Origin of the sequence: Paenibacillus sp. FSL H7-0442 (genome assembly GCF_038593105.1) — a bacterium.
Taxonomy (GTDB): domain Bacteria; phylum Bacillota; class Bacilli; order Paenibacillales; family Paenibacillaceae; genus Paenibacillus; species Paenibacillus polymyxa_D.
On sequence record NZ_CP151963.1, the window covers coordinates 4,602,905 to 4,718,247 of the forward strand.

A 115,343-nucleotide genomic window follows, 5' to 3' on the forward strand; every position below is an offset into this window, starting at 1 on the left:
GCTAGGAATCCCCAATACATTCTGCTCTTGACTGACGCTTTCGGCCTGTTCTACATCAATCTCAATTAATGTAAGCTTATCTGCATATTGTTGTTCCACATCAGGCATGAACGGATCAATGAAATGACAATCCCCACACCAGTCCGCCTTAAATACAGCCACCGTTACGCCCGGAGTGGATATTGCCTTATTAAAGTCTTCATGAGAGACGATTTTTTGCATGGATGATTCCTCCTTAAATTCTTTTTATACTGAAAAGATTGCACTTTCTATTGTAACGCCAAGTGAAGCTTTTGCACACTCCCCCATTCTGCTCACATGCCGATTGGAAGCCCTCTCATTGAGGCATACTAAAGATATACTTAAGAATCCACCACATAAACGACGACATCCTAACAGCATACCCAACTTACTTGGCAGGATACGGGGATGCTTGCAGTTGGAAAGGAGGTTATTTAGTCATGTCTCTTACCGAATGGCTCCATACGGCATCTCGACAGCTTCAGGGAGGGCTAAAGTTACTGGGTTCCGTTCCCCGTGTTGCTGAGGAAGCTTGGGAAGGCAAACGGGCAGCCTGGACCGAATCCCGCAAATTACGCTACCCCTTGCGTGAACTAGCGTGGGATTATCATACGGCACAGGCCGCTATGAATGAAGCTGAAGCGTTAATGTTGGTGAACGGACCCGCTACGCGTCCCTCTTCTCTGAATATGCCCTTATGCGAAACAGACTGTGAGCTGCTGGAGCGGATCAAGAATGATACAGCACAGGAGAATCGCAGCAACGTCACCCGCACTGCCGCTTACCTTGAATGCTATCGTGGCTACCCGGAGTTACACTGGGCATTACTGGCCCACCTGGTTTCTCGTAATGGCGGCTATCATATGACCGATCTGAAAGGGGGGCTGATTGGCAACCTGTTCGGCGAACAGGAAAAGGAATGGCTGTATCGGCTACTGGAGCGCTGTAACGCCCTTATTTTTCAAGACGCTTATCCGCAGTTGCAACTTTACATGCACAGCCGTCATTTAGGTCGGAGTTGCTTTCATTTGTTGCCTTATTTTCACGTTTCGCCATTCATGAAGCCCTTTTGGGAACGTTTCTGGGCATGGCGTGATAGCTCTCTGTTGACTGTGGCGCTCATCATTAATGAACAAAACTATATTGAAGGACGTGTGGTAAAAGATCCGTATTTTCAAAAATTTGTGACACACAAGCCGGGCTTTTATTTGCATGACTGGCTCCAGCTTAATCAGGTTATATTTCCACTTGGGCTAAACGGTGGGCTTGCTGGACTAGTGATGGAGCGTTTCGGCCATTTGGACGAGCGGATCGGCTTTGGCAAAAGTCTCTATGCTATGCTCTTCGGCCATCAGCAGGTGCTGGACCAGGCATCAGCATTCGCTAACAGTGTGCCGCATACGGGTTCACGCAGCGACTATTGGCCTGGACTATTCACCCCGAATGAACAAAAAGCGTTGCACTCTCCAGATGAAAGTGCAACGCTTTTAGCACATGAATGGCTACCGCCAGGACAACGTCTGTACAGCCCGGAGCTGAACGCCGTCTGGTCCGATACAACTTATGATCCAATCCCCCGGTATGACTGGTTTCAGGACGGCTCCACACTTGGGCATCTCAGCGAACCAAGGCGACCGCTGTTATTTGCCATGCGCCACGAGCATCGCCATGGCATACAAAAAACAGCAATGGCCCACGTTGCCCATAACAGCTTGCAACCTTTCCACTGAAAGACTGGAGAGCTCTTTTAGCCTCGCTGTCCTGTGGACTCACGCTGTAGGCGCATTAACGGACGTAGTACCTTTTGCAACATACGTGGGTAGTTGCCCAGCTCGTCCCTGCGCAATACGCGCAATACAACCAGCAACACCAAGTAGCATACCAGTACAGCTGCCCCGGCAATACAGCACGCGATCAAGAAGGCCACACGCGCAGGCATCAGATGCACCAGCAGAATACAGGCTTCATTTACACCGTATCCGACAGCTCCCGAGACGACGACTGCGGTTAAGAACCCTGCCCAGCGACGGCCCATGATGGAAAAGGAGACGATCCCTTTAAGCACACGCAAATTCAGCAATGTGATCACGAGGAAACATAATCCGGTTGCGGCAATGATCCCGTAAATCCCAAGCCAACCAGCCAGCAGCCAGCTCGCTGCAAACTTAACGACGATACCGACCATGACATTAACCATTGAAATACGCGGCTTGCCCATACCGATCAGTATTGAATTAGAAGTCATCATCGTAATCTGGAATATCGTTCCGAGTGTCAGAACAGCGATGATACCACTGCCTCCAAGCGAGCTGAACAGTAAACCATTAATAGAATAAGCGGTCACACATAAAGCCAGCACAATCGGCATTCCAGTCAAAATAGAGATACGCAAAGCCAGCGTCATCTGATTTTGTAAATGCTGCTCATCCTTACGGGCAAATGCCGCTGAAATGATCGGAATAAGCGATTGACTGAGCGCAATGGCCAAAATCGGCGGAATTCCCGCCACACTCTGTGCCCGAGAGCCTAGATAACCCAACTGAGTAGTCGCCTGATCCAATCCCACTTGACCAGATAGCAGTCTCACCACAATCGACGTATCAATAAAGTTGACCGCCGGAACCGTCAGAGACGACAATACAATTGGAATGGAAAGCTTGAAAATATCTTTGTAAATGCGCATCATCGGTAGCGCGGAGCTTTCCTCTTGGAATTGATCTTGACGATCCTGTCGATCCTGACGACGCAATTTTACCGTGTAGTACAACATGACCGCCAGAGCGCCAAGACTTCCCATGACACCCCCAAAGGAGGCCCCAGCTGCAACCTCGCGATCTCCATAACCCAGCTTCAAAATAATAAAAGCGAGTATAATAGCGGTCGCTACCCGTGCAACCTGCTCCACAATTTGTGAAATACCGCCTGCGGTCATATTACCGCGCCCTTGGAAGTATCCACGCATCATAGCAATGGCAGGGAACAGCAGTAATGCTGGCGCCAAAGCCTGAATGGCCAAAGCGGATTGCGGAACCCCTGCTACATGCTCGGCAAAATAAGGCGCTCCAAAATACAGCAGCGCTGTAATGATAATGCCTGCCGCAGCCGCGAATATCAAAGCCGCACGATACACACGTCGCGCTTCCGAAGGTCGGTCCAGTGCATAACGTTCTGAAACCATTTTGCTCAATGTGCTTGGAATGCCGGCCGTAGCCACCGTGAGCAGCATCAAGTAAGCGTTGTTCGCAATGGTAAACGAGGCGTTCCCGACGGAACCGAGCAGATGCTCCAGTGGAACACGCTGTACCAGACCAAGCACTCTGGCCACCAAGGCGGCAGCGGCTAAAATAAGCGTACCTTTAAGGAATGTTTCTTTATTGGACAAAATGCGTTCCCTTCTTTCTTGCTGTTCACACGCATGCAAAAGCCCCGCACAAACTGTCATGGCCTGAGCCATCACCGGTGCGGAGCCGCATGTCGATTCTGTCTCTGCAAATCATAATAAACGAAAATGAATCTCGGGTTATAACACCCAAATTAAGAATACAATAATCATGGCAAGCTGCAAAATCACTTTCATCACGGTGCTGGTAAAAAGGCCTAACACAGAGCCAAAGCCCACTTTAATAGCTCGGTCCAGCGGGGCTTTGCTTATCAGCTCACCTAGCACAGCGCCAATAAATGGTCCCAAAATCAGGCCAAATGCCGGAATAACAAAGGGGCCAATAATAATCCCGATAGTACTCAGTATCGCTGACAGGCGCGAGCCACCAAATCGTTTGACTCCCCAGGCATTCACAGCGTAATCCGCGATAAAAAGGGCAACGACGATTAGCGTCTGAATGATCCAGAACAATTTATTATATGAAGCAAACGAGAAAAACCAGCCGTACACAAAAAACGCAAAATAGATGGCGAGCGCCCCCGGCAATACGGGATATACCGCCCCCGCCATGCCCACAATGAACAGCACAATGACAACAATCCAGCCTACAATGTCCATGGGCCTCCTCCTTCTCGTCCATTTATTCTGCTTGCTGCATCATTCGTTTTATTACACAAGCACATAATCGCGGATCACTTCTACAATGCCGTCGTCATTGTTCGAAGCCACGACCACATCAGCGGCTTCTTTTACTGTATCCTGAGCATTCCCCATTGCTACGCCCAGTCCAACCGCTTGAATCACAGCCAGGTCATTCAGACTGTCGCCAACGGCAACCACCTGCTCCAGAGTAATGCCAAGCAGGTCGCACACTTCAGCGATTCCACTGGCCTTGGATATACCAGCTGGGTTAATTTCCAGATTCGTCATTGAAGAATTGGAGATTTCAAGTCCACCCATGTCCTGAAGCTTCAGCAAAATTTGGTGGCGAATTTCGTCATTTTCCGTATTATAACCGAATTTAAGCCATTCCTGTGTGTCCAATGTATTCGGCCAACGATCTCTGTTATATAATTCCTCCGTTGAGTAAGCCCAGAACCAGGAGCCTGTTTCTACAGCAATCTGGTGCATCTTACGAACGAGCTCCTTATCAAGTAAATAACGACGCCACAACTCGTGGGGTGATTTCCACACCTCACTGCCGTTTACGGTTACCATTGGCGTCTCCAGGCCGAGTTGCTGACCGTAAGGCAGAGCATGCATCGCTGCACGTCCGGTGGACAAGCATACATGGATCCCTTCCTGTATCGCCTTGTTAATCCAGTTAATCGTTTCCAAGGAAATTTCATGATTATCATTCAGTAAAGTTCCATCCATGTCGAGCGCAAGCAGTTTGTATTTATATTGGTTCTCTCCCATAGTGTCTCTTCCTCCTGTATGTCCCTTATGTCCAACGACATTTTACCATGAAAAAGAGAAGCCCACAAAAAAATTCAAGTCCTCACTTTGCTGCCAGAGGCTTTTTAGGAGTACCATCTAGCCCATATACTTCGTCATACGCATCAAATATTTTACGCGCAACCGGTCCCGCGCTCGTCGCACCAAAGCCCCCTTCAGGAATGATGACCGCTACTGCCAGCTTCGGATTTTGACGTGGAGCAAAAGCGATGAACACCCCGTTATCTTTAACCGTACGTCCCACCACCTGCTCGGAAGTCCCCGTTTTACGGGCATAATCATAAGGAAATCCATTAAAGGCTTTAACATCCGTAGCCATACCTCGAATCACTGTATTCCAGTGCGTATCTGAAAAAGCGACCTCATTCAGCACCTTCGGCTTAAATTCACGTACAAGATTCCCCTGATCATCTACAATTTTGCTGACCAAATGAGGCTGCATACGCTTGCCCTTTGTTGCCAGCACAGTTGTATACTGGGCTAACTGCATGGCCGTATACTTTCCCTGCTGACCAAAGGATGCCTGTACCAAACGTGTCAGCGCACTTTCATGCTTGCTCATATACTCAAGTCTGCCTGCCCACTCGCCCGGCAAATCTACTTCAGTTGGTACGCCTAATCCAAATTCCTTCATATACTTGTCCCATACATCAATTCCCTGATGAATCCCTGCATTACTTCCGTATTTGTCATACATCGGCTTGCCGATCATATCCACCATAAACGTATTTGACGAGACCTCAATTGCCCTGCTAGGTGTCAAAGAACCATACACATGTCCGCTAGAATTCCCAACCCGGCTGGAGCGATTTTTACCGTAGTACGCACTTCCCGTATCCTGATAAGTCTGTCCGGGGGAAAACAGGTTTTCCTTCAACCCGATCAGCACGGTCAGCGGTTTAATGGTTGAACCCAGAAGTACCGAGGATTCTGGATGTGGACCTGCTTTACCGCTAGGGACGGATTTAATGGTTCCGTTTCCCATTTTATGCTGAATTTCGTCATATACCGAAGGTGGGGTACTCCCACTTTTCCATACATTAGAGTCATAATCCGGCATACTGGCCATTGCCACGATATTTCCGGTCTCTACCTCCATCGCTACAGCGAAGCCAGTGGTTGCGTCTTGATGAAGCTTCCCCGATACGGCATGAGTATGAAGCCAGCGAAGCTGATCCATAATGGCCTGTTCGGTTTTCTGCTGAATTTCCTTGTTGATGGTGGAATATAAATGATGTCCTTTTTCAGGAGGAGTAATGGATTCAATGCCCTCCGGCATGCTGCGAGGATTGACCTCTACCGTTTTATATCCGTTTTTCCCTCTCAGCTCGTCCTGGTACTGAAGCTCCAAGCCATCATATCCGACCGTTTCACTTTCCGAATAAACCTGTGCCGGTTTTAAAACCTCTGAATTCGCTTCATAGAGCTCTTTATATTTGGGCCGGTTCGTTCGAGCTCCTTTGAACTTGTACATATATCCAATCGTTTGTACCGCCACCCGATCCGGGTCATAATGGCGTACACTTTCTTCTACAACCTCTACACCAGGGAACTCTGTCCGATGTTCCAGAAAATAAGCGATTTCCTCCCGACTCAGGTCGGATTTGACCAAACGTGGGGTAAATCCCCTATATTGATTATAGTCCGGGTCCAGTCTCTTTTTTATTTCCTCTGCATTAAGCTGCTCTCCTTCGGTACGACCCAGTTCGTTTAATTTGGCAGCAAGCTTGGCAGCAAATGCATTGAGCTCAGGGAGCAGTTTTTCCCCCGGCTTCCGATCTTTCTCCGTACGTTTGCTATAATCCTTAGATAAAGTTACATACAAGGACTGTACTGAAGTCGAATACGCCAGCTTAACCGTACCTGTAGAGTCATAAATCGTGCCGCGACTCGGGGCTAACGGGACATTTTTTGTATTTACGGATTGCTGCTGGCCTTTCAGCTCCTCCGATTGTACAAACTGCAATACAGCCAGTCTGGTAATGATCAGGGCAAACAGCACAAAAGCACCAAAAAACAGTAGGTTGGTTCGTAAAATCGTCCGCTGTTTTCGTGACTCTTCATTCTCTTCAACATTTTTCTTTTTAAACGAAAACTTTTTATCCAAACTTCCTCTATCCATATTAGCTCGTCATTACTCCTTCCAATAGGTCTCATATTCCTGATCCTACCATATCCAAAGCCATAAACAATGAATTCCAAGATGACAATTTTGTAAGAAAACGTAGAAAAAGCATAAAAAAGCTTCCCTCAGCCTAAAGGCTAAGAGAAGCTTTCATGAAATGATATCGTATAAAATGATTATGGCTGTTTGGTTGTATTAGGATCGGTTGCTGTGGCATCCTTTTTCTTAGGTACCCCATCCAATCCATAAACTTCATCGTAGGCATCAAAGATTTTACGTGCCACAGGTCCGGCGCTCCAAGCCCCGAAGCCTCCTTCCGGTATGACAACGGCTACGGCCAGCTTAGGATTCTGACGTGGTGCAAAGGCGATAAATACTCCATTATCTTTCAATTCTCTGCCTACACTTTGCTGCGATGTCCCCGTTTTGCGAGCAAAGTCGTAAGGGAAACCTTTAAATGCGCTGACATCTGTTGCCATCCCGCGTATGACTTCATTCCAGTAGGCATCCGGAAATTTTACTTCATTTAGTACTTTCGGCTTAAACGTTTGAACTACATTGCCGTTGGTATCTTTAATTTGACTGACCAAATGCGGCTCCATCCGTTTACCCTTGGTAGCGATCATTGTTGTGTACTGGGCAAGTTGCATAGGTGTATATTTACCTTGTTGACCAAAGGAAGCATATGCCAGTTTGGAGAGGGCTGACTCGTCTTTTTTCGTATATTCTAAAAGCCCCTTGAACTCACCGGGCAAGTCTACTCCAGTAGAAACACCTAATCCAAACTCCTTCATATAACGATCCCATACGTTAACGCCCTGGTCTTCTGTAGCATTATTTCTGTATTTATTATATAAGCGCTTGCCAACCATATCGACCATGAAAGCATTAGAGGAATGACGTATAGCGGTAGCCGGGTCCATTGAACCGTACACATGACCAGATGAGTTCCGCACCCGTGCAGAGTTGTTACGTCCGAAATAGGCTGCTCCTGTGTCTTGATAATACGTATTTGTTGTAAACAGTCCTTCTTCCAATCCAATAAGAACAGACAGCGGTTTAATAGTTGATCCGAGAAGCACGGTAGAATCTGGGTGCTGTCCAGATTGGCCTGAGCCAACATTCTTAATTGTAGCATTTTGATACACATGTTTTATTTCTTCATATTTGTCTTTTGAAATCGTACCCGTTTGCCAATAATTCGCATCATAATCCGGCATACTAGCCATCGCCACCACATTTCCTGTATCCACTTCCATAGCCACAGCAAAGCCTGTTTTAGCATAAGGATGAGTCCTGCCAGATACAGCGTGTGTATGAAGCCATCTCAATTGATCCATAATAGCATTTTCAGTCTTCACCTGAATTTCTTTGTTAATCGTGGAATAGACATTATCCCCTTTTTGCGGAGGTGTAACAGAATCTACGCCTTCAGGCATATTGCGCGGATCAATCGGGACCGTTTTATAACCATTTTTCCCTCGTAACTGTTCCTGATATTGAAATTCCAGTCCATCAAAGCCAACAGATTCATTATCCATATAAATGAGGCCCGGATCATTTTCAGCTGACATGGATTTTTGGATGTTTTTATATTTAGCCAACGTTTCACGCGCACTTTTATAGCTTTTAATGTAGCCAACCGTTTGGACAGCTACCGTATCAGGATCATAATGGCGTACCGTTTCCTCAACGACATCTACGCCCGGAAACTCACTCTTATGCTGCATAAAATAGGCCACTTCATCTTTGTTAAGATTCGTTTTAATCAAACGCGGCGTAAAACCGCTAAATCGCTGATAGTTCCGATCCATAGCGTCCATAATTTGTTCTGCCGTCATTTTCGGCTCATCTTTATTACCATATTGTGCAAATCGATTTGCCAGCTTTTGTGTCATGTTTTCCAGCTCAGGCAACAGCTTTTTATCAGGCTTACGCAACTGCTCCATACCATCACTGTAATTCTTGGAGAGCGTTATATAGAGCGACTGTACTGGTGTAGAATATGCCAGCCTGTTCTGTCCGGTTGAATCATAAATCGTTCCGCGAATCGGCGTAAGTGGTACATTTTTGGTAACATTACTGGCCTCCTGCTGCTTGAGCTGAGGTCCATCCACGAATTGAAGTATCGCCAATCTTACAATGATGACTGTAAATATAATGAACGAGCTGAAAAAGAACAGATTGATCCGGAAGCTAAATCTTTTTCGGTCGGATGTCTCATTGTCTTTTCCTTGCTCGTTGTCCATCTTTCTCATGTGCCCTTTTCCACTCCTTCTTAAATCACTTTATCCTTGATATGTGTTTGGGCAAAACCAGGCGGATTAAACCAGTCCCCACTTTGCGCCCAGGTCGGGTCTAGCGGTACCCACTGATTCTGTCCGCTCAAATATACCTCATTCCAGGCATGGGACCCGTATCCTCCCTGTCCGTTGTACCCAAGGCCTGTTACAACCTTGACCTGTAGCCCCTGCGAACGAGCCATCATTGAGTAAAGGCGGGCATAATCAATGCACACTCCTTTACGTGTATCAAACGTATCTCTGGGAGTCTGTTCATGCCAGTCACCACGTTGCTCATAGGCTTCAACCTTACTGTAATCATAGCTAATACGGGTGCCTACCCATTCATACAACGCTCTAGCTTTTTGCTCGTCACCGCTAGCCCCTTCTGTAATCTTGGCCGCTGCCTGAACGATATCGCTTGGAATGTCCCGGTCGATTATTTCATATTTGCGCTGCATGATACCATTCAATTCCTTGGTAACAGCCTGCGTAAATACGGGCAGCTTATCCTTAATCAGAGTCCCCGACAACGGCTCAATGACCGATTGCGCACCTTGCTTATAAATCGGTGAAGCTTGTACGTAGCTGCTAAACCCGCTGTCTGGGTTCAGACTTACGCCTATGAACAGCAGGGCTATGATTATCATGGCGCGAGCTCCACCAATAAGAGTACCTATTCCAGCCCCTGCCACCCTGCTGAAAAAGCCCGATTTTTGGGGATGCTCATGGAGAGAGGAATCTGATTTTCCACCTACCATCAACACATAAATGGCACGCAGTATAAACTGGGCAATAGCATAACTGAGCATGAACAATACGGCGAATCGCAGCAGCGGAAAACCCTCTATCCCCGCCACAAGCGTATAATAAAATTGCTCAATCCCGCTTAGTTTTCGCTGTGGCAAATGCTCCATGTAAGCTGCCAGCCATTGTTGCACCTTCGGTGAAAGCCACATGGCTAATCCGAGCGAGCACAAAATACCCGCTACAGTCAGTATGCCATCCACAATAAGACTAAACAGCGCCCCTACAGATCTGGAAGCTCCTCGTCTCCAGCCCTGAATCAACGACAGCAGTACAATGACAATTAAAAACACCGTCACGCCATTCCAATGAAGAATAGGCTCCAGCCAGGATGGTTTCATTGTGTTCCTCCTGTCTCTACGGCGACTGTGGCGACTGTGTTACAGCCGAGCCTTTCGCACCTTCGATATATTTCTTGACGGTATCGCCCATACTCCACTCGCCCAGCGACATCCCCTGAAACCATACCTTGACCTTGTCACCATCAAATGGACCTTTCACTTCCAAGTTGGAGCTGGTTACCGAAAACGTACCATCCGCGTTGGATGTGTATTGGGCATCCCGTCCCTCTTTGATCATCATGTTCAAGGCCTCGCTCTGAACCTTGTTAATCGCATCATCCTTTGCCTGAGTAACGACCTTGCCGACCTGTTCAAAGGAAATGCCACTGTAGATAAGCAAGCCTGCAATTACGACGATGACAATCAGCCATTTTATGAGAGTTCTTACAACCTTCAATATGACTAACAATAGGACAAGCCCAATTAATATATACAGCCAATTATCTTGAACAATCTGCCAATTATGTTCCAAAAACTCTCTCCAGACGCCCTTATCCATTTCGCTACACTCCCGTTTTCAACTACATGATTCGAATTGCAAAATTGTCTCTGTAATTATACATGATTACGCAATGTCCTGTCAGCTTAGGTCTTATACATACCTTGTCTTTCAATTCTTGTCCATACAAAGTGGTCTATGTTCGTCCAATCCAGCGTACAACTTAGGAAGGGCCAATACGAAGTAACATGAAAGTTTACATTAGGGAAAGGGGGTCATTCACATGAAAACAGCCCTCTGGCTGTATCTCTTTTTGTTCATTGCCTTTTTTGATCTGCATGCGCAATATCCTATTTTGACGCCATTCGCCATCTCTCTGGGGGCAGCTCCTACCTTTATCGGTTGGATGATGGGGATTTACTCTCTGACTCACCTGCCTGGCAATTTGATGGCAGGTCCCAAAGTCGACAAACACGGCAGTCGCCGATATATTATGTTCAGCCTGACAGCTGCAGGCCTGATCCTGATCATTCAATCGTACATCCATACACCGTGGGAATTACTTTTTCTGCGTGCGATTAGTGGCTATGTGTTGGCTTTTTTATCTCCAGCCTGTCTGGCCATGCTGGCGCAACTGTCTGATCATCCGGTTACGCAGGGTAAATATATGTCGGGGCATGGTGTCGTCCATACGTTGGCCTCTGTTCTGTCTCCAGCCGCAGGCGCATTTATCGTAGCCAGTTTTGGCTTTAGCGAGACATTTAGTTCCCTTGGCATCATTCTCATAATCACGGGGCTTATGGCTTATTTCACCTTACCCAAAAAAGCACCCGCTCCGCAGGCCCAATTATCTGATGGTCATACGACACCTGCTCCACTCTCGGCAGCACAGACGCGGTTACCATTCAATTGGCGTTACCTGCTTTTACCTTTTGTTTTGGCGTGCGCACAAGGCATTTTATTTTATGAGATCCCATTACGAAATAACGGTTCTGCGTCCATGATGTCCACCGGATTGCTTTTTTCCATCATCAGTTTGGGAGCACTCTGTACGCTTAGTTTGCTTTTTCTGAACAAATATTCACCGATGGTAAGGCTACTTTGTGGCATTATTCTGATGTCTTTAAGCTTCTATGCACTCGCCACCACGCCCGAAGCGACAATAGGCATCATCCTGTTTATTTTGGGAACAGCCAAAGGCATCATTTTTCCAGCGCTGGCCTCTCTCTTCATACGAATTGGAGGTGCTCGATTGGGCAAAACCTTTGCCCTGCAATCCATTGCAACGTCAATCGGCTCCTTTGCCGGGCCTGTACTGGCGGGTCAGCTTCCGGATCACATATCCCCTTTTTTTATCGCATTTCTGATTCTGATGGCTGGCCTGCTATTCGTTCCCGTTAAGCGCATATCTCCGACGCCGCCACTGTCTGCCACAGGACCTTATCATTCCTAGCTAGTCTGAGGCAGTGGGTATGCTAAAATGCTATCTTTAAAGCCCAAAATGCCGTTCCAGAGGGCAGATGCACAGTACACTATACCCCTATCCACATAGACTATTTTGACTGAACATTCACTAATAAAGGGAGGTGCAGCCTGTGAGCCACTGTCATCCTGTAAGCCCTTGCCCTGTTTTTGGAACTTCAACTGGCACCATTCTTGTTCTTTATATTCTGCTCGTCATCATTCTCCGTACTTGCTGGTTTTAATGTCTAAATTGCCCTAACATGTTGTCCCTTGTACCCATGCCTGCCACTTCTGGCAGGCTATTTTGTTATTTTTTGCATGAGAACCCTATTTGGAGCTACACTATACTCATATTCTTCATTTCCCGGGGAATTTCGAGCATATGTATCAGACAAGGGGTGAGCTTAAATGGCGATAACCGTGATCGTCGAAGGGAAAAATGACCGCAGCAAACTTCGCCGATTACTTGACCCGGAGGTTCACATTTTATGCACCTTCGGCACACTAAACTCTATAAAACTGGAATCCCTCCACAAGCGAGCCAAGCACGACGAAATATATTTATTTATGGACAATGACAGCTCAGGGAAAAAAATAAGGGGTGTGCTTGCAGACTCTTTTCCAGATGCCTACCATATGTATACCCGCAAAGGATACGCTGGCGTAGAAGGGACTCCAGACGAATATGTGATCGCTCAATTGGAAAAAGCAGGATTAGAAGAATACATTATATACCCGCCACCTGTTCTTTAGTCTTGAATAACAAAAAAGCTGTCCTCAGGCCGCTTTCATGCCTGTTGGACAGCTATATGGTGTACTATAAAATGCCTCTAAAATGACATTAGAATTTATGAACCGTATCGACGATCATCAGCAAGAAGCTGAGTGTCAGATGGTTAATGGAAAAGAAAAATACTTTTTTGGCCCAGGAATCCGTTTCTTCTTCCTTAATCGTAAAACCTTTAAAGGCATAGAATGCCCACAGCACGGACAGTAACACGGACACGATCATAAAAATCATACCGGCATATCCATAAGCATACATAAGGATGGGTACCGGAATCAGCAATACAATATAAGGAATCATCTGAATTTTGGTCCGATGGATACCTTTTACGACTGGCAACAACGGAAATCCTGCTGCGCGATATTCCTCAACTCTGCGAATAGCAAGTGCCCAGAAGTGAGGCGGCTGCCATAAGAACAGGAGAGCGAATAAAAGCCAAGCGCCCATATCAATACGACCCGAAGCGGCCACATAACCAATTACAGGAGGCATTGCACCAGAAATACCGCCGATGGATGTACTCCATGTAGATGAACGTTTTAACCAAAGTGTATAAATACCGACGTAGACGAACATACCAAGTAATCCCAGTAATCCTGCCTTTACACCAGAGAAGAAGAATAGAACAGCTAACCCGACAACACCCAAAATAATAGCGTATGACAACACCGTTGTAGGGGTCAGACGCCCTGTTGGCAGTGAGCGATTACGTGTACGTTCCATTTTCAAATCCAGCTCACGGTCAAAATAGTTGTTAAAAACACATGAAGATGCCATAACCAGCATTGTACCTAAAAGTGTAAGAATTAGCTTTATATAGTCAACGTCCCATTGCGATGCTAACCAAAAACCACCAAAGGCTGCAACCAGATTGGTACGAAGGATGCCTGGCTTGGTAACTGTAATAAAATCTTTCCAAGTGCCCGCTTTGCCGGGTGGTTTAGATTTTACAGAATAGGTAGCCGCATCCGAAGAAGTCTTATAACTTATATTATCCATTGTGAGTAACTCCCCCTTAGAGATGTATGAATTCGGGAGTAAGTTGAACTCCGATATAAATTTTATCATATACCTACCCTAAAAAGTTTGACAGAAAACGCACAAAACGTTCACAATTCCGATGGCAAATCGCCCCTGCTGATCGTTTACAGTAAATTTGGGTAGTAATAAGTACAGGAAACAATACAAAAGGAGCGACAGATATGGATACAGCCACACACTTTGTCATGGGAATCGGATTGGCCGGTCTGGCCTACACTGACCCTGTCGTCGCCGGAGATCCAAAGTTGGCCGCAGTGGTGCTGCTCGCTACAGTTGTAGGGTCACAAGCTCCGGATTTTGACACTTTGCTTCGGTTGAAAAATAATGCAGCCTACATTCGCAATCACCGTGGACTGTCGCATTCAATTCCCTTCTGGTTGATATGGATCTTGTCCATAACAGGGCTAATTTGCCTGATCTTCAGAGATGTGCCCCCAGGTCATGTAGCATTATGGGTAACGATTGCCGTCTGCCTGCATGTATTCACAGATTTATTTAATACGTACGGAACACAGGCATTCCGGCCGTTTACAAACAAGTGGATATCTTGGAATATCATCCATATTTTCGATCCCTTTATTTTTGGCACCCATGTTGCTGCGATTATGCTGTGGATCACCGGATTGATTCCACCCGCTCCCTTATTTATTACGCTGTACGTCATTATTGGCCTGTATTACATTTGGCGAACCTGGAGTCATTTTATAACCAGAAAAACGGTACGTAATATGGACAACGAGCGTCAGGAGGGCGACAATTATTATATCATTCCCACCGTATCATGGAACCGGTGGCATGTGGTAAAAGCTCATCAGAATGGAAGTTATGACATTGGCGGATTAAATGGCTCGCACTTATTTTGGACGAAACACGCAATTCCATCCACACATCCTGCCGTAGAAGCATCCAAATCCTATCGCGATGTGCAGGCATTTCGCTATTTCTCCTCCTTTGCTGTTGCCGAGGTGGAAGAACTGGAATGGGGCTATATTGTGCGATGGGGAGACGTCAGGTATCGACACCGGAGACAATATCCATTCGTGGCTGTGGTCGCGATGGATAAGCAGTTTGGGCTGATCAACAGTTATATCGGATGGCTCAGTGACGAAAAGATGCAAAAACGCCTTTCCCTGCATACGAATTAAAATCTGCTTACAAGCTAACAACCAGCCGTATGAACAAGAGACAGCAAGTTCCCCCTTAATCTGGGAGCTTGCTGTTTTTTTGGCCATTCGCGCCAAAAATCACATCTCATGAAAGCGCCCTCTTGACGAAGCGGACTTGCGTGATTCACAATGGTCATAAGCCATGCGTAAAAAAAATCCGGAGCATGATCGCTCCGGATTTTCTTCATGACAGTTGCTCATAATACAGCTTCCAAGATGGAGTGTTTATGTGTATTACTGCAAACGGCTGCTGCCCGACAAGGATTGTTCTGCTTGTTGGACTAGCTTTTTCGTAATATATCCCCCAAGAGAACCTGTTTCGCGGGAAACAACATTACCGAAGTAACCGTCCTGAGGGATGGTGATGCCAAGTTCTTGAGCTGCCTCATATTTTAATTGTTGTAAAGCGGCGTTGGCCTGCGGTACTTGCAGGTTGTTTGAACGACGTCTGCTCATATTTGAATCTCCTTTCAGTTCTTTGTGAGTGAGGTTCATTGCAAGCTTGCAAGATTATTATGGCTCGCTTACAACTACTTATTCCTGAAATTCAACATTCGAACACTGGAGGTTTTTACCAATGAGCAAAGGTTTATCCCTATGGTTCGCCGTTTCATCCATTGTCCTGCTGACCGCAGCCGCTATATCCATCAGTTATTCCGCATGGCTTGCCATTCTACTGGGGCTATTATCTGTCGGCAATATTGGCTGGGGTTTCGTGGTCAAAGCCCGACAACGCCGCTCCTAATCCAATCCTATAAAAGGCCTAATTCGTTTCGCCTCAATATGCTTTAGCGTAGACGTGGCAGAAAGCCCATGCGCTCTTTGACCGCAGACAGCGTGACTTCAGCAGCTTCTTGTGCACGCTCTGCGGATTGGGCCAAAATATGTCCAATTTCACCGGATTCCCGGATATCGCGATAGCGCTGCTGAATCGGTTCAAGCATAGCCACAACCGTCTCTGCCAGTTCTTTTTTAAATGTTCCGTACATTTGACCTTCATAGCGATCCTGCACTTCTTGGAGCGACAAACCGGAACACTGGCTGTAGATGCCCATCAGATTACTAATCTCCGGTTTATTGGTCGGATCATATCTCACCTCACTGCCAGAATCGGTCGTAGCGCGGCTGATTTTCTTGCGTATGACTTTCGGTTCGTCCAACAGGGCAATAAAGCTGCCTGCATTCGGATTGCTCTTGCTCATTTTTTTGGATACATCATCCAAGGACATAATTCTCGCCCCTACTTCAGGGATATACGGCTCAGGAACAGTAAAATAATCTCCATAACGGTGATTAAAACGGCCCGCCAAGTCGCGTGTCAGCTCCAGATGCTGTTTCTGATCGTCGCCTACCGGGACAAGATCCGCGTTGTAGAGCAAAATGTCAGCTGCCATCAACGACGGATATACGAACAACCCTGCTCCTACGGAATCCTTGCCAGCAGCCTTGTCCTTAAACTGAGTCATACGTTCCAGCTCGCCCATATTCGTCAGTGTTGTCATCAACCATCCCAGCTCAGCGTGCTGAGGAACATGGGATTGTAAAAAGACGTTGGATTTCTCTGGGTTAATACCCGCTGCAATAAATAATGCCGCTACCGCCTCCGACTGCTCGCGTAATTGAGCTGGTTCCTGCGGTACGGTAATCGCATGAAGATCTGGAACCATAAAGTAACATTGGTGATCCTCTTGCAATTTGACAAAGTTTTTCATTGCACCAATGTAGTTGCCCAAAGTAAGTTGTCCGCTAGGCTGAATACCTGAAAGTACAGTTTTCATATTCTTCCTCCTCCGATTATTTCAATATTTTAGAACGCAAAAAGGCCCCGCATCCTCAAGGGACGCGAGACCGTGGTACCACCCTTATTCATTGCCGTCAGCCTTTGCTTGTCGGAGCTATGCCCCATGACTGATTGCAATCTTAAAGCTCCGTTAACGGGGAGCAATCGGCCGTCATACTGAGGACTGTAAAATCCTGTTCTGTGCGGCACTCCAAGGTCCATTCAGCAATGCAGGCTCACCGGTTCCCATCCACCACCGGCTTTCTGAAGAGCTTATGCGAAAGCTTACTTGTCCTCATCATCGCGTTATCCATGTCATTACTTTCTAAACTACATTAATGATAATTCCGCATAATGTTATTGTCAAATGACGATTGTGCCCTACGATCAAAAATCTGTTATCATAATGACACGAAGCTTCAACCGATTATAGTGGACAAAGGAGCATGGATATGAAACAAGTGACCAAAGAACACTGGAACGGTTACGACACGTATGTTTTACATAGTGGTGAACTGGAAGTTACGATGATCCCTCGCCTCGGGAATAATATTATCTCAGTGCGTGATCTGAAGCTCGACAGGGATATCGTACGTCGGCCCGGTGAGGAAGAATTGGCTTTTTATTTACAAAAGCCTTATCATTTTGGCTTGCCCATTTTGATTCCTCCTGGCCGAATTCGCAGAGGACAATTTGAGTTTGACGGTGTTCCTTACCAGTTCGACCGAAATACAGCCAATGACAACCATATACACGGTCTGCATCGTAATCAATCCTGGCGCTGCAGTGATATTGAAGAGGATGAAGAAGGTTGCAGTGTCACTACCGAGCTTTTGACAGAAAGTGATCCGCACTGGATGGAACAATTCCCCATTCCTTTGCGTCTGGAGATGACGTATCGCTTGCAGGGTGCTATATTAAGTCAAACACTGCGCGTAACCAATTTGGGTGAAAAAGCAGCCCCATTTGGCTTGGGATATCACACTTGGTTTATGGTGGACGGAGAACCTGAGCGCTGGCGCCTAAAGCTACCTGTAAACGGCGTATATGAACAGGATGCTGAACAGCTACCTACAGGTATCATTACTTCGTTGAATGACTTGGAACAGCTCTCTTCGGGTCTTTCTCTGAAAGGAACGAATCTAGATACGTTGCTGCGGGCAACGGAAGGCCCTGCTGTAGCTCTTTTGACTCGTGATGATGGTTATCAAATCCGCTACACAGCAGATGAGCAATACTTTAAGTATTGGGTGTTATACACCAAAGGTGAATGCGATCAGTATCTTTGCATTGAGCCTTATACCTGGCTGTCAGATGCTCCTAATTTACCTGATCCTGTTGAAGGAGGCGGGCTGATCCGTCTGGAGCCTAAGCAATCCATCGATCTCAAAACTCAGATTCATATCATATATCCGTAATTTCCCTCTAGTCACTTTCCTTCCTTCGGCGCATATTTTCATAACTCTGTCGCATACTAACCTCATCACAGCCGAAGGAGGTGACTACACATGAATGAAGCTAATCAAGGCAGAAGTCGTCGCAGTAACAACCTTGTTGTTCCTCAAGCCAACAACGCACTGCAACAATTGAAATATGAAGCTGCACAAGAGCTGGGCATCACCATTCCGGCAGACGGTTACTACGGTGACATGCCATCCCGTGAAGCTGGTTCTCTGGGAGGCTATATCACTAAACGCTTGGTACAGCTGGCCGAACAGCAATTATCAGGACGTTCAGGTCAATAAGCGTCATTATTCCACATGAGCATTCCGTTCATCGTAATTTACCAAAATGCGTTATAACGGGCATATAACATAGGCGGTCTTCCCAAGGAAGGCCGCCTTTTCTCTTTTTTAAATTAGGATTTTGCAAAATTCTCATATTGATGATTATTCCGAATTAGCCGCTCGGTATGTAGGCTTGTTGTAGCGGATCATGAGATTCGCCATGTTGTAGTTGGACTCCAGTGTTGCATCTACCAAAATCGTTCCTTGTCTGATGGCAAAATCGAAAGCAATCTCACCATGAGTCCAGCTACGCTTATGATTTAGCGTTTCTAGGGCCATACGCCGAAAATCCTCCCGATGCTTTGCTGATAACCCCGGTTCTACTGCTGCAAACGTGCCACCCTTACCTGCAAGCGGATTATGGCGAATCCCAAACTTCCCAACTACATTGTTACGTATTTGTACAAATACGATGCCTGACGACAAACCCGCCAGTTCATTATCCAGTTCTTTTAAAACGATATCCATCTGCCTTGCCAACGACAATTGACCTACTTCATCCATTACAAAAACCCTCCTATATACCTTGTCCGAAAATAATTAATAGGTCTTACGGCTCAATTATATGCGAAGATTTTTAACCTTACAATCAAAACCAACATAATTGGGTATTTATAACTATTTTCTAAGTATATCCATCATTTTAAATTTCGCCAACAGGTAATGTTAATTACACTTCGACATTTTGCGACTTTGTTCATCATCTTCTGTAAAAATTACAAAAAAGGCCTCCCTTATAGGAGACCTTTCAAAAGTGTAAATCCGTTATTTTGTCATTTGTAAAAATTGCTCAATATCCTGAACAGTAACTTGCGCAGCATTACGCCAGAAGTCAGCCTGTGTTAAATCGGTACCTAAGTGCTTGGAAGCCAATTCTTCGACTGTCATGCGACCTGTATCACGCAGCAAGGCATCATATTGGTCGGCGAAGCCGTCAGGGTTTTCCTTCGCAAAAGCGTAAATTCCTGCACTGAACATATACCCGAATGTGTACGGGAAGTTGTAGAAAGGAGTGTCCGTAATATAGAAATGCAGCTTGGATGCCCAAAAATGAGGATGAGCCTCATCCAGGATACCACTAAACGCTTCACGCTGCGCTTGTTCCATCAACTCGCTTAATTGTTGTGCTCCTACGACTCCTTTTTTCCGCAACTCGTAAAAACGGGTTTCAAATAGGAAACGGGCATGAATGTTCATAAAGAAGGCTACACCACGCTGAATTTTATCCTCCAGCAAAGCTACCTTCTCCTGACCCTCGGCAGCTTCCAGCAAAGCATCTGATACAATAAGTTCTGCCAGCGTCGACGCCGTCTCAGCTACGTTCATGGCATAATTCTGATTCAATGGGTGCAATTCATTCATCACATGCTGGTGATAACCGTGTCCGAGCTCATGGGCCAGTGTCGAAACGTTGGATGGTGATCCGGCATAGGTCATAAAAATACGGGTCTCTTTGCTTAGACGCAGAGATGTACAGAAACCACCCGGACGTTTGCCAGGACGATCCTCTGCTTCAATCCAACTTTTCTCAAAAGCCATTTGGGCAAAGTCAGCCATTCTCGAGCTAAATTTACCAAATTGCTCAACAATCGTTACAGCAGCATCGTCGTATGGGATTTTAGTGGTTGATGTTCCCAGCGGAGCTTCAACGTCATGCCAGGACAGCTTCTCTAAGCCCAGCAGCTTTGCTTTCCGCTCCAAGTATTTAACTACAATAGGCTTTGTTTCATTAATAACCTGCCACATCGTATCCAGCGTTTGTGCGGACATACGGCTGATTTCCAGCGGTTCTTTAAGCACATCTGTCCAGCCTCGTTTTTCATATAGCTTCAGACGGAAGCCTGCCAAATGATTCAATGTATCCGCGCAATAGTCCTCTACCTGAGCCCATGCCTCTTCCCAACGTGCAAACACATCTTTACGTACGCTGCGATCTGCTTCATCCAGCTTATTAGCTGCTTGACCTACAGACAGGTTTACGATCTCGCCATTTTCTGGTACAGGGATCGTCATATTTTTGACAATGGTATCATAGAAGTCGCCCCATCCATGGTAGCCATCCACTGCCAGATCCAATGCAAGGCTTTCCAGCTCAGGAGCCATTTTTTCACGTGCTTCGTTCCGATATTCGTTCAGGACAAAAGAAATCGGCTGGATAGCTTCGCGCTCCATCCATTTCTGCCAAATGTCTTCACTGGTTTGTGCCAGCAAGTTCTGGAAAGATACTAAAGCACTTTTCCCTTGGGCATACAGCGTGTTGACACGCGCCCCCAGTTGAACAGCCAGCTTGTCGTGCTGGTTTTGAGCAGTTAGACAAGAGACAAAGGAACCCGCCTGCGACGCGCCATTAAACAGCTCCTGGATGCTACTCAATACACTATCCAGACGCTCGGTATCCAATACCGTTTGTGGTACTTTAGCTGCTTTAAGCTGGGACTGCAGCTGTTGGACCTTGCTTTCCAATTCTTCCAAAAATGCATGGAATGAGGCAGAGGAAGACCCTCCGCTAAAAATAGATTCCAGATCCCATGTTTGCTTTAACGGTGTTTTCATAATAGTTCCACCTTTCTTTTTTGGCGAATTCATGTGGTTTCATATACAATAAAGCTACATCGTGATAGTAAATCACTACAATTGGGAGGAAAACAGAATGAGACCCTTACAAATTTCGCCGGAAACGGCTGTGAAATTATCCGAAAAGCTCGGTATTCCGCTGGAACACCTTATGCATACACCCCAGCACATTTTGATGCAAAAGCTGGCCGAACTGGCTAAAGAAGAAACCGCTGACCCGAACGGCGGAGAATCGGACAAATCATGATCCCTTTTCATAAAACCTGGCCTTATGACATCGTCATGGGAGACGTTTATGTACAGTCTTGTCCGTTTTGCGACCAGGATAATGTATTGCTGCCCCTGAAGCCTAAAGAACTTAAGCTCATACACGAAGGTATGAAAAAGCTGCTTGTGTTTCCATGTTGCCATAACAAGGTTACTTTAGTGGATTGTGATGACGATTATTTGCTGTCAGATACCACATTGCGTCATCATTAATTCATGAGTTGTAAGAGAATATAACCCGTTTTACAAACAAGGTGTGAACCATGAGCCTAAATCGGCCATAGTGCACACCTTTATTTCTTCAGGAGGAGCTTGCGTCTTGCATTTCCTCCGGCAGTTGGAAATTTTTAGCCATCATTTGTTCTCGCAGTACAGACCACTGTTCGCGGGAAGCCCGGATCATGGCTGCATCCATAATCTTTTTGTCATTAATGACACGCGAAAACCAGCGTACCGCTTCGTTAAAGTTCCCTGTACGTCGATGCAATTCACCAATCAGATACAGCAGTTTGGCATTATTCGCCCCGACACCCTCCAGTTCATAAACCCGAACGTAAGAATCCAGACTAAATTTGAGAAAGCGAAGCTCCTGCTCCTCATTTCCCTGGTATCTGTACATCCATGCGATATGCTGTAATAGACTGGCTACTACGCGTTCCTTTTCTCCGATGACCTGGGCACAGAGTAAACCCAGTTTATACGTTTCTAATGCCTCTTCCCAGCTACGATGCCCGCCATATTCGCGAGACTGCCAGCGATTACCGATTTTATCTCTAAAAATCTTGGTTTGCTGATCGCTTAACTGAACGGTAGAGTGCTCTGTCGAGGTAAACCCACAATGAGGACAGACCCTTACGACATAAAAATCCGGATTTTCATTCTTATAATAAGCGCAAAAATCTGAATCTGTACGAATGGCCTTCTTTAGGCTTGGTCTGACACGAGATGTCTGAAATTCTTCTTCACAATGTGTGCAGGTGATTTTAATCTGATATAACGGTTCAAGTTCCAATGTTTTTACAACCCTCTCCAAAATTCGGCAATCCCCGCAAGCTTACGGGGTATTTACAAAATGATGCGCAGGACCAGACAAACGGTTAAGTATGATTGAACGAAGCGGCTCCTCAATGCCCGTATCCGTTAACGCACCTGCCATACAAGACAACCATGCCTCTGCTCGCTCCTCCGTAACGGGAAACTTCATATGTCTCGCACGTAACATCGGATGACCATATGCATCAGAAAAAAGGGACGGTCCTCCAAAAAACTGGCTCAGGAACATAAACTGCTTTTCCTTAACCGGTTCCATGTCTTTAGGAAACAGGGGACTTAACAACGGATCTTTATAAACTCTCGGGTAGAAGGCCTCAATAATAGCACGAATACCTTCCGCGCCCCCAAGGTTGTCATAAATGCTCAGGCTAGGGTTCACTTTTCCTCCAACTTTCTGTGCTATGGTAATAAATATACACCCGTATTATAACAAAAAACAAAAAATGACGCTAAAAATAAGCGTCATTTTATCAATTTAACATATGAAGAGGATGTGCTTCGTTGCACATAGCTTCGTCATTCTATAAATACAATTAATAACTCCGCCAATCCTCTTCACCGGAATGGACGAGAGAGGCACGAATAACATACACAAAAGCACATACGAACAGACCGGCAACGATACTCATCCTGATCACTCCATCCTTAAGGTTATGGATCGTTGTTTTCCTATTTTAACATACTATTTACAAAAATACAGCAACAAATGTAACCGTTTTCTTTGTTTTTTTTGTACTCTTTGTCCATCCCCGACATAGGTATAATAGTACAACTCCAAAGGAGGGGCCTCTATGTCGCTATACCGTCGTTACTCGCTTCCTCTGCTCATCCTTTCACTGCTATTCCTATTTATACTTATGGCTGTATACCCGCAATCTTCTCTGAATGCCGGGCTTCGGGGGCTTGCCATCTGGTGGGACGTGCTGTTTCCATCTTTATTCCCGTTTTTCGTTATTTCCGAGCTTCTCCTCGGTTTCGGAATTGTTCATTTCATAGGTGCGCTGTTGGATCCGCTGATGCAGCCTCTATTCCGTGTACCTGGCTGTGGAGGTTTTGTCGCTGCGGTCAGCTGTGCATCCGGTTACCCGATTGGAGCTAAACTAACAGCCAAGCTGTGGGAGCAAAAATGGATCACACGCATTGAAGGAGAGCGTTTGGTCGCATTTACGACTTCCTCTGATCCGATATTCTTGATCGGTGCGGTTTCCGTTGGCTTCTTCCATCAACCAGAAATTGCACTCGTACTGGGCGCGGCTCATTATGGTGGTGTGCTCATCATCGGGCTACTTATGCGCTTCCACGGTTCTCGTTCAGGGGAAACAGATACTCGCAGCGACCGCCCTCAACCTACTCCAAAAGCCTGGTCGAAGTCCACAAATACAAAAGCTGCTGGTCGCAATAGACAGCCTGGACCCCTACGCCAAGCATTATATGCCATGCATACAGCTCGTTTGGAAGATGGTCGTCCATTGGGTGAGTTACTCCGTGAGGCGATTACTTCCTCCCTACGCCTTATTATTGTCGTAGGAGGGCTAGTTGTATTCTTCTGCGTCATTTTAGAAGCTTTGACGAACTCCGGTTTAATGAGCGGACTTCATCTGCTTACGGCAAACCTCTTGACTGCATGTGGTCTTCCTCCTACGTTAACGGAGTCCATCGTGGGTGGTATTTTCGAAGTCACTTTAGGAGCGCAGGCCGCAGGTAAAGCCACGGCAGCGATACCATTCAAGGTAGCCGCAGCCGCTTTTGTGCTCTCCTGGGGCGGGCTATCGGTTCATGCGCAGGTTGCAAGTATTTTAAATATGACGGATCTTCGTTATATGCCATTTTTGTTGGCCCGGGCTGCGCACGGCTTCATCTCGGCACTGCTCGCTCTCGTGTTATGGCAGCCTCTGATGGGACAGGGAAGCTCTCCAGTCTTTTTTCCAATATACGACATCGTATGGTCCCCTGGCTTCTCGTCCGCCATGCTGTTGCAAAGTCTGCTGTTTCTTGGCTTTATACTGGCTGGAATGCTTAGTCTCTCATGGTTGAGTGTGGGTACCCGTCGCTTATACGTACGTTTGAGAAGAACACACAGGCAATGAACGATTGTGTTCTTGCTCATAATTGATTATGATCGATATATACCCATGACAAAGGAGCTTTTCATCTTGAGATATTATGTTCTGGATCGCGGGGATCAGCACTCCATGGACTTGAGTCAGCAATTTCACCGTCTTGCCCAAGAAAAGAATTTCAAGCTGGATGCCGAATCGCCGGAAATCGTCGTGTCTATTGGAGGCGATGGTACAATGCTTCATGCGTTTCATACCTTCATCGACCGCATTCCGGATATTGCCTTTGTTGGTGTACATACCGGTCATCTAGGCTTTTACGCCGATTGGCGTGCGGACGAGCTGGAGGAGCTAATCCACCTGATGAGCCAAAGCGGATCTGAGGGACCGCTTAACCCGAGAATCGTTAAGTATCCACTGATTGAGTTGGAAATTCACAAGAAATCAGGCAATGCTTCTTTTATTGCCTTGAATGAGTTTACGTTAAAAGGGGTGGATGGCACTGTCGTTGCCCAAGTAGATATTAACGATATCACCTTTGAAATGTTTCGCGGTGACGGTATATGTGTTTCTACCCCCTCAGGGACGACCGCCTATAATAAAGCACTTGGCGGAGCTATGGTTCATCCCACCATTGAAGCATTGCAATTGACTGAGATCGCTTCCATTAATAACCGCGTGTATCGGACACTAGGATCGCCATTGCTACTGCCCAAACATCATCATTGTGATATTTTTTCACGGAAAGATCAGCGTCTTTTATTGACAGTAGATCACCTGAACTTTCCTGTGGATGACTTAATCTCTGTTCGATGTCAGGTCGCAAGTCAGAAGATCAGCTTCGCTCGTTACCGTCCTTTCCCATTTTGGGATCGAGTACGCAACGCCTTTCTTAATTAGAACCTGTAAAAGAGCCGACTCTGGCTCTTTTTTTACAAACAAAACGGTTCCTGAAAATTCAGGAACCGTTTTGTTGTGGAGCAGTAAATGTTTTATTCTTTTTACTACCCTCAGTTTTTTCGGCTTTAGCAGCTGGATGGGTCTGACGCTGGCCCTCAGGTTCACGTGAGACACGAACTTGCCGTCCCTCCCGATTTTCCTTTGGTTGACGCTCATAGCGTGGTCCACGTGATTCCTTTTTATCGAAATTCCCTTGCTGATTGCGCTGTCTACGCGGTTCGCGGGTTTGCTGCCCTTCACCCGGATTGCGTCCATCCTTTGCTTCACGTGGTTCTCTTGGCTGGCGCGAATCACGTGCTTCACGTGGCTCACGTTGCCGATTTCCTTCACGTCCTTCTCTGGATGAACGACTTTCACGAGCTTCACGCGGCTGTCGCTCACGTACTTCCTGGGCATCCTTCGGTTCCCGACGTTGCAACTCGCGTGGTTCTCGGAATTCTCGAGGCTGCTCCACTCGCGATTCCTCCGTAGCTGTGGAATCCTGTTGTGGTTGCGGCCACTCCTGTTCTCCAGCTGTATGTTGCAATACTTCTTGCTGCTCTTCGGTTTCTAACGTTCCCGCTTGTTCCCTTTGAGCATCTACCAACTGCTGAATATCTGGAGCAACGATTTCATCATTGACGCCGTTTTTATTAATCACTTCACGGCTTTTTTGCAGCACAAAATAGGCACAGCCAAAATTGCAGTATTCATTAATGTAATCGTCCAGTACCACTATAGATGTATCCTTATTTGCTTTGGGATGGCCGTCTCGATAAAAGCCCTTCAGACGCAGCTGATTGTAACCCCAATCACCAATAATGTAATCATAGCGATCCAGCACTTCACTATACCGATCACGAAACGCTTCGGGATTCCATCCGTTCTTGTGATCCTGCAACAATTCATAGTTTTTACCACCGATTTGAAACAAGCTATTCTGACCGCCTTTCCCGGATCAAGCCTGCGAAAGGGCGCTTTCTTCCTTATGCTGAGCGGCTGACTTCACCTGCTCATGCGCTTGGTAGGAGCTGCGGACCAACGGTCCAGATTCGACGTGGCTGAATCCCCGCTGTAATCCCTCTTCCTTTAACTTCGCAAAATCTTCCGGTGGATAATATTTTTGCACATATAAATGTTTCTCGGACGGCTGCAAATATTGACCAATTGTCAGAATGTCACAATCGACTTTACGCAGATCATCCATGGCTTGTAAGATCTCGTCCCACTCTTCTCCGACACCTAGCATGATGCTTGATTTCGTTGGAATAGCCGGATTTAATTGCTTCGCACGTTGAAGCAGCTCCAGAGAGCGACGGTATTTCGCTTTAGCCCGAACCTTGTCGGACATGCGCTCCACCGTTTCAATATTATGATTCAGAATATCTGGTTTGGCATCCATGACGATTCGCAGCGATTCAATATCGCCCATAAAATCGGGAATCAATACTTCTACACTGCACAAAGGTAACCGGCCGCGAATCGCACGAACCGTTTCTGCAAATATAGTAGCGCCCCCATCTTTTAAATCGTCGCGAGCCACACTGGTTACGACACAGTGCTTCAAATTCATGTTCCCAGCCGCTTCTGCGACGCGATCAGGCTCCTGCAAGTCAAGTTCCGTAGGCAATCCCGTATTTACTGCGCAAAAACGACACGCACGCGTACAAATATCACCCAAAATCATAAATGTAGCTGTCCTATTGGCCCAGCATTCATATATATTAGGGCATCGTGCCTCCTCACATACGGTATGTAATGTCTTGGAACGCATCATGCTCTTGATTTCTTGATAGTTATCGCCTGTCGTAAGTTTAATACGAATCCAGTCGGGCTTAGCTTCCTTCTCTTTTCTAGACAATGGCATAGACCTTCTTTCTGATAAGCTTAAGCTGTCATTGTCATACATTATAACATGAAAGCCATGGAAAAACCTCCATTCATTGTTCCCTTTTTGATATGACATTGATGCCGAAAAAAGTAAACTTTTTATATGGATAAAAGCGGCGGATATGGCTCAATCTAAACAAAAGCGCCCTATTCACGCTATTGAATAGGGTCTAGAATTTACTGGGCGGTTAAGCCCTTCTATAGGAGGTCGGTTCACGTGCCTTACCCTACGCGGACAGCCCGCGCTGTTCGTCTGTTATCGCTGCTGATATGCGCTGCTACACTGACAACGGCCTGTCCGCTTCCTGCCCATGCCCTTGCCAATCACTTACAGTCCTCGTCCGCCGGAAGCAGCCTGACAGTTAATGTAGATGCTGAACATGCACAGTCTTCAATGTATATTTCCAGGCTTGCTTTATATCGTTCCATCGAAGCCCTGACAGGAGTCCCTTGGTACAGGCTGGCCGCCATCGACCAGTATGAACGTACACTTACGGTGGCCCATCCCAAAGATCGCAAGCATGCAGAACGAACCATAGGTATTTTCGTTACGGGACCGATCTGGTCCGGCTTGATGAACCCTGATTCGGAGGATCAAAATCCACGTTCCATAGAACTATTTTCCGGGCTGGGACAAGACGGTTCGGGTGATGGAATTGCTGACCGCAATAATGACAAGGATCTGCTGTTCAGCATCGCATCTTATCTCGGAAAGTATGGAAACAACGAGGATGAATTTGGTATTGCCGTTTGGGAATATTACCATAACAGCCGCGCAGTTCAAAGAGTTCAGCAGTTTGCCAAGCTGTATCGGACGTATGGCAAGCTGGATCTGGTCAGCCAAGCTTTCCCCCTTCCCTTAGGCAGCATTTATAGCTACCGCAGCACATGGGGAAGCCGTCGCAGCTGGGGGGGCTACCGTATACATGAAGGAACTGACCTGTTTGCTGGCTACGGAGTTCCAGTTCGCAGTACCTGCTACGGTGTAGTTGAAATGAAGGGCTGGAATCCCTTTGGAGGATGGCGCATCGGAATCCGAGATCTCAACAACCGCTATCACTACTATGCGCACCTTTCCGGCTTTGACAAAACCGTTCACAACGGAGACGTCGTTACACCTGGCCAGACGGTTGGCTGGGTCGGAAGCTCGGGCTATGGAAAACCTGGTACCCAAGGCAAGTTTCCACCGCATCTGCACTACGGTATATATCGGGACAATGGCTGGGCAGATTGGTCCTTTGACCCGTATCCGTTATTAAGACAGTGGGAGCAGTCCGAACGCAAAGCGCTCAAAAAAGGAAAGACAAAAGGGACCTCCTCATAGGGTCCCTTTTATTTTTCCAGAGCAACTCACGTCACTCCATTCTGCTCTATGGCGTTGGGGGCTGACTAGAGGAGTTTGGGTCTTCCTGTACCTCTGGAACACTTACTATGCTGGAATCTATAGCGCCGCTACTCTCTATGGAATGGGGAGGCAACGCCAACTGCGGAGCGGCTGCACCATTTTTACCTACTGGTTTTCCCTGATTGTCATAGTAGTACATCGGAACGTTGCCCACCACCAGCAAATAAGAAACGGGGATTTCCGTCTCCACAATCTGAGGTTGCATCTCAAACGGTATAACCACAGACACTTCCGTCGTAATCCGAATATACACTTCAACCAAGATCATGTTTATGCCCGCATCCTGTTGCCGCGTATTTAAATCCACCTTAATCGCTCCATGCGGCTCCACCTTTAGAGGAATCTTGGGGCCATAAGCTGCCAACAATGGACTGCCCAATGCCTGACCAATCGGAACGCTCTCATCAAAATGGCTCATGCTGTCCATCGTTGCCTTAACTGCTTTGAGCGTGTCTGACGTAATTCTCATATGCTCTGCATAATTCAGAACAAAGCCGGAGGTTCTTCCTTGTGCATCCGTTCTCCATTCGATCAAATTATCAGCTGTCTTCCCCTGCTCTACCTGTGCTGTAATTGCTGAATTAATAGCCTCCGTCGCCATTTGTTTGACCCGCACTTTTGCCAGATGCATCATAGGCGGCTTCAAATGCTGCTCCACATAAGCAGCCACCTGTATGATTCCTACCAGCAGCGCCAGTACCACAATCAAAAATACTCTACGTCTGCCGCGTCGCCTTCTGTTGGGCGCGCTGTGCCATTGCGGTCTTCTCATCATCCGATCCCCCCGCAGCGTTGAACTTACCCTACAAGGATATGCAAGGAAGGGACGAAAAAGAAGCCGCCCGTCCGGCAGCTCCTCTAGATGGAACAAATATATAATTGCAAATATAAGGTGCACTCATTATTTGAAAATATGGTCAATCTTTTCGATATCAGCCTGACTCAATTGGACATTTAGCGTCTTCAGATTCGCCAGCACCTGCTCCGGCCCCTTCGCCCCTGGAATGAGGGCATCAATTGAATCGCGTGTCAAATACCATGCGAGCACTACGTGAGCAACCTCTGCATTCAACGCATTGGCAATCTCCCGTACCTGCTCCACTTTGTCCAAATTACGAGCAAATGTATCTCCCTGAAACAGTGGATTATTCGCTCTGATGTCCGTGAAGGTCATGTCTTTCGTATACTTACCACCCAGCAATCCTGAAGCTAGCGGGAAATAAGGCACAAACGAAATGCCATTTTCCTTGGTATAAGGCAGCAGATCCTTCTCAGCTTCCCGTTGAAACAAATTATATTGGGATTGGAGCACATCTACATAACCGTCGCTATTCGCATCCTTAAGTTGTTCAATGGAAAAGTTAGATACGCCAATAGCCTTGATTTTGCCTTCGTCCTTAAGCTTCTTCAGTTCTCCGACTGCTTCTGCCTTCGGCGTAGCTTCATCGGGGAAATGGATATAGAACAGATCGATATAATCGGTCTGCAATCTTTTCAGACTAGATTCGACGGATTCTCGTAAAAAAGCAGGCGAGTTGTCAAAAACAATCTCTCCGTTCACAAATTTGTGTGCACCCTTCGTGGCAATAACAGCTTTATCACGCTGACCACGCTCTTTCAATACCTCACCAATTAATCGTTCCGAGTGCTCAGGTCCATAAATAAAAGCCGTATCCAGAAAGTTGATGCCATTGTCCAAAGCTGTGCGAACGACTTCTTTGCCCGTTTCATTGTTCAAATCGGAAAAGAGATTATGTCCTCCCACCTTATTTGCACCCAAACCGATTGGTTTTACATATAAATCTGTTTTACCAAGACGCACTTGCTCTGCCAATTCACGTCATCTCCTTTTCGAAAGTTACTTCCATTTTATTATTAAATTCCAAAAAAAGCAAAGTGCGTACCTAGCAGTTGCTCTTATCCTTTAATCCCCGTCAAGGCAATCCCTTCCATAAAATACTTCTGTCCTATGGCAAACAGAATAATAGCAGGCAAGACAACAATTAAAGAAGCGGCCATCAAAACGCCCCATTGAGCTGAATATATTCCCTGAAACTGCTGCAGCCCAATCGCCAACGTAAATTTGCTCTCATCATTAAGGTAAACCAGCGGCCCCATAAAATCATTCCATGTGTTCAGAAACGTAAATAATCCAATGACCAAAATCGCCGACCTCGACAAAGGCAAAATAATACGGGTAAAAATCGTAAAATGATTGCCTCCATCCACAAATACAGCTTCATCCAGTTCTCGTGGTAGAGTCATGTAAAATTGTCTTAGCAAAAAAATATTAAAAACGCCTCCACCAAAAAACGAAGGTAATACCAATGGAACGTACGAATTAACCATGCCTAATGCCTGCCAACCAATAAACGACGGAATCAGCGTGACTGCAAACGGAAGCATCATGCTACTTAATAATAGAGCAAATACCTTATCTCTTCCCTTCCATCTCATTCGCGCAAAGCTATAGGCAGAAATGGTACTCGACAGAAGTACACCTGCCAAAGTACCCGCAACGACGATAAATGTATTCACAAAATAGCGCCCAAAGGATAACTCTTCAAACGGCTGTAAAAAATTCTCGAATACAAAAGGCTCTGGAATCCATTTTGGCGGGATCAAAAAAATCTGACTTAAATCCATCATGGAGCTTCGCACCAGCCAGTAAAAAGGAAACATACAAAACAGGGAGCCCACTATGAGAACTGTGTAGAGTAAATTCCTGCTCCAACTCCAACCGCGTTTTTTCATCTTCATGCCCCCCCGCCTTCGTAATACACCCATTTTCGGGCCGTCTTGAACAGAAAGGCAGTGAATACCAAAACGACAATAAAGAGCACCCAAGCAATAGCACAGGCATAACCCATATTTGAAAAAGTAAATGCCTCGCGGAACAAATAAAAGGTATAAAACAAGCTGGAGTTATTGGGTCCGCCCTGAGTCATGACGTAAGGCTGAACAAACACCTGAAACCCACCGATGAAGCCCATAATCGTATTAAAAAAAATAGTGGGCGATGTCAATGGAATTGTAATATACATAAGCTTATGAAGAGCGTTTCCACCGTCAATTTCAATGGCTTCATAATAATGTCTAGGTATATCTTGCAAGCCTGCCAGAAAAATAATCATGGTTCCTCCAACGGTCCACAAACTCATTAAAACCAGAGTAGGGACTACCGAGCCTTCGCTATAGATCCACTGACTTTCGGGCAAATGCAGCGCACGCAGCACCACATTTAGCAACCCAAGATCCGGATCAAACAGCCACATCCAGATCATAGACGATGCTATGAGGGGCACAATGGTAGGGAGATAGAAAACAGTCCTGAAAAAAGCCAGACCTTTTACCTTTTGATTAAGTAATATCGCCAAAAAGAAAGCTACAATAATTTGCAGGGGCACACTTAGAAACACATAATAAAACGTAACCCCGAGTGATTTATAAAAAAATTGATCCGTACCGTCAAATAAGTGGACGTAATTATCCAGACCGATAAAATTAGCCTGTGAAGCTACCTTGTAATCGGTAAGACTGAACCAGAGACTAGCGATCATCGGTCCCAGAACAAAAATGACAAAGCCGAGAATAGCAGGGGCGGCAAAAAGCCACCCCAACCAACTTTCCTGCTTACGAATAGAAGATAATGATTGCATTCTATCCCTCTCTTTCTGTCAAAACACTCATCCTATTCTTTTGGATACGTCCCCTTAAATTCCGCGTTGGCCTTGGCGGAAACCTCCTTAAATGCTTGCTCCACCGTTTTCTTGCCTAGCCATACCTGATCCAGCGCCGGGTTAATGATGGCATTGATTTTTTCCGAGTTTTTCAGATAATAGTCGTAAGAATTGACACCGTTATGCAGCGTTTGGTTCATTACAGCATCACGGTAACCATCGGCATGACCTGGTTTGACATCGGCCCATTTGCTAATCAAATCTGGTTCGGTGTACCACTTTTTCATGACAGGCATCCACAATCCGCTGGAATGCATGTCAAGTCCGCTTTCAGCATCCAGCAAGAATTTATAAAACATCCATGCTTCTTTAGGATGTTTGGTTTTGGCAGAAATCACTTCCGGTTCGCCAAACAGGATCGTTTTGCTGCTCTTCAGCTTGGGTAACACGCCTACACCAAAATTCACTTTCGATTCTCCAAGATCCAATTGAACCCACTGTCCATCCAGATCCATCGCTACTCGCTTACTTTGCAGTGCTACGGCCGGGGAAGGTATATTTTTGGACTGCGTCGGCGACGGTGCCACATGATAAACGTTGATCAGATCAGCCATTTTCTGAACAGCTTCAATCACATCAGGGCTCTCAAGATTAAGCGAATCCCCTTTGTCTGAAATGACACTTGCGTTATTGGAAGGCACAAGCAAATGCCACATCCATGTATCAAACCGAACTCCATACTGTTTAATGTTACTTGCATCGAAATTGGGGCTGAGCGCATTATTTCCCGCTTTATCAATGGTGAGCTTATGTGCTGTCTCTAAAAACTGCTCCCATGTCCAAGCGTCCTCAGCTTTTACCGGTGGCAAAGCAACACCAGCCTCATCAAACAAATCTTTATTGTAATAGAGGGCGAAAGCTTCCTCAGTTACCTTGACCCCTGCCACTTTGTCCTTATCCCAATAGATGACTGAATTAGGAATAAGACTTTCCTTCGTTAGCTCCTTATCCTCCTTCAAAAATTCATTTAAATTATATAGTTTGCCTTGTTCAGCCCATTGCAGAGCCTGTGCTTTATAAATGGGAAATACATCGGGTGCCTGATTGGCAGCAAACATCGTCGTTAATTTGGTAACGTAATCCCCGGGGATATGCATATAGTTGATTTTGATCCACGGATATTTCTCTGTAAATTTTTTAGCGATTTCCTGCTGAACCTTCTTTTCATTGGTGCTACCCCAACTGGCATAGGTCAGTGTCACTTGCTCGTGACCCTGCAAATCAACTGGTTTGCTGCTGCTCTCATTTGAACTACAGGCTGACATAAGCCCAACGATCAAGCACATGCAGACGATCCATAATTTTCGTTTTAACATGAGTAACGCCCCCAAACCGGTTATTTTTTTATCTTTTCGTTTGTTGCTTCGTCACTAAATTTATTTTAGCAAACGCTTACATTTTTAAAAGTCGTACTCTCATTGGATTGGTGTCATTTGATTAGATCTATGAATTTCTCCGATGCAAATCAGGACGAATGCCCCCTTACCTGCTGAGTGGAGCGTAACGCCATATTCCATTCCATATAATAGCCGTACTCTTCTGTCTACATTTTTAATACCCGTTGATCTGATTTCTCCAGCTTGAATTCGGCGTATATGATCTTCTTGAATTCCTAATCCGTTATCCTCCACTTTAAAACACACCAATTGCTTCTCAATCCAGGCTGTGATCCTTATCAGACCTCCTGATTCCATTTCCGCGAAGCCGTGAATAATTGAATTTTCCACAAAAGGCTGCAAGAAAAGTTTGGGAACCTCCATCTGAAGCAAAATAGGATCAATATCATATTCCACCGTAAACTTGTCCTGAAAGCGATTCTGCATAATGTAAATGTATTTTTCCAGCCAATTCAGATCGGTTTCCAAGCTCCATGTATCGTTTTTGTTTCGGGTAGTAATTTGCAGCATTTCCGCCAGATTAATGATCAATTGACCCAGCTCCTGCTGTTTATGTTCTAACGCAATCCAATACATTGTCGTTAAGGTATTATACAAAAAATGAGGATTTAACTGCAGATTAAGTGCCATTAACTCCGACTCTTTGGCTCGCAGACGCGACTTGTAATTTTCCTCGATTAAATCTTTAATTTTTTCATTCATTTGATTAAATCGAATCACCAGATCTCCCAATTCATCATAGCCACGTACAGGAATTCGAATATCAAAATGTCCCTTCTCCATTACTTTCATCGCCTGTTTCATATCCGTGATGGGCTTACTGATATAAACAGACAGTAAATAAGCAAGAATAACAGCAACGAGCATCATAAAGCCTAAAAAAAACACCGTGTAGGTACGAATCGTTGACAGATGTCCCAATACATCTTCCATAGGAATGGCTATATAGGATACCCAGCCCGTCGTTTTCATGGCTTCGTAAACCAGTAATATGCTTTGACCTTTAACGTTTACCATTTTCATCCCTTGTTCCGAAGTAATGGCATCCTTAAGCCAATCCGCCACGGGTTCCCCTACTTGTTGCTGTCTATCTGAACTCATGACCATCCCGTTTTTATCTTGAATCATGCCATAGGATAGATGTGCAAATCCGCTACGGGCTGCGTAATCTTCAAAACCCTCGTTTAACAAGTCAGGACGAAAATTCAATATAAGTATAGGTTTTTCCTTTCCCTCCGGAAGCGTATGGAAGGTTCCTGCATCATCTAATGCAGTCAAATGGAGCTGCTTTACTACAGCAAATAAAGAACTAAACTCATAAGAGCCTCGTTTTAAATCCTGCTGATGGAATGTATCGGCATACGAATAAGCGGGAATCCATTGGGTAGCCCCCTCTGCTTCCACCGCCGTTGTTGCCAACGGAGAAGAATAGAACGGCTGAACAGGAATATACATCCGCTCAGTGCTTCCATATGCATAATTTTGCGTCATAATTTGGGAAGCGTATACTTCCTCCATATTGCCAAAGTATCTGTACAAAATTTTTGTAATGCTGCGATCAGCTCGTAACAGCGATGAAGAATCCGTAGTGTCCACGTCCGTAATAGTTTGAAGAAGGTCATGGTCGATCGGAATCATATCTACGGTTTTTTGAATAGCTGTCAGCTTGTTATCCAGCAGCTGGTTATTACTACGCAGAACGCTTGTAACGCTATCTGTTACATTTGTAGTAATATTTCGTGCGCTCGTTTCAAAGTAAACGAAACCTAGGATCAAAACGATAAAACCAGACAACAAAAAATAGGACAGCATCAATTTCGTACGAAAGCTACTGTCCAAAAATTTTTGACACATATATTTAACTTGGCGCATCGTATCTTCCTTTCACCTAACAATCAGTTGAATTTCCTGCGAAATTCTTCCGGTGTGTGCATTACGTTTTTTTTGAACACTTTAAAAAAGTATTTGATATCTTTATAACCAACCTGTCTACTAATTTCTGCGACCTTGGCGTCTGTATGCAGCAGTAAGTGCTGAGCTTTTTGCATTCTGAGCTTCACCATATATTCCGTGAACGAGAGCCCAAAATAATTTTTGAACAGAATGCTAAAATAGGACGCATTATAGTGGAAGCGCCGGGCCACAATCTCCAGACTAAGGTCTTCATGTAGATGTGCATCTAGAAATTCCTTGCACTTTTTCATAATGGGTTCGCCTTTGGAGGCGCTATGAAGCTCAAGAATCAGCTCTTTTAACCATGTTGCAACACCATCCTCAAGGTTCTGAAGACAGGTGGCCTCTTCGACAGGTTTGTTCAACCGTTCCGAAAAACGTGAGTAGACTTCCTCACTCCACCCTATATTTAACCGTTGTAAACTAACCAACAGAAGGTGTACCACTTTTGCTTTAAGCGCTTCAGGTGCAGGATACCCTTGCGTCATTTGTCCAATGAAATTCTGCACCCGATCCAATAGCTGATCGGGCTCTCCATTAGAGATAGCGCTTTCAATAAATTTAAAAAAGGCCATCTGTTCGTGTGCGCTCATTTCCTGTACTGGCTGCTCATCATCTGAAACGACAAGGTTCAAACATCTGATGTGAGGTGTATAAAAGCGCATGGAGATTAGGCCGACGGCCTTTTCGTGAGATTGGCTTATTTGCATTTCATTAAAATCAAAAGGCTGACCCCAAGCAAACCAGATTGAAATCGCTTGCTGTTGCTCCATCTTTTTCAGCCCAGCTTGAAGTGCGCTTTTGGCCTCCTTGCCTTCAGATCTATCCTTCCAGTTCACCACTGCGACCATATGGTCTTTATGAAATTCGAGTGGAAATACGACTGAAGACACCCAAGGCTGCAATATTTCAACAACCGTATCACGCAGACGGGAATCCCACATATGTATATCCTCCGGGTGGGCTGCGGATACTCCCAACGCGAGAACTTCTCCTACCCCATGCCATCCAAAGTGACTTTTTAATAGACTTTTCTCGTTAGGCCGTAACTTGTCTGTCACGCATCTGCTAAACAAATGCTCCACAAATGCAGGCATACTCTGCTCAATTTGATTCAACGCTGTTTGATTCCCACTGAATGCTTCTTGTTCCTCTACAATTACCTTCTCTATATGTTCAATCACTTCAATAAGCTGCTGTGATTGCACCGGTTTCACCAAATAATCATTCGCCCCATACCGCACCGCCTGCTGTGCATAGCTAAATTCCTGGTAGACTGTCACTAAAATAACTTTGGTCTCATGCTGACCGGATGTTCTCAATTGTTGAAGATATTCAAGTCCATTCATGATCGGCATTTGAATATCTATAAAAACGATCTGGATCGGTTTGGATAAAGAAATGGTCAGAGCATCTTTCCCGTTCTTGGCTTCCCATACCTCGTATTCTGGACGTAAATCCCTGACCATGGCAGCCAACCCTCGACGCTGTCTAGTTTCATCATCTACAACAAGCACTCCCAGCGGGATCGAATTCACTGACTCCCCTCCTGTCGATCTTATACACGTATGTTTTTTTCAGTATAACACTTACAGGTGGGAGCCGATCCTATTTTCTTTTTCGCTTCATACTACGAATGGTCGTTTTCGTTGCCTGATCCACCCGGTATGATTCTGTAATTTTCTGCAGAGCTTTATTGAAAGTAAAATCATCCAATGTATTATGACTTAAATACGCCATCGTTGCCTCAGGCAGCTTGATATAACAGATCGATATCGCCCATGCTACCGCCATTTGTACATAATAATCCTCACGATGGGTCTGATCTAGCAGAGCAAACACCCGGTTCATATACTGTTCCTCAATATAAAAATTCAGAAGCATAACTACACCAAACCGAATTTCATATTCTTTCTTGGAGAGCAAGTAGGGTTGAATAAACTCCCACACCCGTTCTTTATGATGTTTGGTGATTTTCAATCCGGCACAGAAACTATCACATACGGACCAATTATCAATTTTAGGAACAAACTTGGCGGTATAACTCAAAACTTCCTCTATATCCGTTTTTACAGAACCAATCACCATGCCTTGCAGCATGACTTCTTCGAAGTGATCACTTTCAGCAGTCTCCAGATAGAGACGCCAATCCCCTTTGGCGATATTTTGAGCTAGCTTACGCAGCATTGGCAGACGTACACCCAGCACATTATTAATCGTCGGAAGCAATGCAGCCGTGAATTTCTGAAAATCCGCATCCACATATGACAGTATTTGTTCTCTGATTGTTTTCTCCATCGTTTCCACTCCCTGATTTTTAACGAAATGAAATACTCCACAAATAAATGGAGGCCACCGAACCATAAGGCGAATAGACTCGGCGGTACTCCTCGAATTGCTGCTTGGTCAATGTATCCAGATGGTACAACTTCATCATTCCCCGTCGAATAGCCATATCACCCCAACTGACGACATCTGGACGCTCCATGCAATTCATCAGCATCATTTCAGCCGTCCAAGGTCCTATCCCTTGCAGCGAGGACAATTTCTCGATCACCTGTGCATCGGAAAGCTCATATAATTTCTGTAAATCCAACAGGCCCTGCTCGATCGACTGGGCTATATTAAGGATACATGTGGCCTTTTTCATGGTGATGCCACAGCTTTGAATATCTAAAGCCGTCTGAACAGCTATATTTTGTGGAGTGATCACGCCTAACTTCTCCTGCATCCTTGCCCATATGGTTTGAACCGCCTTGGCCGATATAAGCTGTCCCACAATCGCATGAACGAGCGCAGCAAACAGGTCGGGAATGATCACCCGCTCTACCTTGCCCATTTGCGTCATCGCTGCACCAAGTACGGTATCTACGTTTTTTAGATAATTGATTTCCTTTTCCCCATAGTCAAAGTTTTTGGTCATTACAGTTTGCATTCGTTCTCCCGTTGCCCCCTTATATGTTTCACTCTTGATTCAATGGCATAGACTGCTGTTGCATCAAGGTTCGAATCCTTCTTTGCTCACGTAGAGCTGTTCTTTCGGGAAAACATGGAGAAAACGTTCATAAACCGTCTTATAGGCAGCAGGATGATACCATTCTTCCAGCCCCAATGACTCGTACAGCGCACCTATTTTTAAGCTACGCGTTCGTCTCCCCCCACTGCCATCTCCCATAAAATAATCATCAATACAGACACGGTTGACCAGAGGCAAAAGCTTGTCTGCAAAATGTTCACTGCTTGGAAGCATCGGAGCAATCGTAGCTTGCGTTGGTACACCTGCCTCCTTTAAGAGATGCAGCGTTTGGAGACGAGCCTGGATGGGAGGAGCTTCCGGGGTAAAATGTTTGCGTATATCTTCTCGATCTGTTTCTACAGTCATACTTACACGAACACGATCCCCCAATCGGAGCAGTAAATCGGTATCCCGCCGTACCAGTGGACTGCGCGTCTGTAAAAAGAGAAAATCTGGTGGCTCATCCACCATCACCTCCAGCAGAGACCGGGTCACCTCTTCCTTGTACTCAGCAGGCTGATAAGGATCTGTGCTTGACGACATGAAAATCGTGACTTTACCTTTGGATTTGGCTCTACGAAGTTCCTTGCGAAGAATATCTGCCGCCTGATTTTTAATATCAACCCATGTCCCCCACGCTTCCTTCCGAAATGTGGAGACTGGCAATTGGCGTACATAGCAATACGAGCAACCAAAGGTACAACCTGTATACGGGTTCAACGAGTGTGTATACCCTGACAAGAAGCCGGTCCCTTTATTCAGAAGTGTCTTTGGGGATTTGTAATACTCATTTTTCATACTGAACCAACGCCACTCTTTCCTTTTCGAGCTGCAAAAGCTTAACCTTCATGTCCAAACCACCACGATATCCGGTCATAGCTCCATTTTTACCAATGACCCGATGACAAGGGACCGTAACCAAAATCGGATTAGCACCGATGGCGGCCCCCACCGCACGAACAGAGGCTGGTTTTTGAATAGCGTTGGCAATATCTGAATAGGATAGTGTTTCCCCATACGGAATATCACACAACGCATTCCAAACCGCCAGCTGGAATGCAGTCCCCTGAAAGTCAAAGGGCAATGTAAATTGGGTGCGCTCCCCTTGGAAATATTCAATCAGCTCCTTGGCATAGGGCTGTAAAGCGGCATCCTCTTCAACTAAAGGGCTACCGGGAAATCGACTTCCTGCCCATGAAAACAATTCCTCTACAGGATGATTGGGCGAGCCCACATAACATAATCCTTCCGATGTAGCTGCAATATATAAATTCCAATCCTCATGTGTCAACAATGACCAATAGATCGTTTTATTTATTTGATGTGCCATGCTGTGTACCTCCATTTTATGTTGCTTTCGATTTGAGTTGGCGATATTGCAATGGGGTGTAGCCTGTATTCTTTTTAAATAACGTAATAAAGTAAGGTGCATTGGACAGACCTACGTTCTTCCCCACTTCCGCAACAGATATATCTGAGCAGATGAGCAGCTCCTTCGCTTGTTCCAACCTGGTCTGCTGTATATATTCCATCGGGGTTAGATGCATGACCCGCTTGAAGGTACGATGTAAATGATACGGACTTCCATGACTTATCTCAGCTAGGATGTGCAATGTTAAGTCCTTCATATAGTTAGAATTCACGTATTCTGTAACCCGTGCGATCCATTCATGATCAGGCAATCGTTGTCCTGTCGGTTTACACCTTTTGCATGGACGGAAATGCTCAGCCAATGCCTGTTCCGCTGTTTTAAATATACGGATGTTCTCTCTTTTGGGAGGTCGGGATTTGCAGGAGGGGCGACAAAATATTCCCGTTGTCTTCACGGCGTACAAAAATATCCCGTCATAAGACTTGTCGTTTTCTACGATAGCTCTCCACTTGTCGTCAGTTATGGATAAATCGGATGTACTCATTCAAATCACCTCTCTGATGCAAATGTGACCTCCCACATATCTATGGCAGGATTATTCAAAATCCCTCTGTCTAAATTATAAACTAAATAGTGAACATATGTACCCTTCTTGGAATGTAAAGGCAAGATAACGAAAAAAAGATGACTCCCCGCGGAGCCACCTTTGATCTTACTTCTCTATCTTATTAGGCTTGAAGCTTGCTTGGTTTAGCGGTGATCGTCAACTCATCTGAAGGAGGCTGATATTCCTTTGACCAGTAATCGGCATTTGAAATCCCTGCCTTCTTCGGATCAAATACCGGGTCTATCCCTTGCCTCCGTTGCCGTTCGTAATCCTTAAGCACCAGAAGCGCAGGCTTGGCCAGGAGGATCATAGCAATCAGATTCACCCACATCATAATACCGACCCCCACATCCCCCAGTGTCCACGCCAACGCAGATTCCTTGACAACCGTTCCATAGAATGTCGAACCCAGAATAACCAGCTTTAACAGGAACATAGGCCATTTGGCTTTACGATCGGCAATCAGGTAGGCCATATTCGTTTCAGCGATATAATAATAGGCGATAATGGTGGTAAAGGCGAAAAAGAACAATGTAATGGACAAAAGACTCGACCCAAAACCCGGAAATACCGATTCGATGGCAGATTGTGTATATTGAGTTCCTTCTTCAACACCCGGAAGATGCTGCACAATATAGCCCCCACCTGGTCCCTTCACATTGTACATCCCTGTAAACAAGACCATGAAAGCCGTAGACGTACAGACTAAAAAGGTATCTACATATACAGAAAATGCTTGAACCAGTCCTTGCTTTGCCGGATGAGACACTTCTGCGGCGGCGGCTGGATGGGCACCAGAGCCTTGTCCTGCTTCATTCGAATAAATGCCTCGTTTTACCCCCCAGGCAATGGCTGTCCCTGCTATACCACCGAACACTGAATCGATACCGAAGGCACTGCGAAAAATAAGGGCAAATACATCGGGAAGCGCAGTAATGTTCGTCATCATAATATAGAAAGAGACAAGGATGTAGCCAAGTGCCATAAAGGGTATGACTACCTGTGCCACATTGGCAATTCTTTTTACACCACCAAATATGATAAGCGCCAGCAACACCACAACTACTATCCCGGAAACCTTCATATCCATACCAAACGAACTATGAAAAGCTACCGCAATCGAATTCGATTGAGTTCCCGGCAACAGTAAACACATAGCGACCAACGCTACAACTGCGAAAATAACCGCAAACCATTTTAAGCCTGTCCCTTTTTCAATATAAAAGGCCGGGCCGCCTCGATACTGACCATCACGCTTTACCTTATAGATCTGAGCCAGTGTAGATTCAACAAACGCAGTGGCCGATCCGATAAAAGCCATGACCCACATCCAAAATATTGCCCCGGGTCCTCCCATACCGACTGCCAGTGCAATCCCCGCAATATTCCCCGTTCCTACACGTCCTGATAACGCCATCGTAAAGGCCTGAAATGAGGATACACCTGCCTCAGAACTTTTCCCTTTAAAGACAAGGCGAATCATCTCTTTGAAATGTCTGATTTGCAGAAATCGGGTCATAATTGAAAATAATAGCCCCACGCTCAAACAGACATATACCACAGGATTGCTCCAAATGACGCCATTTACTGCCTCTGCCCACTTCTCTAACATTCCTTGCATTTCCCCCTGATCCATCAATTCATATTCAGTTAATGTTTTCAGAAAATTTTTCATATTTACAAGAAATTATAGAATAGTTTTTACAACCGTACAAGCTAATTTAATTGACATATTGTCAATTACAAATCGACTTATCTGCTACCTGAAAGGACGACAAAAAAGCTCTGATGATCCGGGAATATGGATCATCAGAGCCTTGTCCTTAAGACATTTAGGCAATGCTTTCTTTCTCATTCAGAGCGCTAGACAGTTTCAACAGCGGGGCCTGCTCCGTTACCTCTCCTTGAGCGATTGGAAGGACTTCAGTATATTCGGAAGAATTCGTAATGATAACTGGCGTAATCGTAGGATAACCCTCTGCCCTGATTTGCTCAACATCAAACTCAAGCAGTAGGTCCCCAGCTTTCACCTGATCGCCTTCTTTGATATGGGACGTAAAATGTTTACCGTCCAGCTTGACCGTATCTACTCCGACGTGAATCAGAACTTCTGCGCCATGATGCGAAACAACTGCAAGCGCATGTTTTTTCTTGAACGCCACGGTGATGGTTCCATCGAACGGGGCTACGACTCTGCCCGTTGTCGGTTGGATGGCGATACCTTTACCCATAGCTTCCGAAGCAAATGCTGGATCGGGAACCTCCGACAGAGCGACCACCGTTCCTTCAATCGGGCTTAGTACCTCTTCATTAGAAACTGCAACTGTAGATGTCGATTCTTTAGCCGAATTGTTAGTAGTTTCCTCTTCTTCAACTGGATCTTCAAAACCTAAAATATAAGTCAAAATGGCCGACACCAGGAATGAAACGGTAATCCCTAAAATCAATCCTGGGAAGCCTTGTCCGCCAGGACCGTAAAAGATCGGCAAGGTCAGCAATCCAGGTGCGCCGGAGGCAAATGCTTGCGTTCCCGCTTGACCGATAATGGCACCACCGACAGCACCACCGATAATACCTGCAATAAACGGACGTTTCAACGGCAGCGTAACCCCATAAACTGCTGGCTCCGTGATGCCGAATAAAGCGGTAAGTGTAGCGGAACCCGCTAGTGTTTTCAGCTTTTTATTTTTCGTTTTCAGCATAACACCGAACGAAGCGCCGGTTTGAGCAAAGATGGATGCCGCAGCGGAAGGTTTGATCCCGTCTCTGCCATTAACAGCAATATTATTAATGAATACAGGTACAAGACCCCAGTGAACACCGAAAATAACGAGCAACTGCCAGCAAGCACCAAGAATTGCTCCAGCCAGCAGCGGACTAAAGCTGAACGCAGCAACGAGCGCGGTAGCGATTGCGTTGCCCACATACACCCCGACTGGACCAAAAACCATCAGGGTCAGAGGAAGCATAATTACAAGTAGAATCAAAGGTGTAATAAAGTTTTTGACACTCTCATGGATCACGCGATTGCACCATTTTTCCAGCTTACTCATGACGATAACGGCTAAAATTATCGGAATAACGGTAGATGAATAACTCATCATCACAATAGGAATACCGAAAAAGTCTGTAGGTGTACCTTCTGTTTTCAACGTGACAATGGTCGGGTAAAGCAGCCCTCCGGCGATGGTCAGAGCAACGAAGATATTACCTCCAAATTTCCGTGCCGTTGTAACCGCTAACAAGAGCGGCAGGAAATAAAACAAGCTGTCAGCCGCAGCATACAAAATCATATAAGTAGTGTCTTTCGGAACCAACCAGCCGAGGTTACTCGCAATCAGCAGTAGACCTTTCAAAATACCGGACCCCGCCATAACTCCGAGCAACGGTGCAAAAATACTGGAAATTACGTCGATTACAGCGCCAAACCCTTTCTTGCCTTTAGCTGAATGATCTTCTTTTCCAGTTTCATTTAAAATGTTGGATACTTGGCCGATGGCATTATACACTTCTGGTACTTTGTTGCCGACCACAACCTGGAACTGGCCACCGCTCTGCTTGACCGTAATAATTCCATCAGTTTTCTCCAGCTTTGCCTTGTCTGCTTTCGCCTCATCTTTTAGTACAAAACGCAGGCGCGTGGCGCAGTGTACGAGCGATACTACATTTTTTTCGCCGCCTACCAGGTGCACAATTTCTTTAGCCAGTTGTTCATAACTCATGATGGACACCTCCATGTTCTAAGGGGCTTTTTACCATATTTAGGCACACAAAAAACCTAAGCCTTGAAAAATGGTGGGCACTTGAGTCCCGCAATTTTTCATGACTTAGGTTTTGCCTGCATAACCAGTAACAATCCCAGTTAAAAATTATTAAATTCCTGTTACTCACATAATACATTTAATCTACCATATTTGTCAACAAAAACATTTTAAATATATTTTTGATTCTTTTTTACTAAAAAAGTTCAACTTATCTGTTCACCACTCGTTCAATATGCACAGTCAAATACAGCTTTTCTTCGTTCGTCAATTCGTGATTGTATTCTTTTTTTACAAAGGTTCCGATTTTCTCAGTACAAGCAGCTGCTTCCTTGTGCTTTTCCTTAATCATGTCATACAAATGGTCATAGTTATTTTCATAGTGATTTCCCTTAAATACGCGCTGGGCAAAAAATTTCAGATGCGTAATAAAGCGGAAATAACTCAAAGAATCCTCGTCAAAATCAACCTTAAAATGGTACTTTGCGATATTGATAATTTGCTGGATAAACTTCGTGATACTCATGGTTGTAATGACTTCCTCGTTCATTTCAGCATTTACGATGTGAAGGGCAATATAAGCTGCTTCATCTACAGGCAGTTCAATATCGAGCTTTTGTTTGATTTGTTCCAGCGTTTTCAGACCTATCGCAAATTCTTCTTTGTATAGCTGTTTGATTTCCCACAACAACGCGTTTTTGATTTCCAATCCTTCCCGGTATCTTTCAACAGCGAAATTGATATGATCGGTCAGCGAAACATAAATATTTTCGTTCAGCTTTCTATTCAGATTATGCTTGGCGTCATTTATGACTTCCTCTACAATCATGATCAAATCAAGCGGTACCTCACGTAACAGCATTTTAAAGTTATCGGACGTCTGTTTGTTTTTCAGAGCAAATACCTTCTGAATTCTGGTTTCGTCTACTTTGTCTCCAGGCTTTTTCTTAAAAGCAATCCCCCGCCCCATCACCACGAGTTCGGTACCGTCCGTCTGGTAGACGCTGATTACATTGTTGTTGATGACCTTTGCTATGTTCATCTTGATCCCCCGTTCCATATGCCAGCAAGAGCCACACTTGCTCCATCCTATTTATTGTAAACAGAAAAAAACCGAAGCACGCCAAATAAACAAGACTGTAACATCTTCTTATTTGTGGCTTAGGTTTTGCCTGCTACGCAGTAACAATCCTAAAAATGATGGAATTGCGTCAAGTATAGCCCGAAGAGGAACGATTGTCAACGCTTTCAATGAAGAAACGAAGATCGGAAATCCCCGTGGGCCCGGGATGTCCGATCCTATTACTTGTGGTACGATTATTCGCCCAGATTTTCTCCGTCGGAATGAATTACGTTTTTGTACCAGTGGAAGCTTTTCTTTTTAATCCGTTTCAACGAACCTTCGCCTTCGTTGTCACGGTCCACATAAATATAACCGTAACGTTTTTTCATCTCTCCTGAGGAAGCGCTGACAATGTCAATAGGTCCCCAACTTGTGTAACCGATAATTTCGACTCCGTCTTGAAGAGCCTCACCCATTTCGGCAATATGCCGCTTGAGATAGTCGATCCGGTAATCGTCGTTAACTTCTCCTTCAGGCGAAACCACATCATTGGCACCAAAACCGTTTTCCACTACGAACAGAGGCTTTTGGTAACGATCATGCAATTGGTTGGCTGTGATGCGGAATCCTTTGGGATCGATCGTCCAGCCCCATTCGGACTTATCCAAATATGGATTGGCTACGGAGCCGAATACATTACCACTGGTCATATTCTTGACGATTTCCGGGTCTGTGCTGGTCGTCCGGCTTGAATAATAGCTGAATCCGATATAGTCAACGGTGTGATCTTTCAGAAGGGCTGCGTCGCCTGATTCCATCTCAATGTTTAATCCATGATCCTTAAAGAAGCGCTTCGCATAACCAGGATATTCGCCGCGTGACTGAACATCAATGAAGAAGTAGGACTCGCGGTCTTTTTCCATGCCCTGATATACATCTTCGGGATTACATGTATACGGATAGAAGCTGCCGGCAGCAAGCATACAGCCAATCTTCGCATCTGGGATAATCTCGTGACACGCTTTTACAGCCAGCGCACTTGCAACAAGCTGATGATGTGCAGCCTGGTACTGAATTTGTTTAACGTTTTCACCTTCTTGAAAAACAAGACCGGCGCCGAGAAACGGCAAATGGAGAAGCATGTTAATCTCGTTAAATGTCATCCAGTACTTCACTTTATCCTTATAGCGGGTGAATACTGTTTTGGCATAGGTTTCAAACAGACCTACCAGCTTCCGGCTCCGCCAGCTTCCATACTTCTCGACCAGATCCACTGGCACGTCAAAATGAGCGAGAGTAACGACTGGCTGAATGCCATGTTTATGCAACTCGTCGAACAAATCATCGTAGAATTGCAAACCTGCTTCATTGGGAGTAGCGTCTTCTCCTGTTGGAAAAATACGAGCCCAGGCAATGGAAACACGCAGCGCCTTAAATCCCATTTCTGCAAATAGCGCGATATCCTCACGATAGTGATGATAGAAATCAATGGCTTGGTGGGAAGGATAGAATTCGCTTTCAAGTGGAGTCAGTGAAGGAACATTCCCTTTCATTATGCTTCTTCTCTTCTCTCCGGTAGGCAGCAGATCCACCAGACTCAATCCTTTACCATCTTCCAAATAAGCGCCCTCAGCCTGATTGGCAGCAAGAGCACCGCCCCATAAAAAGTCTTTAGGAAAAATATAACTGGACATAAACATTCTCCTTCCAAATGTGTAATAAAAGGGGTAGCGAAGGGTGACAGACAATAAAAAAACCCAAACCAGCCTGTGTACACTTACCGTGTAAACAAGCCAATTCAGGTTATGCCCTATCGGTAACATCCCATGAAAAGGTTATACGTATTTGTTTGAAACTCTAACAAAGATTTGGGAACCTGTCAAATTCATTTGATATAATAACACGCAGCCCCTGTGGGTTATATCATACAACAGCATGATTTCAAATGCCTATTGGGTAGTGAATTGAACCATGAAGGAAACCCCAGATAAACGACTTTACGAAAGATACCTGGCTGTTCGTCTTTGTCTGGAAGGGCACGTGTTTTCGAAGATCGCTGATCTACTCAGTCGCTATTTTAAGATATTTTGTTGCAAGAAATTTAGAAAATCCCTTTGCATAGAGCCAAGAGGAAGAATTTTTTTGATTATCTTGAACCTCCAATGCTGTCCTTTAATGTTAAATGACCATATTGCAGAAGACAGATATATGGAATGATATTTTTGTTCTTGTAAATCAGCTACTTCAAATTCAACTTTCTGTACTACTTTAGTGGAAAATAGATTGAGGAAAAGGATAATAATTTTATCATTATTTAGGAGTAATATAGCTCGACTTGTCCAAGCCGAAAGGCTTTGAGGAGTTGAATAGCAGATAAGCATGTTAGGTTCTCTATGCGATTCAGTTAGCTTATTAATAGTTTTTTTGTTAATGAATATCATAATCAAATACCTTTCTATTTGGATGTTCAAATGAAATGACATTTTAAAGAGTATCTTCCAAAATATTCAAAACTCGAATTGTTTCCAGTTGTTAATCCGTTTCATAAACTGGCCGACATGAAGCTTAATCTTATAAAACCTCTAAAAAAACACGTTATTCGCCACATTGGATTTAAGCCACAGCCATAGCCCCTCTACTGGATTTAGGTTGGGACTATAGGGCGGAAGAAAAACCAGGTGCAGGCGTAGATGTTCCTATCTCATTTGACAATATAATTAGTCTCATTTAATGTTATGAACCACATCTGGTGCCTCTTTTATCTGATATAACAAAGGAGGATAACCATTTCGAAATACCAGAACATCAGGCACATGTAACCAAAATTTTTTTCTCTAATTTTTTTGTTTTATATGGGATGGGGACTTCAACGGGTTGAACATAGTAATATAATGTTGAAACATCCACCTCTAGAAAATAATAAAATAAACACTCATTCAATGAGTGGTACTCGACAGTACGCTTCATCTTTCTACTGTGAAAACTTCCGATGATGTGAGGCCTTTGCCAGCTGATTTTATTATCTACTCTCCGTTTTGGTGAGAATTCTTGGTCTTCTTGTAGCCAGTTTTTATTATTCCACATTAAAGATTCCATGTAGAAAACCTCCCTTCCTGGTAATCAATATTACCAACCTCCAAAGCGTAAATCACTCGGCTATAATGCAATGCTAAGTTTGACTTCTGGCCCACAGTCCGTTATCAGATACGGTTGCTCGACAAGAAACACCGTGCTGAAAATGCGGTTTTCCTCTTTAGGAATATATCCCCTTCTCCTTTCGGGTAACAAATTAATTAGCTGATCTAGTTTTTATCTTTTCATAAATAAAATTAAGAATAGAGATTTTCACATGTAACCTCTAAAAAAGCGACACTACATATTTTCTGCAGCGTCGTCTCGTTAGTGTTATTTTTAATTGTTGTTTCAAAGTGTCTTATGGCAGTTATTAACCACATATAGCTTGAATTAAAAACGTCCTCAGAATATCTAAAGTAATTTAACGATACGGATTCAATTCAGACAATAATCTTTCTTATCTTTTAATAATTCATGCCTTTTATTTTCTTATAGAGCACAGTGTAAATGTATCCGGTAGATATATTTTTAGCTTCGCGGTATTGATCAATTTCTGTCATGAAGAACAAGTCCTTGTACTTCTCCGAGTATTCTACGAATCGTGTAGGTCCCGCCATAGCTCTAATGAACTTCTTTGCCCATTAGACGTCCTTGCATTTTTTTCAGCCGCTCCAGAGCTCCTTCTTCATCAATGGCCATGTCGTACATTTGGTGGGCAAGCTGGAACCCTTGATCACTGACCAGGGCTTGTTTCCATGGACGGGATATAATGGAGTGGGACAGATGTCTCGTTGAACGCGGTGCCTGCATGATCATCTCCGCAAGCTCCCATGCGCGAGGAAGAAGCTTTTCCCGGGGCAGGACTTCACTAACGATGCCCAGGTCCAAGGCGGTTTGACCATTGATATTCTTGCCGGTGTATGCGTAATATGCTGCTTTCTTGAAACCGATCATGTTCTGCAGTGTGAGCAGCATTCCATCTCCGGGAGGTGTGCCTCCCAGATAATGAGGATCAAAAAAGTCCGCGTCTTCAGTACAAATGGTAATATCGCAGAGAGTTGCGAGTTCACAGTGCGTTCCCGGCCCGTTGATCGCCCCGATGGTGGGGATGTCAATGCAGAATATCAAATTTTCAAGCAGTCTCAGCGATTCATGATACTGTTCGAGCTTCTTTTGCTTCGGCCAGTCCATAAATTTTGTATTCCAGACCTCAGGGTCCCCTATTACCCATTTATCCCCTGTTCCTGAAATAATCATTACCTCGTTCTCAGGGTCGCGGCCAATATCTGACCATGCATGGGACCATGCCGTATGGGCTTCCCAAGAATGCTTGTACGGCCCTCCGTCGGTATGCAACCGTACTTCGATGATTCCGGCACGGCGGGTCATTAATAGAAATTCCTTGTATTTCTCCGAGTACTCTTCAAATTTGGTTGGTCCAATCATACGTCTCTCTGTCATTTCAATTCCTCCTGGTTTTGTTGAGATATTATCTATTACTTTCAAGCCAATCTCTGGCGAAAGCAGCGTAAGCCGCAGCCCCTTTGTACAGCACCTCATCCGAGAACATCGTCTTTGGATGGTGCACAGGGTAACCATAGCCTTCCTCGGTATTGCCTGCGTTAAGAAATACTGAGGTACTTGGCACCGCTTGTGAGACAAATGCGAAGTCTTCCGATCCCATTAATTTCCCGCCGGGTATCAATTGGGTTATACCGATTAAGGAACTGGCGCCAAAAGTGTTTGCAATCGTAGTTCTCATTTGACGGTTAAGCCCGCTGTCCGTTTTCACCTCAGGACATCCCCTGGTATAGATCACATCCACCTTTGCCTGAAAAGTTTCTCCGATACCTGCAGAAATGTCGTGGATACGGGTTTCCATTTTGTCCCGCAATGCGGCGTTAAATGTGCGTACGCTTCCTTTCATTCTGGCCGTATCGGGAATCACGTTGTTTGTACTTCCGCCTTCCATCACGCCAATGGTAAGGACGGCACTCTCAACTGGCGGAATTTCACGGCTGAGAATACCCTGCAGCGCCAGATGAAGATGAGCAGCCACATTTAACGGATCGACCGCGGCACTCGGCATTGCTCCATGTGCACCCCTTCCGCGGATGATGATTTCGAACCAATCAGAGGAAGCTGAGATAGCTCCACCGGCCTCAGGCACTACAAATTGCCCGATAGGAATTGGCATTCCGGTCAACACATGAAGCATCATGGCTGCATCCACCTTAGGATTATCAAGAATCCCATTCTCAAGCATCATCTTTGCCCCGTGCAGAGTCTCTTCACCCGGCTGAAACATAAGCTTAACCGTCCCGCGAAGCTGCTCTTCGTTGGCCTTCAGGATCTCCGCAGCTCCGAGCAGCATGGAAGTATGCAAGTCATGACCGCATGCATGCATGTTTCCGTTCAACGACGCAAAAGAAAGCTCCGTTTCTTCTTGAATGGGCAGCCCATCCATATCCGCACGGATAAGGATCACCTTCCCGGCATGTTGTCCGCCGATCGTAACCATTAGACCTGACTCTCCTACGGGAGTAGGCTCAAGCCCCATCGACTCCAACACCTCTTTTACGTAGGCAGTTGTCCTCGGCAAACTTAAATCAAGTTCCGGAACCGCATGAAGATGATGCCTGTGCTTGACCAATTTGTCCTGCAGCTGATGGGCCATACTCAAAAAACCTCCAGCTTCTTCAATCACAATAAACATCTCCCAAAGCACAAATTGAATGAACGTAAGAACAGAGTAAACATTCCCCCCTTCATATTTTAAGACTTTTTGAGAACACTTTTATCGTACTTTTAAATCCATTCGCTGTCAAGAGAAAATAAGACATTTTAAGAACATTATTTTAGAGGCTGCCGGAACATTGAAATATCACATTTATTGTGATATAACTCTTTTGATTGAACTGTTTATGAAAGGAATCTATCATGAAAATCAAGCTGGGTATTATCACGCCTGAGACCCATATGGACTATTTCCGCGCCATTGAAGAAGAAATGCGGCCCTTATGTCAGTTCAGGTTTCTTACAATCAGTAACTTCCGGGAAACAACAGACATCTATCTCAAAAACTTAGATTCGGTGGATGGATTTGTGATCAGTGGCAGGATGCTTTACGAGTCAATCGATAAGGAATGCCTGGATGAAAAAGTACCTGTTCACATTTTGCAGGATGATGAAAACCTGCTTTACAGGGAACTTTTCCGGCTGCTGGTTACAGAACCTGGGCTTGATATATCCCGGATCTATGTGGATTATGCGTATATAATCAAGTCTTTCAGCGAATTCCAGCAATACCTGACTCATGAGGGAAAGCCCATTGACAGCGGTGATCTGCTCGAACGGGTGGAGACAATGCTGGAGAACCATATCACTCTATGGGAAGACAAGAAAATAGACTTGTCCATCACCGCGTTCGGCCACTTTGTTCCAGAACTCAAAAAGCACGGAGTCAGATATATCTTAATCCGGCCCACTTTGGAAAACGTTAAAGAGACCATAAGAGAGATCATCAACGAGATTACTATCCTCAAGCTTAAGAGTCAGAGGGCAGTTGTCGCATGCTTATCGACCAGAACGGCGGATCCGCTATCTGAAGAGCAGCTTCATGAGCTAAAGGTCCTTGTCGGCAGGTTTCTGCGCAGCGTGAATCTGGCAGACACGGCCCAAATTTCGGAAGGCTTTGTCAGACTATACACCACCTACGGAAATTTCATGAAAATCACCACTAACGCGCATAACTGCACCCTACTGGAGTATCTGGAAGAGCGCATAAGCGACAAGGTGAAGATCGGGTGGGGCTCGGGACATGAATATTTTCAAGCTAACATTAACGCCACCAAAGCTCACAGACAGGCGGAAGCCTTTACGGGCAGCTGCAGCTTTTTTATAAACGAGGATCAGAAGGTTATCGGCCCAATGCGGAGCATGAATGTCATACAGTTCTCTGAACAGGGGGACCCGGAAATCATCGCGTTAGCCAAAACTATCGGAATAAACAACATCAACTTGCAAAAAATCATGTCTTATGCAGAAATTATGAGAACAAATAAATTATCCTCTGAGGATGTTGCTGGGTGCCTGTCCATGACCGTCAGAGGTGCAAACCGTATCCTTAACAAAATTGAAGAAAGTAAATACGTACAAACGGTATTTGAAAAACGAGACAACAGTAAAGGGCGACCCAAAAAATACTACGAACTGTTGTTTCTTGACAAAGAAGGGCGCAAATTAAGCAGATGACACTCATTGTTACGTTTGCCATTTCGACTTTAAATTAATGGCAAAAAAGGCACATTTTCAAAACTGAAAACGTGCCTTTTTTTTGAGCTTGATTTACCAAGCCAAATCACTTCCTGGCCGGACGACCAGCTCTGCATATGCTGCCCCCTCATCTGGGAACAACCTAAAAACATTATTTAACTCGAATTTGTTTCTTTAACAACATGATTTGTCCGATATGATATGCATTATGAATACTTAAATTAGAAACAACTCCCCACCAAGGAGCATTAAAATATTCTGGAAGTTGTTTTGTGAGCTTTGATTCATCTGTTTCTTCTAAAATAACTCTCCAATTGCTAAATACATTCTCAAGTCTATTTAATGTTTCCTTCCAGCCTAAATCATTCAATTGATCTTGAGTCAAAGAAAATGTCTCATCATTGTTAATAGCATTATTTAATATAAATTCTCCTGCCTTAAAACGCTCAAGCCATGTTTCATTCCAATAAATAAGATGATTCACTATGGACCATATGGTTTGTTTATTGTCATTCTCAGTAACTGCTTCCGTTGCTGTTAGATCATCCAGTATATCCGCAAGAGGAATGAACCAACTCTTATCGTTATAACATGCAGTTAATTGATCTATTAAAATTGATTTATAGGTCATCAAATGCTCCTCATCTCTTAATCGATTTAGGGTTCTTTCGGATAACGTTCCTATATTCACGACTCAGCGAATGCCGGACCCAGGACGAAAGTCCGCAGCATGAATATTATGTTAGATGTAACAGCCTACTTTGAATTACCTTCAGTCGTTCTTACAAAAGAAGAACACCAAGCCACTTCTACACTTGATGCTCTTCTATCCATTTTTGTATGTTCTCTTCTGTGAATTTACCTTCTGCAGTCTTCAATCCCAATTCAACTAATTCTTCTTGCTCGTACTTTACAGAAATCTCATTTAAACGTAGTAAAAGCAGCATTGTTGCTACCCCTATTCGTTTATTCCCATCAATAAATCCATGATTCTTTATTAAGCAAATGTAATGACAGATATTTCCTTTATACTTCCTTCGTAAAGTTCCTGTCCATCGAAAGCTGCTTCTGCTTTCTTTAGAGCACTTTCAATTAGTCCAAGATCTCTAACTCCATCGGAGCCAATAGTTGCCTTAATAATCTTAGTATGGAATTCAAGAATTTGTCCCAGACTAAGACTCTTCATTTAGCTAACTCCCTAAGTGCCTCAATATTTTCATTCACAATATCGTCCATGATCGACTCCATTTGCTTATTGCTACGATTCTTTAGGAATTCAACGAAATCAATCACTTCAATTTTCTTGTCATCAGGCAATGCCAAAAAGTCTTGAATAAGTTTCTCTTCAATGCTTACTATGCATACCTCCTGCACTTCTTTGTTCTTTATTATACACTAAAGTCTGAAGGGAACTAACATCTGCTTCCTATGTTGTTTGGTGTTGCTGGTATTTCAGATAACATTTCTGTATTTACGACCCAGCGTATGCTGGGTGTCTGGCAGCTCCCACTCCCATAAAACCCCTCTGCCGGGCCCAGGGGCATGCCCGCCGCGTGAATATTATGTTATACGATGGGCATTTCATCACTGAATATACTCATCAAAATTTCTCGAATATATACTAGTTGAATAACTGCAATCTTGCTTGCAGGATCGAGTGATCTTAATGACAGATCGTATTCCCTACAATCAAAATACACAGAACCACTTCTCAAACTAATCTTGTTTGCTTCTGGGATTTCACTTACTCCTCTTAGCAGATTCAATTTCTCCTCTCTACTTCTTGGATCATCTGGATCCCATTCTGTTATTAATGGGAGAGTTCCATGCGTAACTTTATTCCTAAGATTTTTAACTTTCTTCAAATTATCAATTACATCTTTATTATATACTTTTTGTTTTTCTAAATAGGTAATCAGATTGTTAAATGTAAATTTATCGCTCAATGAAAATGGATCTTCTATCAGTTCGATGCTGCTGGTTGAACCAATGAACATAATCGTATAATTCCAACTCCAAATGACGAAGATTTTGAAAGTTCATCTGGTTCACGAACTCCGTTTTCATGATCTTATAGGTGGCTTCGGCCACGGCGTTGTCATACGGACACCCTTTCGCACTCAGCGATCGACCGATTTCAAACGTCTCTAAAAGCTCATCCATCTTTTGATTTTTGAACTCGCTGCCACGGTCGGTATGAAACCACTGAATCTGATGCAGATCGCCTTTCACGGTCGCAAAGGCGCGAGAAATCAGTGCTGCATCCTTATTAGGGCCAGCACTATGACCGATCATTTCTCGATTGAACAGATCGATAAGCACACAAATATAGTGCCACTCGTTCTGGACTTTCATATAGGTTAGATCACTGACCACCACGCGTTTGCTTTCCGTTTGGTTGAACTTGCAGTTCAGTGTATGGGCTATAGCCGCTTCATTACAAGCGGCTTTATGGGCTTATATTGTGCCACAGTGTATGTCGAAACCAGTCCCTGCTCTTTCATGATCCGACCGATTCGACGTCTGGAAACCACGAGCCCTCGCTCGTGAAGCTTAACTTTAATCTTTCGGGTGCCATACGCTTTTCGATTTTTGTGAAAAATGTCCACAATGGCTGTGGTCACTTCGTCTTCTGGCGACTCTTCGTTGGCTTCATAGTAAAACGTACTTCTTGCGATTTGCAGGACGTCACACAATGCTGATACCGAGTATTTATCCCGATTATTCTGAATGATAGCTACTTTCGTCCCATGATCAGCGCGGCTTGCTTTAAAATATCATTTTCCATTTTGAGGCGTTGAACTTCTTTGCGTAAAGTGATTAGCTCATTCTCTTCTGGCGAGCGATTGTCCTTCTCTGAGAAAGAGCCTGTCGTTTGGCCTTGTTTAATCCAGCGATCCAAAGCCGAGGCGGTGAGGTCATATTCCTCCACCAGATCCGCTCTGGACTTTCCGTTCTCATATAATAGCACCATTTGCTTCTTGAACTCTGCTGTAAAGGTACGTCGTTGTTGTTTTGGCATTGTAGAAATCCGCTCCTTAAGATAATAGGTTTATTCTACAAGCCCTCATTTTTATTGCCCAACTAAGTGTAGCCGATCCACCCTTGAGAAAAATCATCTAATAGATAGCTGATTATTTCTTCCTTCTTCATTAGCCCCCCTAAAAAAGCACGCCAATGCCGAATATTAAATCTCCATGTTTATAACTACCTAAGGATAAAACAGAGTAAAAAAACTCATAAAAATGATAGATTTATTATAATCCTTACCAGGAAATTAAACATTTATTCATTCTTTTCAGTATCAATTTCTTTTTAAACATTTCTTCTCCCAAGAATTGCACTAATAAACGAGTTTTCCTTGAGTTTCGGGATACGTAAAAACGCCAAATAGCCCCTATCTATAAATCAGATGGGAGAAGAGCTAGAATATATCCAAGTTTGAAAAAGTGGCAACAAGGAAATCAAATGCTTTTCGATCTCCAATATCCAGGAATTGGGAAAACAGCACAAACAGGTACATCAAATAGTGGAACAGAAACAAACTGTTTCCTTGGCTGTCAAATCCCACTCTAAATTAGAGTACTTTTTTTCGCACTCGCAGTGTGTTGTTGAAGAGCCAAATCTTTCGCCCATTTATAAGCGATGAATTGATCTATCACCCTTCTAGATCGTTGTGGATCCGATCCAATCTTTTTGCATACGAGAAACTTCTCCCGCAGGTCTAAACTATGGTGAGTGCTTACTGAAACAGGCTCTTAGGCAGCAATTTTGCCTGCTGCTAGCGGTAATTTTTGTTGTGAATTTCTATAACAGTCCCCATATTCGAACATTATTCTAGATAATGAAGCTGTTAATTCATTATTTTAGTTAGGGTTTACTCGTGAAACAAGAGATAAATCAAAGTATGAATCCATATAAGGATGGCGATCCTTTTGGTTCCTCTCATATACATTAAGAAGCTGAATATGTAAATTATATATATCTTTATAATTAATCTTAATCTCCTCCCTTTTTATTTTATAACCAGCATAGCCATATAGCAAACGAAATAGACATATGATATCTGTTCGGTGAAAATAAAGTATTAGACTAGAGTTGTTGATTTAGCGAGGTTTTTGAACTGAAGAATCGTCAGCTTTTGAAAAATAGGTTTTCGACTGAACAATTAATATAAAGCAGCGGCAGACCAAGACTTGATAAATAAAGCCTTAGACTGCCGCTGTTGTCATTCAACTAACAACCACCTATTCTGAATTATCAGCTACCAATAACTTTTCGATTCCATCCTCTTGTAAGTGTCGGATTAGACAAATGCACAATCAGCTGGACATCCCAGGTTCTCGAAAACTGTGCGCGCAGCAGAATCTACTGGCAGGAAAACCTCAATTTGCGGATATAAGCGGCCGCCTGCGGAAATCGAAACCTGTCTGTAGCGTACGGGAATAAGGTCTCCGGAGCTTTCCATTCTGGCTAGAATTGTTTGTATTTGATCAACATTTCCCCCTACATCCGGCACACTCAGATATTCGCACGCGTTATATTTCTGAACTCTATCCAGCAATTTTTGATACCACGCATCATAACGCGAGAGCATGTGCTCACTCTTAAAGGATTGTATTCCGTTTATGATGTGCTCCTCCCACTGCTTAAACGACGCCTTGTCAAACGTGGAGCGGGACCGGATAGGAAAACCAGAATTAAAATGTAAATCGACCCTATTCATTAAACCGTCATATGAACGGTCGAGAGGGATTTCGAACAATTGATGAAACGGCTCATTTAATCCCTTGATGTCCTGAGTATGTGTTACGACCATGGCGGGAAAAGGAATACTCCTCATCGTTTGCTGAGCCCACTCTAATGCACGCTCCAACGACCGTCCATACAATTCGGTCTGAATTGGAAGAAAACCGGCTGCCAAAAGCAAATCGTTACGCTCGTTGGATGTACACTCAAGATATTCTGCAATATTTATTATCGTCTGGCGGGTCGGTATGCGGCGGGTACGTCCAACCAGCAAATTTTTATACGAAGGAAAAGCCTCGTCGTTTAGCTCTTGTTGAGTAAATCGTTTCAAGGACGGTTGAGGTTGATCGACAAGCTTTTGCTGGCGTTTTATCCGCAGGGCTTCAATTTCTCCCATTACGATTCTATGTCTGGAATTCTCCGTATCTATATCCATCTTCTCTTCCCTTCTCTTATGAAGTGTAGTTCTGCACTTGGGCCGAACCTTTATTTAAAGTATACTCCTCATTGAAATGAAGGTCATCTAATGACCATAACCAACATGGAGGAAAACCGATATGATTCGTACTATTGTTGTTGATCCGCATGCCCCGTCTCTTTTGGCCTTCAAGGAAGTTGACGCCCCGCAGCCTAAGCCATGGGAAGCGCTTGTGCAAGTGAAGGCCGTCTCACTCAACCGCGGTGAAGTGAGTGACGCTAAAAATCAGGAAATTTCTAGCCGTCCTGGCTGGGATTTCGCCGGGATTGTCATCGAGCCGGCAGAGAACGGCGCAGGACCGCAAAAAGGGGCCAGGGTTGTTGGTTTGCTCCCGATGGGAGCCTGGAGCGAGCAAGTGGCTGCTCCCGTATCGTTGTTGGCCGAAATCCCAGACAAACTCACTTTTACGGAGGCGGCTACCCTCCCCGTAGCAGGGCTCACGGCTCTTTATGCACTTCGAAAAGGCGGCATGCTGCTTGGCAAACGGATTTTCATTACAGGCTCTAGCGGCGGAGTTGGGTTATTCGCCCATCAGCTTGCAGTCCAATCCGGCGCATACGTTGTAGGTACGGCAAGCACGGAAGAGAAGGCTGAGCTTGTTCGGGAGGTCGGATCCGACGAAGTGATCATTGGATATTCCGCAATTTCATCAGCCAGCAAATTTGGGCCGTACGATCTGATCATCGATTCAGTAGGCGGCAATGCACTGGCGGCGTTGCTGCCGCAGCTAGCGCCCCAAGGGATTTGCGTTGCGGTAGGATTTTCCTCTTCAAATACCGTAATGATCGATATGAAGAATATGGTGACCAGCGGAGGAAGAACCTTGTACAGCTTCTTTTTAGGTGAGGAACTCACTCGTCAATCAGCCGCGGACGATCTGAGTTTGCTGGCCCGGCTGGTCACAGATGAGCGGTTAATCCCACGAATCCAAGTGGAGGCGCCTTGGACCGAAATTGACACCGTTGCCCGTAATCTTATGGAACGGAAATTCTCGGGCAAAGCCGTGCTTCACTTAGATTGATTATATAAGTTTGCAACTATAATCCCAGGAATCTAAAAACGAATCTGAAAAAGAAAGGGCAGTAGTACACCCTTACTCGTTTGAGTGGGAGTACCGCTGCCTTTCAATGAACCCGGCTATTTGACCTTTATATTTCGTATAGTAATCCATCCAGCTTTAATATCAACACAGTTATTCCTCTGCCCTCAGTGGCACCGCTTTAAGAATGTTCATTTTCTCTCACTATTCTGCCAGTTGGCTTAATGAAATGCTCACCAGTCTAATACTTTATTTTCTAAGTCTAAAACTTTATTTTCCGAGTCTAGTACTTTATTTTTCAGTCTAACACTTTATTTTCTTCGGACAATATCAATTTAATATTTCTCAGAATTAATCAACAAATGAGATAAATGATGGGTACCGTTTGCCTCAGCTTAACAATACAATCTAAAAACAGGTTTGCTAATTATCTAAATATCCTCGAAAGCTAAAGACAAACTTTTCCTGAGTATCGACGGATGTAATCCTCCAAAAAGCAGAAAGAGATTTGAATGGGAATAGCAATTTCCCAAAAACGGGTTATCATTTCACCTACCATCTATAACGTAAAAACAGCCCCGAAATAGAAAGCTTTTCATCGGGACTGTTTAGGTTAGATATTAAATTGTCCTGTAGGTAAGAATATATATAACAAAATTTTATTGTAGCCGAGAAGAGGTTATTTTCCCTTTAGATAATGTTTGTCTTACTTCTTGTTATAAAAAATTTTCTGTCCTTTTTCACCATAAAATAAGAAAACTTAGATTAATCATTAACAGATAATTTTGTATTTGGTTAGCCTTAATTCCCGGTTTTATTGGGTTTTCGGGGACATTGACTGTCTCATTTAGATGGTATAAACAGTCTCATTTAATAATATATTAGTCTCAATTGATGTTATAAACCACAGCCCCATGTTCACTCTCTTAGTTTCGTTGTCTCATGGCCTCAAATAACAGCACCGTAGAAGCCATCGCCGCGTTCAGTGATTCCGCTTGCCCCTGCATCGGAATGAATATCGACTCATCCACCATGCGCGCAGTAGCATCAGAAATACCTTGGCCTTCATTCCCAATCACAAGCCAAGTGGAAACACGTAAATCTATGGCATAGCATGACAAGCTCGCATCCAACGAGGTGCTGAGCAAGCGGGCACCTTTACTTTTGGCCTGCGGCAAAAGCTCCTCCAGACTGCCTTCAATCACCGGCAGGTGAAACAACGATCCCATCGTGGAGCGGATCGTTTTGGGATTGTACAGGTCGGCGCAGCCATGACCCAATATTACGCCTGCGGCTCCAGCAGCGTCCGCGCTGCGGATGATGGTGCCTACATTGCCGGGGTCCTGCACCCCGTCCAGCACCATTACCAGTGCATCCGGCTGCTCCAGCAATGCCGGGAATGCGCTGCGCTCCTCCTTACGCACGATGGCAAAAACAGACTGCGGCGTCTTCGTATCGGTGCATTTTGCAATGACCGCCGCTGACACGGGAACCCATTCCACCGGCTGGTCGGCTGGATCCAGGCCATTCAGCTCGGCGGGAATGCCCTTGTCCAAATCATAGGCGACGGTTTCGACAGCCGCGTCCGAACGCAGCGCTTCCTGCACCAGATGAATACCCTCGACAATATATTTATGCTGCCGTGTGCGATGCTTTTTCTCCAGCAGTTGCGCCCACTCTTTTACACGCGCATTATTCGGTGAAATGATTTCCATTCGTTTAACCTTCCGTTTCTTTGTCCGTTTCAATAAAAATAAATGATGTATCACTTGCACTTGAACACAAGCCCTCATTAGGCTGCAAATGCCAGCTCCAGCTTGGTCAGGTCATCCTTGTGGCCCACAATGACCAGTACATCACCCGGCTCCAGACGATCCTCGGCATAAGGTGAAATGTTCATTTCCTGATTTCTGCGAATCGCCATCACATTGCAGCCGAAGCGTGCACGTATGTCTAACTCTTTCAGGTTTTTTCCAATCATGGAATCGGCGGCTCTCATCTCCAAAATACTGTAGTCCTTGGACAGCTCGATATAATCCAAAATGTTGGGGGATGTCAAATGATGGGCTACCCGTAACCCCATATCCCGTTCAGGATAAACGACTTTATCTGCACCTATCTTTTGCAACACTTTTCCATGCAGCTCATTTTGTGCCTTGACCACAAGAGCTGGTACGCCCATGTCCTTGAGAATCAATGTCGTCAGAATACTGGCCTGTATATCTTCGCCAATCGCAACTACGATTACGTCAAAATTACGGATACCCAGCGCTCGCAGCGCTTCCTCATCCGTCGAGTCGGCAGACACCGCATGCGTCACTATATTCGACATTTCCTGTGTACGCTGCTCGTCCGAGTCAATAGCCAGCACATCAAAACCCATCTCACTCAGCGCACTGGCAACACTGGAACCAAAACGTCCCATGCCAATGACCGCATACTGTTTTTTTGCCATTCCTTCTTTACCTCCCGATCACCATACTGTCCGTCATAGTATAGCATATCATGCTACAAACATAAATTTTGACATACTTATGCCAAATGCTTCTCCATGTATACTGGACAACAGCCCAAGCCATAATACATTCGATCACTACTACAACATACGGGAGGTACACATGCCCATTACAATGGATTTACGACAAGCAATTGTTCACAAAGTACACGGCAAATCAGAAGCTGATCTTACGGATATGATTATTGGGTCAGTGGACGGACCTGAAGCCGCTCTGCCTGGATTGGGTGTCATTCTTGAAATCGCTTGGAAGCATATGAGCCCAAACCAACAGCACGATTTCGTCCATTTGGCACATGAACAAATCGATAAAATCAAACCCATGCCCTTAACCTAGCTCTAGCTATTTAACTTTTCGTTCCAATTTAATTGTGCTCATTATTTTACCCGTATTCGAAAATGAGAATAGTCCACTCGCATTCACATCGAGTGGACTATTCGTTGTATACACTAAATGACTGAGATCAAACTGTTCTGCTTATTCAATCTTACGGAGCCATTTCTAGAAACTTAGCTGTCGGGTTTTTCTCCATAGCCGTACGCATGGCATACTCGTTTTCGAACAAGGCGACATAATTGCCCTTCTTATCCTTTACCAGCGTAGAGTTAATACGGAACTTGCTCGGGTCAATCTGCTCATCCACAATCCAACGTGCAAATTGGAATGGCATACGCTGAAGCTGTACATCAACTCCATACTCACCCTTCATGCGGTACTCAAATACTTCAAATTGCAGTTGGCCGACAACACCTAATAGCGTATCGTCAAAGCTTACCGTACGGAAAACCTGAATCATACCTTCCTCGGTCAACTGGTCAATACCCTTCAGATACTGTTTGTGCTTCAAGGCATTTTTCACCGTTACCTTGGCAAAAATCTCAGGCGAGAAGGTCGGCAATTCATCAAACACAACCTCGCTACCTTGGCTGAGTGAATCACCAATACGGAAAATACCCGGGTCAAACAATCCAATAATATCGCCAGGAAATGCCTCCTCGACAATATCACGGTCCTGTGCCAGGAACTGCTGTGGCTGAGACAGCTTAATCTCCTTGCCCATACGTACATGCTTAACACTCATCCCGCGTTGAAACTTACCAGACACAATACGCAAAAATGCAATACGGTCACGGTGAGCCGGGTTCATGTTCGCTTGAATTTTAAATACATAGCCGGTAAACTTTTCGTTTGTTGGCTCAATTTCCCCAGCTGTACTACGGCGTGGCTCCGGTTTAGGAGCAAGCTGAAGGAAGTTTTCCAAAAATGTTTGTACACCAAAATTATTAATCGCACTGCCGAAGAATACCGGTGTTAATTCTCCGCGCTGTACTTTCTCCATGTCAAAAGGGTCACCCGCGACATCAAGCAACTCCAAGTCTTGGCATAATTGGTCATGCAAATATTCGCCCGCCATCTCACGAATGATCGGATCATTGTAATCTTCCACTTTTTGTACTTTAATCGTGGAATGGTCATCTCCCTGAAACAGCTCGACCTGATTTTTGACACGGTCATAGACACCGCACAGCTCGCGTCCTGTACCAATCGGCCAATTCATAGGCACCGAACGGATGCCAAGTACCTGCTCCAACTCCTCCATCAAATCAAAAGGACTGCGTCCCTCACGATCCAGTTTGTTAATGAAGGTAAAAATCGGAATTCCACGCTTCGCACAAACTTGAAACAGCTTAATCGTTTGCGCTTCCACACCTTTCGCTACGTCAATCAGCATGACTGCGCTATCTGCTGCTGTTAATGTACGATACGTGTCTTCACTGAAATCCTGATGACCTGGCGTGTCCAGAATGTTGATGCGGTGACCATTATAATCAAATTGCATCACTGAGGATGTTACAGAGATCCCCCGCTGTTTTTCAATCTCCATCCAGTCACTCGTGGCATGTTTGCTTGCTTTACGCGCTTTAACTGAACCAGCAAGACGAATCGCGCCCCCGAACAGCAGCAGCTTTTCCGTCAGTGTCGTTTTACCCGCATCCGGGTGAGAAATAATCGCAAACGTACGCCGTTTGTCGACTTCCTGTTGAAGTATATCTGTTGTTTTACTCATTTCACATATCCCTTCATGATCAAATCCATTGCATTCCTGCTCAAGCTATTCATAAAAAGGCCATGATGCACGCCTGTTTTCATAAAATCATCGGCTCTATCGGCTCATTGCCGTTAGCCCCATTATTCGGCGTACCCCGTTACCATATTCATTATAAATACGATCTATTTACATGTTTTAGCCTGCCTTTAACTTATAATCAGTTGCAAACTGAAAACCTGAGACTAAGCTATTATAGCACACTCCGAACGCAAAGCATCCCCTTACGTCCTAAACAGGACATAGGGGGATGCAGGACAAAACGGGATTACTGAACGCCGCCTACTCGCCAGATGACATTATCTTCATCCTGACCGCTAACCGGCCACCACTTGAAGCCATCCTGCTCCAATAGCTTGTGTGCACCTTCCGGTCCCCATGAGCCTGCAGCATAGGTTTCCAGCGTATCCGGGGTCTGCTGCCATGCTTTGGCGATTCGATCGACGAATCCCCATGCCGTGGCAACCTCATCCCAACGCGTGAAGTACGTCGAATCACCCTCAATGGCATCCATCAGCAACCGTTCATAAGCCTCCGGTGAGTTGATACCCACCATACAGCTTTGGCAAAAATCCATAGCCAATGGCTCAATATCTGATTCCGAGCCAGGTTTCTTGGCATTAATTTTAATGTAAATGCCCTCCATTGGATTGACCCGAATGACGAGCAAGTTCGGTTCCAGCTTATGCTTTTGACCGAGGTACACGTTCGTTGGCATGCTCTTAAATTCCACAACAATCTCCGTTGTTTTTACAGGGAGACGTTTGCCCGTACGAATATAGAACGGTACGCCAGCCCAACGGAAATTATCAACAAACACGCGTGAAGCAAAATAAGTCTCTGTGTTTGACTGTGGATCAACCTTGTCTTCTTGGCGATATCCCGGCAACTGCTGACCGCGATAACTGCCTTCGATGTATTGACCACGCACCACATTGGTTTTCACATCGTCAGACGTTTCAAAAGGGCGCAGCGAACGCAGCACTTTCACCTTTTCATCACGGATATCCTCAGGCAACAAACGACTAGGTGGCTCCATCGCAATCATCGTTAGCATTTGCAGCATATGGTTCTGTCCCATATCCCGCAAGGCGCCGGAATGATCGTAGTAACCTCCGCGTTCCTCCACCCCTACCGTTTCACTAAGCGTAATTTGCACATTGGCAATATGCTTATTATTCCACAGTGGTTCAAAGAAGGCGTTCGCGAAGCGGATCACCTCAATATTTTGTACCATTTCCTTGCCAAGATAGTGATCAATCCGATAAATTTCTTCTTCGGCAAATACTTCTCGTATTTCAACGTTCAATTCTTGTGCAGATTCGAGGTTATAACCGAATGGCTTCTCAATGACAAGACGATTCCACCCTTTGCCATCCATCATGCCGCCATCTTTCAAACTCTTAGACACGCTTCCGAATAATTCAGGAGCCAAGGCCAAATAAAACAACCGATTTCCCGGTATGTTAAACTTGCTTTCTATAGACTCCGTCTGCTGTCTCAACTCATGGAACCCTTCGACATTGTTGATATCAAGCGATTTATATTCAAAATGCTCGGCAAATGCCTGCCAATCTTGATCATTTTCTGCTTTGTAGCGACTAAACTCCTGTATGGAAGCGTACAGGTCATTACGGAATTCTTCCTCTGTGCGAGGACGCCTTGCTACGCCAATAACGGCAAAATCCTCAGCAAGCTTGCCTTCGCGGTACAAGCTGTAAATAGCAGGAAAAAGCTTGCGACGAGCCAAATCGCCCGTAGCGCCAAAAATAAACAGAACTGCGCCTTGCGTCACAACAGATTCTTTAGCAGGTATGTCAGCCATGTAGTACCTCATTCTTCCCATGTCAAGATTCCGCAATCCACAATCCCCGAAATCCGCATGTAGTATTGTGTATATTTATACAAGATCATACTTGATTTTCGAAAAACATGGAACTAAAGATTTGATGATATTTTAGCATATCCTCCATGGATAAGCTATCCGATGAATCATCAATTTACCTTATAAGTCAGTATTCAATCGTGATGAGCGGAAAACCGAGCGTTATACGTGTATCCTGTTGCTCCTTATCTTCATGTACAGCCATCTGCATCTGGACCTGATGCTCACCGCTTTGAATCATTAACGGCAGCTCTGGAGCTTCATAGGATATAGCCACAGTAGTCGCATCCGTATATCTTTCTTTGGCCTGCATGGAGATGTTCCCTGTTAAGCTCGCTTCTGTCAGTTTCAACAGTTGATCTTTGGATTCCTTTGTATGCAGCGAACGCTGAAGGGCCGTGTTCCACTGCGCTTGAATCCCCATAGACTTTAATTGCTCAGCACAGAGTTTATGAAGCTGAATCAACTGCTCACGTCCTGCATCGTTGCTCTCCAGTTGAACGACTACATACCATTGCCCAGTTTGACGTTCCATTACATTTAAGCGGATTTTTAGATCCTCACTATTACGAACAGAACGATAAACCGTGTGTCCATTTTCCACGAGTTTGTTTACTGTGGGTATATTCAGCTGATCAGCTATCTGTGCCGCTACATCTGCCGGCTCTTCATGGTTAGAAATCCAATCGCCTTGCCACTTCACAACCAGCTTATCCAGCGTACCCGGGGCCTGGTCCGAGATGGTTAACAATGAGCGTAAAGCCGTTTCTGCCTCGCGGGAATCATATCGGTTTGTCTGAAGGGTTCCGTAACGCCAGCCAGCCAGTACCAGCACCGTTCCTATTACCAAAATCGTAATAATCCCTTTTCTAATCAACTCTGCTTTTAGCATTATCGTTCCTCCCGCTCCACAACCATCCGATTCCCACAACTACGCTCTGAATACTTTCTTTTTCGGCTGGTTTGAAATCTATGAATCTATTAATAGCATTCCCGTTGTCAGAGGTTTTATACACACAGCAATACGGCAAAGCCCTTCTAAAATATTCATCTGCCTACTGGGTGTTCGACCATACATCGTAGGCACCGTAAGAATAGACTATGATCACAATGCATCTTACACCAAAAGAGGTGAAATCATGTTTCCGATTTATCCTGTAAATGAAGCCAGTGTGGCACCTCATGGTGGACGTCTGGTCTGTGCCGTTATGCGTGATGGTACACGACACATCGGCATCTTAAGTGGGTGTAGCAAAGGCAAGCTGATGTTGAACGGATATCCACCCTCCTTTCCTGGCAGTCTCTATGCCGGGAGCTACAGTAACAAAGGAAAACAAACCCCTAAAAAGATTTCCTCTAAAAAGAAAAAAAGGAATCCTAAAAACAAAGTTCGCACCTCTGCCAAACTAAATGCCTTAATTAAGCCGCCCAATGCACCTCTGAGTCCATCCTTTCCTTATGACGCAGGCGGATTTGCTGGAAATGGCTATAGTAGTTATGGAAATGGCAAAGCAGGCTATCGCGGTGGGTACGGCGGATATGGATACGGTGCAGGGCTTGCACTAGATCTGGCTTTAATCGCCTTTTTATTCCTCCTGATCTAAACACCTTGTTATAGAACACAAAAAACCGGAGAACTATTATCGTCTCCGGTTCTTTGTATTCGTTTATTCTACATTCTACTCTGCTAATCCGTTCTTATAGGCATAGATCGCCGCCTGTGTACGGTCTTCCACTCCTAATTTAGCGAGAAGGTTCGTGACATGGAATTTTACCGTCTTAATCCCGATAATCAGCTCGTCTGCGATATCCTGATTAGACTTCCCTTGTGCCAACAGGCGAAGTACCTCCATCTCACGATCAGTCAGCTCCGTATGGGCGGGCGCTTCAGCCTGTGGCTGGCGGAATCGATTCATCATCTTGGAGGCCACCTGTGACTCTAGTACGGACTGTCCACGTGCAGCTGCACGGATCGCATCCGCTATTTCAGAAGCGCGAGACGTTTTAAGCAAATAGCTGAATGCCCCTGCCTCAATGACCGGATACATTTTCTCATCGTCTAAATAACTCGTCAGCACAATCACCTTTGTCTCTGGAAGCAGACGAGTTACTTGGCGTGTCGTTTCGATGCCATCCATGCCATCCATGACCAGATCCATCAAAATCACATTTGGCTTGTATTCGGAAGCCAACCGTATGCCTTCTTCTCCGCTTCCGGCCTCGCCGACCACTTCAATACCTTCTTCCGTCCCCAGCACCGCCGCAAGACCAATTCGTACCATTTCATGGTCGTCTACCAGCAGTACGCTAATCGGTAATTCCGTTTCCATGATCATCGTTCCTTCCGCTTTCATCATTAATAACTGGCACGGACACCTCAATCCGTGTCCCTTTTCCTGGAGCCGTTATATACTGAATCGCTCCCCCAATTTCACTGACCCGCTCCTGCATCGTGGATAATCCATATGAAGTCTGCTTTTTCTCATCCAGCTCAAAACCAATACCGTTATCCCGAATCGTCAGCCTGATGGAATCTGGGCGTTGCACGATACGAATTTCCATGCGGGTTGCTTTGGCATGGCGCAACGTATTAGACATCGCTTCCTGCACAATACGAAACAAGTGGTTCTCAATGCCTTTAACCAACTGTACTCCGCTTTCAATCTCAAAATCAATCTCCATCGGTACCTTTGCCTGCAACTCTTGTACCAAATCACGCAACCCCTGCTCAAGCCTTTTCCCTTCCAGATAGACAGGCCGTAGATGAAGTAGTAACGCCCGCATTTCAGATTGTGCCACAGAAGACATTTCTTCAATTAGCGCAACTTGACGCTGTGCTTTATCAAAATCCTTATCCAGCGTCCTCCCCACAGCCGTCGCGGTCATTGAAATAGCAAATAATTGCTGTGATACGGCATCATGCAACTCTCTGGCCAGCCGCTGCCGCTCCTCCACAATCGCAGTCACCCGTGCCTGTTCCGCCAACTGAGCATTATCCGTGGATAAGCGTTGTAAAGACGTAACTTGTTCCTGCCATTTACGTCCAATCCGTTCCAGCTGCTCTCCCAGTCTACCAAGTTCATCATGCCCTAGGGGCGGCAACTCACGTGCAGGGGTTCCCTTTTCCCACATCAGCAACGTCTCTCTCAACATTTCCAGTCTGCTTTTAAAGCGGTAGCTCTCATAAAATCCGTACATTGCCCCTGTACCAATCAACACCAGTATAACGGCTCCTGCAACTTTCAATATCATTCCCCAGGTTGGAAACGACTTCACATATCCATATGTATACAGCATATAAAAGACAACTACGCCTACAACAACACACAGGAGGATACCTTGACCCATACTGCGGGTTACCATGTTGGACGTTTTTTTATGATTCATCCCGGCTCCTCCTGATTCAATAAAATCGGACGCGGACATCGCCCGCCAAGTACGAAACGACAAACTTCACTTTATATTCACTCTGCTCAAAATGGGGAGACTTCCAAACCAGTCGATTGAGCATCCCCGCCTCATGATCCCGGTCAAACTGAATCTGTCCGAACAGGACGAACATCTCCACCTCTACACCGTAATTATCCGGTAGCGTGATATCAATGTCACCGAAGATCCCTTGTAAAAATATGACGGACTCACGTTCCTCTGGTAGAGCCAACGTCAGATCGGCATCCACATCGCCAACCACATGCCATATGCTTGTGCTACGCAGGCTCCACGGCACTTCATCCCATTTATGATTCGATATAAAATTGTGCTTGAATATGGAGCTTTGACCTTTATGCAGCTTCCTTGAACGTGAATAGAATATAGCTAATGATGCTAGTGTAACTACCACAAACAGGAACAAATGATCCAGCACTAGCAATCCAGCACCAATCGCGAGCATCGTGTAACCCTTTTTGATTTTGGAATTGCGGATCTTATATATTCCGGCCAACATTAGAATCAGTGCAACCACGGAGAGGAACCCAATCCACTGACCGAATAAAATGATAATCCCGATGCCAATCCCTGCCAGTGCCAAGGCTGATTTTCTTCTCTCCATGCTGCACCCCCTTTTTGTTTATACAGGACGGAAAAGCCATAGTGGCGCAACATTCCGCCATATGGCTTTCCTGAACCATACAGATTAGGCACGATCATCGACCAATGTCCATTCCATACAGCATATCATAATGTCTTGTTTCCGAGTAGTCAGTCCTTCTTCATATCGACTGGTTTAACACCTGTCTGAATTTTGGACTTAAGCTGTTGAAGCTGCTCATCCACTTTAAACTGTTTTTCAGCCTCAGCCGGATTAACATATGCTTCTCCTGGAGCTTGACGGTAAGGAGCACGCAGTACGTCAGCTTCAGCTTCCATTTGCATAATTTTTTCTTCCATACGGTGGAAGCCCAATGAAGCAGACCCACTTTCAATCGTATGCAAACTATTGATTTGAGACATTTGCTTTTTGGCTTTCGCCATTTGAGCACGGGATACTAACTCATTGCGCTTGTTGCGCATTTTATAGAACTCATCTTTCATGTCGTGAAGCTGTTGTACTAATTCTTTTGCTTGAAGCTCAGCTTGTGTATGCAAGTCGCGGTATTCGTCCTGCTTTTGCACAAAATAAATCTTCTCTCCCAACAGCTTGCGCGCTACTTCTTCCTGACCATTTCGCAATGCGGATTCGGCTTGCTTCTCACGCTCATTGGATACACGTACCGCTTCCTCTAAACGCTGTTTCATACGTCGTTCATTCGCCATTTGCTTGGCAACCGTTACCTCAGCCTCGTGAATTTCCGCCTCCATATCGCGCAGATATTGATTCAACATAATAATCGGATCTTCCACTTTATCCAACACTTCATTCACCGATGCTCTTGTCATATCCTTCATTCTTTTAAAGATCCCCATTATTTACGATCTCCCTTCTCAAATTGCTCTACTTTTTTGCGTAACTCTGCCAATTCTTTTTTCATTGCCTTTTTCTCAATATCTTCCATCATGGAATCCAAGTCATTGTTCTGACCTGTGTTAAATTTGGATGAGTTGCGGGCATCTTGACCAAAAAACGGGTTCGAATTGCCATATGCACCGCCCTGGTTGTAACCAGTTCCCTGCCCATACTGCGATCTTGTATTGTGACTGCCATAATAGCGTGGATCCTGTTGATGGTAGGGCCCGCTGTCAGGGCCAAATCCTCCATCGAAAGGAGATCTCGGCTCCTTGGAGATAACCAGTGCCGCAATCACATAAATCATAAATGTGGTTCCTGCTGTAATAAAGAAACTGATCACAACCAGAATACGAATCCATGTTGAGTCCATTCCTGTTGCGTCAGAAAGACCGCCACATACACCTGTTATTACTCTATCCCGGCTTGATCTGTAAATTCGGGTCATTATCAAATTACTCCTTCCCGCTGTTGTTCAGCTTGCTTTTCAGTCTCGCCCACTCTTGTTCGAGCAGCGATCCACCGCCTTGGGCATCCTGTGCATGGTCGCCCTCACCCCGACGTAAATCACGCAGACTCATCGTTTCTGCTTCCATATCGGCTACCCGGTCTTCCAAGCGGTTGAACATTCGGGGAACATTTCGTCCACCGTATGTACCAGCCCGTTCGTTCATTTGCTGCTGGAGTCTCAACGTCTGTACACGTGCCGCATAATACTGACGCTTGCTGTGTACCGTTTGATATTCTGTCTTTAACGTATCTAGCTGTTGTTCTAGCTCACGTAGTGATTCACGGCTCTGCTCCCACAATTCTCTATACTGCTCTTCTTTTTCTGCATATAGCATTTTCTCCTGTAGGGCCAGCTTCGCAATATGTTCTTCATCAGCTTTCAAAGCCAGTAGCGCCTGTTCCTCCCGTTTGGTCTGCATGGACAATGCATGATCCAACTGCTGCTTCATCTGTCTTGTATGCATCGCATACTGTTGATGGAGTTTTTCCGCTTCGGCAATTTCCTGGCGGGTATTATACAAGAACTGGTCAATCAGTTGCACTGGGTCTTGGCTTTGTTCCAAATGCTCATTGAAGGTCGCTACCGTAATATCGCGCATTCTTCGAAAAACACTCATTTGCATCTGCTCCTTTCACAATTCGTATCCCCATAATTAAAACTTCGTTACTGCAATATTTCTTCATTCGCTAAACTGCTAAAATCAGTAACGTCTTCTGCGGTCACTCAGCAGGGAAACACCAAATATAATCAACCCGATTGCCAGTAGTGGTCCCAGAAGCCAGGACAGTTTGCCGAGCAAAATCAGTACCCCAAGTACAAGTACGATCCAGCCGAAGAGCGCATTTCCTTTTTTCACACCGTAGTAGCCTAGCATAACCATAGCTATCGGAATTAAGTAACCAATCAGATGTCCTAAAAAGTGACCGAAAAACGGAGTAAACTTACCGAGCAGCATAATCGAACCCAACACGATCAGTACAATGGCTAACCCATTCCCTTTGTTAACTCTCATCATCTCTCACCGCCTTTCACTGTGTCTTGCTTATGTCCTTATTGTACGCTGAACAAGCGTTTGACAAAACGGACCCCAGACGGTTTTTGAACCTAGACCTAAGTCGGGGATGAGTATAGACCTGCGGCTATCCTCCTCTATGCTGTTCTGCTGCACGGGCTATCGAATGTTGCTCACCCGCTTGCTTGGAACGTAGTGAAAGGACGAGACAAGCCAGTAACGCTATAGCTGCAACCATATAAGGCAGATTAATATGAACATCGAACAACAGTCCTGCAATTAATGGTCCAATCACATTACCCAAGCTGGTATAGGATGAGTTCATGCCTGCCACAAAGCCTTGCTCATCTCCGGCCTGCCGCGATAGAGAAGTACTTACTGCCGGGCGAAGGATATCCATAGCCAGAAAAATGATGAAGGTCGTCAGCATAATCATCACGTACTGTTCAGCAAATAAGGTTAGAAAAATGAACAGGCCCCCAATGGCCAAACAGAGGTGAATTACTTTTTTCTCTCCAAAACGATTAATGATCCATCCAAATATAGTCGCTTGGACAACTGCTCCCAAAATGGAGCCTGTCGTTATGATGATGGCAATATCCATCGGTGTGAAACCATATTTATGGTCAACAAACAGTCCAAATACGGTTTCGAAGTTCGCTAACCCAAAAGCAACGACAAATACAATGAGTAAACCCATGAAATATGGAGATTGATATGACTTGGCAAATTGCTGCAAAAGATTTTCTTTTTGACGTGGAAGCTCTCTATTATATTGTTGCTTTTCCTTGCTTAAAGACTCAGGCAGCACTAACAGAGACAAGATAGCTGCTATTCCCGCAGCTCCAGCTGCCGCAAAGAAGGGAATGCGTATTCCATATGTGGCAAGCAATCCGCCAATCCCTGGCCCGATTATGAAGCCTGTGTTGATCGCCGCATTGATCATGCCCATTCCCTTGCCTCTTTCTTCGAACGAGGTCACGTCAGCGACATAGGCCATTATAGAAGGAGTCAGCAACGCTGCCCCTGCTCCACCCATGATTCGTGCTATGAACAGGGTAGGAATGGAATGAGCCAGTCCAAAAACAAGCTCTGATAACATGAAGATGAACATCCCAGAAACAATCAATTTTTTACGTCCATAACGATCAGACAACTTTCCTGACAATGGTGATAATAAAAGCTGAGTCAACGCAAAAGCTGCAACCATCAGTCCCATCGAAGAACCATTCATCCCTAGCTCACTTATAAATTTAGGTAATACAGGGACAACTAAGCCAATCCCCATGAACGCCAAAAAAATGTTAAGCATCAATAACAGCATTGCTCCTCGATTTCTTGTGAGTATAGACATATTTCCACCCTTCCTTTTCCGTATCTCTTTATTCGATATCAGGTAAACTTCATTATCCCTTTTCAAAAAACAATTGAAACTAAAAATGTTTTCTTAGTTTTCATATAAAAAAGTGGCCTCTTCAAATATGCAGCATATTGTTGAGGCTATTTTTTAATTCTCGACCAAACCGAACAACAAAATATCTACAATAGAATAAGTAGCTTCCTCTACCGTCACACTGTTATCCAGAAAGAAACGCTGATCAAGCGTTAAATTTACAGATTCAATAATAAGCTTCATGATCAGAGCCTCATTTTTGTTCACAATAATTCCTTCTCGGATGCCTTCCTGAATTAATGTTCTAATCGGAGACCAATCATTTAAATCGGCATGTACCCTTTTCCATTGTTCAGGATAATACTTTTTCATCTGGTCCAATATCCTTAAATCGTAAAACTTATAATACAGAGGCATGACCCTAATCGACTGCTTAATCTTGTCTAACAAAGATAACTCATTATTTTGGATAATCTGCTCAGTTTTTCGAATCATATCATCATTTGTACGCTCAATAAGTGTTTCTAAAATAAGCGTCTTAGACGAAAAGTTTTCATACAACGTACGCTTGCTAATAGCGAGTCTTTTCGCAAGATCATCCATCGTAAATTTCAATCCATTTTCATGAACTTCATCTACAAAAGCCTCCAAAATTCTTTCCTGCATATTCTTCCTCATTTCTTTCGCGCTCGGTAAACTAGAAAAGTTTTTTCAGTACCATCATCTTACGATAAGATCAAAGCGCTGGTCAAATCCATGTTAACCTTGTTGCCAAAATCATGAATATATAATAAAAAGGATGATAAAATGCCTTTAAGCATTTTATCACCCTTTTGTGTATGAGCGAGAGGACTAGAACCTCCACGGTTTCCCACTCGATACCGAATATAATATTGATAATACCTTGTTTAATGAAGGGAGATAAGCGCTGCTCGTCGATTTCGACCCGCAAGGTAATCTGTCAATGTACTTTGGTATTGAGCAGCGGGATCAACTTCCGTAGCTATGGTCTGCGACAGGACTAACTCAGTTGCTCAGTATCAAGGAATTTAGAACACTTGTACAACTTCTTTAATATCATCAATTTCCTCAAGAATTGCGCGCTCAATAGCAACCTTTAACGTAATCGTAGCACTTGGGCAACCATTGCAAGCTCCCAAAAATCTTAATTTTGCTATACCGTTCTCAACTTCGACCAGTTCAGCATCTCCACCGTCACGCAGTAAGAAAGGACGTAGTTTGAGAAGAACTTCCGATACTTCATCGAATAAAACTCCATTTTCATCCATTATGTCAATTCCTCCCATTTTCTTTACCAACCGTCATTCATACCTTTTTTCACCCTAGATCGTCTGAGTGATCCTTTGCTTTTTGCCTAAGAGTGACCTCTTGATCCGAAAGTTCCCTTATAAGCGTAAGAATAGAGTCTAAAGGTATCATCACACCACAACTTGCGCTCAATCCTGACAGCATATTGAAGCAGAACTGAAGTTTTCGTATCTCTCGGGTAATTTGAGCTAGTTCTGAATCGTCCGAATTATTTTTCTTCATTACTAGCACCTCTTTAAAGAATGATAAAGGTTTGATCTATTAAATTAATGAATCAACCGATGCTTCCTTCCATCTCAAATTGAATCAACCGATTCATTTCAACGGCATATTCCATTGGCAATTCTTTGGTAAACGGTTCAATAAAGCCCATTACAATCATTTGTGTAGCATCTTGTTCTGTAAGCCCGCGGCTCATTAAGTAAAACAATTGTTCCTCGGACACTTTGGATACTGTTGCCTCGTGCTCCAAAGTAATCTGGTCGTTTTTAATTTCATTGTACGGAATCGTATCTGATGTTGACATGTGGTCCAATATCAACGTATCGCACTTAATATTGGACTTGGACCCTGCGGAATCGCGGCTGAAGCTGGACAACCCTCGGTAGTTTACTTTTCCGCCCTGCTTGCTGATGGATTTGGATATAATCGTAGATGTTGTCTCGGGAGCAAGGTGAATTACCTTCGCGCCAGCATCTTGATGCTGATCTTTACCGGCTACGGCAATAGACAGGATGGACCCCTTGGCTCCCCGTCCTTTCAATAATACTGCCGGATACTTCATTGTTACCTTGGAGCCGATGTTGCCGTCCACCCATTCCATTGTGGCATTTTCTTCTGCCACAGCCCTTTGGGTTACCAAGTTGTAGATATTAGGAGCCCAATTCTGAATGGTCGTGTAACGGACACGGGAATCTTTCCGGCAAATAATTTCAATAACTCCACTATGCAGAGAACTGGTACTATAAATAGGTGCTGTACATCCTTCAACATAATGGACAAAGCTGCCCTCTTCGGCAATAATTAATGTCCGCTCGAATTGACCCATATTTTCAGAATTAATACGGAAATAACCTTGTATAGGTACCTCGCACTGAACACCCTTCGGAATGTATACAAAGCTACCGCCTGACCAAACCGCACTATTAAGCGCCGCAAATTTATTGTCGGCGGGAGGGATGATCGTCCCAAAATGTTGCTTAAACACTTCGGGGTATTGCTTTAATGCACTATCCGTATCAAGGAAAATAACGCCCTGATCCTCCAGCTCTTTCCGCATGCTGTGATAAACTACTTCCGACTCATATTGAGCGGATACGCCCGCCAGGAACTTTTGCTCCGCTTCAGGGATTCCCAGCTTGTCAAAGGTTGCTTTGATCTCGGAAGGAACCTCCTCCCAGGTCTTTCCCTGTTTTTCAGAAGGGCGAACGTAATACTGGATGTCATCAAGATTTAGCTCGGTCAAATCCGCTCCCCATTCAGGCATCGCCATTTTGTAGAATTGATTCAAAGCTTTCAACCGAAAATTGAGCATCCACTCCGGCTCTTCCTTGATTCGGGAAATTTCCCGGACAATCTCTTCCGTCAGACCTTTTCCAGATTGAAAAATAGACTGGTGCTTGTCGCGAAACCCATATTTATATTCGCCCATATCTGGTGCTTTTTTAGCCATTGGTATCACTCCTTTTTAACCTTTCAAGATTCATTTTGATTTGCTATGATCTGCCGAGCTTGCTTTCCACTAAATCTTTTAGGCGACTGCGAACACCTTCCAGCGGGATCTCCGAAATGACAGGAGCGAGAAATCCGAAAATAACAAGATGTTCGGCTTCACTCCGTGATATCCCGCGCGACATCAGATAATAGATTTGCTCTGCATTTACTTGCCCCACGGATGCAGCATGACCCGCGGTTACATCATCCTCATCTATCAGCAGGATCGGATTGGCATCGCCGCGAGCTTTAGGACTTAACATAAGCACGCGTTCTGTTTGCTGACCATCACAATGGGTTGCACCTTTTTCAATCTTTGTAATGCCGTTGATAATGGCCGTAGCTTCTTCAAGAATGACTGCACGCGTAATCATCTGGCTTACCGAGCTTCTGCCAAAATGCTGAGCTTGAGCTGTATAGCTCGATTTTTGATTGCCCGTGCCAATAGCAATCACCTTATTGTCGGAGACCGCCCCGTTGCCTTGTAGCAAAGTCTTGGTATCGCTCACGGTATAACCATTGTTCATCTCACCGATAATCCATTCCACACCCCCATCAGCAAGAACGACCGCCCGTCGCTGGGTGAAATCTGTTGTAGTTACAGCAAGCTGATGAACCGAAGCTACTTGCACCTTTGAGCCCGCCCCCGCGAAGACCTCCGTCACACCGTTATGCAATACCTTGACATCATCACCACTCGATACACAATTATCCACATAAGTGATCTTGCTGTTGCTCCCTGCCACAATTAAGACGTGAGGAGCAAAACACACACCGCTTGTATCGTTAAGAAAGATCGCTTGAATAGGTGCTTCAACCTCTACACCGTCTGGGACATATAGAAAAACGCCACCACTCCATAAGGCACTGTGTGCAGCAGATAAACGATGTTCTTCTGGCTTTACTGCCTGAAAGAGATAACGTTGAACCAGCTCCTCATGCTCTTTTGCCGCAGTATGCAGATCCGTTAAAATGACTCCCTGGGCGGCTAAGCTCTCGGACAATTTCGTATACACTACATCCGAGTTGAACTGAACGATTAGTCCGCCTTTCACCGGAGAAGCAACCAAACCTCGAACAACCTCCGGCGCTTCCTCCAAACTAGACCACGCATTCTCAGCTTTGTAATCTCCACTTTCGTAGATATCCCATTTTTCAAGATTGATTTTCTCCACTTTAGGCAACTCCAGCGTCCCTTCCAGTTCGAGTGCATGAACGCGGCGTTCAATCAGCCAACGAGGTTCATCCTTAGCGCTTGACCATGCGCGTAAATCGTCCACATTCATTGAAACTCTAGCTTGTATATCCACGTGCTGTTCCTCCTCTCCGGCTTTTAAGCATCCCTTACCGTCTCATCCGTAATCCCAAGTTCCTCCTTCACCCAATCGTACCCTTCAGCCTCCAAACGGTGGGCAAGCTCCGGACCGCCAGATTTAACTATCCGGCCTTGCATCATGACATGCACAAAATCCGGGGTAATATAATTCAACAGTCGTTGATAATGGGTGATGATTAAAAATCCTCTATCCGGGCTGCGCATCTCATTTACGCCATTGGCCACAATACGCAGTGCATCAATATCAAGCCCTGAGTCCACTTCATCCAGGATCACAAACTTGGGTTCAAGTAGCATCATTTGCAAAATCTCATTCCGCTTTTTTTCACCGCCAGAGAATCCCTCATTCAAATAACGATGCACAAATTCCGGGTTCATCTCCAGCCCCTTCATTTTGCTCTCCATTTCACGGATAAAACGGATTAAGGATATCTCATCGCCTTCTTCACGCCGTGCATTGATGGCACTTCTGAGAAAATCCGAGTTGGTCACGCCAGCAATTTCACTTGGGTATTGCATTGCGAGGAACAAGCCTGCCTGGGCACGCTCATCCACCTCCATCTCCAGAAGGTCTTCATTGTCCAATGTCACCTTACCGCCAGTAACCTCATATTTGGGATGGCCCATTAAAGCTGAAGCCAATGTACTTTTCCCCGTCCCATTAGGCCCCATAATCGCATGAATCTCTCCGCCATGAATCTCCAGTGTGAGCCCTTTTAAAATTTCTTTCCCTTCAATCTTGGATCTTAATTCCTCAATCTTTAATGTCGTCATTTATCGTAAACTTCCCTTCGGAGTATTCTTCGGCACGCGCCACCAAATCACTCATAAATTTTCCAATAGTCTGCTGCTCAACCTCTGAATAGGATTCAATGAATTGGTAAAACCTTTCTTCTTTTTCTTTGTGCATTTCTTTATGCAAATGATAAACGTGTCTTCCCTTATCCGTTAAACTAAAGTAAATCTCCTTACGATTGCTGTTCAGTTGACTTCTCATAATGAAGCCCATTTCCAGCAGCTTTGCACTAATTTTAGTAATGCTAGCTTTGGACAACCCCATCTTCTCCACAATCCCGGTATGATTTATCGGTTCATAATCACCAATGCAATCAATAACGTGCACACTAGTAATATTGTTGGAAAGCATGTCAATCTGGTACTTTCTGGCCTGTTGCCGAAACGAGTTAAATTCTTGTTCAGTATACAGCTCATTCAGATGTAGCATTTTAATATATTGCTCGTAAAGATGACCTTTAAAATGATTTTGAAACTCCAATTTCCCAATCTCCCCTCTCTTGTAGTAGTTGAGACCAAGTTCAGTGTCTCCATTAGATTACTTTTTGTTCACTAGTGAACAAAATCATATTAACACAATTGATATTGATAATCAATATCAATTGTGTTAAATGTGACGCAATTTTGAAGTCGCATTTCACGGGTTTGTTGTCATTGTCATAGGCCTCATGCTGTGTTTTTACTAGGGCACGTCCCGGAAATAGTTTTGAATACCTCTGATCAATCCTGCTTTGCGGGGGTTGAACAATGGAACCAATTCGGCAGCATCCGGATGGATCTGGTAACCGAAGCCAAGTCCAATACCGTTGCCTATGAACGTCATGGTACACCTGCCACAGACTGGGGTCGCTACCGTAAAAAGAGGACGAAGGTGGTGCTTGGCCGAGCTGTTTTAAAGCTGTATCGCCGCGTTTGAGTACGCTATCGTGAGCATGTATGGCAAAGAATAATCCGTCAGTTACCTGTGGTGGATATGTTATGGGGCCAAAGAGTATACTGTGGTTATTGCTGGTGAATCCGAACAGGCGATGCTCCATTCTAGCCAGCACCGATCTGACACTGGAGGCGACCTAGATCATCGAACTTTATACCGCCCGGTTCAAAATCAAATGTACCTTCTGGGCGCTAAAGCAATCCATCGGCGGATTCAGCTACCACTTTTGTAGCAAATCCATTCCGAAGCTCAACCGGTATTTGAAAAAGGATCGGGTTCACCCTCTGGAGTTGTTGGAAGAGGAGAAAGCGTAACGGGACATCCGCCTAACTGTAAAGATGAGAATGGTAAACGATAACCGAAATGGATCCCTACGGAGCTTAAATAAAAGGAACCAAGAAAAGAGCCGAAATCTTGCTTCAGGAAGCCAGGAAGAATTATCATATGGAAGGACAAGCACTCGCGGTTGAAAACGAAGATATGCTGTAAGAGTAAAAGCGGCTACTCTATCCGGTAATCTGCCACTGGTGGACACGTTCTATGAGCTTCTGATTCGTATGAAGGAATAACAGGAATCCTATCGCTTATCTTCTGACAATTCTTATTGTCTTGAATACCTGGAGTATATTTATGTATATTTATGTAGATGTATTAGGGGTAAGCATGAAAGAAGTTCAGGAATGGTTAGGCCACAGCGATTATGCAACAACGGCAAATATTTATTCGCATCTGGAATACAACTCAAAGGTGTCTTCAGCTCAAGCAATGAGTGGGGTACTAAAGCTCAAATAAAAAAAAGCTCACTAGAGAATGTCTCTAATGAACTCTTTTAGTTAATACCGGCGAGAGGACTCGAACCTCCACGGTTTCCCACTCGATTTTGAGTCGAGCGCGTCTGCCATTCCGCCACGCCGGCGTATTCAATTATGGAGGCGCCACCCAGATTTGAACTGGGGAATAAAGCTTTTGCAGAGCTTTGCCTTACCACTTGGCTATGGCGCCAGAGTATAACAAAGCGGACGACGGGAATCGAACCCGCGACCCTCGCCTTGGCAAGGCGATGCTCTACCGCTGAGCCACGTCCGCATAAAGATGGCTGGGGATATAGGATTTGAACCTATGCATGACGGAGTCAAAGTCCGTTGCCTTACCGCTTGGCTAATCCCCAATAAGTAAAGGGCGGCCGATGGGGCTTGAACCCACGAATGCCGGAGTCACAGTCCGGTGCGTTAACCACTTCGCCACGACCGCCGCAAGTAATGAATAATTGGCAGGGGCAGCAGGAATTGAACCCACACCAACGGTTTTGGAGACCGTTGTTCTACCTTTAAACTATGCCCCTATAAAACTGGTGGAGGATGATGGATTCGAACCACCGAACCCGTAAGGGAGCAGATTTACAGTCTGATGCGTTTGGCCACTTCGCTAATCCTCCAAAAATGGTGCCGGCGAGAGGACTTGAACCCCCAACCTACTGATTACAAGTCAGTTGCTCTACCAGTTGAGCTACACCGGCACATAAAATATTCAATTAAAAGTGGCTCGGGACGGAATCGAACCGCCGACACGAGGATTTTCAGTCCTCTGCTCTACCGACTGAGCTACCGAGCCTTAGAATAAGGCTCTTCATTACACGTTATAATACTAATGGCGGAACTGACGGGATTCGAACCCGCGATCTCCTGCGTGACAGGCAGGCATGTTAGGCCTCTACACCACAGTTCCATAATAATTTTTAATTGGTTGCGGGGGCAGGATTTGAACCTGCGACCTTCGGGTTATGAGCCCGACGAGCTACCGAACTGCTCCACCCCGCGACAATAATAAATATAAAATTTTCAAATGGTGGAGGCTGAGGGGCTCGAACCCCCGACCCTCTGCTTGTAAGGCAGATGCTCTCCCAGCTGAGCTAAGCCTCCACACCGAAACACTTTTCATATTATACCATAATAAACTTTTTATTGCAAGTTTTTTTATGATATTTTTATGACCCGTAGGGGATTCGAACCCCTGTTACCTCCGTGAAAGGGAGGTGTCTTAACCCCTTGACCAACGGGCCATACAATAAAATAATTATGGCGGAGAGAGAGGGATTCGAACCCTCGAGACGCTTTTGGCGCCTACACGATTTCCAATCGTGCTCCTTCGGCCAACTCGGACACCTCTCCATATGGCTCCCCGAACAGGACTCGAACCTGTGACAACTCGATTAACAGTCGAGTGCTCTACCAACTGAGCTATCAGGGAATATTAAGCATTTGTTTCAAGGTTACACCCTGAAAACTGGATCCGAAACTCATTTGCGTTTTATTTTTAGGATAAGCCCTCGACCGATTAGTATTGGTCAGCTCCATGCATTACTGCACTTCCACCCCCAACCTATCTACCTCGTCGTCTTCAAGGGGTCTTACATACTGGGAAATCTCATCTTGAGGGGGGCTTCACGCTTAGATGCTTTCAGCGCTTATCCCTTCCGTACATAGCTACCCAGCGGTGCTCCTGGCGGAACAACTGGTACACCAGCGGTACGTCCATCCCGGTCCTCTCGTACTAAGGACAGCTCCTCTCAAATTTCCTACGCCCACGACAGATAGGGACCGAACTGTCTCACGACGTTCTGAACCCAGCTCGCGTACCGCTTTAATGGGCGAACAGCCCAACCCTTGGGACCTACTTCAGCCCCAGGATGCGATGAGCCGACATCGAGGTGCCAAACCTCCCCGTCGATGTGGACTCTTGGGGGAGATAAGCCTGTTATCCCCAGGGTAGCTTTTATCCGTTGAGCGATGGCCCTTCCATGCGGTACCACCGGATCACTAAGCCCGACTTTCGTCCCTGCTCGACTTGTAGGTCTCGCAGTCAAGCTCCCTTCTGCCTTTGCACTCTTCGAATGATTTCCAACCATTCTGAGGGAACCTTGGGGCGCCTCCGTTACTCTTTAGGAGGCGACCGCCCCAGTCAAACTGCCCACCTGACACTGTCCTCGCACCGGTTTACGGTACCAAGTTAGAACCTAGATACGATCAGGGTGGTATCCCAAGGATGCCTCCCTTCAAGCTGGCGCTCAAAGTTCGACGGCTCCCACCTATCCTGTACAGATCGTACCCAAATTCAATATCAAGCTGCAGTAAAGCTCCATGGGGTCTTTCCGTCTTGTCGCGGGTAACCTGCATCTTCACAGGTATTAAAATTTCACCGGATCTCTCGTTGAGACAGCGCCCAAGTCGTTACGCCATTCGTGCGGGTCAGAATTTACCTGACAAGGAATTTCGCTACCTTAGGACCGTTATAGTTACGGCCGCCGTTTACTGGGGCTTCGGTTCATAGCTTCGCTCTTGCGAGCTTACCACTCCCCTTAACCTTCCAGCACCGGGCAGGCGTCAGCCCGTATACTTCGCCTTGCGGCTTCGCACAGACCTGTGTTTTTGCTAAACAGTCGCTTGGGCCTTTTCACTGCGGCCCCCTCGGGCTATTCACCCTACCGAGGCACCCCTTCTCCCGAAGTTACGGGGTCATTTTGCCGAGTTCCTTAACGAGAGTTCTTCCGCGCGCCTTAGAATTCTCTTCTCGCCTACCTGTGTCGGTTTGCGGTACGGGCACCTTCTCCTGGCTAGAGGCTTTTCTTGGCAGTCTGAGATCATGACCTTCGCTACTATAATTTTCGCTCCCCATCACAGCCCAGCCTTAACGATGTGCGGATTTGCCTACACACCAGCCTCACTGCTTAGACGGACATCCATCCGTCCGCGTCACTACCCTACTGCGTCACCCCATCGCTCATAGCGGATTACGGTGGTACAGGAATTTCGACCTGTTGTCCTTCGACTACGCCTATCGGCCTCGCCTTAGGTCCCGACTTACCCTGAGCGGACGAACCTTCCTCAGGAACCCTTAGGCTTTCGGCGGATCTGATTCTCACAGATCTTTTCGTTACTCATACCGGCATTCTCACTTGAATGCAGTCCAGCGCTCCTTACGGTACACCTTCAACCCGCATTCAACGCTCCCCTACCCCTGATGCAATGCATCAAGCCATAGCTTCGGTGGTGTGTTTAGCCCCGTTACATTTTCGGCGCAGAGTCACTCGACCAGTGAGCTATTACGCACTCTTTCAATGGTGGCTGCTTCTAAGCCAACATCCTGGTTGTCTGTGCAACTCCACATCCTTTCCCACTTAACACACACTTGGGGACCTTAGCTGATGGTCTGGGCTGTTTCCCTTTCGACAATGGATCTTAGCACTCACTGTCTGACTCCCGGAACTAAATCTATGGCATTCGGAGTTTGACTGAGCTTGGTAACCCTTGCGGGCCCCGCACCCAATCAGTGCTCTACCTCCACGATTCTTCTTTCCGAGGCTAGCCCTAAAGCTATTTCGGGGAGAACCAGCTATCTCCGGGTTCGATTGGAATTTCTCCGCTACCCCCACCTCATCCCCGCATTTTTCAACATGCGTGGGTTCGGGCCTCCAGTGCGTGTTACCGCACCTTCACCCTGGACAGGGGTAGATCACCCGGTTTCGGGTCTACGTCCACGTACTCATTCGCCCTATTCAGACTCGCTTTCGCTGCGGCTTCAGCTCTTCACCTTAACCTTGCACGGGAACGTAACTCGCCGGTTCATTCTACAAAAGGCACGCCATCACCCATAAATAGGGCTCTGACTTCTTGTAAGCACACGGTTTCAGGATCTATTTCACTCCCCTTCCGGGGTGCTTTTCACCTTTCCCTCACGGTACTGCTTCACTATCGGTCGCCAGGGAGTATTTAGCCTTGGCAGATGGTCCTGCCGGATTCATACGGGGTTTCACGTGCCCCGCACTACTCGGGATCCGTCTCGGAGAGAACAAGTTTTGAACTACAGGGCTTTTACCTTCTCTGGCGGGCCTTTCCAGACCTCTTCATCTAACCGGTTCCTTTGTAACTCCATGTGAGACGTCCCACAACCCCAAGGAGCAAGCTCCTTGGTTTGGGCTAATCCGCGTTCGCTCGCCGCTACTGACGGAATCACTATTGTTTTCTCTTCCTCAGGGTACTTAGATGTTTCAGTTCCCCTGGTCTGCCTCTATTCTGCCTATGTATTCAGCAGAAAGTGACTGTCGATGAAGACAGCCGGGTTTCCCCATTCGGACATCCCCGGATCAAAGCTTGCTTACAGCTCCCCGAGGCCTTATCGTTGTTCGCCACGTCCTTCGTCGGCTCCTGGCGCCTAGGCATCCTCCGTGTGCTCTTTGTAGCTTAACCTAGTATTTACATCGTAAATACGATTTGCTTTGAATTTCGGTTCAACACTTACGTGTGAATGAAATTCAAGGCAGCTACCTTTATTTCACTTGTTTACACAAGATCAGCTTAAAGGAATATTCTAAAACGCAATTTCGTTTCGGTATCCAGTTTTCAAGGTGCAATTCGCTTCATCGAAGCGAAACCCGATGAATATTTCGGTTCCACACGGATGTGTGAATGAAGTATTCGTCGAAGCTTGAGAGTTTGAGCTCTCAAAACTGAGCAACGAGTGAGTAACAGGCCTAAACCTGAGTTTTGAAGCTTACGCTTCATATTTGAATGTTTCCATCGCAGGAAACGATTCTCCATAGAAAGGAGGTGATCCAGCCGCACCTTCCGATACGGCTACCTTGTTACGACTTCACCCCAATCATCTACCCCACCTTCGGCGGCTGGCTCCCTTGCGGGTTACCCCACCGACTTCGGGTGTTGTAAACTCTCGTGGTGTGACGGGCGGTGTGTACAAGACCCGGGAACGTATTCACCGCGGCATGCTGATCCGCGATTACTAGCAATTCCGACTTCATGTAGGCGAGTTGCAGCCTACAATCCGAACTGAGACCGGCTTTTCTAGGATTGGCTCCACCTCGCGATTTCGCTTCCCGTTGTACCGGCCATTGTAGTACGTGTGTAGCCCAGGTCATAAGGGGCATGATGATTTGACGTCATCCCCACCTTCCTCCGGTTTGTCACCGGCAGTCTGCTTAGAGTGCCCAGCTTGACCTGCTGGCAACTAAGCATAAGGGTTGCGCTCGTTGCGGGACTTAACCCAACATCTCACGACACGAGCTGACGACAACCATGCACCACCTGTCTCCTCTGTCCCGAAGGAAAGGTCTATCTCTAGACCGGTCAGAGGGATGTCAAGACCTGGTAAGGTTCTTCGCGTTGCTTCGAATTAAACCACATACTCCACTGCTTGTGCGGGTCCCCGTCAATTCCTTTGAGTTTCAGTCTTGCGACCGTACTCCCCAGGCGGAATGCTTAATGTGTTAACTTCGGCACCAAGGGTATCGAAACCCCTAACACCTAGCATTCATCGTTTACGGCGTGGACTACCAGGGTATCTAATCCTGTTTGCTCCCCACGCTTTCGCGCCTCAGCGTCAGTTACAGCCCAGAGAGTCGCCTTCGCCACTGGTGTTCCTCCACATCTCTACGCATTTCACCGCTACACGTGGAATTCCACTCTCCTCTTCTGCACTCAAGCTCCCCAGTTTCCAGTGCGACCCGAAGTTGAGCCTCGGGATTAAACACCAGACTTAAAGAGCCGCCTGCGCGCGCTTTACGCCCAATAATTCCGGACAACGCTTGCCCCCTACGTATTACCGCGGCTGCTGGCACGTAGTTAGCCGGGGCTTTCTTCTCAGGTACCGTCACTCTTGTAGCAGTTACTCTACAAGACGTTCTTCCCTGGCAACAGAGCTTTACGATCCGAAAACCTTCATCACTCACGCGGCGTTGCTCCGTCAGGCTTTCGCCCATTGCGGAAGATTCCCTACTGCTGCCTCCCGTAGGAGTCTGGGCCGTGTCTCAGTCCCAGTGTGGCCGATCACCCTCTCAGGTCGGCTACGCATCGTCGCCTTGGTAGGCCTTTACCCCACCAACTAGCTAATGCGCCGCAGGCCCATCCACAAGTGACAGATTGCTCCGTCTTTCCTCCCTCTCCCATGCAGGAAAAGGATGTATCGGGTATTAGCTACCGTTTCCGGTAGTTATCCCTGTCTTGTGGGCAGGTTGCCTACGTGTTACTCACCCGTCCGCCGCTAGGTTATTTAGAAGCAAGCTTCTAAATAACCCCGCTCGACTTGCATGTATTAGGCACGCCGCCAGCGTTCGTCCTGAGCCAGGATCAAACTCTCCATTAAAGACCAACCGAAGTTGGTTTATAGAAAGAGCGATAAGCTCACTTCGAAACTGACGAGATAAAAAATATCTCTTGTTTGATTTTGCGAACAAAATCGTTTTACTCACTCGTTGTTCAGTTTTCAAAGATCAAACCTACATAACATCTTACTTTGTTTCACCACCGCGTCTCAGCGGCGACTTAAATAATGTAACACATAACCTCATTTTTCGTCAAGCTTTTTTTTGAAAACTTATTTTTTCCGCTTGATGCAACACGTTTATCCTGCTTTAAACAGTTCAAAACTATTCATGCTGCTTAATGGGGCGAGTTATAACTTATCACATATTTTATATACTCGTCAACCTAAATTAATAATTTATATTTTTTAACTATTTATAAATACTAGATCATGTGCAAAAAAAGGAAGAAAAGTCGGTTTAACAACCTTTCTTCCTGACAAATCAACCCCTGTACATCAAATAAGGGAGTAACGCAGTTCACGATTTTGCCCGCGATCCCTAAAATCCCCGGCAGCTGTTTCTCTAATAAGTGAACGATATACCAGTTTACGGAGCACGACGGTAAGATCCAATTGGAGATTCTTTAGCTCAGGATGGTTAATAAGTTCATTTATAGACCAAGGTTCCCGTCTGCTGCCTAATATACGGAATAGCGGAGAGGAGCACTCCTCCATTTTTGACATAACTGAAAATTCACAAGCAAGCAGTACTAGTTCAACCCGTTGTTCCAAGGTTTCCGTACTTAATGTGAGTTCGTTATACAGTTTGTCAATTGTTCGATCCAGAGGCTGTACCTGAACCCATAAGTGAACCTTTGGATAAATCCCCCGTTCAATGAGTTCAATAGATGCCCAATGATCCAATGCTTTCAGAACACTTTGATAAGCGTCAATGATCCGCCCTTCTCGCACCGCTCTTTTACCATGAACGTAATTGACCAGAAAGCGGGAGAACTCATGAAATCGCTTCTGCTCCCGCAGTGGATCGTTAAAATCAACAATTTCCTGTCTTAAAAAGCGAACCCTGTCATCCCTTTCCCAGACAATACGCCCTTCTAGCACATAATCTATAATGTTGGCTTGTTCACCAGCGATAATCCATTCCTTCAGACAACTGAGCGTTGCGTACAACACTTGGCATCTTAAACCATTCATAAATAAGTGTTGAATAGAACGGACTGGCTTGGTGCCTTCTCCAATAATTAGAATGAGTTCATCAAAGTCATACAACATCGAACCGTGAAAATACTCTCCCGGTTTTCTGTACGAAATAATACCTATCGAATCCTCCTGCAACAATTCATCATATATCAGGTTTAATTTGGTTAGCTGCACTTCTCCCTCCATACCTGCAAGGCGGCTATGACCGCAAATTGGATATTTGGATACATGTGATCATTTCTACATAAATAAGAAACTTCCTTCTTCAATTGTAAATTTTTTTATCTTATTCACTTATTTTTTTCAGTGTTATCCAAGCGTCTTTATCTGCAAAGCTTCGATTCCACACACCAATTCCTCCGAGCTTCAGCGATTTGGCAAGTTCTACTCTTGCCTTCAGAGATACCTGATCCTCCAGCCAAATCTTTTTGACTACGCCGTCTTCTGTATACTCGACATAATTCTGGCCTTCGGAAGCTCTAAACTTGGGATTCAACTTAAATTGGGCTATGATATTGGCTGCTGACTCCATACCAAGTGATTTGGAGGTGACCTTAATCTTCCCTTCTTTGGGAGTCTCGGACCACACGCGAGTATATAACGGAATACCTAAAACCACTTTTTGAGACGGCACTTCATCTTCCCGAATAATTCGCTTAATTGACGCTTCCGTCCATGGTAACGAGGCGACGGAACCAGCTTTTGGACTAGCCGCCCAATGCTCATCATACGCCATTACCATGAGATAATCTGTTATAGTCCCCAATGCTTTTCGATCCAAAAAAACAGACCACATCTCACTTTGAGATTTAGGCGTAACATCAATGGACAGTATCAAATCATGTTCCCGAGCCATCGGTTTAAGTTCACGCAAAAATTGGGTGACATTGGGACCATCCTTTGTATGAACATTTTCAAAGTCGATATTAATACCGTCCAGATCATTTTGTTGAGCAAGTGAAATCATCTGATCTACAATCGACTTTCGACGTTCAAAGGTAGACAAAGCTTCTGTTGTTAGTTCGGGATTAAAACTGTTGCTCAACAACCCCCAAACCTCCATACCCTTGCGATGTGCCCAGCTGACATAAGCAGGATCCGCTTTGCTTTCTACAGTGCCCTCATGATCGACGACACTGAACCACGTAGGGCTCACCACATTTACTCCAGGCATAGGATCAAACTTGGAAGGATCAGGCTTGCGATTATAGACGGCTTCCCAAGCGAGATTCACTGGCCTACCCTCCCAATGCTTCTCCGATATGGACAAATCGTCCTTAACCGAAGGAATCACAAGCTCTTCTCCTTCAGCGATATGGTCTGATTTAATGTATCCTGCATAGCCATTGTCTAACTGCACAAAATACCAATCACCCTGTTGGGACCAGATACGTACTTTCGTCCGCTGAGGTACATCTGTCAAAATAAAAGATAGGCTAGAGGCTTCTTTACGTAAGGCAATTCTAGCATCCTGTTGCCCATCCTTCTTTTCCACATTACCCAGCCTGACCTTCTCGCCGGCCTTCATCAAGATAACGGCACCCGTTACAGAGTCTTCGTGTATAGAAACGCCGTATACTTCACGTACAGCTTCTATCGGGATATATACCTCTCCACTGATCACCTGAGGGGCTGCGCTCAGCGCATATGTTTTACCATTCAATTCCCCTTGTGCCTTCGAAACCTTCATATAGAGCAAGCTTTGTCTCGTCGCCATAATGACGGTTTGGCTGTCATCCTCATAGCGAACCGAAGGATCAATTTGACTTTGCACCAATTTAAGCGGCATCAGCATGTTCTTGCCGGAGCTTTGAGCTTCATACCCAGTCAACTTGCCCTGCATAAAAATAGGACGGACACTGCCCTGCCAATCGGGTTTCTCATGAAGGGGATTACCAAACCATACGACAGTAATTGCGCATATAATCGCTGCAAATAATAGTAGGCTTGCCGCTCCTTTGAATCGTGAACGTTTACGGCGGCGTCTGGAATGATTTCTGGCCAATATTGAACCTCCATTGTATGAACTTTGAATTCCGTATTTTGTAACCTCAACAGATTACTTGAAACAAAAGTAAAGTGATTTAAACAAAAAAACGCGGTAAATCCCCGCTTACGGAGAATTGCTCACGTTTCCAATCCATTACAATATATACATACCGCACAAAAAAACTCTATTCCTTGTTTCGTTACGTTTGTTTGTTACTACAAGTTTTGCATACTCCGTGTAACTCCATACGATGTCCATGCACTTCGAAGCCTGTTTCCAACGCAGCATGACGTTCCACATCAGCCAAATAGGGATAACTGAAATCTTCAATTTTTCCGCATTTTTCGCAAATGATGTGATAGTGCTCCGAAATATTGGCATCATAACGACTGGCGTTATCTCCATAGGTCAACTCATGTACCATACCCGCTTCTATAAACATCTTTAAGTTATTATAAACCGTAGCCACACTCATACTTGGAAACTTGGACTCAAGCGCTCGATATATTTCATCTGCAGTCGGATGCCCCATGGTTTCCATCAAATAGTTTAATATGGCATGACGCTGGGGTGTTATGCGTACACCTGTCTTCTTTAGAAGTTCCAAAGCATGCTGGACGCGTGCTGCCATATATGTCCACCGCCTTATCCCTTACTTACGATCCTATCAATTACCACGCATCTATTTACAACTTACTTCTAAACCTACTCACATTGTACGGTCTACTCAAGTTTCTTGTCAACGCGCCGTATTGTCGCCGGATGTTCCTATAGAGGTATCTGTCTCGGGAGCTCTAGGTTCAGCCGGAGAGATTTCAGATGTATCGGGCGCAGTCGTACCCCCGGAATCTTCCAAGTCGGGTAACGACGGCATCAGTAACTTTTTAATGGTTAAATTACTGTTGCCCTCCACGTTGATCGCATACTTGCCTGTCCCGTTTTGGCCTGAAATACTTTTACTGTCTATTTTAAATGGAAAATCGGATTGAAGATTACCATAACTGCTTGAACCCTCTAACTGAAAATCTCCATTCGACGGAAGATCCAATACGATATCACCGACAGCACTGTATATTTTCCAATCTCCGCCCACCTGTTCGCTATGCACTTTGATAGAGCCATTAAGCGAATTAGCATTCAGCTTGGCTGTAGAATTCAACACATTCATGTCCCCATTCTGAGTATCAACAGTGATATCTCCTTCCGAACGAGCAAGCTGAATGTCACCTACCATGGTATGTAGTGTGACAGCTCCCTCAATATCGCCTGCCTGCATGTCGCCTCGGTTCGTGCGCACATCCACATCTCCAGAAATCCGATGCAATTTAACCTGACCGTTCAGCGTGCCTCCCTTGACATTGCCGATAGCGTCATTAACGGTGAGATTTCCATTACCGCTCTCGAGTCTAATGCTGTCAATAGCATCAACTCCATTCAAGGTAATATTCCCGTTGGAGGTTCTAATCTGCATATTGAACCGTCGGTCCTCCGGCACGGTGATCAGCATGTTCACACGAGGCTGACGTTTGCTTGATGCTCCGTATGACTGTGCCTCCGGACGAATCTGGATAGTCTTGCCGTCGGTAGAAGTCAGTGAAGAAGCTTGAGCAATCTTGTCCGCTTCGGCAGCAGGCGCTTGATCCACCCATAGAGTCCCTCGTACCTCTATATTGGACACAGGTCGTCTGATCAGTGTTACATCACCATTAACCGAATCAACTATTAAATCGGACGTCTGCATAGATACAGGTACCAGCACACCACCCATATCATACCGATTCTCTTTAGCCTGGCTAAAATCCATAGAGGCTGACGTCAGATTGAGACTGACCCGGTTCCACAGATACATATAATGATTTTGCTGGGTCACGATAAAAATCGAGGCTGCCACTACCAAAGCGGACAGAATCCCCTTTAGGTCAGGTCTGAATCGCCTTCCATTGTCAGACTTGCCTTCTTTCCGATAGTACACAGCAAAAAAAATCAGATACTCCAGTCCCCAAAGCACGAAGATTACGGGCCACCAAACGAGGAGTTGAAGCATATATTCAGTATTTTGAAACACATCTACAATAAGCAAAATGCCTACAGCCATCAACAGAAGCGAAGAGGTGTAGCGCCCGACTCTTATTTTACGGTGCACGCCAGCTTCACCCTCTTTCTTTCAACTTTTTACGCTTAAAGGTCAGAAGGGCTTCCCTTAGAAAAAGGAATAAACCGATCATCATTAATAAAATAGCCAGCGTAAGGAATCCATAATCCTCAAAGAAATTGCTCAACCAGCGAGGTTTCATGCGAAACAAAATCATAAGCCCACCGCCTGCCACCATCAGCACAGCAAAAGCAAAGCCTCTCTCCCACGTATAAAAAGGACTACTTTGCTGGCCTCTAGCATCCATTCGTACATAACGATCGGGCTTACGTCGATAGCGAACCATATAATCTGCAGACTGTAAGACATCATATACATTATAAAAATATAAAACAGGTATGAACAATCCAAGCAAAATAAGTAATGGAATGTTGATCCTTAAGCCGTCAGAGGAAACATACAGCATCGCAAAAATATCTAGCAGGAGCAATACAATAAAACTAAGCCCCCTGATAAACAGTCCTAAAAAAAGATGTCCTAGTCCGGGTAACAATGCCGCCATGATAATGGCAATCACTTTGCGAAATTTAGCGTATTTTAGACGCTTCCCCTGTCTGGGCTGTTCCCGCTGTTCCGATGCTTGTAGCTGTCCAGCCTCTCCAGACGGTAACGGTTGTTCCGAGTTCATGCCATCCTCCCCTTTGAATCCCATACGTGGTTCCGCTGAAAAACATTTCAATGCTTACATAGTACCCCAATCAGATTTAAGAGTAACTGTTAAAAAAAGGTACCCTATTACTCAACAGAGACTGCAGCTATATCTTCCCATTGTCGTAAATCTGCTGCAATACGTACAGGATTAAAATCATGACGGGCCAGCACCTCTAGGGAAACCTCCATACTCTGCCGATCTGGATGTAATTCGTGAAATGGGACATTTTCATGTTCTTTAATCATTATTTTACGTATTTCCACTTTTTCTTGCTCTAAATAAGTCGAAATCTGATCCAGCAATCCGTGAGAGGCCAATCCGTACAATGTAATAAGATGGCGCTTGCGTCCACGCATATACCGAAGTTCAACTTTGTTAAACACCCATAAATTTAAAAATACGAGCACTGTCGCCGCTATAGATGGGAAATAAAACCCTGCTCCAACCCCAAGGCCAATAGCAGCCACGACCCAAATGGAAGCCGCAGTCGTTAGTCCGGTAATGGATTTACCTGTGAACATAATCGTTCCTGCACCCAAAAAGCCTACGCCAGTGATCACAGCGGTAGCCAAACGAGCGGGATCTATGCGTACATTAGCTTCTTTAATAAAATCGGCAAAGCCGTAAATGGAGAGTAGCATAATCAGCGTCGAACCAAGGCTGACCATAATATGAGTCCTCAAACCAGCTGCGTGATTGGAACGCTCGCGTTCAAACCCAATGAATCCACCGAGAAGCATGGACAGTAAAAGCCGTAAAATGATATGTGAATCGTCTATAATCCACGGATTATTCATTCGAGTCTCTCCTCCCGGTTATGTCGTGCTTCCCACTCCGGGTGCGCGGTTTGTGGGCTTATGTGCATTTTTAATGTCAATTTGATACCTCAATGCTATTCCACCTTATGCAGATGGTAGGTAGTTAATTCCACGCCTGGAGCGACCTCAGCCGCAGATACGGGACGAAAGCCATGTTTTCGATATAACGCCACCGCAGGAGTATTTAGAGTTCCTGTAGAGACGATAAACAACGGGATATTTTGATATTCATTCAAAACATGCTTCATTAAAGAATCTGCAATGCCTTTACGAAAATGATCTGGGTGAACCATCATACGTGTAAGGGTAAGCGAATCGGGCGATTCGGACTGCACAGCCAGTGCTCCTAGCAATTCACCGTCCTCCAGCCACCCATAAAAAGACTCTCCACAGCTTCTCAGCGTATCCAATGTATCCATCAGTGGAGGAATTTCATCAAACCCAATCAGCTCAGCTTCCAGCCTATAGGCAACATGCTGTAGACGCCATATCTGACTGACGATATCATCATCTTCCAATGAACATAGGGTAACCATGCTGTTTTCCCTCCTAAGGAAACTCATAAAATGCCATCAGGTTCTAAAGCTTGTTCGCGCCAACCATTCTTAGCGGCTATGCAAAAGGGGCCTGTCCCTAAAAGACAAGCCCCTGTCAAATCTATGCCATTAGCGGTTCAGCACTTCCGTCAGCAACTTATTAGCAAGGCCAGGGTTTGCCTTCCCCTTGCTCTCCTTCATCACTTGACCGACTAGGAAGCCGATGGCCTTTTGCTTGCCAGCTTTGTAATCCTCGACCGATTGCGGGTTAGCTGCTACAACTTGTTCGACAATTGTAAGAATCGCACCCTCATCACTGATTTGTACAAGCCCTTTTTCTTCGACAATTTGCTGTGGCAGTTTATCACTTTCCAGCATTTCCTTGAAGACCGTTTTAGCGATTTTGCTATTGATCGTTCCCTTCTCCAGCAGTCCGATCATTTCACCCAAGCCCCGACCGGTCAATTTAACCTGCGACAGTTCAATACCGGCACTGTTCAAATAACCGAGTAGATCCCCCATAATCCAGTTGGATACTGCTTTGGCATCCTTGGTGAATTGAAGGCTATCCTCGAACAAATCGGCCAATGGCTTGGAGGACGTAATCACCTGGGCATCATACTCAGGTAATCCATATTCGGAAGTGTAGCGTGCTTTACGCTGGTCAGGCAATTCAGGAATCGAAGCACGGATGCGCTCTTTCCATTCCTCGTCTATATGAAGAGTAACGAGATCCGGGTCTGGGAAATAACGATAGTCATGGGCCTGTTCTTTACCACGCATGGATAAAGTTTTACCTTGTGCTTCATCCCAACGACGTGTCTCCTGTACAATTGTTCCGCCTTCGTCCAGCGTCTGCTCCTGCCTGAACTGCTCATATTCCAGTCCGCGCTGTACGCCACGGAAGGAGTTCATGTTTTTCAGTTCCGCTTTAGTTCCTAGCTCTTTTTGTCCATGCGGACGAAGACTGATATTCGCGTCGCAGCGAAGTGATCCTTCCTCCATCTTCACATCGGATACGTCACAATACTGCATAATGGCACGTATTTTTTCCAGATAGGCCTTGGCTTCTTCCGGCGAAGATATTTCCGGTTCCGAAACGATCTCGACCAATGGTGTGCCGACCCGATTAAAATCGACCAAAGATGCGTAGCCACCATCAACATGTGTTAATTTCCCTGCGTCCTCTTCCAGATGCAGTCGAGTAATACCGATACGCTTTGTCTCACCATTCACTTCAATATCAATCCAGCCATTTTCGCCAATGGGTTGATCGTATTGTGAGATTTGGTAGGCCTTAGGTGAATCGGGGTAAAAATAGTTCTTGCGGTCAAACTTGCTCACATCAGCAATGGTGCAATTCAGCGCCATTGCTGCTTTCATCGCATAATCAACGGCCTGACGGTTCAATACCGGCAATACCCCTGGATGACCGAGACAGACCGGACATGTATGAGAGTTGGGTGGTGCTCCGAAGGATGTCGAGCATCCACAGAATATTTTAGACTTCGTATGCAATTCCACGTGCACTTCAAGTCCGATGACCGTCTCATACTTGGATGTAGTTGTAGACATGAATAGGTTCCCTCCTTTTTGGCAAATTACAGCTGCGGACGCTGCTTGTGAAATTCGGTATTTTGTTCAAAAGCATGAGCTACGCGTAGCACGGAAGACTCGTCAAAGGCTTTTCCGATGATTTGTAGTCCGACTGGCATTCCATCCGCTAGACCACACGGAATGCTAATGGCTGGCACACCAGCCAAGCTCACCGGAATCGTCAAAATATCGTTCAAATACATTGTTAATGGATCGTCCACTTGCGAGCCGATTTTGAAAGCAGTTGTCGGTGCAGTAGGTCCGATAATCACATCATATTGTTCAAATACACGATCAAAATCCTGTTTAATCAGTGTGCGCACTTTTTGAGCTTTCAAATAATAAGCATCGTAGTACCCAGAGCTGAGCGCATAGGTACCTAGCATAATCCGACGCTTCACCTCAGGACCAAAACCCTGCGTACGGGACTGATGGTATAGATCAAGCAGGTTGTCTGGATTGTCAGAACGTACACCATAGCGCACGCCGTCAAAACGTGCCAGATTGGATGACGCTTCGGATGAAGCCAGCAGGTAGTATGTCGCAACCGCATATTCCGTGTGTGGAAGAGATACCTCTTCCCATACAGCGCCCAATCCTTCCAGCGTTTTCAGTGCATCCAGCACCTTCTCCTTGACCTGAGGATCGACGCCCTCACCAAGATACTCTTTAGGCACAGCGATACGTAGTCCTTTTACATCCCCGGTTAAAGCGTTCAAATAATCAGGAATGTCTACCTTTGCAGAAGTGGAGTCCTTCTGGTCATAACCTGCAATGGCTTGTAGGACATAGGCCGAATCCTGAACATTTTTAGTAATGGGTCCAATTTGGTCTAAAGAGGAGGCAAAAGCCACCAGTCCAAAGCGGGATACTAGACCATAGGTTGGTTTCAGGCCAACTACTCCGCAGTAAGAAGCGGGCTGGCGAATGGAACCCCCTGTATCCGAGCCGAGCGTGAAATAAGCCTCACCCGCTGCAACAGCCGCAGCCGAGCCGCCACTGGAACCACCGGGAACACGTTCTAAATCCCAAGGGTTACGTGCAGGGAAAAAGCTGGAGTTCTCGTTAGAGCCGCCCATGGCGAATTCGTCCATGTTCATTTTACCGAGTGTCACGGTTTGCGCTGCGCGTAACTTGCTAACAACTGTGGCATCGTAAACGGGATCAAAATTTTTCAAAAACTGACTGCCACATGTTGTACGCAGCCCTTCTGTCACAATATTATCCTTAATGCCAACTGGCAGGCCAAACAACAACCCTCTTTCCTCTCCGGAAATCAGTTGATCATCCAGCTGACGTGCGGATGCACGGGCCTGTTCCTCGTCAACGGTAATATAAGCTCTGATCTTGTCTTCCCGCGCACCAATTGTCTCCAGAGCGTGTCCTACCAGATCACTCACGGAAATTTCCTTTTGATGCAGCTTGTTATGTATCTCGGGCAATGTGTTATTGAACAAGCTCAATTTGCATCCTCCTTTCAAATATGAGATCTATTCCAGAACAGCAGGAACCTTAAACTGTCCGTCTTCTTCTTCAGGTGCATTGCGCATCACTTGCTCATGTGTCAAACTTTCGCGAACTTCGTCGTCTCGCATGACATTGCTGACGTGCAGCACATGAGTGGTCGGCTTTACCTGCTCCGTATCCAGCTCATTCAGCTTCTCCGCATAATGGAGAATGGCGTTTAATTGTCCTGTCATCGTTTCTTCCTCAGCCGCGGTCAGATTCAACCTGGACAGCTTGGCTACGTGACGGACATCTTCCGTGGAAATGTTCATACAAAACCCTCCTCATGTATATGAGGATTTTGCAAAAAATCCAATAAGCGACTGAAATCGAATTTTGCAAAATCCTGATATTAAAAAATGCTGCACCGAACTTTGAAATAACGTTTTTAATTATAGGATAGAACCCTTTACAATTCAATCTTTGACGCGGTACAGAAGCAAACTGCACTTCGATGAGGTAAATGTTGCTAAAAGAATATAAAAAAAGCACCTTTCGGTGCTCTTTCGTGAAAACTATAGGAGCTAAGATTGTGCCCTTTATATATTCTTAAAAAGAATCGACCGTAGCCGACTTCTATATCCAAGCACGCAAATTGACTTGTCTGATAAAATCAGCCTGTGACAACAACTCCGCCGCGGTTTCTTCTTCCTCAGTCTCTACCGAATCAATACCACCGTTCATCACATGCATGAACAGTTGCTCATTATGGGTAGCAAGGGCGTAATCTATCAGCGCTTCACGCTCAATCCGCTCGGCTTCCAGCTTGAGAATACTCTCTTCCAGCTCGATGTCTCCGGATGGTACAAAAAAATTGCGGTTCACCTTCGGTACGCGAATGACATAGTCAAAAGCATTGTCCGCATTACGGTCGTAAGCAATGATATAACCATGTTCGCCCACAGGAAGATTCTGCTCAAAAGCATCCGCGACGATCATAATTCTAGCTCCTAAATGATGCATCGTTAGCCCCCCCGTTTGTCTGAACTTATCTGCTAAGTCTACTAAAAAAAAAGTAGCTTGTCTATATCATCTATGTATCTTCATAATCGACCGTCTCCACGTCCCAACCTGTGTTCATTCAGCCTCACATGCCAGTTTTGTGTAGGGATTCCGCCCCGTCGTTTCACCTTTTTCCAAGTTATGATCTTCGGCTCGGAATCTGCCACAGAATCTTCAATATCTATTATATTGGGAACCCGGAAACTACCTCCAATCTCACGTTGTACCCCATATATATGTTTTCTTTTCATTCTTGCTCCCCCTTGTGATCTGACGGCCTCATGCCTCTTTATCCTCTTAATGGGCAAAAAAAAGAACGCAAACCGGGATTCATCCACAGCTTGCGTGCTTCGCGAGTTTAGTATGTAACTTCAATAAATTTATGTTAACAAAAATAAAAACCTTTGTCTATACATAATTTATAATTTGTTGTCGAAATGGGGCAAAACCTGTCACACCTTTGATTTTGCCCCTACTGAACATTCATCACATTTACCGGATATACGGATTGTTAGCTTTCTCATAACCGATGGACGTTTTGGGACCGTGACCGGAATAGACTGTAACGTCATCTCCGAGTGGAAACAATTTGTTCTGAATAGAATCGTATAGATCCCGTTCGCGGCCGCCCGCCAGATCCGTGCGTCCAACGCCCTGACGAAATAGCACATCCCCGGAAAAAAGATCTTTGCCGCATAAAAAGCTGACACTTCCGGGTGAATGGCCCGGTGTATGGAAAACCCGGAACGTGTGACCGATCAGGTTCAATTGTTGACCTTCTGCCAAGTCATATTCGGCTGGTTCCGTCGAGATCGGAGGGGATGCCTCTGGCCACATCAAGGAGCCATTCAGCTTAGGAGATGTAAGCCAGTCTTGCTCCAAGGCGTGCAGATAAACCGGGCAGTCTTTGGCATTGCGAATCTCCTCTACTCCTCCGATATGGTCAAAATGGGCATGCGTCAGCAGGATAGCTTCAATCGTCAGTGGCTCAATGGCTCTCAGCAAAGGACCCGGATTCATCCCTGGATCAATAATAACAGCGCGCTTCGGATCATCTCCTTGAAGCAAATAAGCATTCGTCTGGAGCGGGCCGAGATTAAAACTGCGAATAGATAATGTCATAAGTTAAAATCCCGAGATCAGCTCGCGTAATTCCTGAACAATTACAGGATGGACCTCGGTTCCCTCCCCATATTTTCCAGCCATTTCTTTACGAGCAACTGCGATTTTTTCTTGATAATCATCGGCTTCCCGATCTGGATTTTCACGTTTGAATGCGATCATAATTTGTTGAACATGTGCAGGGCGTGGTCCCCAGTGGCCAAGTACATGACCTCCCGTATCCGCAAAAATCACAATCGGCACAGCACGTCCGCCCATTGTCAGGAAGTCGTCCATCAGCGCCTGATGATTTTCCAGAATCAATACTTCGGTTGGAATCCCGCTATTCTCCAACGCGCGGAACACAACTGGCACATTGCGTACTACATCCCCACACCAGTCGGCAGCCAATATAAGCACACGCAGATCATCACGATGGTTCAGGCTTTCAAAAAACTCCCGATCCTCTTCGCTGCTCCACACAAACTGATCGTATCCAGAGCGGAAGGCTTCTTTGTTCTTTTCCATGCCCTCCATAAATTGTTCAGGACTCAAGCCCTTTCCGAAATATTGCGATACGTTAGTACGGCTCATGTTATACACTTCCTTTTTTGTTTTTGGCTACAATCCATTTGATAACAAAATAAATGATCAAGAGCGCAAGAGCAACCAGCAAAATCGGTTTGATGTAAGGTGCTGCCACTTCGTCAATTTGTTCCCACTTGTCTCCCAACAGCATACCTAAATATATAAACAAAACAGACCAAGGTATAATCGCCAGCGTTGTCAAAATAATAAAGCGCCATACGTTCATTCGAGCCAACCCGGCAGGGATTGAGATCGCGTGACGAACAACAGGGATAAAGCGAGCTGTAAAAATGACCCCTGTGCCATATTTATTGAACCAGGCTTCAGCGTGGTCAACATGACTTTTTTTGATGAGTATGTATTTCCCATACTTATCTAAAACGGGTCTGCCGCCATAGCGTCCAATCCAGTAAATGAACAACTGGGCCAGCACCCCGCCAATCGTTCCAAACACGACTGCGCCAAAAAAATTAATATGACCCGAGGACACTAAAAAACCGCCATAAGCGAGGACTATTTCACTTGGAATGACCTCCACCATCAAGCCTAGCATAATACCAAAATACCCAAGACTACGAATGATCTCAAACAAATAATTAATGATACTAGATATTTGGTCCATCTCTCTTCCCACTCCCTGCCTGTTTCTCTATTTTCATTTAGTGTATCACAGCGGCAGAACAAGTCGCCACTTCGTCCAAAAAGGGAAGTCAGTGACCCCGGATCCTCTGCCCGCATAAGTTGTGAGAGAGAGGAGGGGGTACAATATGCCTCCCGGCAAATTCCCCAAACATGACAATTCACAATCCCGATTACCCACGGCTCGTGGTATCCGCCGCGCATGTACCAAAGAGTTGTATCGAACCTGCAAACGTCTGCCTGTTCACATTGCTCCTGATCTGGTCAAGCAGGGCGAAGAACTATACTGCCGCAAGGTCGTCGGACACCTTATCTGGATTGCGGAAAACCATAGTAATCGCAAACTACTGTGCGACTGGTGGGATGAAGATGTCAGCGAGGAGCTCGCGGCATTGTGGAAGGTGGATCGCGATGTCTTGTGCACCGCTTTTAGAAATGCCTATGGCGGATAGATGTTTGTGTACTGCAATCATGAACTGTGAACTACAAAAAAGTGGAGCCACCCCGCAGTGGCTCCACTTTTACTATATTCCTAGCTATGTGTCTGCTTTTTCCCCGCTCCTTCGGGAAGCAAGTCCGCACAAGCGCGTTCCAAATAAGGATCAGCATGAATAAAATCCCGAAATGCTGTGTATTCACGCCACAGAACGGATTGTTCTCCCGCTTGCCCTTTGACGGCACGAATCAGAATATTTTTAGGTGTATGCTCCATGTCGATAAATTCCAATAGCTGTGTCCGATATCCCATCATATCCAGCAGTTTGGCCCGGATTCCATCCGTTGCCAGTGCAGAAAAACGCTCCTTTAAAATGCCGTGGGAAAGCAACGGCTCCAATACCGGATTTTCCAGTTGGTTAAACAGCTCATGCTGGCAACACGGAACCGACAAAATGACGGAAGCACCCCAGCGAACAGCCTTTTCCAGCGCCGCATCTGTTGCAGTATCACAAGCGTGCAAGGTAACAACCATATCCACCTGTTCCAGTTCGTTATAGTCTGCGATATCACCGACCAGAAACTCCAACTGTCGATATTGCAGCTTTTGAGCCAGAACATTACAGGCTTCAATGACATCTGCCTTCAAGTCCAAACCAACGATCTGCAATGGTCGCTTTTGCTGTACAGCCAAATAGTGATACAACGCAAAGGTCAAATACGATTTGCCACAGCCAAAATCCACAATCGTCAATGGGCGGCCTACCGGAAGGCTAGGTAATACATCCTGCACCATTTCGAGAAACCGGTTAATTTGACGAAACTTATCATACTTGCGGGCCAGTACCTTACCATCCTCATTCATAATCCCCAGCTCAATCAGGAAAGGAATTCGTTCCCCTTCTTCGAGCACATATTGCTTTTTGCGATTATGAGACAGGTCGGCTTTACTTTTGCTCGGTGACTTTGTCAGAATGGATACTTTATATTTTTTACTGATCAGCACTTGGTAGTCTGCATCCTTGGCGCATAAAAGTCCTTGGCGGAACGTGTCCTCAAACAAGGCAGTCATACGCTCGTTAGCTTCGTCAGGGGTCAGATTTTCATGAATGACTTTGTTGCTGTAATGAAAAGCAAACTGGTAATGCAGTTTGTTTTTCAATTCTACAGGTTTAATTTGTACTTTAGTAAAAGAAGCATCCTCCCGTTTGCGAAGCTGACTCAGCGTCGCTGTTATGAGGGATCCTCCCGTGGTCAATTGGTATATAAGTTCGCGCAGTGAATCCAAAAGGTACATCTCACTTTCTTTCATGTAATTGGGTGATCTCGGTCAAACCCTCGGTGACTTCCTGGCGTGAAATTCCACCCAGCTCCAGCTCTGCATTGGTCTTATCCAGTAATTGACTATAAAACGTCTCCGCTTCCGCTAGCAGCTCTGGCTGCTCCCATGCCAATCCAAACCAGACATCGGCGGCTTCGTCCAACCTGTTTTCTCGCTCGTAATGAACAGCCAGCAGCTTGCTGGTTTCAGGGGGGAGCTCATATTCGCGCACCAGCTTCACGATACACGCTATTCGTTCAGGCAGGACCTGCAGATCACGAGTCGCGCCATTCGTATCGCTGTACAAATATAAATGAAGAGATTTCATCAAGATTCGTATACCTTCGTCTGTTCTGCTGGTTTCCAGGTAAATCGCGGCTTCTTCCTCCAAAATGCGAGCCACCTGCTGAAGCTTATCCGCTTCAATTCCAGGGCCCAATCGGAAAAGCTCAATAATTTGTTCCGGCGGCAATCGTCTGAGCAGATCTGAACGAAGACGAAACTGCTTGTTGAGCAGGTCATCTAGCTGTTTCAGCGCTTCGATGTGTTTATTTTCGCGCCTAAGACCGAGCACCGATGCTACTGCGGATGTCAATTCTTCCATCATACTGAGCAAATAGTCTTTTCTAAGCAAGCCGTTCCCTTCCTTTCATCCCGATGCCTAGACAACCAGAAACTTCTGTCTTCTGATTGTATGACATCCTTGTCTAAAAGCCAAATGCCACCGCCATGCCGCAATTTCATTTAACACAATTACAAATACTTTATAGCATCAAAGATTCGACACTCAGAAATCACGTATGGCACGTAACATTCCGTTAGTACAGTGTTTTGTAGCCGATCATGGACTAACGAAATAGAGTATTTGAAAATTTGATATTGATTCTCCGTTAGTCTCGTGTTATTTTTGTTTCATTCGAAACAAAAATAATCTTTATTATTTATTGATTCATATAATAAAATAAAATATTTATTTTCATTCGAAACAAAATTATGCATTGATATTTTACAGGGGAGGACGTTTAAGTATGGGAAAAAAATTCAGTGCGATACTACCGGAATATAAAGAGTTCATACAGCGACAGCATATTTTCTTTGTAGGATCAGCACCGATATCCGAGACGGGGCATGTGAATATTTCCCCCAAGGGATATGATTCCTTTCGTATTTTGTCAGATCAGGAGGTAGCCTATCTCGACTTGTCGGGAAGTGGCAACGAAACAAGTGCGCACATTATAGAGAACGGACGGGTAACCATCATGTTCTGTGCATTTGAAGGCGAGCCCAGTGTATTAAGACTCTATGGTACTGGCACAGTCGTGTTGCCCAATACAAAGCGTTGGAATGAGCTGTATCCTCTCTTTAATCCACTTCCTGGAGCAAGACAAATCATAGTAGTTGATGTTCATATGGTGCAGGATTCATGTGGTTTTGCAGTTCCCTTCATGACTTACACGAGCGAACGGGAAAAGCTGAAGGACGTGGCGATTCAGATGGGCGAAGAAGTACTTAAAAAGTATGCATACGAGAAAAGTTTAGAGAGTATTGATGGTTTGCCGACGGCGTTTGCCTTGAACAAAAATAATATGACTTAGGTATTCTGCACATTAACCGATATGATACAACAAGTCAGCAAAATTCAAATAAACTGAATGTATAGTGACCACATCTAAAAACAATTTGCATACAAGAAACCGGAACCTTCTGACGATCACATCAAAGGGTTCCGGTTTTTGGGCTTACCTTAGTCTACTTTTTCAAGTTTTGCTCCAAAAACGCCAAGATAGCATTAGCTAATAGCTCCGGTGCCTCAAACAGGCTCATGTGACCTGCTTCCGGCAGGGTAACCTGAGTTACTCCGGCCCGATCTGTTGTAAACGTCCGCGCTGGAGGAACCGCCTGATCCTGCTCCCCCGCTACTAAAAGAGCTGGCAAGGCAGAAGCCGACAACACATCCCGTCGGTCAGGACGCTCGCGCATAGCCAATGATGCTCCTACAGCTCCTTGCGGAGGTGTTTTGTAGCCAATTTCTTTGACTTTAAGTAATTGGCTGGACATCGACTCCACATGATCAGGAGCAAACAGTCCCGGTACGAGTCCATCTACAAAGTTGGTAATCCCCTCCGTTTGGATGGTAGATACAGCCTTGTTACGCTTTTCTTTACCTTCGTCCGTATCTGCATAAGCTGTGGAATGAATCAGTCCAAAGGCTGTAAGGCGCTCTGCATGTCTTTGCACTGCCGAAAGGGCTAAATAGCCTCCTAGGGAGTGACCAAACCAGGCAGCCTGAGGGATGTCCAATTGTTCTTGAAGTTTAAGCACATCATCTGCCATTTGATCAATCGTATAGGCTCCTAGTGGAGCATCGCTGCGTCCGTGTCCACGCAAGTCTGGAACAATACAACGATAGCTTGGGGACAGCAAGGGAACAACCTCATCCCAATAGGAGGAGCTTCCGCAAAATCCGTGCAATAGAATGATCGGATCTCCTTTTCCCTGTTCGGCATAGCAGATCGTCGTTCCTTCGCATAATACCTTTTCCATGTGGAACCCTTCCTTCTCTGTATATAATCTATTGGATCTGAATATATTAGTGAGTAGAACATGCTGATGTATATTATTAAGCAGACGATCAATATCTGAAACGGTAACCCTCTGGAAAATCTTGCGAAGCTGTTTTTAAGCCAAATTCACAAGCCGCCGCATTAGCAATATGCGCAGCCATTGTCATGACCAAGTGAAGCGAAGTCATTTGGAGTGTCCAATAGGGTTTGGGACTGCGCTCATTCACAATCGCTGCAACACTATAATGACCCACAGACGGCAGAGACAGCCCTACCGATCGCGCAGGAGTTAGCGGTTCACACGCAATAAGAAACATTCCCGTTGAGCCGTGCTGTCCAAGACAAGCATCTATGGCGATCACATGATGATCTTGGGGAATGCACTCCAAGTATGGAACCAGATGATCCGCATCACAGGGCTCCGACATTGTCCCAATCACGTGCGGAAAACCTTGCTCCTTGAGCATGGTGCCTACCAGTGGCCCCAGTGAATCACCCGACGAGCGATCTGTACCGATACAAACAAAAGTCAACTTATCTATAGCATGCTGATGATGAATTTCTCGGAAAAACGGCGCGAGTCCATCTCGATCTGTTTTCTTTACATTATGTTCTAAGGACGAGCGTCCGGGTGCGGAAGCTCGATTATACAAAGACAACTTTGCCCATCCTCCTTGATTCGGTTGTATATTGGTAATCTGGCTTTCAGTACATTCTACAACAAAAACATGATACAATACAGGCAACTTCCCCTGTTATGAAAGGATGGAAAATTAACGATGGATTTGTCTGTACCGTCTCATGCCAACATTGAGTATATGATTGAGGGCATTAAAACCAAGCTCCGTATGGCGAGTGGTGCTGCTATGCAAGCTTCCGCTTTCTCGCTGGAGCAATACGAGGACATCCATGATGTCTATGATATGGTGATAAACAAGCCTAACCTGAGCATTTCCGAGGTTGAAGCTATTGTTTCTGAACTGGGTAGATTGCGTAAGTCCTCCTGAATCAGCCTATAGGAATACAGCTTAGCTGTATTACAACCTATCATCATGAGCAACAGCCTTCATGCCAGTGGCCCTGTCACCGTAAATAAAGCTCGTACCTCCGCTCGCTTCAACAGACGCGCAACGGGGATACGAGCTTTATTTTTCGATTGCATATACGCATTTTCATACACTTCTTCACTCAAGGATGCTTCAAGGTAAATCTGCTAACACCAGTTCAGATATATCCTCATTACCTGTAGCTAGTATCTTTAATGCACAACTTTTTTGAATTCGTGCAGCATCACCAGGCCCTAACTGAAAATCTCCATCCTGGCACGTAACTTCCACATGACCGCTAACTACATAAATGTGGGTGCGGCGCTCCTCTTGCTGCGGATATTCAAGCTGCTGGCCTTTTTCCAATCTGCTCAGATACAGATTTATATCCTGCGCGATGGATAACGTTCCCTCCACTTCTGAACCAGACACAACAGGCTGAAGCCGATTTAGGCGTTCACTGTGCTTGAATCTTTGCACCTGATAAGAAGGCTGAATGCCAGGGCTCTCGGGTAAAAACCACATTTGCAAAAAGCGAACCGATCTTTCATCCCCAGTATTTCGCTCTTCATGTTCAATCCCGATGCCTGCACTCAGAACCTGAATCGAGCCGCTTTTTAAATCCTGCTCATGTCCCAAGCTGTCGCTATGATGCAATTGGCCTTCAATTACATAAGTGACGATTTCCAAATCGTGATGCGGATGTCTTTTGAAGCCTTGCTGCGGTTCAAGTTTGTTATCATTATGGGCTAGCATACAACCAAAATGGGCATTGCTCGGATCTTCATAATCGGCAAATGAAAAGCTAAACTCACTATGAATCCATCCTTTATTTGAGGTATGTCTTTCTGCCGATGTCACTATTTTAATCATCCTTAACACCTCCATGGATTACAGTTCCGTAAAGCAGCCTTGCTTCGTGATGATTATTCCACTTTCGGCCCTGGCATTACAAACACTGTGATACGATCCCTTTACCCCGGGCTTAAATGCCTCAATCAGCCTGTCGTCTCCGTCGAGTTTTGCTCTTAAGTTCATTATTAGTTAAGTTAATAGTACGAAAAATTAAATCTATTACAGCCATAAGGAGGAGATTTATTACATATGCTATCCCATAAACCCCAACCATCCCGGTTCCTACCAAGCTATTTGCGTCGTAGTCTGTATGCATCTATTATCATGATCGCTGTGATGCTTCTCATCGCCTACTCTGTGCAATGGATTGGCACGGCTCCTTTTCTATATTGGGATGAGCGTATACAGGATGCTATTTTTCCAGACACAGCAGCTACTCATGACCAATTGCTAACCATCGCTATATTCATTACGTCTTTCGGTTCATTCAGCATGTCGTTAATTATCGCCCTCGGTGCTGCTACCTTATGCTGGGTCTTTCTTCGTTCAAAAGCTTATTCCTTTGCGATCCTAAGCAGCTTTACGGCGATGTGGGTGCTGAATACGCTCATTAAAGAAATTCTGCAACGGGAACGCCCGTCACTTCAACATTTGGTTGAAGCCGGGGGCTACAGTTTTCCCAGCGGTCATGCGATGATTTCCATGGGATTTTACGGCATGATATTTGCCATCTGGGCTATAGAACGAAAGATTCGTGAGCGTTCGCTCTTCCTCCCGTGCGTTCTTGGTGCACTGCTCATTATATTGATTGGACTAAGCCGTATATATTTAGGAGTTCACTTTCCTACAGATATTGTGGGTGGTTATATTGCAGGCATCATTTGGCTGGCGTTTACCGTTCCTATGATCTATTGGCGAGCGAAAATGCAACTTTCTTCTCCCCCCCGCCCATAACGTCCGATTCGGCTTTTTGTTTCACTCCGGGTCATGACGTTTATATACGAAGTAAGCAAGGCACAGCAATATCGAAGCTCAGCATTTATCAAAAACGTTATCGTTTGTGAACTTAGGATAAGGGAGGCGATCCTTGTGTGGGGAATTGTACTAAGTATTGTAATGGCCATTATTATCGGATTGATTGGCGATGCACTAGCTGGACATGAAATGCCTGGCGGCATTGCAGGCTCTATGATTGCTGGATTTGTAGGAGCTTGGCTAGGTGTCATGCTGTTGGGAGACTGGGGCCCGGTCATCGGAGATTTTGCAGTCATTCCAGCCATACTTGGAACCGCATTGTTCGTATTCTTGCTCGGACTTGCGTCCAGGCTATTGAGAAGGGCTACCTAACATTTATATATATTTTTATTCTATAAAAGGAGTGATATATCATGAGTAACATTGACAATCAAAATATGGCAAGCACTTCAGGTTTTGCAAAGGGTTTATTCATTGGAGGTTTGATTGGTGCTGCGGCAGCCCTGCTGTTCGCTCCAAAGCCGGGTCGCGATTTACGTAGTGATCTGTCCGAAAAAATGACTGTTGTCTCCGATAAAACGAAGGATGTCGCATCTGTAGTTAGCAGCAAAGCGACAGATTTGGCCAAAACCGTTTCCACTAAAACAGCAGATGTAGCCAAAACGGTATCCGAGAGTAAAGACAACATCGTATCCAGCGTAACCAAAGCTTCTGCCGATGTCGCTAATGAAGCGGCCAAAGCGGATAAAGAAGTTATGGATGCAACCGCTCAAGCAGCCAAGGACACTCAAAAACAATTAAATGCAAATTCCTAATAGGAACACATTCCGATTACAACCAAAATAATATCCAAACACTGAACAGCCAGCATGCAAGAAGCTGGCTGTTTTTAAATGATAGAAAGGCTGGGATGACAATGAACAAACCAAACTCCTATGGAGATGATCTTGCTCGGAACAACAAGAGAACCTTTCACCCCCTCCAGGCTCAAGATCAGCCAGATGAGATTTCATCCAAGCAGACCTCTTCTACTCATCATCATGTTAAAACACATGATCCGGAGAGAGACTTTGATGTAAATGAGCATCCTTTTGAACTTCGCCATGAGGTCAAGCGGCTTAACAAACGCCTAGATCAAATCGCAGATACATTGGAAAAAGCAGAATTCAAAGATATTATAGAGAACTACTCCAGCACGAAAAGAAGAATTATGAGCAATCTGACTGCAGGGATTGCACGTGGTCTCGGCCTTACGCTGGGTACAGTGGTCATACTCGCCTTGCTCGCTTGGTTGCTCAGTTTCCTGGTACAGTTAAATCTTCCGGTCATCGGAGATTTCATCGCCGAATTATTAGGATATATCAAAATGAGCCAAGGTACTAAGTAATTGTCCCTATCTCAATTAAAAACGATCCATCGTAACCGATATAGACTCCCCAAAGAGCTTCCTGTTACGATGGATCGTTTTTTATTTGTAAATTATAACAGCTGTAAGCAGCCGCTACAATTTGTTGCGCTTGTTAGTTTTCAATAAGTCTCCTGTCCACCCCTTCATCATCAGCCAGCCGTACATTCCCGCCATACTTAGCAATGTGGCAATAATCACGGCGGTAAAACCCCAGCCTGTTTTAATCCAAGGCAGATTTTCAAAGTTCATGCCCCAAATGGCCCCCACTACAGTGGCAGGTGTAAAAACGGCGGTCACAATGGTGAGCGTCTTCGTAATCTCATTGCCCCTAAAAGCGGAAATGGCCTCGTCAATAGAGATCAGGGTGTCGATTTCCTTTTCATAATGCAGGAAAAGTCCTTCCATCCGAGTCACACGGTAAAGTAACTGCTTAAAAAAGCGATTCTCCTCCAGTTTATCCAAATATGCCTCCCGAGAAGCCGTTACCAGCTCTGAAAAAGGAATGAACATATTGCTCCAATACAACAGCTCGAAACGTGCATTCAATATAGAATCCATCAGTGTACGGGCATTTCTTTTCTCCATGTCCTCTTCCAGTCTTCTCAGGTTGATCTCGAACTTATCCATACCTGTATGAAAATAATGAAGCACGGCTCTCGCCAATACAAACATGCCGTCAGCTGCATCCTCACACTGTTCCAGCATTTTTTGGCGTTCCGCGGTGTGCATAATTTCACGGGTGTTTTGATCCAAATTTAACGTCACCAGCTTCTGGTTTAGAACCAGAAAATAAAACTTGTTGCAATTGCGTTGACTATCGATTTCCTCTTGAACGGAGTAGATCAGCGACCCGTACATTAAGGGCTGATTGCCATCTGGAAAGCGTACAGATATAAAGCTGGATGGAATGTCCTCTACCTTGTCCAGCCATTCTGCGGCTTCTGGGAGCTTCTCCTTCAAGTGCTGTATGACCGAATCTTGCCAATTCCCAGCACTGATGTCCCACCATTCCCATCCTCCACGAAAGGAAGAAATCTGTTCAAATGCTGTCATGGATTCCAACCTTCCTCCCAACCTTTTTCGCTTTATAAAAAGGACACGTTTCCCCAAATCGGAATAACGTGTCCTTACGATGTGACATCAAATATGTTAAACCAAGAATTCCGCGTTTTTCTCATGAAATAGAGGAATTAGACATAATCTGCTTCAGCTTTTCCGTAGCCCGCTTCTGAATACGGGAAACGCTCATCTGTGATACGCCCAACGTCTGGGCAATCGCACGTTGAGATTGACCGTCCTGAAATGCCAGAAGAAGCACCTTCTGTTCCTGCTCCTTCAGTTGGCTTAAAGCCTGCTGCAAATCCATTCGTTTTTCCACAGTGTCATAATCGTTAGCATCCGAGCTAATGAGCTCGCCTAACGTAGCTGCACTCTCTTCCTGGGATAAAGGCGAGTCCAGTGAAACATAGTGATAGCACTCACGACCAGCAAGCACCTCGATCGTTTCTTCCACGGTTAGATCCAAATAGGTCGCAATCTCGTCCACATTGGGTGAGCGTTCCAACTTAACGGTCAGTTCATCAATAGCATGTTGAACAAGCGCACCCTTTTCCTTAATGCGGCGAGGAACCTGGATGTACCAGGATTTGTCGCGCAAATAATTTTTCATATGTCCCAGCATACTTTTCATAGCGTACGGTTCAAATGGGATACCCAAGCTGATATCGTATTGCTGAAGCAGACGTATCAAAGCCATCTGACCGGTCTGATATAAATCCTCGTATAAGTCCGGACGGTTACGGGAGATTTTCCCGGCAGCCATCTTGACCATCGGCTCATACTTGCGGATCAGCACGGTAGCAATCTCGTTATCCTTGGTTTGCTGGTACTCCCAGATTAGACCAACGGCTTCATCCATCGACTCCGGGGGAGTTACCTTTTCATTCATACTCTTTCCTCACTTCTGGTCAAGCGCTTTACCAGCACCACTTCGGTGCCTTTTCCTGTCTCATTCAAGATATGGACATCGTCCATAAGCGCCTGCATGAGATAAAAGCCTAATCCGCCTATCTGTGCATCATTCAACTCCTTGTCATGCAAGGATGCGATACGGGACGGGTCCTCCACGCGTTCAAAGCTCTCCCCTTCATCTTTGACACGAATGGACAGCGAAACTTCATCAAATTCGAATGTCACTTCCACGACTCCCCCCTCATGACCATATGCATAAAGGACAGAGTTATTACAGGCTTCCGATACAGCCACTTTCATGTCTTCAATATCCTCATAAGAGAATCCCATTTTCGCGGCAATACCGTATAAATTTAATCTTACAATATCAACAAAGTCAGCAGTTGCCGGCAAATTAAGAACTACTTTTTGAATTTGAGCGTTCATTTCTTTTTCTTTCCTTTCCTATTGGGAATTCTCCTGGGGGACAAAGAATTTGGCAATACCAGTCATATCAAATAGCTTTTGAATTTGAGGCGGTACCTCTTGAACAGCAAAGCGAGACTCCATCCCATGCCTTGCTTTTAAAATGGATAACAAGATTCCAATACCTGTGCTGTCAATGTATTTAAGGTCTCTCAAGTTAATAATCAAATCTTGGCTGGATTCCCCCACCAAAGGCTCCATCACCAGACGAAAATCAGGTGCTACCGAAAGATCCAACTCTCCACTCAGATAAACGGTATTTACGCCATCGGTTGTTTCCGTAATTGCATTAAACTTCTCATTTTTATTTGTATTCATAGGCCTACTCTCCCAAAAAAAGATTTCCCTACATACTAACCCATTATACGAGCGTTTGAATCACGGTATAACTTTTTAAACACTACCAAATGCCACCATCTAAGCTTCATTGATCTGATCTTTACCCGGTTGCATTGGAAAATGGTCCGGAGAATGCCGTAGCAATGCCTGTTTTACACTGCTGATTTTAACGGGCTTACTAATATAATCGTTCATCCCCGCTTCAATACATCGAGGCTGAATACCCTCCATGACGTTAGCCGTCATGGCGATAATGGCAGGTTGCGATCTTCCCGCCAATTGTTCACGCACTCTACCCGTACACTCCAGACCGTCCATCACAGGCATCTGCAAGTCCATAAAGATATAGTCATAGTCCTGATTAGCCGTGACCATATCAAGCGCCTGCTGTCCATCTGCTGCCACATCTGAAGCCAGTCCGAGCTTATCCAGTATATTAACCATCAGCTTCTGGTTAATCGGATGATCATCAACGACCAGTACAGGTCTACGACTTGGAGATTCCTGATGTGGAATTTCCCAATCGTGGCTGGACTCTCCCTTCAGTTCATTTTCCTGAGCAAAGCCAAGCTTCATTGTGAAATGAAACGTCACGCCCTGTTCTCCGCTCGTATCTACACGGATATCTCCGCCCATCATATTCACTAAGGTTTTACAAATGGCGAGTCCTAACCCGGTTCCACCATATTTACGTGTCATTGAAGAATCCAGTTGGGAAAAGGGCTGAAACAACCTTCCAACCTTAGCCGGATCAATACCAATGCCTGTATCCTTCACAGAAAACTCAACGGTAAGTCCATTATCGCTTTGCTCTTTGACAGATGCGAAAACATACACCCCGCCCCGGTCTGTAAATTTGACAGCATTGGATATCAGGTTAATCAGTACTTGACGCAATCTTCCCATATCTCCATATAACACAGGAGGCATCTGTTCATCGAGAAAATAAACCAGTTCCAAGTTCTTTCGGTTCACTTCTACCGTAAATAGGCTGAAAACTTCCTTGATACAGGAAACCAGATCAAAAGGATATTCCTCTACCTCCATTTTGCCTGACTCCAGCTTAGTGAAGTCCAGAATATCATTAATGACTGCTACCAGTGCATCTGCACTACGACGGATGATATCGGCATATTCCTGTTGGTCGCTTTGCAGCTCCGTCTCCATCAGCAAATCAATCATTCCAATGACGCCGTTCATAGGTGTGCGGATCTCATGGCTCATCATCGCCAGAAATTCCGTTTTGGCATTGGCAGCAATCTCCGCTGCCTCCTTGGCGGCAATCAGTTCGCTGTTCATCTTCTCCAGCTGCTGGGTCTTCTGATGAAGCAGATGGGACTGTGTCTTCAAACGCTTATTTGTCAGATACATTTGCACGAAACCTTCAATTTTGGACTTGAGAATTTGAGGGATGAACGGCTTAACCATATAATCAATACCGCCTGCTGAATATCCCGCAAATAAATGCTCCGCTTCCTTGCTGTTAGCTGAAATGAAGATAATCGGAATATCCTTCGTTTTCTCTCTGGCCTTGATTAGCTTTGCGGTCTCAATACCATCCATACCCGGCATCTGCACATCCAGGACTACGAGTGCAAATTCATCTTTTAATAGACATCGCAGCGCTTCTTCCCCGGATGTGGCCTTTACCAGATTATATTGTTCACTCTCCAGCACCGCCTCAAGAGCGAGCAGGTTCTCAGGTCTGTCATCTACCAGCAATATATGAATCGGTTCATGAAGCCCCATGGAATCCTCCTAAGCATCTCTATTTAATCTTCCGGTATATTTTTTCTATCCGGTCCAGCGGCTCGTAGGAATCACTATAATCGGTAAAATGTATGGATTCCTTGGCCCCAAGCACCAACACGCCAAAATGACTCAAGCTATCATAAAACAACCCATGTACATGGTTGCGAAGTTCGTCGTTAAAATAGATCATGACATTCCGGCAAAAAATAACATTGAACTCGTTAAAGGACCGGTCTGTCGCTAAGTTGTGCTCCGCAAAAATAATATTTTTCCGTAAAAAAGGATGAAACATCACTGAATCATACTTGGCTGTATAATATTCAGAGAACGATTGTGTGCCCCCGGACTCCAAATAATTTTTGGTATACAGCTTCATTCGGTCGATCCCGTATACGCCTTCCTTCGCCTGCTGTAAAGACAGGTTATTCATATCCGTCGCATAAATGCGGGCCTTATCATATAAGCCTTCCTCATGCAGCAAGATCGCCATAGAATATACTTCCTCACCCGTGGAGCAACCTGCATGCCATATTCGAATATACGGATACGTTCGCAAAATAGGAATGATTTTCTGTCTGAAATTCAGAAACAGCTCCGGGTCACGGAACATCTCGGTCACCGGAATGGAAAGGCTCTGTACCAGCCTATCGAAGGCGCTGCGATCATGCAGCACCTTCTCCTGAAGTCCTGATATCGTGCTTACATTCTCGGACTGCGCATGATAATAAACACGCCGCTTAATCGAAGGCAGAGCGTAGTTACGGAAATCGTAGCCGTACAGCCGATGTATACCTTCCAGCAACAGCTCAATCTCAATCAATTCCCGCTCGGCATCATTCGATTTCACTTCATTAGCAGCATTATCCGCCATATCCTTAGATGTCATAATCTCTCTCCAATTCCTAAATAGGTTTTGCCTGTGCCGCTCCCATCATGTGTCGATTTATATTACCCATTTTTTTGGGTTACGAATACAACCACACCCGCATTAATGATAAAAGTTGTTCGGTTTGAATCGGTTTTTTTACATAATCGGAAGCGCCTGCCTCAATACACTTGGAACGATCATCCTTCATGGCCTTGGCTGTCAGGGCAATAATAGGCATCTTCTCGAATTGTGGCATTAGCCGGATACGTCGCATCGCTTCATATCCATCCATTTCCGGCATCATCATATCCATCAGCACCAGATCAAAATCAGGTGTCTGTTCCAGCAGTTCCAGTGCTTCTCTTCCATTTTCGGCAAAGGTAAC

Annotated in this window: 114 protein-coding genes, 15 tRNA genes, 2 rRNA genes and 3 pseudogenes (2 of these 134 running past the window's edge); 26 read left to right on the forward strand and 108 right to left on the reverse strand. The window is 45.2% G+C overall.

The features are described from left to right. A protein-coding gene (locus MHH57_RS20320) for a thioredoxin family protein (protein WP_029518216.1) crosses the window boundary here: on the reverse strand, positions 1-222 show its 5' portion. The gene continues 123 nt to the left of window position 1, outside the view; 222 of the gene's 345 nt are visible here — the first part of the coding sequence; it begins with the start codon at positions 220-222; the stop codon falls past the left edge of the window. Positions 223-461: 239 nt separating this feature from the next. Between MHH57_RS20320 and MHH57_RS20325 the strand changes: the two genes are divergently transcribed. Further along, positions 462-1,751: a DUF2515 family protein gene (locus tag MHH57_RS20325; RefSeq protein ID WP_318627995.1), complete on the forward strand. Its 1,290-nt coding sequence runs from the start codon at positions 462-464 to the stop codon at positions 1,749-1,751. A gap of 17 nt (positions 1,752-1,768) precedes the next feature. Here the strand turns inward: MHH57_RS20325 and MHH57_RS20330 are convergent, their stop codons facing one another. From MHH57_RS20330 to MHH57_RS20360, 7 genes are all read right to left on the reverse strand, one after another. Next, a complete protein-coding gene (locus tag MHH57_RS20330) occupies positions 1,769-3,403 on the reverse strand; it encodes a polysaccharide biosynthesis protein (RefSeq protein WP_340933105.1) in 1,635 nt (544 codons plus the stop codon). A gap of 138 nt (positions 3,404-3,541) precedes the next feature. Then, positions 3,542-4,021, reverse strand: a complete 480-nt coding sequence (locus MHH57_RS20335; RefSeq protein ID WP_318627993.1) for a DUF456 family protein — start codon at positions 4,019-4,021, stop codon at positions 3,542-3,544. Between the two features lie 51 nt (positions 4,022-4,072). Continuing rightward, complete coding sequence (locus tag MHH57_RS20340; protein WP_029518213.1) at positions 4,073-4,822, reverse strand: Cof-type HAD-IIB family hydrolase; 750 nt, start codon at positions 4,820-4,822, stop codon at positions 4,073-4,075. Positions 4,823-4,904: 82 nt separating this feature from the next. Continuing rightward, on the reverse strand, positions 4,905-6,983 hold the full coding sequence (locus MHH57_RS20345) for a penicillin-binding transpeptidase domain-containing protein (RefSeq protein WP_342434452.1): 2,079 nt from the start codon (positions 6,981-6,983) through the stop codon (positions 4,905-4,907). A gap of 179 nt (positions 6,984-7,162) precedes the next feature. Beyond that, entirely contained in the window at positions 7,163-9,244 is a 2,082-nt protein-coding gene (locus MHH57_RS20350; RefSeq protein ID WP_342434453.1) for a penicillin-binding transpeptidase domain-containing protein, read from the reverse strand. Positions 9,245-9,264: 20 nt separating this feature from the next. After that, a complete protein-coding gene (locus MHH57_RS20355; RefSeq protein ID WP_342434454.1) occupies positions 9,265-10,416 on the reverse strand; it encodes a transglutaminase domain-containing protein in 1,152 nt (383 codons plus the stop codon). A 16-nt stretch (positions 10,417-10,432) separates the two neighbouring features. Beyond that, positions 10,433-10,915 carry a hypothetical protein gene (locus MHH57_RS20360; RefSeq protein ID WP_029518209.1) on the reverse strand — a complete coding sequence of 161 codons (483 nt, stop codon included), beginning with the start codon at positions 10,913-10,915 and terminating at the stop codon, positions 10,433-10,435. 223 nt (positions 10,916-11,138) lie between these two features. Between MHH57_RS20360 and MHH57_RS20365 the strand changes: the two genes are divergently transcribed. From MHH57_RS20365 to MHH57_RS20375, 3 genes and pseudogenes are all read left to right on the forward strand, one after another. Next, positions 11,139-12,308 (forward strand): MFS transporter, encoded by a 1,170-nt coding sequence (locus MHH57_RS20365; RefSeq protein ID WP_342434455.1) that lies wholly within the window; start codon positions 11,139-11,141, stop codon positions 12,306-12,308. A 178-nt stretch (positions 12,309-12,486) separates the two neighbouring features. After that, positions 12,487-12,561: pseudogene (locus MHH57_RS20370) on the forward strand (sporulation protein YjcZ); the annotation flags it as partial. Between the two features lie 166 nt (positions 12,562-12,727). Next, a complete protein-coding gene (locus MHH57_RS20375) occupies positions 12,728-13,072 on the forward strand; it encodes a toprim domain-containing protein (protein WP_029518206.1) in 345 nt (114 codons plus the stop codon). Positions 13,073-13,160: 88 nt separating this feature from the next. Here MHH57_RS20375 and cyoE read toward each other — a convergent pair whose 3' ends face one another. Next, complete coding sequence (gene cyoE, locus MHH57_RS20380) at positions 13,161-14,105, reverse strand: heme o synthase (RefSeq protein ID WP_013311855.1); 945 nt, start codon at positions 14,103-14,105, stop codon at positions 13,161-13,163. Between the two features lie 203 nt (positions 14,106-14,308). On the opposite strand from cyoE, the gene MHH57_RS20385 reads away from it, so the two are divergent. Further along, a complete protein-coding gene (locus tag MHH57_RS20385) occupies positions 14,309-15,292 on the forward strand; it encodes a metal-dependent hydrolase (protein WP_342434456.1) in 984 nt (327 codons plus the stop codon). A gap of 255 nt (positions 15,293-15,547) precedes the next feature. On the opposite strand, the gene MHH57_RS20390 is transcribed toward MHH57_RS20385, so the two are convergent. Next, on the reverse strand, positions 15,548-15,769 hold the full coding sequence (locus MHH57_RS20390) for an alpha/beta-type small acid-soluble spore protein (RefSeq protein WP_013311857.1): 222 nt from the start codon (positions 15,767-15,769) through the stop codon (positions 15,548-15,550). Positions 15,770-15,890: 121 nt separating this feature from the next. Here MHH57_RS20390 and MHH57_RS20395 point away from each other — a divergent pair, with 121 nt between their 5' ends. Beyond that, positions 15,891-16,058, forward strand: a complete 168-nt coding sequence (locus MHH57_RS20395) for a hypothetical protein (RefSeq protein WP_007431986.1) — start codon at positions 15,891-15,893, stop codon at positions 16,056-16,058. A 43-nt stretch (positions 16,059-16,101) separates the two neighbouring features. Here the strand turns inward: MHH57_RS20395 and trpS are convergent, their stop codons facing one another. Continuing rightward, positions 16,102-17,091 carry a tryptophan--tRNA ligase gene (gene trpS, locus MHH57_RS20400; RefSeq protein ID WP_342434457.1) on the reverse strand — a complete coding sequence of 330 codons (990 nt, stop codon included), beginning with the start codon at positions 17,089-17,091 and terminating at the stop codon, positions 16,102-16,104. A gap of 454 nt (positions 17,092-17,545) precedes the next feature. Between trpS and MHH57_RS20405 the strand changes: the two genes are divergently transcribed. Both MHH57_RS20405 and MHH57_RS20410 read left to right on the forward strand, forming a co-directional pair. Continuing rightward, positions 17,546-18,511, forward strand: coding sequence for an aldose 1-epimerase (locus tag MHH57_RS20405; RefSeq protein WP_340933119.1), 966 nt, complete (start codon positions 17,546-17,548; stop codon positions 18,509-18,511). Between the two features lie 90 nt (positions 18,512-18,601). After that, entirely contained in the window at positions 18,602-18,838 is a 237-nt protein-coding gene (locus MHH57_RS20410; RefSeq protein ID WP_013311861.1) for an alpha/beta-type small acid-soluble spore protein, read from the forward strand. Positions 18,839-18,982: 144 nt separating this feature from the next. On the opposite strand, the gene MHH57_RS20415 is transcribed toward MHH57_RS20410, so the two are convergent. After that, on the reverse strand, positions 18,983-19,384 hold the full coding sequence (locus tag MHH57_RS20415; protein ID WP_013311862.1) for a hypothetical protein: 402 nt from the start codon (positions 19,382-19,384) through the stop codon (positions 18,983-18,985). A gap of 261 nt (positions 19,385-19,645) precedes the next feature. Next, positions 19,646-21,433 (reverse strand): M3 family oligoendopeptidase, encoded by a 1,788-nt coding sequence (locus MHH57_RS20420; protein ID WP_029518201.1) that lies wholly within the window; start codon positions 21,431-21,433, stop codon positions 19,646-19,648. Between the two features lie 97 nt (positions 21,434-21,530). Here MHH57_RS20420 and MHH57_RS20425 point away from each other — a divergent pair, with 97 nt between their 5' ends. Then, entirely contained in the window at positions 21,531-21,701 is a 171-nt protein-coding gene (locus MHH57_RS20425; protein ID WP_014277894.1) for a YycC family protein, read from the forward strand. Continuing rightward, the gene (locus tag MHH57_RS20430; RefSeq protein WP_029518200.1) at positions 21,698-21,934 is read left to right on the forward strand and encodes a hypothetical protein; all 237 of its coding nucleotides are present in this window, start codon (positions 21,698-21,700) and stop codon (positions 21,932-21,934) included. The genes MHH57_RS20425 and MHH57_RS20430 overlap by 4 nt, the downstream gene beginning before the upstream one ends. A gap of 88 nt (positions 21,935-22,022) precedes the next feature. Here MHH57_RS20430 and MHH57_RS20435 read toward each other — a convergent pair whose 3' ends face one another. Together MHH57_RS20435 and MHH57_RS20440 are read right to left on the reverse strand one after the other, a co-directional pair. Beyond that, the gene (locus MHH57_RS20435; RefSeq protein WP_049817024.1) at positions 22,023-22,754 is read right to left on the reverse strand and encodes a DUF2225 domain-containing protein; all 732 of its coding nucleotides are present in this window, start codon (positions 22,752-22,754) and stop codon (positions 22,023-22,025) included. 21 nt (positions 22,755-22,775) lie between these two features. Next, on the reverse strand, positions 22,776-23,153 hold the full coding sequence (locus MHH57_RS20440) for a globin (protein ID WP_029518198.1): 378 nt from the start codon (positions 23,151-23,153) through the stop codon (positions 22,776-22,778). Positions 23,154-23,565: 412 nt separating this feature from the next. Between MHH57_RS20440 and ylbJ the strand changes: the two genes are divergently transcribed. Continuing rightward, complete coding sequence (gene ylbJ, locus MHH57_RS20445) at positions 23,566-24,861, forward strand: sporulation integral membrane protein YlbJ (protein ID WP_340886357.1); 1,296 nt, start codon at positions 23,566-23,568, stop codon at positions 24,859-24,861. A 66-nt stretch (positions 24,862-24,927) separates the two neighbouring features. Beyond that, positions 24,928-25,731 carry an NAD kinase gene (locus tag MHH57_RS20450; protein WP_013372943.1) on the forward strand — a complete coding sequence of 268 codons (804 nt, stop codon included), beginning with the start codon at positions 24,928-24,930 and terminating at the stop codon, positions 25,729-25,731. A 58-nt stretch (positions 25,732-25,789) separates the two neighbouring features. On the opposite strand, the gene MHH57_RS20455 is transcribed toward MHH57_RS20450, so the two are convergent. Beyond that, a complete protein-coding gene (locus MHH57_RS20455) occupies positions 25,790-26,704 on the reverse strand; it encodes a YutD-like domain-containing protein (protein WP_342434458.1) in 915 nt (304 codons plus the stop codon). A 24-nt stretch (positions 26,705-26,728) separates the two neighbouring features. Then, positions 26,729-27,631: a lipoyl synthase gene (gene lipA, locus MHH57_RS20460; RefSeq protein ID WP_029518195.1), complete on the reverse strand. Its 903-nt coding sequence runs from the start codon at positions 27,629-27,631 to the stop codon at positions 26,729-26,731. 246 nt (positions 27,632-27,877) lie between these two features. Between lipA and MHH57_RS20465 the strand changes: the two genes are divergently transcribed. After that, positions 27,878-28,984: a M23 family metallopeptidase gene (locus tag MHH57_RS20465; RefSeq protein ID WP_342425214.1), complete on the forward strand. Its 1,107-nt coding sequence runs from the start codon at positions 27,878-27,880 to the stop codon at positions 28,982-28,984. 46 nt (positions 28,985-29,030) lie between these two features. Here the strand turns inward: MHH57_RS20465 and yunB are convergent, their stop codons facing one another. The 20 genes from yunB to MHH57_RS20565 all read right to left on the reverse strand — a co-directional run bounded on the left by yunB (position 29,031) and on the right by MHH57_RS20565 (position 51,726). Beyond that, on the reverse strand, positions 29,031-29,840 hold the full coding sequence (yunB, locus tag MHH57_RS20470; RefSeq protein ID WP_051718005.1) for a sporulation protein YunB: 810 nt from the start codon (positions 29,838-29,840) through the stop codon (positions 29,031-29,033). Between the two features lie 126 nt (positions 29,841-29,966). Then, complete coding sequence (locus tag MHH57_RS20475; protein WP_029518192.1) at positions 29,967-30,899, reverse strand: aldo/keto reductase; 933 nt, start codon at positions 30,897-30,899, stop codon at positions 29,967-29,969. Between the two features lie 83 nt (positions 30,900-30,982). Continuing rightward, positions 30,983-31,819 carry a carbohydrate ABC transporter permease gene (locus MHH57_RS20480; protein WP_340933131.1) on the reverse strand — a complete coding sequence of 279 codons (837 nt, stop codon included), beginning with the start codon at positions 31,817-31,819 and terminating at the stop codon, positions 30,983-30,985. Positions 31,820-31,821: 2 nt separating this feature from the next. Next, a complete protein-coding gene (locus tag MHH57_RS20485; protein WP_250240304.1) occupies positions 31,822-32,724 on the reverse strand; it encodes a sugar ABC transporter permease in 903 nt (300 codons plus the stop codon). Positions 32,725-32,756: 32 nt separating this feature from the next. Continuing rightward, complete coding sequence (locus MHH57_RS20490; protein ID WP_340933135.1) at positions 32,757-34,121, reverse strand: sugar ABC transporter substrate-binding protein; 1,365 nt, start codon at positions 34,119-34,121, stop codon at positions 32,757-32,759. 99 nt (positions 34,122-34,220) lie between these two features. Next, positions 34,221-36,056, reverse strand: a complete 1,836-nt coding sequence (locus MHH57_RS20495) for a histidine kinase (RefSeq protein WP_342434459.1) — start codon at positions 36,054-36,056, stop codon at positions 34,221-34,223. Positions 36,057-36,097: 41 nt separating this feature from the next. After that, the gene (locus tag MHH57_RS20500; RefSeq protein ID WP_341071232.1) at positions 36,098-37,693 is read right to left on the reverse strand and encodes a response regulator; all 1,596 of its coding nucleotides are present in this window, start codon (positions 37,691-37,693) and stop codon (positions 36,098-36,100) included. Positions 37,694-37,763: 70 nt separating this feature from the next. Then, positions 37,764-38,453, reverse strand: a complete 690-nt coding sequence (locus tag MHH57_RS20505; protein ID WP_318628419.1) for a DNA alkylation repair protein — start codon at positions 38,451-38,453, stop codon at positions 37,764-37,766. Positions 38,454-38,472: 19 nt separating this feature from the next. Next, complete coding sequence (locus tag MHH57_RS20510) at positions 38,473-39,090, reverse strand: DNA-3-methyladenine glycosylase 2 family protein (protein ID WP_341071233.1); 618 nt, start codon at positions 39,088-39,090, stop codon at positions 38,473-38,475. 63 nt (positions 39,091-39,153) lie between these two features. Continuing rightward, positions 39,154-39,969, reverse strand: coding sequence for a radical SAM protein (locus MHH57_RS20515; protein WP_029518189.1), 816 nt, complete (start codon positions 39,967-39,969; stop codon positions 39,154-39,156). Beyond that, the gene (locus MHH57_RS20520) at positions 39,959-40,501 is read right to left on the reverse strand and encodes a methylated-DNA--[protein]-cysteine S-methyltransferase (protein ID WP_029518188.1); all 543 of its coding nucleotides are present in this window, start codon (positions 40,499-40,501) and stop codon (positions 39,959-39,961) included. The genes MHH57_RS20515 and MHH57_RS20520 overlap by 11 nt, the downstream gene beginning before the upstream one ends. A 16-nt stretch (positions 40,502-40,517) precedes the next feature. Continuing rightward, on the reverse strand, positions 40,518-41,087 hold the full coding sequence (locus tag MHH57_RS20525; RefSeq protein ID WP_318628420.1) for a bifunctional transcriptional activator/DNA repair enzyme AdaA: 570 nt from the start codon (positions 41,085-41,087) through the stop codon (positions 40,518-40,520). A 184-nt stretch (positions 41,088-41,271) separates the two neighbouring features. Beyond that, positions 41,272-42,762 carry an alanine/glycine:cation symporter family protein gene (locus MHH57_RS20530; protein ID WP_029518187.1) on the reverse strand — a complete coding sequence of 497 codons (1,491 nt, stop codon included), beginning with the start codon at positions 42,760-42,762 and terminating at the stop codon, positions 41,272-41,274. Positions 42,763-42,982: 220 nt separating this feature from the next. Further along, on the reverse strand, positions 42,983-44,872 hold the full coding sequence (locus tag MHH57_RS20535; protein ID WP_029518186.1) for a beta-glucoside-specific PTS transporter subunit IIABC: 1,890 nt from the start codon (positions 44,870-44,872) through the stop codon (positions 42,983-42,985). A 250-nt stretch (positions 44,873-45,122) separates the two neighbouring features. Beyond that, a complete protein-coding gene (locus MHH57_RS20540) occupies positions 45,123-45,953 on the reverse strand; it encodes a PRD domain-containing protein (protein ID WP_029518185.1) in 831 nt (276 codons plus the stop codon). A 275-nt stretch (positions 45,954-46,228) separates the two neighbouring features. After that, entirely contained in the window at positions 46,229-47,668 is a 1,440-nt protein-coding gene (locus MHH57_RS20545; RefSeq protein WP_342434460.1) for a 6-phospho-beta-glucosidase, read from the reverse strand. 888 nt (positions 47,669-48,556) lie between these two features. Continuing rightward, the gene (locus tag MHH57_RS20550; RefSeq protein WP_081317620.1) at positions 48,557-48,658 is read right to left on the reverse strand and encodes a transposase; all 102 of its coding nucleotides are present in this window, start codon (positions 48,656-48,658) and stop codon (positions 48,557-48,559) included. Positions 48,659-48,779: 121 nt separating this feature from the next. Then, positions 48,780-49,070 carry a hypothetical protein gene (locus MHH57_RS20555; protein WP_318628421.1) on the reverse strand — a complete coding sequence of 97 codons (291 nt, stop codon included), beginning with the start codon at positions 49,068-49,070 and terminating at the stop codon, positions 48,780-48,782. A gap of 600 nt (positions 49,071-49,670) precedes the next feature. Continuing rightward, positions 49,671-50,510, reverse strand: coding sequence for an enoyl-CoA hydratase/isomerase family protein (locus MHH57_RS20560; protein ID WP_341039992.1), 840 nt, complete (start codon positions 50,508-50,510; stop codon positions 49,671-49,673). A 28-nt stretch (positions 50,511-50,538) separates the two neighbouring features. Then, on the reverse strand, positions 50,539-51,726 hold the full coding sequence (locus MHH57_RS20565) for a M20 family metallopeptidase (protein ID WP_341039994.1): 1,188 nt from the start codon (positions 51,724-51,726) through the stop codon (positions 50,539-50,541). 263 nt (positions 51,727-51,989) lie between these two features. Between MHH57_RS20565 and MHH57_RS20570 the strand changes: the two genes are divergently transcribed. After that, the gene (locus tag MHH57_RS20570; RefSeq protein ID WP_029518181.1) at positions 51,990-53,303 is read left to right on the forward strand and encodes a hypothetical protein; all 1,314 of its coding nucleotides are present in this window, start codon (positions 51,990-51,992) and stop codon (positions 53,301-53,303) included. 172 nt (positions 53,304-53,475) lie between these two features. Here MHH57_RS20570 and MHH57_RS20575 read toward each other — a convergent pair whose 3' ends face one another. From MHH57_RS20575 to MHH57_RS20605, 7 genes and pseudogenes are all read right to left on the reverse strand, one after another. Continuing rightward, entirely contained in the window at positions 53,476-53,955 is a 480-nt protein-coding gene (locus tag MHH57_RS20575; protein ID WP_069012594.1) for a DinB family protein, read from the reverse strand. A gap of 178 nt (positions 53,956-54,133) precedes the next feature. After that, on the reverse strand, positions 54,134-54,271 hold the full coding sequence (locus MHH57_RS20580; protein ID WP_340933144.1) for a hypothetical protein: 138 nt from the start codon (positions 54,269-54,271) through the stop codon (positions 54,134-54,136). Between the two features lie 50 nt (positions 54,272-54,321). After that, positions 54,322-54,510 carry a hypothetical protein gene (locus tag MHH57_RS20585; RefSeq protein WP_342434461.1) on the reverse strand — a complete coding sequence of 63 codons (189 nt, stop codon included), beginning with the start codon at positions 54,508-54,510 and terminating at the stop codon, positions 54,322-54,324. Further along, complete coding sequence (locus tag MHH57_RS20590; RefSeq protein ID WP_342434462.1) at positions 54,507-54,641, reverse strand: hypothetical protein; 135 nt, start codon at positions 54,639-54,641, stop codon at positions 54,507-54,509. Before MHH57_RS20590 ends, MHH57_RS20585 begins: the two co-directional genes overlap by 4 nt. A gap of 248 nt (positions 54,642-54,889) precedes the next feature. Continuing rightward, entirely contained in the window at positions 54,890-55,270 is a 381-nt protein-coding gene (locus tag MHH57_RS20595) for a hypothetical protein (protein WP_029518179.1), read from the reverse strand. A gap of 34 nt (positions 55,271-55,304) precedes the next feature. Next, a pseudogene (locus MHH57_RS20600) lies at positions 55,305-56,346 on the reverse strand (IS3 family transposase); the annotation flags it as partial. A 1,284-nt stretch (positions 56,347-57,630) separates the two neighbouring features. Continuing rightward, positions 57,631-58,509: a hypothetical protein gene (locus MHH57_RS20605; RefSeq protein WP_342434463.1), complete on the reverse strand. Its 879-nt coding sequence runs from the start codon at positions 58,507-58,509 to the stop codon at positions 57,631-57,633. Between the two features lie 121 nt (positions 58,510-58,630). Between MHH57_RS20605 and MHH57_RS20610 the strand changes: the two genes are divergently transcribed. Then, positions 58,631-59,572, forward strand: a complete 942-nt coding sequence (locus tag MHH57_RS20610; RefSeq protein WP_342425222.1) for a zinc-binding dehydrogenase — start codon at positions 58,631-58,633, stop codon at positions 59,570-59,572. A gap of 944 nt (positions 59,573-60,516) precedes the next feature. Here the strand turns inward: MHH57_RS20610 and MHH57_RS20615 are convergent. Together MHH57_RS20615 and MHH57_RS20620 are read right to left on the reverse strand one after the other, a co-directional pair. After that, complete coding sequence (locus MHH57_RS20615; protein WP_029518175.1) at positions 60,517-61,305, reverse strand: RNA methyltransferase; 789 nt, start codon at positions 61,303-61,305, stop codon at positions 60,517-60,519. Between the two features lie 77 nt (positions 61,306-61,382). Beyond that, positions 61,383-62,048 (reverse strand): annotated as a pseudogene (locus MHH57_RS20620) (TrkA family potassium uptake protein); the annotation flags it as partial. Between the two features lie 160 nt (positions 62,049-62,208). Between MHH57_RS20620 and MHH57_RS20625 the strand changes: the two are divergent. Continuing rightward, positions 62,209-62,442, forward strand: a complete 234-nt coding sequence (locus MHH57_RS20625) for a small acid-soluble spore protein SspI (RefSeq protein WP_342434464.1) — start codon at positions 62,209-62,211, stop codon at positions 62,440-62,442. A gap of 151 nt (positions 62,443-62,593) precedes the next feature. On the opposite strand, the gene MHH57_RS20630 is transcribed toward MHH57_RS20625, so the two are convergent. The 3 genes from MHH57_RS20630 to MHH57_RS20640 all read right to left on the reverse strand — a co-directional run bounded on the left by MHH57_RS20630 (position 62,594) and on the right by MHH57_RS20640 (position 66,990). Beyond that, positions 62,594-64,174, reverse strand: a complete 1,581-nt coding sequence (locus tag MHH57_RS20630) for a peptide chain release factor 3 (protein WP_029518174.1) — start codon at positions 64,172-64,174, stop codon at positions 62,594-62,596. Positions 64,175-64,481: 307 nt separating this feature from the next. Then, complete coding sequence (gene zwf / locus MHH57_RS20635; RefSeq protein ID WP_029518173.1) at positions 64,482-66,038, reverse strand: glucose-6-phosphate dehydrogenase; 1,557 nt, start codon at positions 66,036-66,038, stop codon at positions 64,482-64,484. Between the two features lie 187 nt (positions 66,039-66,225). Continuing rightward, positions 66,226-66,990, reverse strand: coding sequence for a YwmB family TATA-box binding protein (locus MHH57_RS20640; protein WP_342434465.1), 765 nt, complete (start codon positions 66,988-66,990; stop codon positions 66,226-66,228). Between the two features lie 247 nt (positions 66,991-67,237). Here MHH57_RS20640 and MHH57_RS20645 point away from each other — a divergent pair, with 247 nt between their 5' ends. Continuing rightward, positions 67,238-67,702 carry a hypothetical protein gene (locus MHH57_RS20645; RefSeq protein WP_340956800.1) on the forward strand — a complete coding sequence of 155 codons (465 nt, stop codon included), beginning with the start codon at positions 67,238-67,240 and terminating at the stop codon, positions 67,700-67,702. Between the two features lie 75 nt (positions 67,703-67,777). Here the strand turns inward: MHH57_RS20645 and MHH57_RS20650 are convergent, their stop codons facing one another. From MHH57_RS20650 to MHH57_RS20715, 14 genes are all read right to left on the reverse strand, one after another. Then, positions 67,778-68,428 carry a response regulator transcription factor gene (locus MHH57_RS20650; protein ID WP_013372995.1) on the reverse strand — a complete coding sequence of 217 codons (651 nt, stop codon included), beginning with the start codon at positions 68,426-68,428 and terminating at the stop codon, positions 67,778-67,780. Beyond that, positions 68,406-69,485: a sensor histidine kinase gene (locus MHH57_RS20655; protein WP_342434466.1), complete on the reverse strand. Its 1,080-nt coding sequence runs from the start codon at positions 69,483-69,485 to the stop codon at positions 68,406-68,408. The genes MHH57_RS20650 and MHH57_RS20655 overlap by 23 nt, the downstream gene beginning before the upstream one ends. Positions 69,486-69,501: 16 nt before the next feature. Beyond that, positions 69,502-70,149, reverse strand: a complete 648-nt coding sequence (gene liaF / locus MHH57_RS20660) for a cell wall-active antibiotics response protein LiaF (protein ID WP_165148438.1) — start codon at positions 70,147-70,149, stop codon at positions 69,502-69,504. A gap of 149 nt (positions 70,150-70,298) precedes the next feature. Next, a complete protein-coding gene (locus MHH57_RS20665) occupies positions 70,299-71,003 on the reverse strand; it encodes a PspA/IM30 family protein (RefSeq protein ID WP_013311895.1) in 705 nt (234 codons plus the stop codon). After that, entirely contained in the window at positions 71,003-71,491 is a 489-nt protein-coding gene (locus MHH57_RS20670) for a PspC domain-containing protein (RefSeq protein ID WP_165148435.1), read from the reverse strand. The genes MHH57_RS20665 and MHH57_RS20670 overlap by 1 nt, the downstream gene beginning before the upstream one ends. Positions 71,492-71,498: 7 nt before the next feature. Continuing rightward, positions 71,499-72,170 carry a PspA/IM30 family protein gene (locus MHH57_RS20675; protein ID WP_013311897.1) on the reverse strand — a complete coding sequence of 224 codons (672 nt, stop codon included), beginning with the start codon at positions 72,168-72,170 and terminating at the stop codon, positions 71,499-71,501. Positions 72,171-72,254: 84 nt separating this feature from the next. Then, positions 72,255-72,566, reverse strand: a complete 312-nt coding sequence (locus MHH57_RS20680) for a hypothetical protein (RefSeq protein WP_013311898.1) — start codon at positions 72,564-72,566, stop codon at positions 72,255-72,257. Between the two features lie 127 nt (positions 72,567-72,693). Further along, the gene (locus tag MHH57_RS20685; RefSeq protein WP_274597671.1) at positions 72,694-73,944 is read right to left on the reverse strand and encodes an MFS transporter; all 1,251 of its coding nucleotides are present in this window, start codon (positions 73,942-73,944) and stop codon (positions 72,694-72,696) included. A gap of 129 nt (positions 73,945-74,073) precedes the next feature. After that, a complete protein-coding gene (locus tag MHH57_RS20690) occupies positions 74,074-74,625 on the reverse strand; it encodes a TetR/AcrR family transcriptional regulator (protein ID WP_029518165.1) in 552 nt (183 codons plus the stop codon). A 383-nt stretch (positions 74,626-75,008) separates the two neighbouring features. After that, a complete protein-coding gene (locus MHH57_RS20695) occupies positions 75,009-75,248 on the reverse strand; it encodes a NifU family protein (protein ID WP_013373004.1) in 240 nt (79 codons plus the stop codon). 314 nt (positions 75,249-75,562) lie between these two features. Continuing rightward, on the reverse strand, positions 75,563-76,960 hold the full coding sequence (sufB, locus tag MHH57_RS20700; RefSeq protein ID WP_165148429.1) for a Fe-S cluster assembly protein SufB: 1,398 nt from the start codon (positions 76,958-76,960) through the stop codon (positions 75,563-75,565). Between the two features lie 43 nt (positions 76,961-77,003). Beyond that, complete coding sequence (sufD, locus tag MHH57_RS20705) at positions 77,004-78,287, reverse strand: Fe-S cluster assembly protein SufD (protein WP_342435184.1); 1,284 nt, start codon at positions 78,285-78,287, stop codon at positions 77,004-77,006. A gap of 47 nt (positions 78,288-78,334) precedes the next feature. Then, positions 78,335-79,111, reverse strand: coding sequence for a Fe-S cluster assembly ATPase SufC (gene sufC / locus MHH57_RS20710; RefSeq protein WP_029518161.1), 777 nt, complete (start codon positions 79,109-79,111; stop codon positions 78,335-78,337). After that, positions 79,092-79,613, reverse strand: a complete 522-nt coding sequence (locus MHH57_RS20715) for a MarR family transcriptional regulator (protein WP_340956803.1) — start codon at positions 79,611-79,613, stop codon at positions 79,092-79,094. Before MHH57_RS20715 ends, sufC begins: the two co-directional genes overlap by 20 nt. A gap of 225 nt (positions 79,614-79,838) precedes the next feature. Between MHH57_RS20715 and MHH57_RS20720 the strand changes: the two genes are divergently transcribed. Further along, positions 79,839-80,048, forward strand: a complete 210-nt coding sequence (locus MHH57_RS20720) for a hypothetical protein (protein WP_342434467.1) — start codon at positions 79,839-79,841, stop codon at positions 80,046-80,048. 648 nt (positions 80,049-80,696) lie between these two features. Continuing rightward, positions 80,697-80,858 carry a hypothetical protein gene (locus MHH57_RS20725; protein ID WP_342434468.1) on the forward strand — a complete coding sequence of 54 codons (162 nt, stop codon included), beginning with the start codon at positions 80,697-80,699 and terminating at the stop codon, positions 80,856-80,858. A gap of 45 nt (positions 80,859-80,903) precedes the next feature. On the opposite strand, the gene MHH57_RS20730 is transcribed toward MHH57_RS20725, so the two are convergent. The 32 genes from MHH57_RS20730 to MHH57_RS20885 all read right to left on the reverse strand — a co-directional run bounded on the left by MHH57_RS20730 (position 80,904) and on the right by MHH57_RS20885 (position 100,942). Beyond that, positions 80,904-80,982, reverse strand: a tRNA-Leu gene (locus tag MHH57_RS20730). Positions 80,983-80,993: 11 nt separating this feature from the next. Continuing rightward, positions 80,994-81,068 (reverse strand) — tRNA-Cys (locus MHH57_RS20735). Positions 81,069-81,080: 12 nt separating this feature from the next. Next, positions 81,081-81,152 (reverse strand) — tRNA-Gly (locus MHH57_RS20740). 7 nt (positions 81,153-81,159) lie between these two features. Next, positions 81,160-81,234: transfer RNA gene (locus tag MHH57_RS20745), tRNA-Gln, on the reverse strand. Between the two features lie 10 nt (positions 81,235-81,244). After that, positions 81,245-81,317, reverse strand: a tRNA-His gene (locus MHH57_RS20750). 17 nt (positions 81,318-81,334) lie between these two features. Further along, positions 81,335-81,408: transfer RNA gene (locus tag MHH57_RS20755), tRNA-Trp, on the reverse strand. Positions 81,409-81,415: 7 nt separating this feature from the next. After that, positions 81,416-81,501, reverse strand: a tRNA-Tyr gene (locus MHH57_RS20760). Between the two features lie 5 nt (positions 81,502-81,506). Next, a tRNA-Thr gene (locus tag MHH57_RS20765) sits at positions 81,507-81,582 on the reverse strand. 22 nt (positions 81,583-81,604) lie between these two features. Next, positions 81,605-81,677 (reverse strand) — tRNA-Phe (locus MHH57_RS20770). A gap of 37 nt (positions 81,678-81,714) precedes the next feature. Further along, positions 81,715-81,791 (reverse strand) — tRNA-Asp (locus MHH57_RS20775). 15 nt (positions 81,792-81,806) lie between these two features. Further along, positions 81,807-81,883: transfer RNA gene (locus tag MHH57_RS20780), tRNA-Met, on the reverse strand. Between the two features lie 26 nt (positions 81,884-81,909). Beyond that, positions 81,910-81,985: transfer RNA gene (locus MHH57_RS20785), tRNA-Val, on the reverse strand. A gap of 68 nt (positions 81,986-82,053) precedes the next feature. Further along, a tRNA-Glu gene (locus MHH57_RS20790) sits at positions 82,054-82,125 on the reverse strand. A gap of 17 nt (positions 82,126-82,142) precedes the next feature. Beyond that, positions 82,143-82,234, reverse strand: a tRNA-Ser gene (locus tag MHH57_RS20795). 3 nt (positions 82,235-82,237) lie between these two features. Then, positions 82,238-82,313 (reverse strand) — tRNA-Asn (locus MHH57_RS20800). A 67-nt stretch (positions 82,314-82,380) separates the two neighbouring features. Further along, positions 82,381-85,309, reverse strand: a 23S ribosomal RNA gene (locus MHH57_RS20805). Between the two features lie 353 nt (positions 85,310-85,662). Then, positions 85,663-87,218: ribosomal RNA gene (locus MHH57_RS20810) — 16S ribosomal RNA — on the reverse strand. Together the 16S and 23S rRNA genes with 15 tRNA genes alongside form the textbook arrangement of a ribosomal RNA operon. Positions 87,219-87,674: 456 nt before the next feature. Next, on the reverse strand, positions 87,675-88,553 hold the full coding sequence (locus MHH57_RS20815; protein WP_029517195.1) for a nucleotidyltransferase-like protein: 879 nt from the start codon (positions 88,551-88,553) through the stop codon (positions 87,675-87,677). A 112-nt stretch (positions 88,554-88,665) separates the two neighbouring features. Further along, a complete protein-coding gene (locus tag MHH57_RS20820; protein ID WP_029517194.1) occupies positions 88,666-90,384 on the reverse strand; it encodes a glycosyl hydrolase family 18 protein in 1,719 nt (572 codons plus the stop codon). A 184-nt stretch (positions 90,385-90,568) separates the two neighbouring features. Further along, positions 90,569-91,000, reverse strand: coding sequence for a Fur family transcriptional regulator (locus tag MHH57_RS20825; RefSeq protein ID WP_029517193.1), 432 nt, complete (start codon positions 90,998-91,000; stop codon positions 90,569-90,571). Between the two features lie 108 nt (positions 91,001-91,108). After that, positions 91,109-92,512, reverse strand: coding sequence for a DUF4097 family beta strand repeat-containing protein (locus MHH57_RS20830; RefSeq protein WP_165149397.1), 1,404 nt, complete (start codon positions 92,510-92,512; stop codon positions 91,109-91,111). A gap of 7 nt (positions 92,513-92,519) precedes the next feature. After that, on the reverse strand, positions 92,520-93,173 hold the full coding sequence (locus MHH57_RS20835; RefSeq protein WP_069012013.1) for a hypothetical protein: 654 nt from the start codon (positions 93,171-93,173) through the stop codon (positions 92,520-92,522). Positions 93,174-93,256: 83 nt separating this feature from the next. Next, positions 93,257-93,970: an MgtC/SapB family protein gene (locus tag MHH57_RS20840; protein WP_029517190.1), complete on the reverse strand. Its 714-nt coding sequence runs from the start codon at positions 93,968-93,970 to the stop codon at positions 93,257-93,259. A 95-nt stretch (positions 93,971-94,065) separates the two neighbouring features. Further along, positions 94,066-94,527: a GNAT family N-acetyltransferase gene (locus tag MHH57_RS20845; protein ID WP_029517189.1), complete on the reverse strand. Its 462-nt coding sequence runs from the start codon at positions 94,525-94,527 to the stop codon at positions 94,066-94,068. A 129-nt stretch (positions 94,528-94,656) separates the two neighbouring features. Next, complete coding sequence (gene gatB, locus MHH57_RS20850; RefSeq protein WP_069012008.1) at positions 94,657-96,102, reverse strand: Asp-tRNA(Asn)/Glu-tRNA(Gln) amidotransferase subunit GatB; 1,446 nt, start codon at positions 96,100-96,102, stop codon at positions 94,657-94,659. A 26-nt stretch (positions 96,103-96,128) separates the two neighbouring features. Then, entirely contained in the window at positions 96,129-97,586 is a 1,458-nt protein-coding gene (gene gatA / locus MHH57_RS20855) for an Asp-tRNA(Asn)/Glu-tRNA(Gln) amidotransferase subunit GatA (RefSeq protein ID WP_023990257.1), read from the reverse strand. A gap of 27 nt (positions 97,587-97,613) precedes the next feature. Beyond that, positions 97,614-97,901 (reverse strand): Asp-tRNA(Asn)/Glu-tRNA(Gln) amidotransferase subunit GatC, encoded by a 288-nt coding sequence (gene gatC, locus MHH57_RS20860; RefSeq protein ID WP_013311910.1) that lies wholly within the window; start codon positions 97,899-97,901, stop codon positions 97,614-97,616. A gap of 304 nt (positions 97,902-98,205) precedes the next feature. Continuing rightward, positions 98,206-98,592, reverse strand: a complete 387-nt coding sequence (locus tag MHH57_RS20865) for a hypothetical protein (RefSeq protein WP_025675434.1) — start codon at positions 98,590-98,592, stop codon at positions 98,206-98,208. A gap of 80 nt (positions 98,593-98,672) precedes the next feature. After that, positions 98,673-98,882 carry a hypothetical protein gene (locus MHH57_RS20870; protein WP_069012007.1) on the reverse strand — a complete coding sequence of 70 codons (210 nt, stop codon included), beginning with the start codon at positions 98,880-98,882 and terminating at the stop codon, positions 98,673-98,675. A 241-nt stretch (positions 98,883-99,123) separates the two neighbouring features. Next, on the reverse strand, positions 99,124-99,753 hold the full coding sequence (locus tag MHH57_RS20875; protein ID WP_069012005.1) for an MBL fold metallo-hydrolase: 630 nt from the start codon (positions 99,751-99,753) through the stop codon (positions 99,124-99,126). Between the two features lie 3 nt (positions 99,754-99,756). Further along, on the reverse strand, positions 99,757-100,326 hold the full coding sequence (locus MHH57_RS20880; RefSeq protein WP_029517186.1) for a thioredoxin family protein: 570 nt from the start codon (positions 100,324-100,326) through the stop codon (positions 99,757-99,759). Between the two features lies 1 nt (position 100,327). Further along, on the reverse strand, positions 100,328-100,942 hold the full coding sequence (locus MHH57_RS20885; protein ID WP_029517185.1) for a DedA family protein: 615 nt from the start codon (positions 100,940-100,942) through the stop codon (positions 100,328-100,330). 145 nt (positions 100,943-101,087) lie between these two features. Between MHH57_RS20885 and MHH57_RS20890 the strand changes: the two genes are divergently transcribed. Next, positions 101,088-101,411, forward strand: a complete 324-nt coding sequence (locus MHH57_RS20890; protein WP_029517184.1) for a hypothetical protein — start codon at positions 101,088-101,090, stop codon at positions 101,409-101,411. Between the two features lie 80 nt (positions 101,412-101,491). Here the strand turns inward: MHH57_RS20890 and MHH57_RS20895 are convergent, their stop codons facing one another. Beyond that, on the reverse strand, positions 101,492-102,706 hold the full coding sequence (locus MHH57_RS20895; protein ID WP_029517183.1) for an SAM-dependent methyltransferase: 1,215 nt from the start codon (positions 102,704-102,706) through the stop codon (positions 101,492-101,494). Continuing rightward, entirely contained in the window at positions 102,693-103,349 is a 657-nt protein-coding gene (locus MHH57_RS20900) for a DUF6483 family protein (protein ID WP_069012001.1), read from the reverse strand. The genes MHH57_RS20895 and MHH57_RS20900 overlap by 14 nt, the downstream gene beginning before the upstream one ends. Before the next feature lie 394 nt (positions 103,350-103,743). On the opposite strand from MHH57_RS20900, the gene MHH57_RS20905 reads away from it, so the two are divergent. Continuing rightward, on the forward strand, positions 103,744-104,310 hold the full coding sequence (locus tag MHH57_RS20905; protein WP_069011999.1) for a pyridoxamine 5'-phosphate oxidase family protein: 567 nt from the start codon (positions 103,744-103,746) through the stop codon (positions 104,308-104,310). Between the two features lie 154 nt (positions 104,311-104,464). Here the strand turns inward: MHH57_RS20905 and MHH57_RS20910 are convergent, their stop codons facing one another. Both MHH57_RS20910 and yyaC read right to left on the reverse strand, forming a co-directional pair. Continuing rightward, the gene (locus MHH57_RS20910) at positions 104,465-105,259 is read right to left on the reverse strand and encodes an alpha/beta hydrolase (RefSeq protein ID WP_029517180.1); all 795 of its coding nucleotides are present in this window, start codon (positions 105,257-105,259) and stop codon (positions 104,465-104,467) included. Between the two features lie 88 nt (positions 105,260-105,347). Further along, complete coding sequence (gene yyaC, locus MHH57_RS20915; RefSeq protein WP_039273804.1) at positions 105,348-105,938, reverse strand: spore protease YyaC; 591 nt, start codon at positions 105,936-105,938, stop codon at positions 105,348-105,350. Positions 105,939-106,058: 120 nt separating this feature from the next. Here yyaC and MHH57_RS20920 point away from each other — a divergent pair, with 120 nt between their 5' ends. Then, positions 106,059-106,286, forward strand: coding sequence for a DUF1128 domain-containing protein (locus tag MHH57_RS20920; protein ID WP_029517178.1), 228 nt, complete (start codon positions 106,059-106,061; stop codon positions 106,284-106,286). A 59-nt stretch (positions 106,287-106,345) separates the two neighbouring features. Here MHH57_RS20920 and MHH57_RS20925 read toward each other — a convergent pair whose 3' ends face one another. After that, positions 106,346-106,471 (reverse strand): hypothetical protein, encoded by a 126-nt coding sequence (locus MHH57_RS20925; RefSeq protein ID WP_268988508.1) that lies wholly within the window; start codon positions 106,469-106,471, stop codon positions 106,346-106,348. Between the two features lie 7 nt (positions 106,472-106,478). Then, positions 106,479-107,198, reverse strand: a complete 720-nt coding sequence (locus MHH57_RS20930; RefSeq protein ID WP_069011995.1) for a pirin family protein — start codon at positions 107,196-107,198, stop codon at positions 106,479-106,481. A gap of 231 nt (positions 107,199-107,429) precedes the next feature. On the opposite strand from MHH57_RS20930, the gene MHH57_RS20935 reads away from it, so the two are divergent. From MHH57_RS20935 to MHH57_RS20950, 4 genes are all read left to right on the forward strand, one after another. Beyond that, complete coding sequence (locus tag MHH57_RS20935; protein ID WP_069011993.1) at positions 107,430-108,134, forward strand: phosphatase PAP2 family protein; 705 nt, start codon at positions 107,430-107,432, stop codon at positions 108,132-108,134. A 135-nt stretch (positions 108,135-108,269) separates the two neighbouring features. Then, on the forward strand, positions 108,270-108,527 hold the full coding sequence (locus MHH57_RS20940; protein WP_069011991.1) for a GlsB/YeaQ/YmgE family stress response membrane protein: 258 nt from the start codon (positions 108,270-108,272) through the stop codon (positions 108,525-108,527). Positions 108,528-108,568: 41 nt separating this feature from the next. Further along, a complete protein-coding gene (locus tag MHH57_RS20945; RefSeq protein ID WP_029517175.1) occupies positions 108,569-108,970 on the forward strand; it encodes a YtxH domain-containing protein in 402 nt (133 codons plus the stop codon). Between the two features lie 95 nt (positions 108,971-109,065). After that, complete coding sequence (locus tag MHH57_RS20950) at positions 109,066-109,542, forward strand: DUF5665 domain-containing protein (RefSeq protein ID WP_049816975.1); 477 nt, start codon at positions 109,066-109,068, stop codon at positions 109,540-109,542. Between the two features lie 114 nt (positions 109,543-109,656). On the opposite strand, the gene MHH57_RS20955 is transcribed toward MHH57_RS20950, so the two are convergent. From MHH57_RS20955 to MHH57_RS20985, 7 genes are all read right to left on the reverse strand, one after another. Then, positions 109,657-110,616: a magnesium transporter CorA family protein gene (locus MHH57_RS20955; RefSeq protein ID WP_029517173.1), complete on the reverse strand. Its 960-nt coding sequence runs from the start codon at positions 110,614-110,616 to the stop codon at positions 109,657-109,659. Between the two features lie 121 nt (positions 110,617-110,737). Then, positions 110,738-111,511 carry a sigma-70 family RNA polymerase sigma factor gene (locus tag MHH57_RS20960; protein WP_013311929.1) on the reverse strand — a complete coding sequence of 258 codons (774 nt, stop codon included), beginning with the start codon at positions 111,509-111,511 and terminating at the stop codon, positions 110,738-110,740. Then, positions 111,508-111,960: an anti-sigma B factor RsbW gene (gene rsbW / locus MHH57_RS20965; RefSeq protein ID WP_013311930.1), complete on the reverse strand. Its 453-nt coding sequence runs from the start codon at positions 111,958-111,960 to the stop codon at positions 111,508-111,510. Before rsbW ends, MHH57_RS20960 begins: the two co-directional genes overlap by 4 nt. Before the next feature lie 18 nt (positions 111,961-111,978). Continuing rightward, the gene (locus MHH57_RS20970; protein ID WP_023990272.1) at positions 111,979-112,317 is read right to left on the reverse strand and encodes an STAS domain-containing protein; all 339 of its coding nucleotides are present in this window, start codon (positions 112,315-112,317) and stop codon (positions 111,979-111,981) included. Between the two features lie 99 nt (positions 112,318-112,416). Beyond that, on the reverse strand, positions 112,417-114,087 hold the full coding sequence (locus tag MHH57_RS20975; protein WP_342434469.1) for a response regulator: 1,671 nt from the start codon (positions 114,085-114,087) through the stop codon (positions 112,417-112,419). A 19-nt stretch (positions 114,088-114,106) separates the two neighbouring features. Beyond that, a complete protein-coding gene (locus tag MHH57_RS20980) occupies positions 114,107-114,976 on the reverse strand; it encodes a protein-glutamate O-methyltransferase CheR (protein ID WP_029517171.1) in 870 nt (289 codons plus the stop codon). A gap of 79 nt (positions 114,977-115,055) precedes the next feature. After that, a protein-coding gene (locus MHH57_RS20985; RefSeq protein WP_029517170.1) for a response regulator crosses the window boundary here: on the reverse strand, positions 115,056-115,343 show its 3' end. Its footprint extends 3,432 nt past the window's final position; the window shows 288 of its 3,720 coding nt (coding positions 3,433-3,720); its start codon lies off the right edge, out of view; its stop codon occupies positions 115,056-115,058.

Bases quoted from the DNA above. Each gene is read 5' to 3' on its own strand.
- MHH57_RS20325 (WP_318627995.1), top strand. From the start codon at position 462: ATGTCTCTTACCGAATGGCTCCATACGGCATCTCGACAGCTTCAGGGA.
- MHH57_RS20335 (WP_318627993.1), bottom strand. From the start codon at position 4,021: ATGGACATTGTAGGCTGGATTGTTGTCATTGTGCTGTTCATTGTGGGC.
- MHH57_RS20340 (WP_029518213.1), bottom strand. From the start codon at position 4,822: ATGGGAGAGAACCAATATAAATACAAACTGCTTGCGCTCGACATGGAT.
- MHH57_RS20345 (WP_342434452.1), bottom strand. From the start codon at position 6,983: ATGGATAGAGGAAGTTTGGATAAAAAGTTTTCGTTTAAAAAGAAAAAT.
- MHH57_RS20350 (WP_342434453.1), bottom strand. From the start codon at position 9,244: ATGAGAAAGATGGACAACGAGCAAGGAAAAGACAATGAGACATCCGAC.
- MHH57_RS20355 (WP_342434454.1), bottom strand. From the start codon at position 10,416: ATGAAACCATCCTGGCTGGAGCCTATTCTTCATTGGAATGGCGTGACG.
- MHH57_RS20360 (WP_029518209.1), bottom strand. From the start codon at position 10,915: ATGGATAAGGGCGTCTGGAGAGAGTTTTTGGAACATAATTGGCAGATT.
- MHH57_RS20365 (WP_342434455.1), top strand. From the start codon at position 11,139: ATGAAAACAGCCCTCTGGCTGTATCTCTTTTTGTTCATTGCCTTTTTT.
- MHH57_RS20375 (WP_029518206.1), top strand. From the start codon at position 12,728: ATGGCGATAACCGTGATCGTCGAAGGGAAAAATGACCGCAGCAAACTT.
- cyoE (WP_013311855.1), bottom strand. From the start codon at position 14,105: ATGGATAATATAAGTTATAAGACTTCTTCGGATGCGGCTACCTATTCT.
- MHH57_RS20385 (WP_342434456.1), top strand. From the start codon at position 14,309: ATGGATACAGCCACACACTTTGTCATGGGAATCGGATTGGCCGGTCTG.
- MHH57_RS20390 (WP_013311857.1), bottom strand. From the start codon at position 15,769: ATGAGCAGACGTCGTTCAAACAACCTGCAAGTACCGCAGGCCAACGCC.
- MHH57_RS20395 (WP_007431986.1), top strand. From the start codon at position 15,891: ATGAGCAAAGGTTTATCCCTATGGTTCGCCGTTTCATCCATTGTCCTG.
- trpS (WP_342434457.1), bottom strand. From the start codon at position 17,091: ATGAAAACTGTACTTTCAGGTATTCAGCCTAGCGGACAACTTACTTTG.
- MHH57_RS20405 (WP_340933119.1), top strand. From the start codon at position 17,546: ATGAAACAAGTGACCAAAGAACACTGGAACGGTTACGACACGTATGTT.
- MHH57_RS20410 (WP_013311861.1), top strand. From the start codon at position 18,602: ATGAATGAAGCTAATCAAGGCAGAAGTCGTCGCAGTAACAACCTTGTT.
- MHH57_RS20415 (WP_013311862.1), bottom strand. From the start codon at position 19,384: ATGGATGAAGTAGGTCAATTGTCGTTGGCAAGGCAGATGGATATCGTT.
- MHH57_RS20420 (WP_029518201.1), bottom strand. From the start codon at position 21,433: ATGAAAACACCGTTAAAGCAAACATGGGATCTGGAATCTATTTTTAGC.
- MHH57_RS20425 (WP_014277894.1), top strand. From the start codon at position 21,531: ATGAGACCCTTACAAATTTCGCCGGAAACGGCTGTGAAATTATCCGAA.
- MHH57_RS20430 (WP_029518200.1), top strand. From the start codon at position 21,698: ATGATCCCTTTTCATAAAACCTGGCCTTATGACATCGTCATGGGAGAC.
- ylbJ (WP_340886357.1), top strand. From the start codon at position 23,566: ATGTCGCTATACCGTCGTTACTCGCTTCCTCTGCTCATCCTTTCACTG.
- yunB (WP_051718005.1), bottom strand. From the start codon at position 29,840: ATGATGAGAAGACCGCAATGGCACAGCGCGCCCAACAGAAGGCGACGC.
- MHH57_RS20480 (WP_340933131.1), bottom strand. From the start codon at position 31,819: ATGAAAAAACGCGGTTGGAGTTGGAGCAGGAATTTACTCTACACAGTT.
- MHH57_RS20485 (WP_250240304.1), bottom strand. From the start codon at position 32,724: ATGCAATCATTATCTTCTATTCGTAAGCAGGAAAGTTGGTTGGGGTGG.
- MHH57_RS20490 (WP_340933135.1), bottom strand. From the start codon at position 34,121: ATGTTAAAACGAAAATTATGGATCGTCTGCATGTGCTTGATCGTTGGG.
- MHH57_RS20495 (WP_342434459.1), bottom strand. From the start codon at position 36,056: ATGTGTCAAAAATTTTTGGACAGTAGCTTTCGTACGAAATTGATGCTG.
- MHH57_RS20505 (WP_318628419.1), bottom strand. From the start codon at position 38,453: ATGGAGAAAACAATCAGAGAACAAATACTGTCATATGTGGATGCGGAT.
- MHH57_RS20510 (WP_341071233.1), bottom strand. From the start codon at position 39,090: ATGCAAACTGTAATGACCAAAAACTTTGACTATGGGGAAAAGGAAATC.
- MHH57_RS20515 (WP_029518189.1), bottom strand. From the start codon at position 39,969: ATGAAAAATGAGTATTACAAATCCCCAAAGACACTTCTGAATAAAGGG.
- MHH57_RS20520 (WP_029518188.1), bottom strand. From the start codon at position 40,501: ATGGCACATCAAATAAATAAAACGATCTATTGGTCATTGTTGACACAT.
- MHH57_RS20525 (WP_318628420.1), bottom strand. From the start codon at position 41,087: ATGAGTACATCCGATTTATCCATAACTGACGACAAGTGGAGAGCTATC.
- MHH57_RS20530 (WP_029518187.1), bottom strand. From the start codon at position 42,762: ATGTTAGAGAAGTGGGCAGAGGCAGTAAATGGCGTCATTTGGAGCAAT.
- MHH57_RS20535 (WP_029518186.1), bottom strand. From the start codon at position 44,872: ATGAGTTATGAACAACTGGCTAAAGAAATTGTGCACCTGGTAGGCGGC.
- MHH57_RS20540 (WP_029518185.1), bottom strand. From the start codon at position 45,953: ATGAACATAGCAAAGGTCATCAACAACAATGTAATCAGCGTCTACCAG.
- MHH57_RS20545 (WP_342434460.1), bottom strand. From the start codon at position 47,668: ATGTCCAGTTATATTTTTCCTAAAGACTTTTTATGGGGCGGTGCTCTT.
- MHH57_RS20555 (WP_318628421.1), bottom strand. From the start codon at position 49,070: ATGGAATCTTTAATGTGGAATAATAAAAACTGGCTACAAGAAGACCAA.
- MHH57_RS20560 (WP_341039992.1), bottom strand. From the start codon at position 50,510: ATGACAGAGAGACGTATGATTGGACCAACCAAATTTGAAGAGTACTCG.
- MHH57_RS20565 (WP_341039994.1), bottom strand. From the start codon at position 51,726: ATGGCCCATCAGCTGCAGGACAAATTGGTCAAGCACAGGCATCATCTT.
- MHH57_RS20570 (WP_029518181.1), top strand. From the start codon at position 51,990: ATGAAAATCAAGCTGGGTATTATCACGCCTGAGACCCATATGGACTAT.
- MHH57_RS20575 (WP_069012594.1), bottom strand. From the start codon at position 53,955: ATGACCTATAAATCAATTTTAATAGATCAATTAACTGCATGTTATAAC.
- MHH57_RS20580 (WP_340933144.1), bottom strand. From the start codon at position 54,271: ATGCTGCTTTTACTACGTTTAAATGAGATTTCTGTAAAGTACGAGCAA.
- MHH57_RS20585 (WP_342434461.1), bottom strand. From the start codon at position 54,510: ATGAAGAGTCTTAGTCTGGGACAAATTCTTGAATTCCATACTAAGATT.
- MHH57_RS20605 (WP_342434463.1), bottom strand. From the start codon at position 58,509: ATGGATATAGATACGGAGAATTCCAGACATAGAATCGTAATGGGAGAA.
- MHH57_RS20610 (WP_342425222.1), top strand. From the start codon at position 58,631: ATGATTCGTACTATTGTTGTTGATCCGCATGCCCCGTCTCTTTTGGCC.
- MHH57_RS20615 (WP_029518175.1), bottom strand. From the start codon at position 61,305: ATGGAAATCATTTCACCGAATAATGCGCGTGTAAAAGAGTGGGCGCAA.
- MHH57_RS20625 (WP_342434464.1), top strand. From the start codon at position 62,209: ATGCCCATTACAATGGATTTACGACAAGCAATTGTTCACAAAGTACAC.
- MHH57_RS20630 (WP_029518174.1), bottom strand. From the start codon at position 64,174: ATGAGTAAAACAACAGATATACTTCAACAGGAAGTCGACAAACGGCGT.
- zwf (WP_029518173.1), bottom strand. From the start codon at position 66,038: ATGGCTGACATACCTGCTAAAGAATCTGTTGTGACGCAAGGCGCAGTT.
- MHH57_RS20640 (WP_342434465.1), bottom strand. From the start codon at position 66,990: ATGCTAAAAGCAGAGTTGATTAGAAAAGGGATTATTACGATTTTGGTA.
- MHH57_RS20645 (WP_340956800.1), top strand. From the start codon at position 67,238: ATGTTTCCGATTTATCCTGTAAATGAAGCCAGTGTGGCACCTCATGGT.
- MHH57_RS20650 (WP_013372995.1), bottom strand. From the start codon at position 68,428: ATGGAAACGGAATTACCGATTAGCGTACTGCTGGTAGACGACCATGAA.
- MHH57_RS20655 (WP_342434466.1), bottom strand. From the start codon at position 69,485: ATGAATCATAAAAAAACGTCCAACATGGTAACCCGCAGTATGGGTCAA.
- liaF (WP_165148438.1), bottom strand. From the start codon at position 70,149: ATGGAGAGAAGAAAATCAGCCTTGGCACTGGCAGGGATTGGCATCGGG.
- MHH57_RS20665 (WP_013311895.1), bottom strand. From the start codon at position 71,003: ATGGGGATCTTTAAAAGAATGAAGGATATGACAAGAGCATCGGTGAAT.
- MHH57_RS20670 (WP_165148435.1), bottom strand. From the start codon at position 71,491: ATGACCCGAATTTACAGATCAAGCCGGGATAGAGTAATAACAGGTGTA.
- MHH57_RS20675 (WP_013311897.1), bottom strand. From the start codon at position 72,170: ATGAGTGTTTTTCGAAGAATGCGCGATATTACGGTAGCGACCTTCAAT.
- MHH57_RS20680 (WP_013311898.1), bottom strand. From the start codon at position 72,566: ATGAGAGTTAACAAAGGGAATGGGTTAGCCATTGTACTGATCGTGTTG.
- MHH57_RS20690 (WP_029518165.1), bottom strand. From the start codon at position 74,625: ATGCAGGAAAGAATTTTGGAGGCTTTTGTAGATGAAGTTCATGAAAAT.
- MHH57_RS20695 (WP_013373004.1), bottom strand. From the start codon at position 75,248: ATGGATGAAAATGGAGTTTTATTCGATGAAGTATCGGAAGTTCTTCTC.
- sufB (WP_165148429.1), bottom strand. From the start codon at position 76,960: ATGGCTAAAAAAGCACCAGATATGGGCGAATATAAATATGGGTTTCGC.
- sufD (WP_342435184.1), bottom strand. From the start codon at position 78,287: ATGAATGTGGACGATTTACGCGCATGGTCAAGCGCTAAGGATGAACCT.
- sufC (WP_029518161.1), bottom strand. From the start codon at position 79,111: ATGACGACATTAAAGATTGAGGAATTAAGATCCAAGATTGAAGGGAAA.
- MHH57_RS20725 (WP_342434468.1), top strand. From the start codon at position 80,697: ATGTATATTTATGTAGATGTATTAGGGGTAAGCATGAAAGAAGTTCAG.
- MHH57_RS20825 (WP_029517193.1), bottom strand. From the start codon at position 91,000: ATGGCAGCACGCGTCCAGCATGCTTTGGAACTTCTAAAGAAGACAGGT.
- MHH57_RS20835 (WP_069012013.1), bottom strand. From the start codon at position 93,173: ATGGGATTCAAAGGGGAGGATGGCATGAACTCGGAACAACCGTTACCG.
- MHH57_RS20840 (WP_029517190.1), bottom strand. From the start codon at position 93,970: ATGAATAATCCGTGGATTATAGACGATTCACATATCATTTTACGGCTT.
- MHH57_RS20845 (WP_029517189.1), bottom strand. From the start codon at position 94,527: ATGGTTACCCTATGTTCATTGGAAGATGATGATATCGTCAGTCAGATA.
- gatB (WP_069012008.1), bottom strand. From the start codon at position 96,102: ATGTCTACAACTACATCCAAGTATGAGACGGTCATCGGACTTGAAGTG.
- gatC (WP_013311910.1), bottom strand. From the start codon at position 97,901: ATGAACATTTCCACGGAAGATGTCCGTCACGTAGCCAAGCTGTCCAGG.
- MHH57_RS20865 (WP_025675434.1), bottom strand. From the start codon at position 98,592: ATGCATCATTTAGGAGCTAGAATTATGATCGTCGCGGATGCTTTTGAG.
- MHH57_RS20870 (WP_069012007.1), bottom strand. From the start codon at position 98,882: ATGAAAAGAAAACATATATATGGGGTACAACGTGAGATTGGAGGTAGT.
- MHH57_RS20875 (WP_069012005.1), bottom strand. From the start codon at position 99,753: ATGACATTATCTATTCGCAGTTTTAATCTCGGCCCGCTCCAGACGAAT.
- MHH57_RS20880 (WP_029517186.1), bottom strand. From the start codon at position 100,326: ATGAGCCGTACTAACGTATCGCAATATTTCGGAAAGGGCTTGAGTCCT.
- MHH57_RS20885 (WP_029517185.1), bottom strand. From the start codon at position 100,942: ATGGACCAAATATCTAGTATCATTAATTATTTGTTTGAGATCATTCGT.
- MHH57_RS20890 (WP_029517184.1), top strand. From the start codon at position 101,088: ATGCCTCCCGGCAAATTCCCCAAACATGACAATTCACAATCCCGATTA.
- MHH57_RS20895 (WP_029517183.1), bottom strand. From the start codon at position 102,706: ATGAAAGAAAGTGAGATGTACCTTTTGGATTCACTGCGCGAACTTATA.
- MHH57_RS20905 (WP_069011999.1), top strand. From the start codon at position 103,744: ATGGGAAAAAAATTCAGTGCGATACTACCGGAATATAAAGAGTTCATA.
- MHH57_RS20910 (WP_029517180.1), bottom strand. From the start codon at position 105,259: ATGGAAAAGGTATTATGCGAAGGAACGACGATCTGCTATGCCGAACAG.
- MHH57_RS20920 (WP_029517178.1), top strand. From the start codon at position 106,059: ATGGATTTGTCTGTACCGTCTCATGCCAACATTGAGTATATGATTGAG.
- MHH57_RS20930 (WP_069011995.1), bottom strand. From the start codon at position 107,198: ATGATTAAAATAGTGACATCGGCAGAAAGACATACCTCAAATAAAGGA.
- MHH57_RS20935 (WP_069011993.1), top strand. From the start codon at position 107,430: ATGCTATCCCATAAACCCCAACCATCCCGGTTCCTACCAAGCTATTTG.
- MHH57_RS20945 (WP_029517175.1), top strand. From the start codon at position 108,569: ATGAGTAACATTGACAATCAAAATATGGCAAGCACTTCAGGTTTTGCA.
- MHH57_RS20950 (WP_049816975.1), top strand. From the start codon at position 109,066: ATGACAATGAACAAACCAAACTCCTATGGAGATGATCTTGCTCGGAAC.
- MHH57_RS20955 (WP_029517173.1), bottom strand. From the start codon at position 110,616: ATGACAGCATTTGAACAGATTTCTTCCTTTCGTGGAGGATGGGAATGG.
- MHH57_RS20960 (WP_013311929.1), bottom strand. From the start codon at position 111,511: ATGAATGAAAAGGTAACTCCCCCGGAGTCGATGGATGAAGCCGTTGGT.
- rsbW (WP_013311930.1), bottom strand. From the start codon at position 111,960: ATGAACGCTCAAATTCAAAAAGTAGTTCTTAATTTGCCGGCAACTGCT.
- MHH57_RS20970 (WP_023990272.1), bottom strand. From the start codon at position 112,317: ATGAATACAAATAAAAATGAGAAGTTTAATGCAATTACGGAAACAACC.
- MHH57_RS20975 (WP_342434469.1), bottom strand. From the start codon at position 114,087: ATGGGGCTTCATGAACCGATTCATATATTGCTGGTAGATGACAGACCT.
- MHH57_RS20980 (WP_029517171.1), bottom strand. From the start codon at position 114,976: ATGACATCTAAGGATATGGCGGATAATGCTGCTAATGAAGTGAAATCG.